Annotated in this window: 95 protein-coding genes and 3 pseudogenes (2 of these 98 running past the window's edge); 37 read left to right on the top strand and 61 right to left on the bottom strand. The window is 64.1% G+C overall.

Annotated elements, in window-relative coordinates; all coding sequences use genetic code 11:
* Together J3E61_RS33460 and J3E61_RS33455 are read right to left on the bottom strand one after the other, a co-directional pair.
* Positions 1-383, bottom strand: partial view of a hypothetical protein gene (locus J3E61_RS33460; RefSeq protein ID WP_210086925.1) — the 5' portion only. The gene continues 199 nt to the left of window position 1, outside the view; only the first 383 of its 582 coding nucleotides appear in the window; its start codon is at positions 381-383; the stop codon falls past the left edge of the window.
* Positions 384-524: 141 nt separating this feature from the next.
* Entirely contained in the window at positions 525-1748 is a 1224-nt protein-coding gene (locus tag J3E61_RS33455) for a hypothetical protein (RefSeq protein ID WP_210086924.1), read from the bottom strand.
* On the opposite strand from J3E61_RS33455, the gene J3E61_RS33450 reads away from it, so the two are divergent.
* Both J3E61_RS33450 and J3E61_RS33445 read left to right on the top strand, forming a co-directional pair.
* The gene (locus J3E61_RS33450; protein WP_210086923.1) at positions 1723-2289 is read left to right on the top strand and encodes a hypothetical protein; all 567 of its coding nucleotides are present in this window, start codon (positions 1723-1725) and stop codon (positions 2287-2289) included. The genes J3E61_RS33455 and J3E61_RS33450 overlap by 26 nt on opposite strands.
* Before the next feature lie 212 nt (positions 2290-2501).
* On the top strand, positions 2502-2822 hold the full coding sequence (locus J3E61_RS33445) for a hypothetical protein (protein WP_210086922.1): 321 nt from the start codon (positions 2502-2504) through the stop codon (positions 2820-2822).
* A 302-nt stretch (positions 2823-3124) separates the two neighbouring features.
* Here J3E61_RS33445 and J3E61_RS33440 read toward each other — a convergent pair whose 3' ends face one another.
* The 16 genes from J3E61_RS33440 to J3E61_RS33365 all read right to left on the bottom strand — a co-directional run bounded on the left by J3E61_RS33440 (position 3125) and on the right by J3E61_RS33365 (position 18211).
* The gene (locus tag J3E61_RS33440; RefSeq protein ID WP_210086921.1) at positions 3125-3979 is read right to left on the bottom strand and encodes an SDR family oxidoreductase; all 855 of its coding nucleotides are present in this window, start codon (positions 3977-3979) and stop codon (positions 3125-3127) included.
* A 169-nt stretch (positions 3980-4148) separates the two neighbouring features.
* Entirely contained in the window at positions 4149-5309 is a 1161-nt protein-coding gene (locus tag J3E61_RS33435; protein WP_192726000.1) for an acyl-CoA dehydrogenase family protein, read from the bottom strand.
* 115 nt (positions 5310-5424) lie between these two features.
* Positions 5425-5910, bottom strand: coding sequence for a DUF732 domain-containing protein (locus J3E61_RS33430; protein WP_210086920.1), 486 nt, complete (start codon positions 5908-5910; stop codon positions 5425-5427).
* A 2-nt stretch (positions 5911-5912) separates the two neighbouring features.
* Positions 5913-6794, bottom strand: coding sequence for an esterase family protein (locus tag J3E61_RS33425; RefSeq protein WP_210087004.1), 882 nt, complete (start codon positions 6792-6794; stop codon positions 5913-5915).
* A gap of 5 nt (positions 6795-6799) precedes the next feature.
* On the bottom strand, positions 6800-7042 hold the full coding sequence (locus J3E61_RS33420; protein ID WP_210086919.1) for a hypothetical protein: 243 nt from the start codon (positions 7040-7042) through the stop codon (positions 6800-6802).
* A 26-nt stretch (positions 7043-7068) separates the two neighbouring features.
* Positions 7069-7512, bottom strand: a complete 444-nt coding sequence (locus J3E61_RS33415) for a CAP domain-containing protein (protein WP_210087003.1) — start codon at positions 7510-7512, stop codon at positions 7069-7071.
* Between the two features lie 53 nt (positions 7513-7565).
* Entirely contained in the window at positions 7566-8033 is a 468-nt protein-coding gene (locus J3E61_RS33410) for a hypothetical protein (RefSeq protein WP_210087002.1), read from the bottom strand.
* A gap of 140 nt (positions 8034-8173) precedes the next feature.
* Positions 8174-8758, bottom strand: a complete 585-nt coding sequence (locus J3E61_RS33405) for a mammalian cell entry protein (protein ID WP_210087001.1) — start codon at positions 8756-8758, stop codon at positions 8174-8176.
* Positions 8759-8866: 108 nt separating this feature from the next.
* Positions 8867-10327, bottom strand: a complete 1461-nt coding sequence (locus tag J3E61_RS33400; protein WP_192726003.1) for an MCE family protein — start codon at positions 10325-10327, stop codon at positions 8867-8869.
* Positions 10328-10329: 2 nt separating this feature from the next.
* Positions 10330-11382, bottom strand: a complete 1053-nt coding sequence (locus J3E61_RS33395; protein ID WP_210087000.1) for an MCE family protein — start codon at positions 11380-11382, stop codon at positions 10330-10332.
* 86 nt (positions 11383-11468) lie between these two features.
* Complete coding sequence (locus J3E61_RS33390) at positions 11469-12824, bottom strand: MCE family protein (RefSeq protein ID WP_210086918.1); 1356 nt, start codon at positions 12822-12824, stop codon at positions 11469-11471.
* On the bottom strand, positions 12821-14173 hold the full coding sequence (locus J3E61_RS33385; protein WP_210086917.1) for an MCE family protein: 1353 nt from the start codon (positions 14171-14173) through the stop codon (positions 12821-12823). The genes J3E61_RS33390 and J3E61_RS33385 overlap by 4 nt, the downstream gene beginning before the upstream one ends.
* Positions 14170-15198: an MCE family protein gene (locus J3E61_RS33380; RefSeq protein ID WP_210086916.1), complete on the bottom strand. Its 1029-nt coding sequence runs from the start codon at positions 15196-15198 to the stop codon at positions 14170-14172. The genes J3E61_RS33385 and J3E61_RS33380 overlap by 4 nt, the downstream gene beginning before the upstream one ends.
* A gap of 54 nt (positions 15199-15252) precedes the next feature.
* Positions 15253-16584, bottom strand: coding sequence for an MCE family protein (locus J3E61_RS33375; protein ID WP_210086999.1), 1332 nt, complete (start codon positions 16582-16584; stop codon positions 15253-15255).
* Positions 16585-16589: 5 nt separating this feature from the next.
* Positions 16590-17447, bottom strand: a complete 858-nt coding sequence (locus tag J3E61_RS33370; RefSeq protein WP_210086915.1) for an ABC transporter permease — start codon at positions 17445-17447, stop codon at positions 16590-16592.
* Entirely contained in the window at positions 17444-18211 is a 768-nt protein-coding gene (locus J3E61_RS33365; protein WP_210086998.1) for an ABC transporter permease, read from the bottom strand. Before J3E61_RS33365 ends, J3E61_RS33370 begins: the two co-directional genes overlap by 4 nt.
* 732 nt (positions 18212-18943) lie before the next feature.
* Here J3E61_RS33365 and J3E61_RS33360 point away from each other — a divergent pair.
* The 6 genes from J3E61_RS33360 to J3E61_RS33335 all read left to right on the top strand — a co-directional run bounded on the left by J3E61_RS33360 (position 18944) and on the right by J3E61_RS33335 (position 25349).
* Positions 18944-21217 carry a CoA transferase gene (locus tag J3E61_RS33360; protein ID WP_210086914.1) on the top strand — a complete coding sequence of 758 codons (2274 nt, stop codon included), beginning with the start codon at positions 18944-18946 and terminating at the stop codon, positions 21215-21217.
* Positions 21218-21297: 80 nt separating this feature from the next.
* On the top strand, positions 21298-22320 hold the full coding sequence (locus tag J3E61_RS33355) for a VOC family protein (RefSeq protein ID WP_210086913.1): 1023 nt from the start codon (positions 21298-21300) through the stop codon (positions 22318-22320).
* Positions 22321-22324: 4 nt separating this feature from the next.
* Positions 22325-23305 (top strand): zinc-binding dehydrogenase, encoded by a 981-nt coding sequence (locus J3E61_RS33350; protein ID WP_210086912.1) that lies wholly within the window; start codon positions 22325-22327, stop codon positions 23303-23305.
* A gap of 337 nt (positions 23306-23642) precedes the next feature.
* Positions 23643-24326: a fumarylacetoacetate hydrolase family protein gene (locus J3E61_RS33345; protein WP_210086997.1), complete on the top strand. Its 684-nt coding sequence runs from the start codon at positions 23643-23645 to the stop codon at positions 24324-24326.
* Positions 24323-25093 carry a fumarylacetoacetate hydrolase family protein gene (locus J3E61_RS33340; RefSeq protein WP_210086911.1) on the top strand — a complete coding sequence of 257 codons (771 nt, stop codon included), beginning with the start codon at positions 24323-24325 and terminating at the stop codon, positions 25091-25093. The genes J3E61_RS33345 and J3E61_RS33340 overlap by 4 nt, the downstream gene beginning before the upstream one ends.
* Before the next feature lie 52 nt (positions 25094-25145).
* Entirely contained in the window at positions 25146-25349 is a 204-nt protein-coding gene (locus J3E61_RS33335) for a tautomerase family protein (protein ID WP_192726015.1), read from the top strand.
* Between the two features lie 20 nt (positions 25350-25369).
* Here the strand turns inward: J3E61_RS33335 and J3E61_RS33330 are convergent.
* Positions 25370-26893 (bottom strand): annotated as a pseudogene (locus J3E61_RS33330) (AMP-binding protein); the annotation flags it as partial.
* Positions 26894-27113: 220 nt separating this feature from the next.
* Here J3E61_RS33330 and J3E61_RS33325 point away from each other — a divergent pair.
* The 3 genes from J3E61_RS33325 to J3E61_RS33315 all read left to right on the top strand — a co-directional run bounded on the left by J3E61_RS33325 (position 27114) and on the right by J3E61_RS33315 (position 30112).
* Positions 27114-28166 (top strand): LLM class flavin-dependent oxidoreductase, encoded by a 1053-nt coding sequence (locus J3E61_RS33325; protein WP_192726017.1) that lies wholly within the window; start codon positions 27114-27116, stop codon positions 28164-28166.
* Between the two features lie 102 nt (positions 28167-28268).
* Positions 28269-29489, top strand: coding sequence for an acyl-CoA dehydrogenase family protein (locus J3E61_RS33320; protein WP_210086910.1), 1221 nt, complete (start codon positions 28269-28271; stop codon positions 29487-29489).
* Between the two features lie 92 nt (positions 29490-29581).
* Positions 29582-30112 carry a TetR/AcrR family transcriptional regulator gene (locus tag J3E61_RS33315; RefSeq protein WP_210086909.1) on the top strand — a complete coding sequence of 177 codons (531 nt, stop codon included), beginning with the start codon at positions 29582-29584 and terminating at the stop codon, positions 30110-30112.
* Between the two features lie 2660 nt (positions 30113-32772).
* On the opposite strand, the gene J3E61_RS33310 is transcribed toward J3E61_RS33315, so the two are convergent.
* The 7 genes from J3E61_RS33310 to J3E61_RS33280 form a co-directional block, all read right to left on the bottom strand.
* The gene (locus J3E61_RS33310; protein WP_210086908.1) at positions 32773-33243 is read right to left on the bottom strand and encodes a hypothetical protein; all 471 of its coding nucleotides are present in this window, start codon (positions 33241-33243) and stop codon (positions 32773-32775) included.
* Positions 33218-33589 (bottom strand): hypothetical protein, encoded by a 372-nt coding sequence (locus J3E61_RS33305; protein WP_210086907.1) that lies wholly within the window; start codon positions 33587-33589, stop codon positions 33218-33220. Before J3E61_RS33305 ends, J3E61_RS33310 begins: the two co-directional genes overlap by 26 nt.
* A gap of 14 nt (positions 33590-33603) precedes the next feature.
* Entirely contained in the window at positions 33604-34188 is a 585-nt protein-coding gene (locus J3E61_RS33300) for a flavin reductase family protein (protein ID WP_210086906.1), read from the bottom strand.
* Positions 34185-35018 (bottom strand): mycofactocin-coupled SDR family oxidoreductase, encoded by an 834-nt coding sequence (locus tag J3E61_RS33295; protein WP_192726022.1) that lies wholly within the window; start codon positions 35016-35018, stop codon positions 34185-34187. Before J3E61_RS33295 ends, J3E61_RS33300 begins: the two co-directional genes overlap by 4 nt.
* Positions 35019-35035: 17 nt before the next feature.
* Positions 35036-35782 carry a helix-turn-helix domain-containing protein gene (locus J3E61_RS33290; RefSeq protein WP_192726023.1) on the bottom strand — a complete coding sequence of 249 codons (747 nt, stop codon included), beginning with the start codon at positions 35780-35782 and terminating at the stop codon, positions 35036-35038.
* Positions 35779-36978, bottom strand: a complete 1200-nt coding sequence (locus J3E61_RS33285) for an LLM class flavin-dependent oxidoreductase (RefSeq protein WP_210086905.1) — start codon at positions 36976-36978, stop codon at positions 35779-35781. The genes J3E61_RS33290 and J3E61_RS33285 overlap by 4 nt, the downstream gene beginning before the upstream one ends.
* A 114-nt stretch (positions 36979-37092) precedes the next feature.
* Positions 37093-37695, bottom strand: coding sequence for a TetR family transcriptional regulator (locus tag J3E61_RS33280; protein WP_192726025.1), 603 nt, complete (start codon positions 37693-37695; stop codon positions 37093-37095).
* A 157-nt stretch (positions 37696-37852) separates the two neighbouring features.
* Here J3E61_RS33280 and J3E61_RS33275 point away from each other — a divergent pair, with 157 nt between their 5' ends.
* The 7 genes from J3E61_RS33275 to J3E61_RS33245 all read left to right on the top strand — a co-directional run bounded on the left by J3E61_RS33275 (position 37853) and on the right by J3E61_RS33245 (position 44796).
* On the top strand, positions 37853-38758 hold the full coding sequence (locus tag J3E61_RS33275) for an acetaldehyde dehydrogenase (acetylating) (protein ID WP_210086904.1): 906 nt from the start codon (positions 37853-37855) through the stop codon (positions 38756-38758).
* Positions 38755-39780 carry a 4-hydroxy-2-oxovalerate aldolase gene (gene dmpG / locus J3E61_RS33270; RefSeq protein WP_210086903.1) on the top strand — a complete coding sequence of 342 codons (1026 nt, stop codon included), beginning with the start codon at positions 38755-38757 and terminating at the stop codon, positions 39778-39780. The genes J3E61_RS33275 and dmpG overlap by 4 nt, the downstream gene beginning before the upstream one ends.
* Positions 39777-41231 (top strand): aldehyde dehydrogenase, encoded by a 1455-nt coding sequence (locus tag J3E61_RS33265; RefSeq protein ID WP_210086902.1) that lies wholly within the window; start codon positions 39777-39779, stop codon positions 41229-41231. The genes dmpG and J3E61_RS33265 overlap by 4 nt, the downstream gene beginning before the upstream one ends.
* Before the next feature lie 94 nt (positions 41232-41325).
* Entirely contained in the window at positions 41326-42627 is a 1302-nt protein-coding gene (locus J3E61_RS33260) for an LLM class flavin-dependent oxidoreductase (RefSeq protein WP_210086901.1), read from the top strand.
* A gap of 35 nt (positions 42628-42662) precedes the next feature.
* Positions 42663-43574 (top strand): alpha/beta hydrolase fold domain-containing protein, encoded by a 912-nt coding sequence (locus J3E61_RS33255; RefSeq protein WP_192726030.1) that lies wholly within the window; start codon positions 42663-42665, stop codon positions 43572-43574.
* A gap of 6 nt (positions 43575-43580) precedes the next feature.
* Positions 43581-44288 (top strand): nitroreductase family protein, encoded by a 708-nt coding sequence (locus J3E61_RS33250; RefSeq protein ID WP_192726031.1) that lies wholly within the window; start codon positions 43581-43583, stop codon positions 44286-44288.
* A 46-nt stretch (positions 44289-44334) separates the two neighbouring features.
* The gene (locus J3E61_RS33245; protein ID WP_192726032.1) at positions 44335-44796 is read left to right on the top strand and encodes an FAD-dependent monooxygenase; all 462 of its coding nucleotides are present in this window, start codon (positions 44335-44337) and stop codon (positions 44794-44796) included.
* On the opposite strand, the gene J3E61_RS33240 is transcribed toward J3E61_RS33245, so the two are convergent.
* From J3E61_RS33240 to J3E61_RS33225, 4 genes are all read right to left on the bottom strand, one after another.
* On the bottom strand, positions 44679-45962 hold the full coding sequence (locus J3E61_RS33240; RefSeq protein ID WP_192726033.1) for a peptidoglycan-binding protein: 1284 nt from the start codon (positions 45960-45962) through the stop codon (positions 44679-44681). The two genes, J3E61_RS33245 and J3E61_RS33240, sit on opposite strands and share 118 nt — an antisense overlap.
* Positions 45963-46225: 263 nt before the next feature.
* On the bottom strand, positions 46226-50353 hold the full coding sequence (locus J3E61_RS33235) for a hypothetical protein (RefSeq protein WP_210086900.1): 4128 nt from the start codon (positions 50351-50353) through the stop codon (positions 46226-46228).
* 1 nt (position 50354) lies between these two features.
* Complete coding sequence (locus tag J3E61_RS33230; RefSeq protein ID WP_210086899.1) at positions 50355-53999, bottom strand: hypothetical protein; 3645 nt, start codon at positions 53997-53999, stop codon at positions 50355-50357.
* A 969-nt stretch (positions 54000-54968) separates the two neighbouring features.
* Positions 54969-57149 carry a serine/threonine protein kinase gene (locus J3E61_RS33225; protein ID WP_210086898.1) on the bottom strand — a complete coding sequence of 727 codons (2181 nt, stop codon included), beginning with the start codon at positions 57147-57149 and terminating at the stop codon, positions 54969-54971.
* A 153-nt stretch (positions 57150-57302) separates the two neighbouring features.
* On the opposite strand from J3E61_RS33225, the gene J3E61_RS33220 reads away from it, so the two are divergent.
* Complete coding sequence (locus tag J3E61_RS33220; protein WP_210086897.1) at positions 57303-57626, top strand: DUF732 domain-containing protein; 324 nt, start codon at positions 57303-57305, stop codon at positions 57624-57626.
* A 282-nt stretch (positions 57627-57908) separates the two neighbouring features.
* Here J3E61_RS33220 and eccE read toward each other — a convergent pair whose 3' ends face one another.
* From eccE to J3E61_RS33170, 10 genes are all read right to left on the bottom strand, one after another.
* Positions 57909-59663, bottom strand: a complete 1755-nt coding sequence (gene eccE / locus J3E61_RS33215) for a type VII secretion protein EccE (protein WP_210086896.1) — start codon at positions 59661-59663, stop codon at positions 57909-57911.
* Complete coding sequence (mycP, locus tag J3E61_RS33210; protein WP_210086895.1) at positions 59660-61297, bottom strand: type VII secretion-associated serine protease mycosin; 1638 nt, start codon at positions 61295-61297, stop codon at positions 59660-59662. The genes eccE and mycP overlap by 4 nt, the downstream gene beginning before the upstream one ends.
* A complete protein-coding gene (gene eccD / locus J3E61_RS33205) occupies positions 61297-62808 on the bottom strand; it encodes a type VII secretion integral membrane protein EccD (protein WP_210086894.1) in 1512 nt (503 codons plus the stop codon). Before eccD ends, mycP begins: the two co-directional genes overlap by 1 nt.
* Positions 62805-64172: a MinD/ParA family protein gene (locus J3E61_RS33200; RefSeq protein ID WP_210086893.1), complete on the bottom strand. Its 1368-nt coding sequence runs from the start codon at positions 64170-64172 to the stop codon at positions 62805-62807. The genes eccD and J3E61_RS33200 overlap by 4 nt, the downstream gene beginning before the upstream one ends.
* A gap of 67 nt (positions 64173-64239) precedes the next feature.
* The gene (gene eccB, locus J3E61_RS33195) at positions 64240-65757 is read right to left on the bottom strand and encodes a type VII secretion protein EccB (protein ID WP_210086892.1); all 1518 of its coding nucleotides are present in this window, start codon (positions 65755-65757) and stop codon (positions 64240-64242) included.
* Between the two features lie 43 nt (positions 65758-65800).
* Positions 65801-66658 carry an ESX secretion-associated protein EspG gene (locus J3E61_RS33190; RefSeq protein WP_210086891.1) on the bottom strand — a complete coding sequence of 286 codons (858 nt, stop codon included), beginning with the start codon at positions 66656-66658 and terminating at the stop codon, positions 65801-65803.
* Positions 66659-66756: 98 nt separating this feature from the next.
* Positions 66757-67059 carry a hypothetical protein gene (locus tag J3E61_RS33185; RefSeq protein ID WP_192726044.1) on the bottom strand — a complete coding sequence of 101 codons (303 nt, stop codon included), beginning with the start codon at positions 67057-67059 and terminating at the stop codon, positions 66757-66759.
* A 62-nt stretch (positions 67060-67121) separates the two neighbouring features.
* A complete protein-coding gene (locus tag J3E61_RS33180) occupies positions 67122-67457 on the bottom strand; it encodes a WXG100 family type VII secretion target (RefSeq protein WP_192726045.1) in 336 nt (111 codons plus the stop codon).
* Positions 67458-67541: 84 nt separating this feature from the next.
* A complete protein-coding gene (locus tag J3E61_RS33175; protein ID WP_192726046.1) occupies positions 67542-68765 on the bottom strand; it encodes a PPE domain-containing protein in 1224 nt (407 codons plus the stop codon).
* Positions 68766-68780: 15 nt separating this feature from the next.
* The gene (locus J3E61_RS33170; protein ID WP_192726047.1) at positions 68781-69086 is read right to left on the bottom strand and encodes a PE domain-containing protein; all 306 of its coding nucleotides are present in this window, start codon (positions 69084-69086) and stop codon (positions 68781-68783) included.
* Between the two features lie 311 nt (positions 69087-69397).
* On the opposite strand from J3E61_RS33170, the gene J3E61_RS33165 reads away from it, so the two are divergent.
* Positions 69398-70327: an LLM class flavin-dependent oxidoreductase gene (locus J3E61_RS33165; protein WP_192726048.1), complete on the top strand. Its 930-nt coding sequence runs from the start codon at positions 69398-69400 to the stop codon at positions 70325-70327.
* A 406-nt stretch (positions 70328-70733) separates the two neighbouring features.
* On the opposite strand, the gene J3E61_RS33160 is transcribed toward J3E61_RS33165, so the two are convergent.
* Both J3E61_RS33160 and J3E61_RS33155 read right to left on the bottom strand, forming a co-directional pair.
* Complete coding sequence (locus J3E61_RS33160) at positions 70734-70940, bottom strand: proline racemase family protein (RefSeq protein ID WP_192726049.1); 207 nt, start codon at positions 70938-70940, stop codon at positions 70734-70736.
* 118 nt (positions 70941-71058) lie between these two features.
* Positions 71059-71322 (bottom strand): proline racemase family protein, encoded by a 264-nt coding sequence (locus tag J3E61_RS33155; RefSeq protein ID WP_192726050.1) that lies wholly within the window; start codon positions 71320-71322, stop codon positions 71059-71061.
* 206 nt (positions 71323-71528) lie between these two features.
* Here J3E61_RS33155 and J3E61_RS33150 point away from each other — a divergent pair, with 206 nt between their 5' ends.
* Together J3E61_RS33150 and J3E61_RS33145 are read left to right on the top strand one after the other, a co-directional pair.
* Complete coding sequence (locus tag J3E61_RS33150) at positions 71529-72362, top strand: mycofactocin-coupled SDR family oxidoreductase (RefSeq protein ID WP_192726051.1); 834 nt, start codon at positions 71529-71531, stop codon at positions 72360-72362.
* Between the two features lie 135 nt (positions 72363-72497).
* The gene (locus J3E61_RS33145) at positions 72498-73559 is read left to right on the top strand and encodes a substrate-binding domain-containing protein (protein ID WP_192726052.1); all 1062 of its coding nucleotides are present in this window, start codon (positions 72498-72500) and stop codon (positions 73557-73559) included.
* 71 nt (positions 73560-73630) lie between these two features.
* Here J3E61_RS33145 and J3E61_RS33140 read toward each other — a convergent pair whose 3' ends face one another.
* A complete protein-coding gene (locus tag J3E61_RS33140; protein ID WP_192726053.1) occupies positions 73631-75262 on the bottom strand; it encodes an amino acid permease in 1632 nt (543 codons plus the stop codon).
* A 350-nt stretch (positions 75263-75612) separates the two neighbouring features.
* Between J3E61_RS33140 and J3E61_RS33135 the strand changes: the two are divergent.
* Positions 75613-75966, top strand: a pseudogene (locus tag J3E61_RS33135) (heme-binding protein); the annotation flags it as partial.
* A 42-nt stretch (positions 75967-76008) separates the two neighbouring features.
* Here the strand turns inward: J3E61_RS33135 and J3E61_RS33130 are convergent.
* The 8 genes from J3E61_RS33130 to J3E61_RS33095 form a co-directional block, all read right to left on the bottom strand.
* Positions 76009-76671, bottom strand: coding sequence for a ThuA domain-containing protein (locus J3E61_RS33130; protein ID WP_210086890.1), 663 nt, complete (start codon positions 76669-76671; stop codon positions 76009-76011).
* Positions 76668-78152, bottom strand: a complete 1485-nt coding sequence (locus J3E61_RS33125; RefSeq protein ID WP_192726055.1) for an aspartate ammonia-lyase — start codon at positions 78150-78152, stop codon at positions 76668-76670. Before J3E61_RS33125 ends, J3E61_RS33130 begins: the two co-directional genes overlap by 4 nt.
* A gap of 6 nt (positions 78153-78158) precedes the next feature.
* Positions 78159-78710, bottom strand: coding sequence for a VOC family protein (locus J3E61_RS33120; protein WP_192726056.1), 552 nt, complete (start codon positions 78708-78710; stop codon positions 78159-78161).
* Between the two features lie 116 nt (positions 78711-78826).
* A complete protein-coding gene (hisD, locus tag J3E61_RS33115; RefSeq protein ID WP_192726057.1) occupies positions 78827-80164 on the bottom strand; it encodes a histidinol dehydrogenase in 1338 nt (445 codons plus the stop codon).
* Entirely contained in the window at positions 80133-81149 is a 1017-nt protein-coding gene (locus J3E61_RS33110; RefSeq protein WP_210086889.1) for an EamA family transporter, read from the bottom strand. The genes hisD and J3E61_RS33110 overlap by 32 nt, the downstream gene beginning before the upstream one ends.
* Before the next feature lie 71 nt (positions 81150-81220).
* Positions 81221-83236 carry an FAD-dependent oxidoreductase gene (locus J3E61_RS33105; protein ID WP_192726059.1) on the bottom strand — a complete coding sequence of 672 codons (2016 nt, stop codon included), beginning with the start codon at positions 83234-83236 and terminating at the stop codon, positions 81221-81223.
* 75 nt (positions 83237-83311) lie between these two features.
* Complete coding sequence (locus J3E61_RS33100; protein ID WP_210086888.1) at positions 83312-84877, bottom strand: GMC family oxidoreductase; 1566 nt, start codon at positions 84875-84877, stop codon at positions 83312-83314.
* A gap of 146 nt (positions 84878-85023) precedes the next feature.
* On the bottom strand, positions 85024-86589 hold the full coding sequence (locus tag J3E61_RS33095) for a PucR family transcriptional regulator ligand-binding domain-containing protein (RefSeq protein ID WP_192726061.1): 1566 nt from the start codon (positions 86587-86589) through the stop codon (positions 85024-85026).
* 169 nt (positions 86590-86758) lie between these two features.
* Here J3E61_RS33095 and J3E61_RS33090 point away from each other — a divergent pair, with 169 nt between their 5' ends.
* The 6 genes from J3E61_RS33090 to J3E61_RS33065 all read left to right on the top strand — a co-directional run bounded on the left by J3E61_RS33090 (position 86759) and on the right by J3E61_RS33065 (position 94512).
* Entirely contained in the window at positions 86759-88543 is a 1785-nt protein-coding gene (locus tag J3E61_RS33090) for a thiamine pyrophosphate-binding protein (RefSeq protein ID WP_192726062.1), read from the top strand.
* A 242-nt stretch (positions 88544-88785) separates the two neighbouring features.
* The gene (locus J3E61_RS33085; protein WP_210086887.1) at positions 88786-90393 is read left to right on the top strand and encodes an ABC transporter substrate-binding protein; all 1608 of its coding nucleotides are present in this window, start codon (positions 88786-88788) and stop codon (positions 90391-90393) included.
* A 29-nt stretch (positions 90394-90422) separates the two neighbouring features.
* Positions 90423-91430: an ABC transporter permease subunit gene (locus J3E61_RS33080; RefSeq protein WP_192726064.1), complete on the top strand. Its 1008-nt coding sequence runs from the start codon at positions 90423-90425 to the stop codon at positions 91428-91430.
* An 8-nt stretch (positions 91431-91438) separates the two neighbouring features.
* A complete protein-coding gene (locus J3E61_RS33075; protein ID WP_210086886.1) occupies positions 91439-92371 on the top strand; it encodes an ABC transporter permease in 933 nt (310 codons plus the stop codon).
* A complete protein-coding gene (locus J3E61_RS33070; RefSeq protein ID WP_210086885.1) occupies positions 92368-94197 on the top strand; it encodes an ABC transporter ATP-binding protein in 1830 nt (609 codons plus the stop codon). The genes J3E61_RS33075 and J3E61_RS33070 overlap by 4 nt, the downstream gene beginning before the upstream one ends.
* A 15-nt stretch (positions 94198-94212) precedes the next feature.
* Positions 94213-94512 carry a WhiB family transcriptional regulator gene (locus tag J3E61_RS33065; protein ID WP_192726067.1) on the top strand — a complete coding sequence of 100 codons (300 nt, stop codon included), beginning with the start codon at positions 94213-94215 and terminating at the stop codon, positions 94510-94512.
* On the opposite strand, the gene J3E61_RS33060 is transcribed toward J3E61_RS33065, so the two are convergent.
* Complete coding sequence (locus J3E61_RS33060; protein WP_192726068.1) at positions 94509-95531, bottom strand: aldo/keto reductase; 1023 nt, start codon at positions 95529-95531, stop codon at positions 94509-94511. The genes J3E61_RS33065 and J3E61_RS33060 overlap by 4 nt on opposite strands.
* A gap of 259 nt (positions 95532-95790) precedes the next feature.
* Between J3E61_RS33060 and J3E61_RS33055 the strand changes: the two genes are divergently transcribed.
* The 3 genes from J3E61_RS33055 to J3E61_RS33045 are packed head-to-tail and all read left to right on the top strand — an operon-like array spanning position 95791 to position 99128.
* Positions 95791-96456 (top strand): hypothetical protein, encoded by a 666-nt coding sequence (locus tag J3E61_RS33055; RefSeq protein WP_210086884.1) that lies wholly within the window; start codon positions 95791-95793, stop codon positions 96454-96456.
* 28 nt (positions 96457-96484) lie between these two features.
* The gene (gene treS, locus J3E61_RS33050) at positions 96485-98707 is read left to right on the top strand and encodes a maltose alpha-D-glucosyltransferase (RefSeq protein ID WP_192726070.1); all 2223 of its coding nucleotides are present in this window, start codon (positions 96485-96487) and stop codon (positions 98705-98707) included.
* 25 nt (positions 98708-98732) lie between these two features.
* Positions 98733-99128, top strand: coding sequence for a pyridoxamine 5'-phosphate oxidase family protein (locus tag J3E61_RS33045; protein ID WP_210086883.1), 396 nt, complete (start codon positions 98733-98735; stop codon positions 99126-99128).
* A gap of 364 nt (positions 99129-99492) precedes the next feature.
* Here the strand turns inward: J3E61_RS33045 and J3E61_RS33040 are convergent, their stop codons facing one another.
* Positions 99493-99855 (bottom strand): site-specific integrase, encoded by a 363-nt coding sequence (locus J3E61_RS33040; protein WP_210086882.1) that lies wholly within the window; start codon positions 99853-99855, stop codon positions 99493-99495.
* 107 nt (positions 99856-99962) lie between these two features.
* On the opposite strand from J3E61_RS33040, the gene J3E61_RS33035 reads away from it, so the two are divergent.
* Complete coding sequence (locus J3E61_RS33035; protein ID WP_210086881.1) at positions 99963-100184, top strand: hypothetical protein; 222 nt, start codon at positions 99963-99965, stop codon at positions 100182-100184.
* Positions 100185-100837: 653 nt separating this feature from the next.
* Here J3E61_RS33035 and J3E61_RS33030 read toward each other — a convergent pair.
* Positions 100838-102013 (bottom strand): FAD-binding domain, encoded by a 1176-nt coding sequence (locus J3E61_RS33030; RefSeq protein ID WP_210086880.1) that lies wholly within the window; start codon positions 102011-102013, stop codon positions 100838-100840.
* A 205-nt stretch (positions 102014-102218) separates the two neighbouring features.
* On the opposite strand from J3E61_RS33030, the pseudogene J3E61_RS33025 reads away from it, so the two are divergent.
* Positions 102219-102747 (top strand): annotated as a pseudogene (locus tag J3E61_RS33025) (O-acetyl-ADP-ribose deacetylase).
* A gap of 10 nt (positions 102748-102757) precedes the next feature.
* Here J3E61_RS33025 and J3E61_RS33020 read toward each other — a convergent pair.
* From J3E61_RS33020 to J3E61_RS33010, 3 genes are read right to left on the bottom strand one after another with little or no spacing between them, the layout of a single operon-like run.
* Positions 102758-104587, bottom strand: a complete 1830-nt coding sequence (locus tag J3E61_RS33020; RefSeq protein ID WP_210086879.1) for a RiPP maturation radical SAM C-methyltransferase — start codon at positions 104585-104587, stop codon at positions 102758-102760.
* Positions 104584-107364, bottom strand: a complete 2781-nt coding sequence (locus J3E61_RS33015) for an AMMECR1 domain-containing protein (RefSeq protein WP_210086878.1) — start codon at positions 107362-107364, stop codon at positions 104584-104586. Before J3E61_RS33015 ends, J3E61_RS33020 begins: the two co-directional genes overlap by 4 nt.
* 4 nt (positions 107365-107368) lie before the next feature.
* Positions 107369-107959 (bottom strand): hypothetical protein, encoded by a 591-nt coding sequence (locus tag J3E61_RS33010; protein ID WP_210086877.1) that lies wholly within the window; start codon positions 107957-107959, stop codon positions 107369-107371.
* Positions 107960-108693: 734 nt separating this feature from the next.
* Between J3E61_RS33010 and J3E61_RS33005 the strand changes: the two genes are divergently transcribed.
* From J3E61_RS33005 to J3E61_RS32995, 3 genes are all read left to right on the top strand, one after another.
* Positions 108694-109059, top strand: a complete 366-nt coding sequence (locus J3E61_RS33005; protein ID WP_210086876.1) for a hypothetical protein — start codon at positions 108694-108696, stop codon at positions 109057-109059.
* A gap of 1012 nt (positions 109060-110071) precedes the next feature.
* Positions 110072-110533 carry a hypothetical protein gene (locus J3E61_RS33000; protein ID WP_210086875.1) on the top strand — a complete coding sequence of 154 codons (462 nt, stop codon included), beginning with the start codon at positions 110072-110074 and terminating at the stop codon, positions 110531-110533.
* Positions 110526-110951: a hypothetical protein gene (locus tag J3E61_RS32995; protein ID WP_210086874.1), complete on the top strand. Its 426-nt coding sequence runs from the start codon at positions 110526-110528 to the stop codon at positions 110949-110951. Before J3E61_RS33000 ends, J3E61_RS32995 begins: the two co-directional genes overlap by 8 nt.
* Here J3E61_RS32995 and J3E61_RS32990 read toward each other — a convergent pair.
* The 4 genes from J3E61_RS32990 to J3E61_RS32975 all read right to left on the bottom strand — a co-directional run.
* Positions 110948-112024 (bottom strand): FAD-dependent monooxygenase, encoded by a 1077-nt coding sequence (locus J3E61_RS32990; protein ID WP_210086873.1) that lies wholly within the window; start codon positions 112022-112024, stop codon positions 110948-110950. The two genes, J3E61_RS32995 and J3E61_RS32990, sit on opposite strands and share 4 nt — an antisense overlap.
* Positions 112021-113931 carry a LodA/GoxA family CTQ-dependent oxidase gene (locus J3E61_RS32985; protein ID WP_210086872.1) on the bottom strand — a complete coding sequence of 637 codons (1911 nt, stop codon included), beginning with the start codon at positions 113929-113931 and terminating at the stop codon, positions 112021-112023. Before J3E61_RS32985 ends, J3E61_RS32990 begins: the two co-directional genes overlap by 4 nt.
* Positions 113928-114938: a hypothetical protein gene (locus J3E61_RS32980; RefSeq protein ID WP_210086871.1), complete on the bottom strand. Its 1011-nt coding sequence runs from the start codon at positions 114936-114938 to the stop codon at positions 113928-113930. The genes J3E61_RS32985 and J3E61_RS32980 overlap by 4 nt, the downstream gene beginning before the upstream one ends.
* Positions 114939-115086: 148 nt before the next feature.
* Positions 115087-115343, bottom strand: the final stretch of a protein-coding gene (locus J3E61_RS32975; RefSeq protein ID WP_210086870.1) for a hypothetical protein. Its footprint extends 331 nt past the window's final position; only the last 257 of its 588 coding nucleotides appear in the window; the start codon falls outside the window, past its right edge; the stop codon is at positions 115087-115089.

The raw sequence follows: 115343 nt of genomic DNA, 5'->3' as shown, positions 1-115343 counted from the left end.
ATGTCGTTCGTGAGGTGGGCCTGTCCGGTAAATGGCAGTGCGAGCGTGTCACCAAACTCGTCGGCGGTTTCTGACTTCACCGCTATGTCTGCGCATCCTTCGCCGCAGGGGGTGACTGCCCACGTGCTGATCCCTGTAGTCTCGCCGGTCACTTTGTAGGAACCGTTCAGTTCCGGCGCGGCTGTCCTCGATGTTGACAGCGAGACGGTTGAAGTCGTGTCGGCCACGAACGATGAGTTCGGTGATTTCGCTCGTTCGCCGCCGCACGACACTGTGAGGGTCGCGACTGCAACTCCGACAGGGATGAGTACGCCTGCAGAAAGCCTACGACTTAAGGTCATGATTTGCCTATCCAGATATACGGGGAGGTAGACAGCCTCCACCTATTTGCTGACCGTGCACGGCGTTTTGCCAGGAAGAGACCGGATGCGCATCGAAATTCGAACGGCCGGTTAACCGGATGACCGGGTGGGCTGCCTTGAAGTCGCTAGCATGCCGCGTGATTTCGAATGTGCTACCGATCGTCACAAGAACCGCCCGAACCCTTTACTGATGACATCGACGGCTACCCCTGCCGCCGACCCGACGAGCGTGCTGGCCGCCGGGCTGACAAACCTGCCGAACGGAAGCAGACCGATGAGATCTCCAGCGATGTCGCCGAATTCGTCGCTTACCTGGTCGCAGCCGGCCCCACCGACACAATTCCCCAGCGCTGCGCCCAACTGTGCAGTGTCGTAGACGAGCGTGACTGCACTCGCAATCTCTCCCAACACGGGTACGAGGCCGAGAACGTTGTTGAATGCCTCGATCCCCTTCTCAGTGTCAGAGTCTTCGGCGTTACCGGGGGCGGGGCCTTGACCGGTGCCGTCACCTGGAGTTCCGTTGCCCCCGTCGCCGCCTCCGGGATCCGTAGGCGGTTTGTAGTCGGGGTCGGATTCATTTGGTACGCCGTCGGCGTCGGTATCGTCCGCGGTCGTGATCGGTAAATCGCTGGTCGACGCGATGTATTCGAAAGGCCTGACGGGGTCGTAATTCTGCGTCGACGGGTTGTAGAAATATGGTTGGTCATGGACGAGATCCTCGTCAAAGGACAGCGGCTGGATGCTTGTAATTGCGTGGGTTTGCCTGTCAAATTCGATGCGATAGGTGTGAACGGTAGGCGGTAGATCGACTGTCAACCTGTCCGCGTACGTCGCGACGACCGGGTCCGGGGGGACCGCAACGGCAGGTGTCTGGCTGATCAACGTGCTGCGGACGAAATTCCCGGCCAGAAGGTCGATGTCGTCTCGGGCTACGGCGTCCTCGACTGTCATTCCGAAAATGTTCGGACCCGTAGGCGCGCCCGCCAGCGCCAAGGTCGGGACTGCCGTTCGTGCAAGGACACCTGCATTGGCGTCTTGCTGCTCAGGCGTCTGCCGGCGCGCCCACCCCATCAGCCCCCACAGCAGCGCATTGTCAAACGGAGCGCCCGGGCCAACAATCGACTCAAAGTACGAGGTGATAGCGCTGATCACGGTGTTGATGAACATCGCCGGAACACTCACCAACGCAGCGACGGGATCGGGCGAGGCCGGAGTCTCCGACAGAGTCGTGTTTTGCACGTCCGACGAATTGGTGTAAGACATCTGGCCGGAGGGCAGGTTTCGCGGCGAGATCGACGGAGCGGGATCAGGGGTGTTTGCGCTTGGGGTCTGCTCGATCTGGGCTTCTTTGGCAGCGGGGATGCGCACCGCACCAACAGGTTTCACGATCTCGACAGGGTCGTATACGTCGGTGACCTTCGGCGGTGCGACGGATGGCAACGAAGACGTAGGCGGCGGCGTCTTCAGTTCTGGCTCATCCAGGTCAGTGGCAGAGGGGATAGTCGTCGACGCGGCAGGCACCGGTGTGGACACTGTGGGGGATGGCGGGGCCAGGCCATCGGAGCTGACGCTGGCAGTGGGGATGTCGCTGCTGGTGATCGTCTGCGCGCTGATTGTCACCGACGGCGCTCCGCTGTCGCGCTGGATCGTAGCTGTGGACGTGTTGCCACCGCCGGGCACGGCGTCTCGGGCCGTGTCGTTGGGCTGGCTGTCGGACGTGGTGCTACTCGATGGTGTCGACGCCGCAGCCGAACTCCCCTGGGCCGGGCTGAAGGCGGGTTCGGTGACGTTAGCGGAGGTGTCGGTGGTGCCAGTGCTGGACGGAGAAGTGGAGTCACCTTCGGTAGCCACTGCCAGGCCCGGTGTGGTGGCCACCGCTAGCCCGATTCCTAGGGCTGCGGCCAGCGCACCGACCCGGCCGACGTAGCGGGCGCCCCCGGCGTGGCGCGAGGCGCGATGCCGAGCATTTCTTGCGTGTGAAATTGTCATCGAAAACCCCCCGTGTCGACCGCCGCTTAGATGCGGTTTTGACGCCGACGCTATATTTGCCACGGGTTGGGCGATACAGGGTTTTCCCTTGTTCTTGCTGAAGAAGGGCGGTGCAATGGCTCCAGACTGGCCAGCAAGATAGTTCCTGACATGGGGTCCTACCGCAGGCCCAACACCGTCACCGGCAGCCTTCATGTGTCCAGGTACAGTCAAGATCCCGTCACCTTGGCATACACCTATCAGCTCACGACGATCACGCCCAGCGGGACGAGCACCACCAACCTGAATGGCTACCCGGCTTTTCCAGTCATCGTCGACCCGGCTACCGGCACGGCTTACTTATCAATGTATGGCGACGCCGGCGGCACCGATGTCGTCGTGATCACCCCCGCTGGGTCGACCACCATTAGGTCTCCCCGGCTCTCCGGCTGGCGCGGTCGTCATCGATCCGGTGACTGGCGCCGTCTATGAAAACACCCGCGACGGGATATACGTCATCGACGTCGGGCCGCCGACTTCGGTATAGCACTTATCGTTTTTGGGTTGACGGGCGGCGGCGTCGAGAGGGATTGAACCATCGGTATTGTCATTGTGACGCTGGCGCGGTTGCGCTTATCCATGAGGATGTTCGTCTTGTCCAGGACGCAGTACGGATACCGCTGTCGCTTGAGTCTGACACTGTCAGCTATCGGTACATACCTACACCGATTGCACTGTGCCACAACGTGATTCCTATCAGCTTGTAACCCCCGGCCCTGCCGAGGGCCTGCTGCTCATCGCGCCGCTGCTTCCATCCAAAAATCGAGCTCTAGTTCGCTGTCATTCAGTCCGTTCTGATATGCCGCGAAGTCGGACAGTCCAGCAGAGCTGAGTACCTCGTCGTCGATGTGACAGCGACCGGTTCCGTCATGGAAGGTCGACGTCAAGATGAGGTGTGCAGCATCGCTCATGATGGTCGCGCTGCGACTTCTGGCCACCAGTTCCTTGCCGAGAATGTTGCGGACGGCGGCAGTGTCAATGGTGGTACGAGGCCAGAGCGAGTTGACTGCGATAGCGTCGCGACTCAACTCTGCTGCAAGACCGATCGTGACTAGCGTCATCGCGAATTTCGAGATTGTATACGCCGTTCCAATGCGCTCGAAATGCTTATTTTCCAATGTGATTGGCGGCGATAAGGTGAGAATATGTGCGTTCGAGGACTTGCGCAGGTGGGGAATGGCTACTTTCGAGAGTAGGAACGCTCCGCGCGCGTTGATGTCCTGCATGAGGTCGTACTTCTTCATGTCGATCTGCTCGGTGTGAGTGATGTCGAGCGCACTCGCGTTGTTGACGACGATGTCGATGCCGCCGAACTGCTCGACCGTGGCGGCCACGGCCGCTTCCACCGCTTGATCGTCGCGCACGTCTCCGACGATCGGAAGGGCGTTCCCGCCCTCTGCCTCGATGGCTTTTGCGGCGGAGTAGATCGTGCCGGGAAGTTTGGGGTGCGGGCTGGCGGTCTTCGCGATCAACGCTATGTTGGCGCCGTCTCTCGCGGCGCGAACTGCAATCGCCTCGCCGATTCCCCGGCTGCCACCGGAGATGATGAGGGTACGGCCGGCAAGGGATCGACGGTTCACTTCAGTCATGGGGCGGTTTCTCTTACTTTCTGTGCGTGGCATGGTCACGAGGGCATGCACCATGCGATCTATTTGTGACGATCTGTTCGTTCAGTTTTTTTGTGAGGGCTCTTCCTCTGTGAAGTGCTTTCGGATATGACGACTGCTGATCTGCACGACAATGAATCGGGCTCAGATGTCAGCGCATCAACGCGCGTGACATGACGATGCGCTGGATCTGGTTGGTGCCCTCGTAGATTTGGGTGATCTTGGCGTCGCGCATGAATCGCTCGACCGGGAAGTCCGCGGTGTAGCCGTAGCCGCCGAACAGCTGGACGGCGTTGGTGGTGACTTCCATGGCCATATCGGAGGCGAAGCACTTCGACGCCGACGAGATGAAGCCCAAGTTGGGCTCACCGCGTTCGGCGCGCGCCGCGGCGGAGTACACCATGAGCCGCGCGGCTTCGATCTTCATCGCCATGTCGGCGAGCATGAACTGGGTGTTCTGGAAGTCGCTGATCGACTTGCCGAACTGCTTGCGCTCCTTGGTGTAAGCGATCGACGCCTCGAGCGCGCCCTGCGCGATGCCGACGGCCTGTGCACCGATCGTGGGCCGGGTGTGATCCAGCGTCGCGAGCGCGGTCTTGAACCCGGTACCCGGGTCGCCGATGATGCGATCACCCGGAATCCGGCAGTCCTCGAAGTACAGATCGGTGGTCGGCGAACCCTTGATGCCGAGCTTGCGCTCTTTCGGTCCCACCGTGAAGCCGGGATCGTCCTTGTGCACCACGAACGCCGAGATACCGGTGGCTCCCTTGTCGGGATCGGTCACCGCCATGACCGTGTACCACTGCGAGTGACCGCCGTTGGAGATCCAGCACTTCGATCCGTTGAGCACCCAGTCCTCACCGTCGGCCTTCGCACGGGTCCGCATCGACGCCGCGTCACTGCCCGCCTCGCGCTCACTCAACGCGTACGACGCGGTGGCCTCCCCCGCACCGATGGACGGCAGCACCTGCTTCTTGAGCTCCTCGGAGCCGTTCATCAGCAGGCCCATCGTGCCGAGCTTGTTACAGATCGGGATCAGCGACGACGAGGCGCACACCCGTGCCACCTCTTCGATGACGATGCAGGCGGTGATCGAGTCGCCGCCCTGTCCTCCGTATTCCTCGGGGATGTGGATCGCCGAGAAACCCGACGAGTTCAGCGCCGCCAGCGCCTCATCGGTGTAGCGCGCCTTCTCATCGACGTCGGCTGAGTAGGGTGCGATCTCTTTGTGGCAGAGATCGCGCAGCACCGCGCGCAGTTCGTCGTGTTCCTCGGAGAGTTTGTAAAAATCGAACGACGGGTTACCGAACATGTGGTCTAAGCGTTCCTTAATTCAACGGGCCTCGGAGAGGCTCCGACTGGGTCAGCGCCGACGGGCAACAGATGATCGCCGACGAAATCTGCGGCGTATGAGGACTTTTCGGCGGTCATGGAGGGGGACGATAGCCTGCAGCCGTGTTTCGCAGCTGCCAGATCTGGGCGGGACACAGGATGCCAATCGCGTACGAGACGACGTAGTTGGCTGATTGCTCATCGCTGGGCGTGACGTCGCGCTTGGTGTCGGCCATCAGATCGGCGTACGGGACCCCTCGAGTCGCCTTGTCGCACAGTTCGAAACCGTAGGCGAGGGCGTCATTGTTGGGAAAGTCGAAGTGCCGCCGCACGATCACGTTGTAGGTGTACTCGACTTCCGGTGCAGGTACAGCATTCGCGGTGGCCGATTCCGGCACCATCGCCAGCGCCAATATCAGAACCGCTGCCGCACCGATGATTCCAAGGCGCGTTCCCGCCGACTGAACGTGCCAGATCTGCCAGCACCCGAAACAGTTCAACGGTGACCTCCGATCGCATCCAAGACTGCGGCACTTGGGTCTTTCGTGCGTGGCCGCCGCTCGGTCAGTGCCTGTATTCATAACTACCGAATCGAAGCGACAAGGTCATTCGCCATCGCCTTGAGTTGGGGTGCCCAGGTTGACCATCCGTGTTCGCCTATGGCCGGAAAGTCGAAGTGTCCGTTTGTGCCACCGACCGATCGGTAGTGCGCGTAGAACGTTCGATTACTTCCTTGCGCTTGGTCGGCGTAGCCGATCATCGCCGCAGGGTCAGAGGCCGTCGATGTTCCGGGACTGAAGATCCAGAGGCGTGTCTTGTTGTTGACAAGCAGGCCGGCGTGGAAGTTTGGGTCGTGCCACTTCCACCGCCCCAGTTGCGCGGCGCCCCACATCGCCTGCGTATCGACGCCGCCGTATCGTTGCATCCCTGCAGTGATTGCTCCATTGAGAGCGGTCTGCGATGGGCTCAGGAAGCCCGACATCGATCCCGCGTAGCGGAAGCGGTCGGGGTGAAATGCTGTGAGCGCGAGTGCTGCGTATCCGCCCTGCGCGGTTCCGACAACGGCGTTGCCGTCCGCCGCGAGTCCCTTATGCGCTGCAAGCCAGTCGGGCAGTTCGTGTGCGAGGAATGTTTCCCATTGCTTACTGCTGTCCTGCTCCCAGTCGGTGTACATGCTGTATGCGCCGCCAGCAGGTGCGACAACTGAGATGCCCCTGCCCGCAAGGGTGTTCATTGCGTCGCCCTGCGTTACCCAGTTGCTGACCTGGTCTCCAGCATTGAACGCATCCAGCAGGAACACCGCATGCGGTCCCCCGGTGAGGAAGTCGACCGGGATATCGCGACCCATCGCGGCCGACGGAACCATCAGTCGTTCCGCGGTGGAGGCTCTCGACTCACCGATTGCGAACGACAGAGATGCCATCGACACTACGACGAGCACCGCCCGCAGGAGCCCGATCCGCATTGTGCTCACGGTTCCTCCCCGTAGTGCTCTGGGTGACGTCGAGCCTCGTTACCTACATCCCGACCTCTGCCTTCGATGGAGATTGAGGCGTCCCATGAACAGATGATCTGTGCGAACCGTCGGTGGAACTCGTTCACGCGCATGCCAAATGCCGGGAAGATGTCCTCGTCGTAGCGCACGCCGTGTGGCGTCCAGAGCCGCATGTGCGTCATGACGTCGCGTTCGAACTGATCGAGTCGTGGGCGCATCTCATCTGCTGTCGCGCCCGGTCCGTTCACCGGGGGCGCCCGTACACTGCGACGACAACGGTGCGGTCGAGACTGTTCGCCGACCAGACCCCCACCTGGTGGTAGGAGCAGTCGCGCATGATCGTGAGATAGGCCGGGTTCGAATACCACTGGTTCAACAATTCGATTCCACTGATGGCCAGGGCGGGATTGATGGCGACCGTCTCGGCGACCGCACCGGCGTATCCCGCCGCGGCTGCGCGATCCTGCGCGGTGGAGCCGTCTGATCCCAGGTCGCCGTCGAGTGTCCGGTTGTTGAGTACGTCGTTGGTGTGCCACTCGGCAGCGAGACGCAGTGTCGGGTTGACTGTGACGTCATCGGCACAGTGTTGTTGCCGGTGAATCGTGTAGATGTTCGTTGCGACACTGTTGTTCAATCGGTTGTTATCGGCCGCAGCGGTGGGTATGGCAGCTTGACTGCCCGCCAGCATTAGCGACAGCAGCATTGCCGCACGGCCGCACCGTGAGTGGGTTCGTTGATGGGTCATCGCGGCTCGAATCCCGAGATAAGCCAATGCCCGTCGACCTTTTCGAGGCTTATTTCGACGACCGAGGCGGTATCGGTGGGGCCGTCGTTGCCGACCGTCACCGTCTGGTTCACGAAGACCATGACCTTCGCCTTGTCGGCCGATGCCGACACCGACGAGCCGGCGGGCACGGTGGCGTTGGCGGAGATTCGCTTCTGTTTGGCTCCGGGTATCACGACGTCGTGGACGAGTGAGAGATAGGAGTCGCGAAAGGAGCCGGTGAGACGGTCACTTGCGGCGTTTAGCTTCGTTTCGGCAGTGTCGGGGGTGTAGGAAAGCAAGTCAATCGTGGCTTCGGTTGCTATCTGCACTGATTGCGCGCGAACTCGTTCAGTCTCTGCCGCGACGGCGTGCTGATATTTGAAGTATCCGGCTGCACCGGTCAGGGCCAGGCTCAATATCGATAGCGCTGCATAGCCGGCCAGTCGCGATAGACGGCGCCGCGGCTGATTAACCTCGTCGAGCGCTGCGGCGTTCGTGCTTTGCGGCCCGTCAGTCGACACTTCGCCGGGATCGACATCCGCCGCCGGGTCGACAACTCCGGTCGGGTCGGAGTCGTGGCCGGTCATGGAACGAACTCCACGTTCGAGACTTTCATCTCATCTCCTTGTTTCTTCACCGTGATCCGCATCCGCCACGAGCGGGGCGCCGCCTCAGGCGACCCTTGAAGCGTCGTCTTGACGTTCACTGCGACGAGAATCTGCGCTTGGTCACCGGATGTGGACTCGAGGCCGGCCTCAGAAATTGTTCCGACCGACTTGGATTTGGTTTGCTTGACGACTTCGATGAAGGGCTGCGATCGGCGCGCGAAGTCGTCGTAGAACGTTCCTGATGCTGACGCCAGGATGCGCTCGACGTCGGCATCGGCGTGCTGCCAGTCGATTGTGGTGAGGTTGAGCGCTCCTTGTCGGGCGACCTCGATGAATTGGGCCGTCTGTGCGGCCGCCCGCCGCGATTCGGTTGCCTGGTACCCCAGCCACCCGACCAGACAGGACAGCGCGATCACGATTGCCACGCCCGCCGCGATGAGCTGTTTACGTACGGTCCAGCTGCTCCGAAATGTCGGCCGGTCTTCAGAGGCGGAGGCGGTCGTGTTCCTCGCTTCATCGCTCGGCTCGACATCGGGGGCGTCATCGTCGGCTGCCGGGATGCTCTCGGCGGCGTCGCCGGCGCGCGGCTGATCTGCCGGAAGGTCATGTGGCCCGGTTGGCGCGGCCAGCGTGTTCCCTGGCGCGTTTCGAATGACGGCCATCAGTGGTCAGTGTCCTTTCGGCGGTACGAGGAGGTCTTGCCATGTGCCGGGTGATTTGGCTGTTCCGGCGAGATTTGCTTGCGTGTACTGGCGTCCGTCTGGGCCGGTGTAAGTGCCGGTGGCCGGGTCGTACTGAGCAACGGCTATCGGCGCCGGTGGCGGTTCCGCCGGCCCCGCCGGTATCGGTGGGATGCCGGGGAGCGTGGGCGGTACCGGCTGCCCCGATAACGTGGCGTTCGGATCGCCCTTCCAATTGAATCCGTCGTTCAGCGGGACGTACTGCTCGTCGCTCTCGCACATCTCGACGGTCGGTGCTCGCTTGCCCGGACGGGTCTCACATGGAAGGTTCCGCACGCCGCGCACATTGAACATCGAGTCCTGCGGGATTCGGCAGTAACGGTCGCCTGCGGGCCGCTCCGGGTAGTCAACCTCGCTCATCGACCGCATCTGTTGGGCCGGAAGGTATCCCGTCGTACACGGCGGCGGCAGATTCACATTGAGATTGAAGGACAGGTATGTACCGCGGTAGGCGGGCGGTGCGTCGCGGTTGGCCAAACCGGACCCTTGCAGCATTTCCATCGCCGGGGTGACGAGCACAAGTAGCTGCTCGAGGTTGTTTCGGTACACGACCGCGACGTTGGTGAGGCTGGTCAAGTTGGCCAGCACGATTGGCAGGCTGGGTTGGAGTCGATCGAGAAGCTGGCGGGCGGCATCGGCGGCCGCCGGCCCATTGTCGAGGAGGCCTCGGACGGCGTTGTCGTTACGTGCGAGAGATCCGGTGACCGTGGCTAGGTGGGAGGCCCAAGCCTGGATCGAGTCGGCCGTGTCGGTCTGTGTGTCGAGGAGCGGCTTCGATTGGTCGACCACCGTCGTCAAAGCGTCGAGATTCGTACGTGCATCTATCGCCAGATCCGAAGTCCCCTTGACGATTCGGGAGAGTTCGGGACCGAGCCCGCCGACCGCGGTGTACGCCTCGTCGATCGCGGTTTTGAGTTCGCCGTGTGGGATCGCTTGCAGGCCTGCGTTGGTGGTGTCGAGCAGTGAGTTGATGTCGGCAGGCACGGTAGTGCGATCGACGGGGATCACATCACCGTTCTTCAGCATCGGGCCTGCCCCGCTTTGAGGCACTAATTCGATGAACTGCTCACCGATCGCATTCGTGCTATGCACCTGAGCTTGCAGGTCGGCCGGAATTTTGACGTCGGAGTCCAAGGAGAGTACGGCGTCCACTCCGGTCGGACTGAGGCGAACTGTTGCGATTCTGCCCACCTCGGTTCCGCGGTATGTGACATTGCCGCTGGCGTACAGCCCCGCCGCGGCAGGCAGGTTTACCGTCACCTCGTATCGTCCGGCGCCGAACAGCAGTGCGGGAAGCCCGATGAACTTGAAAGCCATTACGCCGCCGGCGATGAGTGTGATCGCCGCGAAGAACGCGAGTTGGCGTTGGACCCGTTTGGTCAGATGCATGTCTAGGGTCCTTGATCGGTCCGGTAGGGCGCAAGCAGCGGGTTGCTCGACGTGTACGGGCTGGGGAGCTGTCCGATGGTTCGACCCCAGCGCAATTCGGCCTCGGTTAGTTTTCCTTCGAAGCGGGTGCCGGTGAGCAGGCTCATGTCGATACGACTCAACGTCAAGTCCGCGATGACAGTGATGTTGGCGTAGTCACCGCGGAAGTAGTTCGACAGTGTGTCCTTGACCAGCGGGAAGGTTGTCAAGACACTCAACGAGTGAGTCAAGGCCGGACCAGCATTGGCCAAAGACTGCAGTACCGGTCCTAGATCCCGCAGTTCCTGGACGAGATTCCCTTTTGTCTGGTCTACCGAATCCGCTGCCAGGGCACTGAATTTCCCGAGTTGGTCGACGGCCTCGATCAGATTGTCGCGTTGTTCGTTGACCACTTTCAGCGCGGCGGGGATGGTGTCGAGCGCCTTGTCGACGATCGGCTTTTGAGCTGCGAACTTGCCTGTCAGGCGGTTGAGGCTGTCGGTGGCTGCGATGATGTCGTCGGTCTGTTCGTTGACTCTGCTGGTGAACACGTCGAGCTGTGTCAGCAGGCTGCGCACATCGTTTTCGCGGCCCCCGAAGGCGGTGGTCAATGCCCGGGTGATGTCCTCGACGCGCCCGAGGCCACCACCGTTGAGCAGTAGCGACGCCGATGCCAGCGTTTGCTCGGTGGACGGGTAGGCACCGCCGGCGGACAGTGGAATCAACGAGCCGTTGTGTAGCCTGCCGTGTGGCGCCGCGTCCTTGGGCGGTGACAGTTCTATGTGCAGCGAGCCCAGCAAACTGGTCTGCCCGATCGAGATCGTCGAATTTTCGGGAAGCTCGACGTCGCCGTTGAGTTTGATCGTCAGCAGTGCGTGCCAGTCTTGACGCTCGATCTTCGTGACGGTACCGACGTTGACGTCGCCGACGCGGACGCGCGAGTTCTGTTGAATGTTGTTGACGTCGGGCATTTGAGCCTGGATGGTGAATGAACCTCTTTCGTCGCCTTGTGTGCCCGGTAACGGCAGCGAGTTCATCCCCCGCCACCCGCAGCCTGATGTCAGCACGAGGATCAGCCCGACCGTGGCCACGGTTCGGCGTGCTGTCCGCCAGCAACGTACGTTCACGATCCACCTCCGGGCGGCAGCATGAGTCCGGGCAACCCGGTGGCTGGGTCAGTGCTCTGGGTGGTCGGCGGGTCGCCCGGCGCGGGTTCGGCTTCTGCCGGTAGTACAGGTCCTGCGCCCATGGGTGTTTGCGACGAGCTGTCAGCGGGTGCCGCTGTCGGTGCAGGGGTCTGCGGCGGTATGAAGTCCGGGCGCAAACGATCCTCGCTGTAGGTGATTTCGTTGGGCCGTGCGCTGGCTCCGACGAAGGGGTTGAGTCCGAACGGGAGAAAGTTGTACTGCCGGTTCTTGATGATGGGCGCAAGGTATTGCACGCACAGCTTCGACGACTGTTCGGCGCCTTGGCGCGACGCCGCCTCAATGGCGCCGCATAGAAACGTGATTGGGTTGCTGAAGTTGTTCATGGCCAACGCCCCGCTGAGGGTGCCTTGGGCCGGTTGATAGACGTTGACGGCATTTGAGAGCACCGTGGGGCCGGCGTGCAGCAGCTGTTTGAGGTCGCCGAGCTTCTCGTTGAGTGCGGTCGATACTGACGCGAGTTTGTCGGTGGTGGTTCCGAGCGCGTCGCGATTCTCGTTTACGAATGCGCTGACATCGGCTACGACGTCGTTGAGGTCGTTGACGGCATTGCCGACCTCGTCTGGATCGTCGGCGAGCAGGCCGCTGACTGAGGCGAGATTCTGGTTCAGCTGTCGGATCAGATCAGTGCTGTCCTGCAGGGCGGTGACGAGGGTCGCGAGGTTCTTGACACTGGTGAAGGTGTCGGCGCTGTGGTCGCCGAGCGCCGAAACCGTTTGGGACAGTTTGATGATCGCGTCGTGGATGGCCGGACCTTGGCCGCGCAGGTTGTTGGCGGTTGTGCTGACGAACTCGCCGAGAGTACTCACGCCGCCGGGCTCTGTGGGTTTGAGCGTGTCCGAGAGGCGTTGCAGCTGGCCGCGGAAATCGTCCCATTCCATCGGGACAGCGGTTCGGTTCTCGTCGATGACCGCGTTGTCCTTCAGCGCGGGACCGCTGCGGTATGGGGGCGTCAGTTGGATGGCCCTGGCCGTCACCAGCGTGGGCGACAGGATCACCGCCTTGACGTCGGCTGGGACTTTGATGGAGTCGTCGATCCAGAACGAGATTTTGACGCGGTCGGGTTCGGGCTGAATCTTGTCTATGGTGCCGACGTTGACGCCCCTGATGCGTACATCGTCGCCCACGAAAACTCCGTTGCTGTTGGCGAAGTAGGCGACAATGTGGGTGCGGCCGATTTGGTGGACTGTGCCGATCAATACGTAGCTCGCCGCGGCCAGTATCACCACCAGGATCGCCGCGAGGCCGATACGGGCATATCGCTGTGGTCTCATCGATTTCCATCCGTGCTGTGGGGTACCGGCTCGCCGGGAGCAGGAACGAATACCGGGCTGGGCGTCGGCAGGGCTGTCTCAGGCGGCCCCGGGGGCAGCTCGGCAGGAGGTCCAGGCGGTGGACCGCCCGGCGCCGGTGCCGGTTGCGGCTCGCGGTAGGGGTAGCAGCCCGGTCCTGGCAGGGGAATGCCGGGTGGGCCGCATTGCTGGTCGGCCGGATTTCCGGTGATGGCATCGGGCAGCGTCATTCGCGGATCGCCAGCTTGACCGGTACGAGGGAAGGGCACCGGCAATGGCGGGGTGCCGGGTTGTCCTACCTGTGGGTCGGTGCGCTGGGAAGGCGACAAGGTGTTGGGGTCCAGACCGAGGTCGGAGAAGGCCGCGTCGATGAACGGCTGCAGAAACTGGCCGGGCAGCAGATTGGCGAGATAGGCCTTGAAGAAGGGGCCCGAGGACACCGCTTCGCCCAGCCCCATTACGTAATTGCGGAATCCGGTGATGGATTGCTTGAGTTGGTCGCGTCGGTTGTCGACGATCGTGAGGACCTCGTTCAATTTGTCGAGCGCCGGTTTCAACGTCGTGCGGTTGTCACCGATGAATCCGCGGATCTGTTGCGCGAGTGCGGAAATGTTTCCCGATATCTCATCGAGGGCTGCGCTCTGGCTGCGGAGTTGGGTTAGCAGAGCGTTGGTGTCGTGAATCAATCGGACGATGGTGTCGGTGCGGTCGGCCAGCACGGTGGTGGCTGTGCGGGCGTTCTCGAGTAGACCGCGGAGTTGGTCGTCGCGTTGATTGATCGTCTGGGAGAAGCGCGCTATCCCGTCCACGGCGAGTTTGAGCTGTGGGGGCGTATCGCGCAGGGTGTCGCTCAGCGTGGATAAGGAGGCTGACAGGCCCTTGGTGTCCAGGCCGCTGATCGTGGTGGTGAGATCACCGACGGCATCGGGCAGTTGGTACGGCGATACGGTGCGCGTGAGCGGAATGGGTTCGTGTAGTTGCCCTGCGCCGCGTGGGGTCACGTCGACGACCTTGTTGCCGAGCAGGCTGATGGTCTTGATGGCGGCCTCGCTGTTCTCCCCGAGGCGGATATCTCCCGATATTCTGAACGTGACCAGGACACCCTCGGGCCGTAGTTGGATGTCGGTGACTTGTCCGGATTTGAAGCCCGACACCTGCACCGGCGCCCCCGACGTGAGGCCGCCGAGCTCGGCGAAATACGCCGAATACGTTGTGCCGGAATTGATCAGCGGCAGCTTGTTGAAATTCAGGGCACCGGCACTGAGCAATCCGATCACTGCGATACCGACGACACCGATCATCACGAGTTTGCGGTCACTGAGCGGCTTCATCGTGGAGTGCACCTCCCCGAGTCCTGGCCGGCCACCTTGATGTACACCGGTTGTCCGCCCTTTCCGTTCACCTTCAAAAGGAGGTCGCAGAGGTAAAAACTGAAGAAGTCGCCGTAGAGGGCTTGACGATTGAGCATCCGGTAGGCGTCGGGAAGCGTGTTGAGCAAGTTGTCGAAGTAGTCTTTCTCGCCGAGTATCGCCGAGGAAGTGCGGTCGGCTTCGTTGATCGTGGTCTGCAGCGGCGGCCGGGCCTGGGTGAGCAGATCGGCGATGGAGCCGGCTGCTGCATTGGCGTAGGCCACGCCGTTGCTCAGGTCCTGTTTGCGGGCTTCCAGGCCGTGCACCAGGTCCGACAACGAATCGATTGCCGTGCCGAATTGGTCAGCGCGGTGACCGAATGACCCGAGCACGGTGTTGAGGTTGACGATCACCTGGCCGATGAGTTCGTCTCGGTCCGCCAGTGTGTTGGTAAGTGCGGCAGTCTGAGTGAGGACTGACCCGATGGTTGCGCCTTGGCCTTGGAAAGCCGCGACCAGTTGACTTGTCAAGGCATTGACCTGATCGGGTTGCAGCGCGCGGAACAGTGGCCGGAATCCGCCGATGAGCGCGTCGAGATCGAGTGCAGGAGCCGTTCTTTCGACCGGAATGGTGCCACCGACCGGAAGTTTCTTTACGCCTCCGGTGCCTTCTTCGATCGCCATGTAGCGACCACCGATGAGGTTGTCGTAACGGATGACCGCCCTGGTGCCCTCGGTGAGGACGACCGAGTCGTCGGTTCCGAACGTGACGGAGACTGAACCATCGCCTCGCACAACGATTTTCTTTACCTTGCCGACCTCGACGCCGGCGATGCGAACGAAGTCGCCATTACCCAGCCCGCTGACCGAGGTGAAGACCGCGTTGTAGAAACGTTCGTCTTGAAAGCGGAGCTGTGCAAATACTGCAACGAGCACGAAGGCTCCGAACAGACTCACCGCTAAAAAGGCCCCGATTCTCAGCAGCAGCCCGGATAGCTTGTGGTGCAACGTAGTACTCCTTCGGACTGATTAGGGCGAGCTCGAGCGCAGCGTGAGCGAAGGTCATGGAGTGGGAGGTGGCGCCGGCGGGACGCCGGGGTATAGCGGGCTGCCGTCCGGTCCGTACTGAGGTGCGCCGTAGGGCGGTGCACCGGGGTAGGGAACGGGTCCGGGCGCGGGCGGGCCTGGGTAGCGGATTCTCGGTGGTTCGGGGATGGCCTTCGTGACCGGGAAGTAGTTGGCGATGCCCGGGAAACCGATTCCTGGATTCGGTCGTAGGTCCAACCCGGTCCCGAAGCCCGTGTCAGTGACCAGCGCTCGCACGGGCCAGTTGTCGGCCACGTCAGGTAGTGAGCCGCAACTCGGCTTGCCGCCGGCACCGCCCTTGGCGTTGTTGACCGGCAGGTTGTCGGGGTACCGGTAGGGGTCATCACCCAACAGCAAGCCCGCGTCCATGATGAACGACTTACCGTTGCCACCCAAGGCGTATCCGTCGTCGACGACCTTCTTCGCGCCGACGAGGGTGCATGTGAGCGCCGGGTTGTATTTCATCAGCAGGCTCGTCGTGGACTGCAACGCATTGATCGTCGCCACAAGGTTGTCCTTCGTCGGCCCCAGAAGCCTCACGCCGCTACGGGAAAACCCGGCAACATTGAGCAACAACGAATCCAGTTGCGGCGCTTTGTCGGTGACCGTCTTGCCGGAGGTAGCCGCCGCGTCAAGGGTTTTCAGAATGTCATCAGCGGCCGCGCTGTAGACATCGCTCACCTCCTTGAGCGCTCGCCAGTCATCGCGGATCGTGTCGGAGCGCGAGTTGAGCGCCAGCAGCACCTCATTGGCGTCGGAGATCGCCTCCCCCAGCCGCTCTCCGCGCCCGTTTACTCCGTCGGCGATCGCCGACAGCACGGCGTTCAGCTTCGACACGTCGATTTGCTTGAGAAGTTCAACGAGGTTCTCAAACACCGTGTTCGCCTCGACGGTGACGTTCTCGGACCTCAGTACCGCCCCGTTGGCCAACGGTTGGGTGGAGGGATTCTTGGGATAGATGAGTTCGACGAACTTAGCGCCGAAGAGCGACGTGGCGCTGATCCGGGCCTCGACATTGGCTGGAATGTATTTGATTTGGTCAGGGTCGATCTCAAGTCGAAGACTGATCTGGTCAAGACCGCCGTTGACGGTGACGACGTGGCCGACCTGCACGCCGCGCATCTTGACCTTCGAATACGGCTCCATCACCAATCCGCTGCGTTTGGACGTCAGGGTCACCGGCACACCGCGGGTAAAGCTTCCGTTGAACGCACCAATGGCAACCGCCATGACACCGATCAACGCCACAACCACCAACAGCGCTAACCAGCCCGACGAGATTCTCGGCTTCGAATTGGATGCGGACATCTCGCTCATCCCGCGTAATTGAAGTTGCCGGTTTGACCGAAGATCGCCAGTGTCACGAACAGGATCACGATGGTCGCCGCCACGAGTGACGCGCGGGTGGCACGTCCCACCGCTTCGCCGACCCCGGCCGGTCCGCCGGATGCGTTGTATCCGTAGTAGGTGTGGACGAGCATGATGACCACGACCTCGACGGCGGTCACGATGAAGGAGCGGATCAGATCGGCGGGGATCAGGAACGTGTTGAAGTAGTGCTGATACACGCCTCCGGATTGGCCGTAGAACGCGGTGGTGATGACTTGTCCCGAGAGGTAGCCCATGATGAGAGCCACGCAGTACAAGGGAACTACGACGATCAAGCCGGCGGCGACGCGCGTGGAGACCAAATAGGCCACCGACCGGATGCCCATGACTTCCAGAGCGTCGATCTCCTCATTGATCCGCATTGCGCCCAACTGGGCGGTCGCGCCCGCCCCAATAGTGGCTGCGAAAGCGACCGCCGCTGTCACGGGCGCTACCAAGCGGGTGTTCACGAACGCAGAGACGAATCCGGCCAACGCCTCGGTCCCGACTTGAGATAGCTGGTTGTAACCCTGGCTAGCCAACGACCCACCGGTCGATATGGTCAGGAAGGCAACCACAGCGACCGTGCCACCAATGACGGCCAGAGATCCGGTACCCAGACTGATCGCCGCGACCTGGCGCAGCAACTCCCCTTTGTAGTGGATAGCTACGTCTCGGAGACCTCGTAGCGCAGTGCCGTAGAACCGGGTTTGATCACCGATCTGCCGCCACGCCGCCACGGTTGTCCGCGCTGCGCGCACCACGCGCGGAAACCGCTGGCCCGCAAGAACGTTCACGCTCATTTGGCGACCTCGAATCCGACCGCCGTGATCACGACGTTGATGATGAAGAGCACGATGAAGGAGAACACGACAGTTTCGTTCACTGCGTTACCGACGCCAGCTGGGCCACCGTCGACATTGATCCCCTGAAAACAAGCAACGAGCCCGGCGACCAGACCAAAGACGGTGGCCTTGACCATCGAGACGACCACGTCCGTCAGCCCCGTGATGAACGTCAATCCAGTCACGAAGGCGCCCGGGGTCACGTGTTGGAAAAAGACAGCGAAGAAGAATCCGCCGATGAGGCCGGCCACCGTGACGAGCGATGACAGCAGCAGAGCCACGACCGTCGCGGCCAGTACGCGGGGAACGACAAGCGCTTGGATCGGATCGATTCCCATGACTCGCAACGCATCCAGTTCCTCACGGATCGTGCGCGCTCCGAGATCGGCGCACATCGCCGTCGCTCCGGCGCCGGCCACCACAAGGACGGTGACTATGGGTCCGATCTGATTCACTGCGCCGAGCGCGGCACCCGTACCCGAGAAGTCAGCCGCACCGAACTCGATAAGTAGAACGTTGAAAGTGAAGACATTCAAGACAACGAATGGAATCGACACCATGAGCGCGGGGAACATGGACACCCGCGCTACGAACCAGATCTGCTGCAGCAGCTCGATCACGGCGAGCCGAGTCGTGAAAAGAGTGACCAAGGTTTCCAACGCGAACGCGATGAACTGCCCGACCGTACGGAGCGGCTTCAGTACGACGGCGTTCGACCACATCTGTTGGCCGCGCCCGGACTCCTCAATCCGTGAGATCACGAAACCGCACCAATTGCCGCTGTCGGCCATTGATACTGCGCCCCACCGGTGGCAGCAGGCGATGTCACGAGATTGAAAACCGGTGCGATCGCGCCGACACCAACTGTGCCAGCGGGAGATCTCAACTGGCTGCACACGCTACGTCGCATGGCGTTTCACCCCTCGTGGTCTCGGTATGTCCTGCGCAGTTTTCTGCGTCGTCAGTCACATTTGCGGCGGAGTTTTCGCGCGCGGAACCGTGGATCCGAATCGGATCAGCGCGTCCACAGCAAGTAGGACCGCCTGAGCCGGCGACGCCGCAATCAGGCCAGCGATGTAGCGATTTCGCTTCCCGACGGGTAGGCGTCCCACCTTGCCGGCAACGAACGCCAACGAGACCCTGTCTCTGTTCACCGCACGAGTGTCGCCGCCAAACGGCAGGCCCCCTAGTGCGGCGTTTCTGTCAGCGAAACGGGTGCGGTAGACGCCTTCATCGCGCCCTCCCATGCGTACCCGCAGGCATAGCGGCAACGATTTGACCGCCAGTCAACTTTGTCTTGACTCGCGGTCAAATTCTGTGTCATGGTCCTCAGAACAGGCCACCCCTGGCGTGGCGAACCTGCGGACAAGGAGGTCGCAGCGACGATGTCTTCTGCCACCCGACAACCACCGAATCGACCTGACCTAGGCCGCCCACTTGAGGGTCTGCGCGTAGTGGACTTCGGCCAATGGCTTGCCGCACCGCTGGTGGCGGCGTGGTTCGCCGACGCAGGCGCCGACGTCATCCGGGTCGACCCGCCCAGTGGGCCACGGTGGGTTCATCCCGCTAACGCGATGTTGCAACGCGGCAAGCGCAGCATTGTCTTAGACCTGAAATCAAGTGCGGATCGGACCACCGCACAGCAGCTCGTCGCGCGCGCTGACATCGTGCTTGAAAGCTTTCGCCCTGGCGTCATGGATCGACTCGGCCTGGGCCCGGAAGCGATGATCTCCGCGCACTCGAGATTGATCTACTGCTCCATGCCCGGCTTTTCTGCCGATGATCCCCGCGCGGGGCTTCCAGGCTGGGAAGGCGTGGTGGAGGCGGCGGCGGGTCTCTACCTGTTCCCGGGCTGCATCCCGATGAACTACGTCGGCGACCGAAGCGGCGAGCCGATTTTCGACGCCCTGCCGTTGGCGTCGTCCTACGGGGCATTCGTCGCCGCGCATTCCATCGTGGCGGCGCTGATCGTGCGAGAGCGGACCGGTCGTGGACAGCGCGTCGAGGTGCCGCTTTTCGACGCGACGTTCGAACTCATCGGGGCCAACGTGATGAAGACCGAGCGGCCCAGGCCTGCGCCGACAGCTCCGAAGGTCGGGCTCCAACATCCCCAGTTGGGTCACTATCGCTGCGCAGACGGCAAATGGCTTGAGCTGTGCCTATTCCAGGACAAGCATCTTCGCTGGTTCGCTGACGCGTTCTTGCCGCAGGAGTACATCGATGACGGCATGGGTGACGCCGATCGCATGCTCACCGATCCCGACCTGCAGGTCCGAGCGAGGGAACGCTATGCCCGCCTTTTGGCCAGCCGCCCCGCGCGGGAGTGGGAGATCGCAATCAATGAGGAGAGCGGCGCCTCGGCCGCGCTGTGTCAGTCTGTCGAGGAGTGGCTGACCATCGACACCCACGCCCGTGATTCGGGCGCGGTGATCGATTTAGACGATTACGAGTATGGGCCCACCGCGCAGGCGGGATTCCCGATCAGGATGTCGAGGACGCCGTGGCAGGTCTCGTTCCCCCGAAGGCCCCTAGATGCCGACCGGGAGGCGATCCTCGCCGAACTCACGACCCCACAGGACGAATCCTCACCGCTGCCATCCGTCGCCGTCGACGATCCGAAGCAGGCGCTCGCCGGCTTCCACGTGTTGGACGTTGCCCAAGTGCTCGCCGGTCCGACGGTCGCACGCATCCTTGCCGAGTACGGCGCTGAAGTCGTCAAGGTCCACAGCCTCGTGGATCGCCAGCTGGCGATGCACCTGTATACCAACAGCGGCAAGAGGTCAATCATGTTGGATCTCAAGACCTCCGAGGGGATGGAGGTCTTCCGTAAGCTGAGCAACGACGTCGATGTCATCGTGCAAAACTTCACGCGCGGAGTCGCCGATCGCATGGGTATCGGCGAGGCGGCAGTACGCGAATACAACCCCGGTGTCGTGTACGTTTCGATCAGCGCTTTCGGACACGAGGGCTATCGCGGAGGTTGGCGGGGGCGCGAACAGCTGGGGCAGGGTCCGACGGGAATCCAGCTCCGAGTGGGCGGCGACGGTGAACCCGTCATGTCGCCCTACCCCCTCAACGACTATGGGTCAGCCAATCTGGCCGCGTTCGGTGCGCTCCTGGCGCTGTATCACCGGATGCGCGGCGGTGAGGCGCAGCATGTCCAGTCCTCTTTGACCCACAGCGCAACGTTTCTGCAGATTCCGTTCATGGTCGCCTTCCCCGGCCGGGTGTGGGATGAGCCCGCGGGGCCGCAGGCGAAGGGATGGGGTCCTTGGGACCGGCTCTACGCCGGCTCCGATGATTGGTTCTACCTATGTGCGCCAAACGGTTTGGACGCCGTCCCGGACCTTGCAGGACTCGACGAAGACCAGCTCGCCAAGCTGTTCAGATCGGCTCCCGCTAGACAGTGGGTCGATCGGCTCGTCGCTGCGGGAGTGGGGGCGCATGTTCTGGTCGACCAGTCCGACCTGATGGATGATCCGGTGGCACTGGCTCGAGGCTTGGTCATCGACCGCGAACACCCCGGTGAGGGCCGGATCCGAATGGCGGGCCCATCCGCGCGCCTCAGCCGCACACCCGCGCGTGCGACTCGACCGGCCGGTCGGCCGGGATCAGAGACGACGTCTGTGCTCGAAAGCCTCGGCTTCGACAGCCAAGACCTCATCGCGCGCGACATCGCTCGTGACGGTCTGCCCGAAGGCACCGAATTCATCGGATTGTTCCGCTGACACGCCTGCACGGACACCAGGCACAATCCGCCCCTCAAACCCACCATCTCCACCCACCAACACCACCGAAAGGCTCTCCGATGACCGCAAACCCGCGCTTCGAGTTGGCTCACATGGCACATGCCGAGCTCTACACCCCCGACCTTGACGGCAGTTTGTGGTTCTTCACCCAGCTTCTCGGCATGCGCGAGACAGGCCGCGATCGCGGCTCGGTCTATCTGCGCTGCTACGAAGATCCCTACCACCACAGCCTCAAGCTCACCGAACGCGACCAGCCCGGTCTTGGCGTCGTCGGATGGCGTGCCACCTCATCTGAAGCCCTTGAACGGCGCGCGGCTGCCCTCGACGCGGCTGGGCTCGGTCACGGCTGGACGAAAGGCGACCTCGGAGTGGGTCGCACATTCGCGTTCCAGAGCCCCGACGGGCACCCGATGGAGCTGGTGTGGGACATCGAGAAGTACACCGCCCCAGACGATCTGCGCAGCCGCATACTTACCCGTAAATCCAAGCGCCCACTGCAGGGATTGCCGCCTCGACGTCTCGATCACATCAATCTGATGGCCTCCGACGTGACGGCCCAGAAGGAACTGTTCGAGCAGACGCTGGGGTTCGAAACTCGCGAACGCGTCATCGACGGAGCCAGCGGCGGCACCGAAATCGGCGCCTGGATGAGTGTCAACGTGCTCGGCCACGAAATGGCGATCATGCGCGATCAGACCGGAGCCAAGGGCAGGCTGCACCACCTCGCATTCTGGTACGGCGTCCCGCAACACAACACCGATGCCGCCGAGCTCTGCCGCGAGTACGGCATCCAGATCGAGGCCGGACCCGACGTACATGGCATCACCCAAGGTGCCTTCCTTTATGTCTTCGAACCCGGCGGGAATCGCATCGAGCTCTTCGGCAATTCCGGCATTCTGCAATTTGAGCCCGACTACGAGACGGTCACGTGGGACCTTGCCGACTTCGACACCGGCCTAGCCATTGGCGGCGCCGCCCTACCGGCAGAGACCTACTTCGTCTACGGCACACCGGCACTCGACAACCAGGCCAAGCTGCTCGACGGCTGGAAAGACCGTGCCCTCGTCCCCACCGCACGGTAATCGGATGGCTTCGCGTTCCATCGTCTGGACAGATGCGGGGATCGTCAGCGTTGAAACCACTGAAATACCTGAACCCGGCCCCGCACAGGTGCTCATCGACGTCGCATACTCTGTGGTCAGCCCGGGAACCGAAAGGGAATGGCTGGGCAGCGACCAGTCCCACGTTGTGCTGGGTACAACGTTCCCGTTCGTGCCCGGTTACAGCCTGGCCGGCACGGTGAACTCGGTGGGTGCAGGCGTGACCCGGTTTCGACCCGGAGATCGAGTTGTGGGCTCTCCGCTCTTTGGTGCTCACGCATCCCACACGCTGGTCGCAGAGGACCTCACGTTCGAGATTCCCGACGGCGTCTCATTGCGGCAGGCGGTCTATTTCAACCTGGGACGCAGTGCCGCACATACCTTGTGGCTGTCGGGCGTTCGTCTGGGAGACTCGATCACCATCGTCGGCCAGGGGCCGATCGGGACGCTGGCGACGCAGATCGCCGCAAGCTATGGCGCCCATCCCATCATTGCAGTCGAACTCGACGAGAACCGTCGAAGTAGAGCGCTTTCCGCCGGCGCCACGTGTGCAGTGGCCCCGGCAAGCCCCGAGTTCGCCGAGATCATGGCCTCTATTGGCGGATCGCAATACGCAGTGGATCTCTCGGGCTCGCCCAACGGCCTTGCAACCGCCATCCACGCGACTGCGCCACTAGGCACCGTCGTTCTATCCACGGGCATGAACGTCGACCTGACCATCCCCTACGGTGAGGTCTTCCTCAAGGGCCTGACCCTGGTAGGCGCCTTCGTCAACGCACGCACGGAGCGCTCCGCTGCCGACATCGCCACCTTCCTCGATCTGGTGCACCGTGGATCAGTCCACGTGCCAGATGGATCAGACGAGACCTTCGCACCGGAGCAGGCCGCCGAGGTGTATAGACGCGTCCTCGTCGGCGACCGCACTTTGACTGCTCCCGTTTTCGACTGGACGTGCAGCACCAGTTGAGAATACGCACGGTGTTACTGCGCTGTACCGCCCGAGTAGCCGATGATGTGTTGAACATCATTGCACCGCTGCATATTCGGTGCGATCCGTGCGGCAGGATTCATCGGCTCGGCGGCGAGCAGGGGTGCCTTCGGGACTGCGGCGATGCGTCTCGTTCCGCTGAGGGAAACGCGTGCCCTGACTTAGCCAGAATCCTGCGCGACGATAACCGCGACCTCAACTAGGAGAATAGATTGTGGACCCGACAGATGCGCGCGCCAAGGCTCAAGCGCTCTACGACGCTCGCCAGACCCGAACAGCGATAGCGCCGTTCACCGACGCCGAACCGGACCTCCGCATGAGCGACGGATACGCCGTACAAAAGGAACTCGTCGATCTCCTTATCGCAGAAGGGGATTCCATCGTCGGCTATAAAGTTGGCCTGACGTCGGAGCCAATGCAGCGCATGATCGGCGTCAGCTCGCCCGACTACGGCCCGGTCATGGCGTCCACGCTGTACCGCGACGGCGACACAGTGTCGCTCAGCCGGCTCATCGCCCCCAGGGTCGAAGGTGAGATCGTGTTTGTCCTCGGCGAGCGGCTGGCCGGCCCCGGCGTCACCCTCACTCAGGCCAGGGCCGCGATCGCCGGCGCGGTGGCAGGCATCGAGATCGTCGACTCGCGGATCGCCGATTGGCGAGTCCAGCTCGCCGACACCGTAGCCGACCTGGCCTCGAACGGGGCGGCCGCGGTGTCGAGCAGGATCGTCGCGTTGCGCGACACCGAGGCCAGACTGATCGGCATGTCGCTGACCCGCAATGGTGAGTTGATCGATACCGGGGCGGGCGCCGCGGCGCTCGGCGATCCCGTGGCAGTGGTTGCATGGCTCGCAAACGTGCTGGGGGCGAACGGAATCGCCCTCGAGGCCGGACACCTGGTGATGACCGGCGCACTTCACGCGGCGGTCCCGATGGCCCCCGGCGACGTTTTCCGGGCCGAGTTCGACCGGCTGGGGCCGGTCACCTTGGCGGTGTCGGAATGACCACACAGACCAACGTCCGTGAGTTGGCAGCTCGGCTGACCAAGGCGGCCGCAGACCGCACGTCGATTACACGCCTCACCGATGACCATCCTGAACTGGACCTCGCGACCGCCTACCGGGTTCAAGACGAATTGCGTTGCGGGGCAGGGCCGATCGTCGGCTGGAAGCTCGGTGTGACCTCGCGGGCCAAACAGGCTCAGGTAGGTGTGGACTCCCCTGTCTACGGGTTCCTCGCGGCTACGGCGATGCTTGATGTGGGTGAGCCGCTGGACACCTCCCGACACATCCAGCCGCGTTGCGAGCCCGAGATCGTCTTCGTTCTGGGTCGTGACCTGGCAGGTGAGCACGTCAGCGCCGTCGACGTGCTCGCAGCGAGTGCTGGGGTGGCTGTCGGCATCGAAGTGCTCGATTCCCGGTACGCAGGCTACGACTTCACCATGGCCGACGTCGTCGCCGACAACACTTCGGCAGCCAGATTCGTGGTCGGTGCGCCAGTCCCTCCGACTGGAATCGACCTGCGACTGGTCGGGGTCGTTCTGGAGAAAAACGGCAAGGTCGCCGCGACCGCCTCGGGCGCGGCGTCGCTCGGGCACCCCGCTGCCGCCACCGCGTGGTTGGTCCGGCAGCTCGCTGCAGCGGGCGGCGGCTTGCGCGCCGGCGACGTCGTGCTCTCCGGCGGGCTCACCGCGGCTGTTCCAGTGGCGCCGGGCGACGTGGTGGTGGCGTCGGTGGACCGCTTGGGCTCAGTCGAACTGGGTTGCCGATAGCCGTCGCAACGGCCGCGTACATCAGGTTGGAAATCATGGAGAGGACGACGACATGCCGCTCATTCAAGTGACCCTGGCCAAGGGCCGCACACCCGAACAACTCGACGCGCTGGGCAAGACCCTCACCGCCGCCGCCGTGCAGGCGATCGGCGCCCGCCGCGAGTCGATCAGGGTCGTACTCACCGAGTGTGAACCCGAGCACTGGTTCGCCGGCGGAGAATCGCTCGCTGCGCTACGCGCCTCCGGGCAGCGCTGAAACGGCGCCGCGGCGCTCAATCAATCTGGCGCACGTCGCGTTTCGCAATGCGCCGCACGCAGTGCCTTTTTGTCGATCTTTCCGACCGATGTCTTCGGCAGCTCATCGGTCAGATGAATCACCTTGGGCGCGTAGTGTGGCCCCTTGCGTCGCCGAACAAGGGCGATCAGGTCGTCGACGTCGACACCGCTGACGCGTGGCACGACGTAGGCCGTGACCTGCTCTCCCCACTTCGGGTGCGGCACACCGATTACCGCCGCCGATACAACCGCCGGGTGGCTGGTCAGGACATCCTCGACTTCCTTCGGGTAGACATTGAACCCGCCCGAGATGACGAGATCTTTGAGTCGATCCACGACGTAGTAGAAGCCGTCGGCGTCGCGGTAGCCGACGTCCCCCGTGTGCAACCAACCGCCGGCCAACGCCTGTTCGGTGAGCGCAGGTTGCTTCCAGTAGCCGGACATGACCGCCGCTGAGCGCGTGCAGATCTCGCCGATTTCTCCATCGGGCACCGGTTCTCCGGCGTCGTCCAGCACGGCGCAGACGAAGCCGACCGCAGGGCGTCCGCAGGAGCCCTTCAGCCGCTCCAGCGCGGCACCGTCCTGCTCGTGCTGGCGCAATGTCATCATCACCCCGCCGCTTTCAGTCTGCGCATAGCCCTGAAGTAACACCGGACCCAACCGCTTCCGCGCCTCGACCACGCGGGCGGGTGCCATTGGCGCCGCGCCGTAGGCCAGCGTCTCCAGGCTCGACAGGTCGTAGGTCGCCGTTTCCAGGTGGCGGAGCAGTTCGTAGAGCATCGTCGGGACGGCGAGCGTGTAATTCACGCGGTGCTCGTCGATCGCCGAGGCGTACGCCGCGGGTGAGAACGACTCCTGCAGGATCACGGTGCCGCCCCGCACGAGAGTCGGCAGCAGCGGCAACACTGCCGCATGGGTGATCGGTGAGGCCGCCAGATAGCGCGGATAGTGGGGCATCCCGGCGGAGGCCAGCCATGACTGCACCTGCTGGACCATTGCCCGCTGCGACAGCATGACGCCCTTCGGCACGCCGGTCGTGCCGCCGGTGTATTGCAGCCATGCGATGTCCTCGGCTTCGACACCGTGTCCAGTCAGGGGCGCGGGTTCAAGCCGTTCGATCAGGCTGGTGAGATCTCGGCCGACAGACGCAGGCCCGAGGGTGAACAGGTGCTCCGCGGCGCTGCAGCGGCTGATGAGCTCTGCGCCAGTCTCGGCGTGGGAAGGACTCACCACCAGGACCGTCGCCTCGGAATCCTCGATGACGTGCACGTGATCGTCGCGCGAACCTAGGGCGTGCAACCCGGTGAACCGGGCTCCCATCAGATAGCACGCCGCCTGCAGGAGCCAAATCTCGGGTGAGTTAGGACCGAGTGCTACGACCCCGCCTCCCCTGCCGACACCGTGGTCGGCCAGCGCTCGGATCAGTCGCCCGGTCACGTCCGCGGCATGCGAGTAGGTCATCTGTCGCTCGCCGGCAACGAAGGCGACCCGGTCGCCGTGGCGTTGAAGCGCCTCCGCGATCACGTCGGCGTAGGTGCAGTCCTGCCGAGCATGACCATTCACCGATGCGCCTCCTCATGTCGTGTTCGGTTCCGGACGCCGCGCCCCATCTGACGTCCCAAGACAATGAAAACCCCAAGTTTGACCACGAGTCAAGAAATTTCTTGACTCGTGGTCTAATTCTGGGCAATGCTCGATCGGACGAGGTCGCCAAGGCGGCGAAATCCGGGACGAGGAGGTCCTCTTGAAGTTCGGAGTCATCTACGACTTGCGGAATCCGCCGCGCGAGGATTGGTATCAACCGTGGCCGGAGTTCTACGGCGCGGCCTTCGAACACATGCAAGAGGTCGAAGGGCTCGGCTATCACTCCATCAGCCTGGCCGAACACCACGGGGATCCGGACGGCTTCAACCCCGGCCTGCCGGTGACGCTGACCGCCGCGGTCCACCACACGAACAGCATCCGAATCGGGACCAACATCATCCAGATGCCCTTCTACCACCCGGTGATGCTGGCCGAGCAACTCGCGGTGATCGACATCTTGTCGGGCGGACGGCTGGACGTCGGCCTCGGTCAGGGCGGTCAGACGTTCGACATGGAATTCGCCATGTTCGGGGTGAACCCCCGGTTACGACCCAGCCTCCTTGAGGAGGGTATCGACATCATGCAGCGGTGCTGGCGCGATCCGGAGCCGTTCGATTTCCACGGTAAGCGGTGGGATCTCGAGGGCGTCTGGCTGAACCCTAAGCCGCTGCAAACTCCGCTGCCGCTATGGGTAGTCGCGGCGTTTTCCGAGAAGGCCATGGATCGGGTGGCCAGTCGTGGACTCGACGTGGGTGCGGTTGGCGGAATGATCCTGAACCTCACCCCTGGCAGCGAGGTGTGGCAGAACTGGTTGTCGAGTTGGCGCGAGTGTTGCGTTCGCAACGGGCGCGACCCGAACTACGCGCGGATCAACACCTTCGGAACGTGCTTCGTCACCGACGATCCGGAGCGGGCGTGGGCGAAACACCGGGAGGGCCTGTTCCACAGCTTCAACTATCGGCGCCAGGGCATTCACCCCTACAGCGAGGTGTTCATGGACGCAGTCCCCCAGACGCCGGAAGAGATGCCGGGGTGGGAGCGGGTGTTTCAGACCCCGGAGCAGGCCATCGCGGAGTTGCGCGGCACCTACTCCGAGGGCGCACCCAGTGAGCTGCATCTGGTGGCGACGAAGGCCGGCATGAGTTTCGCCGAGTCCGCGGAGTACCTGCGTAACTTCGCCGAGCAGGTGATGCCAGCGGTTCAGGATCTCTAGCGTGATCAGATCCCACTGCCGGAGTCCAGGCGGGCTGCGAAAACGCCCGCCTATTCACGCACACCAGGTTGCAGCATCGAGCCTAGCCAGGGAGAACCAAACGTGGGCATCGACCAGCATGAAGTGCAGTCTTTTCTCGACGGCGGACACAGCCTGCCCTGGGCGCTCGACTCGGATCACTGTGATTGGCAAGCGGTGGTGCGGACATTCGCGCGCGAGGTCGTCGAGCCCGGTGCTGCCCAGCGCGCGGCCGAACGTACCTTCGACCCGGACCTGTGTCGTGAAGCCGGCAAGCTCGGCGTCTTCGGGCTTCTGGCGCCCTCCGAATATGGCGGCTCGAATGCTGACCTGCGGACGCTGTGCGTCACCGTCGAGGAGGCAGCCGCCGTGGACGTCTCGTTCGCGGCGACGATCCACGTACAAGCGATGAGCGTCGCCCTGCTGGCCCATCTCGCCGCCGATCGGCCGGACCTTCTAGCCGAGGTTATGCCGGAAGCAGCCCGAGGTGACGCGTTCATCGCCTTTGGGTTGACCGAGTCGTCCGGTGGATCGGACACGCGCAACCTGCACACCCAGGCCTGGCGCGACGGCTCCGACTGGATCATCTCAGGATCGAAGGAGTTCATCAGCAACTCCGGAACGCCCTTCTCCCGGTACGTGATCGTTTTCGCGGTCACCGGCGAGAACCCGGACGGACGTAACGAGATCTCCACGTTCCTGGTCCCCCTCGACGCGAAAGGCGTTACCGTCGGCAGCGACTACGACAAACTGGGGTGGCGGTCCGCCGACACCCACCCGGTCTACCTCGACGAGGTCCGAGTCCCAGAATTGGCGGCGCTGGGTCGACCAGGACAGGGGCTGCGCGCCGCGTTGTCGTTCGTCACCTGGGCCCGGATAGCCATCGCGGCGGTCGGAACCGGCGTGACGCGAGGCTGTCTTCGCCACGCACTCGAACTCGTCGGACACCGCGAGGTGTTCGGTCGGCCGCTGACCGACTTCCAGAACACCGGCTTTCGGCTGGCCGACCTCGTCTCACTCGCCTCCGTGGCTCGCCTGCTGACCTACGACGCGGCGTGGAAACGTGATCGCGGCCTGCCGATCGAGCGAGAGGCGGCGACCGCCAAACTCGTCTCCTCGGAGGCGGCCAACGAAGCCGCGGCGATCGCGACACAGCTGGGCGGCGCACGGGGCGTCGTGGGCGGCGGCATTGCCGCACGCGCCCATCAGGACGCGCGGATCCTCACCGTGGTCGAAGGCACCTCCGAGATACAGCGACTATTGATCGCCCGTTCGCTCGGGCTGACATCCCGCGACGGGAGCTGATCTTTGCCGGGACAAGCCCCATGACGAGGTCAGGAGCGACTTCAAAGGGCAACGACAAGCATCGGCGGCTGATTGAAGCAGGGATTGAGCTGATGGAGGAACAGCCCTATGCCGAGATCACCGTCGCGATGGTCGCCGAGAAGGCAGGGGTGGCGCGCAGCCTCGTCTTCTACTACTTCACCGATAAGGAGGCGTTGTTCCGTACCGTCGTGCGCGACTTCCTCGACCGGGTGCGCCAGCTGTTCGAGGTGAACGATCTGTCGGACGTGGCAGCTCCGACGGTGTGGCTGCGCCGTGAGGTGGACATCTTTCTCGACTTCATGACAGCTCATCCGCAGGCCATGGCGACCATTGTGAGTCAGGGGTGGCAGGTAGAGCCAGACAGCGCGGGCTCCACGATGATGGACTTCACCGCGGGCCGCGTGCAGCAGGCATTCGGCTTGCCTGCCCAGGACGAGCTGCTGGACGCCGCCTTGCACAGCTGGGCCTATCACTGCGTGGACCTCGCGATCCGAACGCAGAAGTCGTCCCTGCAGTCGGAGCGAGCAGTCATCGCCGCCCTCCTAGTCGACCAACTCGAGGCCGTCTTCACCACCCTCCACGCCGCCGAGCGAGCTAGTTGACGAGTTCCTAAGAATTTTTGACTATGAGTCAAAAAAGTCTTGACTCACGGTCAAATTCTGTGTCATCGTCAAGGACAGGCCGCGTAGCGGCGGTGAACCCTGGACAAGGAGGTCCAAGTGAAGTTTGCAGTGTTTCAGGGTCGCTATACGCTCCCGAGGTTCGGACACTCTTCGGCGAACGGTCCGAACTCGACAGGAATCATTGGAAGATCACGGCCGCGCGGGTGCGACGTGAGCGCCGCGCAAGCACTGGCGACCGTTGCGGGCCCCGACACCGCTGCCCAGCGCCGCGTGTGTCAGAGCTCCGTTACCGCTGGCGACGGCGTACGGCTGGCTTACACCGATCATGGCGACGCCGCTGCGCGGTGCACCGTTACTTTCCTGCGCGGGCTTTGCCTGTCCCGAGGGTCGCGGACGCGCCACATCTCCTATCTGGCCCGCCGTTACAGCGGTGCGGTGCGAGTCGTCAGTTATGACCACCGCGGCCACGGGACGCCGAGCCGTCCTTGGCCAGCGCGATGCGCCGCCCGAACGGCAGAAGCAAACCTGCGTGAAAAGCTTGGTTGGGAAACGGAAAGAGGACGCCGTTCGCCGTGCGATCACGATCTGCGCGTGTGCCGATATTGGGCTGCGTCGCGTGTGGGTGTACACGGTATTGAGCCGCAGGTGTGGCTATGCAGGCTGCGACACTGACCAAGCCGCTCACCTTTGACGGATTGGTGAGTCGGTCATCGTGCGACGAACGCCAGCAAGCAGACGAGGCGTCGATCGGAAACTGGCTTTGAGCACTCTGGGGACAGTCGTGTAGCTGAGGGCATCCGCAGCGCGACGGAGTGCGACGACCGATCAGCAGCAGTCGATCGACGGCGGGTATCAACCTGACGGCCGGATCGGCAATACACATCACTTTGAAAGGAAATGTAAACGGTGACAACGAATATAGCGCTAAAGATGAGCTCCAGTCGGCACGGTCATGAGTTTCGAGATTTCGCGGCGTCTATTGGCGGCGGGCTTTCGTCGGCACTCGGTGCGGGCCGGCGAGGGGATCCCCTAGACGATGTAAGGCTATAGCGATGTGGATCCTCATCAGAAGTGACGGTCAACGGCTGGCAAACATCCGGTCGGAGGAAGATGCTCGCCGTGCCGCCCACACTCTGGGCATGACGCAGATGCGCGGCCCCTATTCCTGGGATGTGGTCGATCACGTTGGGCATCGCTTCGTTGTCGAGATCAGGCACCGACCAGATAGCAGTCAGTCATGATTGTCGGACGCAATCCGCGCCTTCCAGTGATCGGCGATACCGTTCTGTCGCGAATGAGTTATCGACGCGGCAGCGGAATCATCGTTGACACTGACGCGATTAGATACAAGGTCTACTGGCGCGACGGCAGGGACACCCTGTGCTGGCACACACGCGGTGAATTAGCCGTTCCACGAATCGATTACGGGCGGCGATGGCCGTGACGATCTGCGTAGCGCGCTGCGCTCGGTAGAAGCCTTGGGAATGTTTGGAGGGCAGCAAGATGGGATTCTCGATAGGCGACGAGGTCCGCGAGGGTACTCGCGTCGGCACTGTGACTGACGTGGGAACAGTGCTCGTTCAAGTGAGGACAAGCATGGGCACTTCGCGGATGGTATGTCCGTGGGAACTGGTCAGAGTGCCGCCTACACATGAGGGACCCGCGACCCGCCACCCCCACGCGGTGAGCTAGAGGCGAAGCGGTCCTTGATGTGAGGCACGAACAAGAAACCAACCTGGCATGGGCGCTCATCGATGTTGCTAGACCACACATGAGTATCGGTGAATGCAATTACGCCTTCGTCGCGGTCGGCGCCGGCGACGCGTTTGCGGCGATTCGCCAACTCCTCAAACTGGTTGCTGCGAGGCGCATCCCGCTTAGGCCGCATCTAGTACAGTCGTGCACGACATGGCTCGACGCGTATGTGTTTCATGAGGAATACGACCATCTCCGCGGTCTCATCGAAGGCTTCTTGATGCCGCAAACGATCCAGGCCTCTGTAGCGATCAGGCGACTGTCGACGTCGTCAAGATATCGTCCCCTGGCTCGCCGGCAGGTGAGGCAGGGAGCGGCGTCCGGTTCGGTCCAATAGGCGAAGTGCTCAGTGGGTCTATATACGACGCTGCAACTGATACGGGGTCGATAACACCTCAGTGGCGCAAGTGGAGAAGTTGGCGCCCGCGATGCTGTAAGTGTGAGCGAACGACCGTGGCGGCTGAGTGGATCGAATCCTGAAAGCGCAAGGCTCACAAGGAACATCCGACTACCAGCGGTTTCAGATCTTCGCAAAAATGACACGAGCGTGAGACGGTCCAGATGTCATTGAACCGCCTGGATTTGATGCCGGCTTCATGGTTGAGGCGCCGCGGGCTGGGACGCATCAAACTGGGAACGGCTCAGTGGCCCCATCCGACGGTCAACGCCAGGGTCCACGCGCAACGCACGTGATTGCACCGCGTTCATCGAACTACGCCATTCTCACGCGCAGACAGATCGAGGTCATCGAGCTGATTTGCGCACGCCGACACGAACAAGTAAATCGGCGCGCGAATTATCTTGTCAGAAGGGACGGTGAAATCTCGCGTGCATGCGATTCTGCGCAAGGTCAAGGCAGCTAACAGGGGCGCAGCCGTATTTCACTACATCCGCACGTCGGGCGACTCATGACGGCGCTCCAATGCCAACTGGTCGGCACCGTCGGGGCCTGGTCGCACCTGAACGGGAACCAAAACCACGCCATCGGCGATGCCGAGGGAACGAATGTCGCAGAGCAGGCCGGCCAGACCCGTCGGGGTACCAACGTAGTGCAGTGTGCTGCTGAGATTCGCGCGAGCCCGAGAATCGATTCCGTCGTATGTGCGCAGGGCCTCACCAGCGTCGTCGTCCAGGATGACGTCGATATCGATGAGCACCGCTTGCGGTCCCGGCACGGTTTCGCGGTATCGTGCCGACTTCCTCGCGGCGTCGCGCAGATCGCTGGCGCGGATGCGTCTGAAACGACTCTCGTCGCAGATTCGACTTTCAGTGACGTCGCCGGTCGGCCCAAACCACACGGTGGCGGGCGCCGCGCCCTGTACCGTCGAGCTACGGATGTTTGCGTCGATGGTCATCGTCGTCCCCCTTCGATTGCCGATCTGACGAGACTTCCGTGTCGATATGCGCGCGAACTGCGCCGCCTTGGTCGACCCAGCCGTGGGAGCGGGCGTAGGCGATCATGTCGTCGAAAGCCGTTCGCCAGTCCGCATTTCGGGCACTTTCACCAGCCAGGGTGCGTAGGGCATCGACTCGGATGTACGCGTGGTGATCGTCGTCGAGACGCCCCCATGCGGCGAGGGCGGCGCGCAGCCGGTCCATATCTGGTTCACCGGTGACCCGAATCGACAGTTCGCCGAGGTTCTCTCGGTCGCGAAGCTGAACGGCCGCCGGGGTGGCGGCCATGTCGACGTGCAAGTACACGGTGGACTCCGCTTTCAGGTTCGTCGAAGGCGTTGTGGGGAAGCTTGTTCGAGATGCCAGTCCAGCGTTCGCCGGAAGTAGACCATAGGGGCGCTGGCGCCGATTTCCACGAACTCGACGTCGCCGATCACGATTGTGTGATCGTGATGCTCAAACGAGGCGCTGCGGCGACACCGCAGGTAACCCAGCGCCGAATGCAACTGGGGCACACCGCGATCCCAGCCCCAGCTCAAGGTGGTGAACTTGTCGTCAGAGCTTCCGGCGAGTGCCACGGCCACATCGGTCTGTTCACGTCCGAGCAGGTGGACGCCGAACGTGTCGGTCCTAAGCAGAGGATCGCGGGTGCGTGACGTGTGCGCCAATGACACCAGAATCGATGGTGGTCGATCCGAGTAGGAGCTGATGGACGTTGCGAGCATTCCGCGCGCCATACCGTCTTCACTCACGGTGATCGCCGCCACGCCTGCCACGAGTTCGCTCATTGCCGAACGGAACTGGTGCATTGCCTCGGCTGCCCCATCGACGAAGGAGTGATCGCCGTCGGCGGACACGGCAGCCGAGGACGGGGTTTCCTCTCTGGCACAGGACAATTCGGTCACTTCACGGAATATCCGGCGTCGACTGGCATGGCGACCCCGGTGATGTAGCGGCCCTCGTCAGAAGCGAGGAAGAGAACAGCGTTGGTTACGTCGTCGGCCACGAGGTAGGGGACGGGAAGAGCGTTCAATGCTTGGAAAACCGGCAAGACATCCGCCTCGGTCGGATCGTCGAGGTCCGGACGGAACAGCTTGTAGCTGACCGGGTTCAGCACCATCGGGGTCGCCACCGTGGTGGGGTTGATCGTGTTGACGCGAATGCTGTACTCGGCAAGCTCGAGCGCCAGGGTCCGCATCAGACCGGTGAGACCGGCTTTCGCGGCGCCGTAGGCCGCCATGTTGGGCACAGACTTCAGGCCGATGGACGAACTCATGATGACGATCGCGCCCCCGCCGCGGTCGACCAGGTGTGGAATTGCCGGCCGGATGGTGTGGAAGGCGCCGGTGAGGTTGGTGTCGATGACCGCGGCCCAGTTGTCCGGGGTGATGTGCGCGGCAGGTCCCGGAAGTCCCGAGATTCCCGCGTTCGCCACGACCACGTCCAGCCCGCCGAATTCTCGGGCGCCGCGGTCGACGAGGTCGGCTACCGCGTCGGCATCTCGGACGTCCGCCACGGTGGCGACTATTCGCCGGTCGAACTTCTCGACTAGCCGAACGGTCTCGGCGAGATCCTCCGGGCTTGCCGCGGGGGTTCCTTGTGCCGGCACCGGTCCGGCCACGTCGAACGCGATGATGTCCGCGCCCTCCGCCGCCAGCCGGACAGCCTGGTTTCGGCCCTGACCGCGTGCGGCGCCGGAGACGAGGGCGACCTTATTGGCGAAACGTTCTGTCAATGTCTTCCTCCCTGCGGTCACGTCAGTTGACGAGTGGCTTCGGCTGCGGCCGATTGGACTGCGTGGACCGCTCGTCCGTGCCAGATGTCATGGGTCCTGGCCGTGACGGAGAGCGCAGCTATGGGCCGTCGGTTTCGGTCGAAGACTGGGGCGGCGACGCAGCTGATCCCGACTGCGCACTCCTCGTCGTCTCGGGCGAACCCGGACCGCCGCACGGCCTCGAGCTGACCGAGGAACAGCCCGGGAACGACAACGGTTCTGGGTGATCTCCTGTGCAGTCCCCGCGTCAGTACCGCGCGGACGGAGTCTGATGGCGTGTGCGCGAGGACCGCCTTACCGACCGCCGTGCAATGGGCGGGTAGCCGACCGCCCACACGTGACGCAATCGGCGGTTCACCGGGTGCGGCGAGTTTCTCGAGGTAGACGATGTCGGTCGCGTCGAGGACGGCGAGGTGCACCGTCAGCCCGGTGCTCTTCTGGAGTCGACGCAGGACCGGGCCCACTGTCGGCCCGATGCGGTGGTGCTGGGGGACGAGTTGCCCCAGTTCGAATAACCGCATCCCGAGTCGATAGCCGTCGTGATGACGTTCGACGAGTCCCCATCCCGCAAGTTGATTCAGCAGCCGGTAGGCGGTTGGTTTCGGCATGCGGGTTCGGGCGTGGATCTCCGCGAGGGTCAGTGCACCGTCGCCGGCCTCGAATGCGTCCAGCAATCCGACAGCGCGCCCGAGCACGGTGTTCGGATCGGGTGCAGGCCCGGTCACAGTGAACTCACGATCGGGAGGTCGATCCCGTCCAGTTGCTGCTTACGCCATGCCTGATGTTCCGCCTCGCGCTCGCGGAACTCGGGAATTACTTCGGTCGCCCAGATCTCGAGTGATTCCATCTGGTGCTCGTGCTGCGTCCACCCGAACTGTTGGCTGAGGAGTAGACCGTCGGCGTGCGTCGCCTCGATCTGCCGGGCGAACTCGCGAGCGCGTTCCGGTCCGCACATCATCGTTCCGGGGAGGTCGGCGAAGTTGTTGCCCAGTTCAATCAAATAGGACGGCAAGCCGGAGTCTGGACGGATATCGCCGCGACCCGCTTTGAAATCCTGGAATGAATTCCAGAGGTGGTGAGAGGGGTCGCCGATGCGGGCCATGGCGCCGCCGGTGAGTCCGAAGCCGTAGTACTCGAGGCCTTCGCGGGCGCGCTCGACGGCCAGTGCGTCGGTCGGCGCCAGCAGTCCCAGGGTGAAAGTGAAGACGGCGGGGTTGATTCCCCTGCCCATCGGCGTCACGGCGCCCGATCGCAATGTGTCCCAATACAACTGGACCTCCTTGGCGACGGCCTCGGGCCCCGCCAGGGTCAGCATGAGCTGTCCTAGTCCGCGTGCCGCGACCCCTGGTGCCATATTCGGCACCGCGGTCGACGTCCACAGGGGTGGATGGGGTGACTGGAAAGATTTCGGTACAACGTTTCCCGCCGGGAATCGGAAGAACTCGTTGTCTACACCCGGCCACACGCCGGTCGAACAGAGCACGTCGATCGAGATCTGTGCGGAGGCGTCGGATCGCTCCTGCTTGCGGGAGATGTCGCCTTTGAGCCAGTGTCCGATTTCAGAAGTCGTGCCTGGGCCGAACCCGAATTCGACACGGCCGCCCGAGAGTTGGTCCAGCGTGGCAATGCGCTCTGCGGTGCGGATGGGGTCGTTGTGCGAGGCGTGCACGATCCCGGTGGCGATCCGGATCCGGCTGGTCGACTCGGCGAGCGCGCCGAGGATCACCTCGGTGGCCGAGTTGTGGGCGTACTCGGGCATGAAGTGGTGTTCGCCGAGGAATGCGTAGTCGAAACCGAGGCTATCCGCGAACCGGATCTGTTCGAGCATGTCGGTCAGGACCTTGCGCTCCTGTCCGGGCTCCCAGTCGTCCCGGCCGGGCGCCTTGGGCACCATCGGGTTGTAGAAGACGCCGAACTTCACTGGGACCTCCTCGTCCACGAGCCCGCCGACGCTAGCGGCCTGTCTCTAGAGGACGATGACACAGAATTTGACCGCGAGTCAAGAACTTTTTGACTCGCGGTCAAACTTAGCGGTTCAAACCGCTCGCTCAGCGGTGTCGAGGGTGCGCAACACCGCTTCCAGTTGATCGACGAGTAGGGCGGCGATGACTGCTCGCTCCGACTGCAGGGACGACTTCTGCGTTCGGATCGCGAGGTCCACGCAGTGATAGGCCCAGCTGTGCAAGGCGGCATCCATGAGCTCGTCCTGCGGAGGAAGGCCGAAAGCTTGCTGCACGCGGCCCGCAGTGAAGTCCATCATCGTGGACCCTGTGTCGTCCGGCACAATTTCCCACCCCTGACTCATGATGGTCGCCATGGCCTGGGGGTGATCAGTCATGAAGTCGAGGAAGATGTCCACCTCGCGGCGCAGCCACACCTTCGGATCCGCCACATCGGAGAGATCGTTCACCTCGAAGAGCCGGCGGACCCGGTCGAGGAAGTCGTGGACGACGCTGCGGAAGAGCGCCTCCTTGTCCTCGAAGTAGTAGAAGACAAGGCTTCGAGCCATTCCTGCCTTCTCGGCGACCAGGGCGACGGTGATGTCGGCGTAGGGCAGGTCTTCCATCAGCTCAAGCCCCGCCTCTACCAATCGCCGGCGCTTGTCGTCCGCCTTCGAACTCGCTACCGCCCTCGTCATGAGGTCAGGTTATTGCTTCGTTCGAGAATCCGGCAGCAGCCGCGCTGACTACGCCGAACGCGGGGTCGTACGGCGAAAAGTGGCTGGTTGCTTATCGCGTTTCGCTGACAGATACGGCGCGCTAGGAGCGTCCGCACCTGGCAGCGACACTCGTGCCATGAAGACAGGCAAGGTACCGGCGGCCATCGTCGGGCCGGGCAACATCGGGACGGATCTGCTGGCCAAGCTGCAGCGAAGCGGCTCACTGGAGGTGCGGTACGTCGTCGGAGTCGTGGAGTCGGAGGGCTTGGCGCGAGCGCGGGCGCAGGGTATCGACGCGAGTGCGGAAGGGGTCGACTGGTTGCTGCGGCAGGACCCGCTGCCCGAGATCGTGTTCGAGGCGACGTCGGCAAAGGCACACCAGGACAACGCCCCTCGCTACGCCGAGGCGAGCATTCAGGCGGTGGATCTCACCCCCGCACACCTAGGACCCATGGTGTGCCCGCCGGTCAACCTATCCGACCACATCGCTGCACCGAACGTCTCAATGATCACCTGCGGCGGGCAGGCCACCATCCCGATGGTCCGCGCCGTCTCCCGTGTTACTCCGGTGCCGTACGCCGAGATCGTCGCCTCGGTGGCGTCGCGAAGCGCGGGTCCTGGCACCCGAGCAAATATCGACGAGTTCACCGAGATCACCGGGCAAGCGGTCGCCGATGTCGGCGGCGCGGAGCGGGGTAAAGCGATCATCATCCTCAACCCGGTGGAGCCGCCAATGATCATGCGGGACACCGTGTTCTGCATGATCGCCGCCGAAGCGGACAGAGCGGCGATTGCGGCCTCGGTTCACGAAATGGTGGCCGACGTTCAGCAGTACGTGCCGGGGTACACGCTGCGAGCCGAACCCCAGTTCGACGAGCCGCGCCAGTCCTGGGGAGGGCACGCTCGCGTGGCGCTGCTGCTCGAGGTGAAGGGCAACGGCGACTACCTGCCGCCCTACGCCGGCAATCTGGACATCATGACCGCCGCGGCCGCCCGTGTGGGCGAGTTGATGGCGAGGGTGAAGTTGGAGAAGGCCGCATGAGGCCGGACCTGAGCCGTGACGTGCGCATCGTGGACACGACCTTGCGCGACGGCAGTCACGCCGTGGCCCATCAGTTCGCCGAGACCGAGATTCGCGACACCGTACGAGCGCTCGACGCCGCGGGGGTCGAGGTCATCGAGGTGGCGCATGGGGACGGGCTGGGTGGGTCCTCGTTCAACTACGGGTTCTCTCACACCGATGAACTCAACTTGATCGCTGCTGCCCGCGAGGAGGCCACCCAGGCCAAGATCGCCGTGCTGCTGGTACCGGGAATCGGAACCGTGAAGCACCTCAAGCGCGCCCGCGACGCCGGTGCCGACATGGTGCGCATCGCGACACACTGCACCGAGGCAGATGTCTCGCCTCAGCACTTCGCAGCGGCGCGGGACCTGGGCATGGAGACTGCGGGATTTCTGATGATGGCGCACCGGTCGTCGCCAGAAGATCTCGCCAAGCAGGCACGGATCATGGTCGACGCGGGCTGCCAGGTCCCTTACGTCACGGACTCGGCAGGCGCACTTCTGATGCACGAGGCGAAAGCCCGCTTCGAAGCACTGCTGGCCGAAGTCGGCGACGAGGCGTGGGTCGGCTATCACGGGCATCAGAACCTCAGCTTCGGTGTCGCCAACTCGGTGATCGCTCATGAGGTTGGAGTCCGCTACATCGACGGATCCCTGTGCGCGCTCGGCGCCGGCGCGGGCAACTCGCCGACCGAGGTGTTGGCTGCGGTGTTCGACCGTCTCGGGGTGGACACCGGACTGGATGTCATGGGTCTCCTGCACGCAGCTGAGGACGTCGTGAGGCCGTACCTGAACCGCTGGCCGAGTATGGACCGCAACGCCATCGTGCAGGGCTGGGTCGGCGTCTACTCATCCTTCCTGCTGCACGCCGAGACTGCGGCAGAACGCTACAAGGTGCCTGCCCACGAAATCCTCAGGCGCTGTGGTGATCTGGGTCTGGTAGGCGGCCAGGAAGACATGATCATCGACGTCGCCGTAGAGCTGGCGGAGACGCGCTCATGATCACGGCTGGACACGTCATCGACGGCGAAGAGCGCGAATCTGTGGACGGCGGCCGGTTCGCCTCCGTGGACCCATGGACTCAACAGCCCTGGGCCGAGGTCGCCCTGGGCGGTACCGGCGATGCGGACCTTGCCGTAACGGCGGCCCGCCGCGCGTTCGACGAAGGCCCCTGGCCGCGAATGGGCCACGCCCAGCGTGGCGCACTGCTGCATCGGCTCGCCGATCTGATCGACGAGCACGGTGAGGAACTCGCCCTCGCAGACTCTCACGACATGGGAAAGCCGGTCGCCGATGCCAGGGGCAAGGACGTGCCGCGCACCGCACAGAACTTCCGGTTCTTCGCCGACCACGCCCGGCTCGCCGCATCGGATGCCTATCCGAGCGACACCGGACACCACGCCTACGCGCGCTTCGAGCCCGCGGGAGTGGTCGCTGCGATCGCGCCCTGGAACTTCCCCATGATGCTGGAGTCCTGGAAGGTCGCACCGGCACTCGCCTGGGGCAATACCGTCGTGCTCAAGCCCGCCGAGGACGCCCCCATCAGCGGGACGATCCTGGCACGCCTCGCCCTGGAGGCCGGGATCCCGGCAGGCGTTTTCAACGTAGTGCACGGATACGGGCCCGGTTCGGCCGGCGAGGCTTTGACCACCGACCCGCGTGTGGATCGGATCACGTTCACCGGCGAGTCCGGCACCGGGCGGGCTATCACCGCCGCTGCTGCGCGAAACCTCACCCCGGTCAGCCTCGAAATGGGTGGTAAGGGTGCCAACCTCGTCTTCGCCGACGCCGACTTGGACACGGCGGTGGAGTGGTCGGTTCGCGCGATCTTCACCAATGCTGGGCAGGTCTGCCTGGCTGGTTCGCGGCTCTACGTCGAGCGCAGCGTAATCGATGAATTCACAACACGATTCGTCGCCGCTGCAGAGCACCTGGTACTCGGCGACCCGCGCGACGCTGCGACCCAGGTGGGGCCGCTCGCATCGGAGGAACACTGGCGCAAGGTCTGCGGCTACCTCGACGACCCTGGCGGGACGGTGGTCACCGGTGGGCGAGGTGCCGGCTGGACAGTACGGCCCACTGTGGTCACCGACGTCCCGGCCGACAGTCGACTGCAGCGGGAGGAGATCTTCGGCCCCGTCGTGACGGTCACGGCGTTCGACTCCGAGGCCGAAGCGGTCCGACTGGCCAACGACTCCCCCTACGGCCTCAATGCGATGGTGTTCACCGACAACCTCTCGCGCGCGCACCGCGTCTCGGCGGCCCTGCGGGCGGGCACGGTCTGGACGAACTGCTTCTTCGTCCGCGATCTACGCGCACCTTTCGGCGGCATGGGCGATTCGGGGTGGGGTCGTGAGGGCGGCAACTTCTCCCGCGAATTCTTCACCGAACCCAAGACCGTCGTTATGGCCATCCGCCAGGCCGCCGGCCCGGCCATGACAGGCACCCCATAACCCGGCGGCCCGCGTCGGCACCGGTCCGCGGAGCGCACATCCATAGATCGCATCCAGCCTTCCGGCTCGGAAGTCACCTTCGGAAAGGACCCCAATGATCGAGTTCTCATGCATACACAACGGCGGGACCGACCTGCCGATTGCCAGAGCCGATGAGGCGGGTGACGTGACGTATGCGGTGGGCGACTTGGCTGCTGGTCACCGCGCCGCCCAGCGAACGGTTATGCAGCAAGTGGAGCAGGCGGTCCTCGCAGAGGAACTCGGGTTCCACTACTACTTCATGACCGAGCATCATTTTCAGCCAGAGGGCGCCGAGTTCTCTCCTGCCCCCATCGTCGTGGGTGCCGCAATCGCCATGCGCACCAAACGGATCCGAATCGGTCAGATGGCAAACATCCTTGCTCGACACCACCCGATCGCCCTCGCCGAGCAAGCCGCGATGCTCGACGTGTTAAGCGGGGGACGGCTGGAGTTCGGCGTCGGAAAAGGCGGCGGGCCGCGCGAGACCGAGGTTTTCGGGCAGGTATACGGCTCCTCTGACCTTGATCCGGACCGCGCTCAGGCCTATTTCGACGAGGCACTGGAAATCATCATGAAAGCCTGGACCGAGGACTCGTTCTCCTACCACGGTGACTTCTACGCGATCCCACCGAAGTGGAATCGGTGGGAATCTGAGATCACCCGCGCCTACTTCTCGCAGCCGGATGTTGCCAAAGACGTCTCCGACATTGTGGAGTCACGCAACGGCAAGCGCTACGTGCGCGAATTATCGGTGTATCCACACCCACTTCAACAACCGCATCCGCAGGTGTGGATGACCGGGCTGAGCGCGAACTCCGCGCGCGAAGCCGCGCGGCGCGGCTTCAATCTCTGCCACCTGGGTGCGGGCCCCGATCAGGTGCGTCAAGTGCTTGAGACCTACCACGGTGCGGCCGAGGCGGCCGGCTGGCCCGACCGCAACTCGCACGGCCCAGTGAAGTTCGGCTGGGACTCACACGCTAAGCGCGGCGTTGCCTTCCTCAGGTGGATCCACATCGGCGACGTCTCCCCAGAGCAGCGAAACGGGCTGTTCCACTTCCCGAACTATGTAGCGACCTCGCTGATCGACGGTATCCACCTGCCCCACGGTGTGCAGCTCACCGGGTCGCTGTTCGAGCAGATGGGGGTGACGCTGCACGGCAGCAAGGAACGCATCATCGACGGGCTGATGACCGACTTTCAGGTGGGCGGATTCGAGGACTATCACGTCTTCCCGGTCTTCGAGGCCGCCGGTATGACCGGCAAGGAGGCAGAAGACCAGATGCACATGTTCGCCGAGGAGGTGATGCCCGTGCTCCAAGCCGAGTGCGGCGGGTCGCCCGCCAGTCCCGCACTCATCGAACCTGAGCTGACCTGACCCCGACCGAAGCCTGACAAGAAATGGTGATCGCTGTGCCGAGTTCCGAATCTGAAGCGCTCCGAAAGTATTTCGAGGACAAGCGACAACTCTTCGCCGATAATCCTGACGTGTCCTTCGCTGTTAGGCGCGCCCTGATCGAGGACATCCACGAGTGCACCGCCGAACCCACCGACGTCACTTACGCCGAGGTCGAGATCGATTCCCGGGACGGACTGTGGTGCCTGCCGCGAGCCGCCCGGCCGGACAAGGTCATCCTGTATCTGCACGGTGGCGGCTTCGCCCTGCAGAGCATTCACAGCCACCGCAAATTAGCCGGTCATCTCGCTAAGGCTGCGAGAAGCCGGGTGGCGCTGATCGATTACCGTCGCACTCCAGAGCATGTCTTCCCGAGCCAGATCGAAGACACGATCACTGGATACGACTGGCTCCTTGGACAGGGCTATGCCGGTCGTGACATAGCGATCTGCGGTGACTCAGCGGGCGGAGGGCTCGCGGTGATGGCATCGGTGTGGCTTCGCGACTCGCTGCGTGAGCTGCCCGCCGCCGTATGCGCGTTCTCGCCGTGGGTTGATCTGGAATGTGCTGGTGAATCAATGCGGACCAATGCGCATCTGGACGCCTTCATTACCCGCGAACTCGCCGAGCAGCTCACCGCGTTGTATTTGGGCCCTACTGGCTCGCCCACAGACCCGAAGGCCAACGTTTTTCACGCCGACCTCGACGGTTTGCCGCCCACCTTCGTGGCGGTGGGTGGACACGAGGCATTACTCTCCGACGCTGAGCGGCTCGCAGAGCGCCTCATGAATGCGGGGGTCGACGTCTCATTCGATGTCTGGCCGGCACAGCAACACGTGCACGCCTTCATGGCCGGCCGCGCCGCAGAAGCCGACGACGTGATCAACGCGGCTGCGGCGTGGATCGGAAACCATTGGAACGCAGGGTAGTTCTCGATGACCGAGAATGTCGTTAGTCAATGGAGTGGGCTGGACCGGGCTGCCGTGCTGGAAGGCATCCTGGGCGAACGGCACAGCTGTCGAGCGTTCCTGCCCCACGAGCTCGCCCCGGACACGGTGCGCCGTCTCCTGACGATGGCGCAAAGGTCCGCCTCCTGGTGCAACTCCCAAGCCTGGCAGGTCATCGTCACCAGCGGGGAAGGCACCGAGCGCTTCAGGAACGCGCTTCACCATGCTGCCCGCACGCGACCGATGAAGACCGATGTCCCAGAGCCCAGCGAGTATGTCGGCGTGTACCAGGAACGGCGGCGCGCCGCGGGCTTCGCACTCTACGAGGCCGCCGGCATCCGACGCGATGACCATGCGCGCCGCGCTGAGCAGATGCTGGAAAATTTCCGACTGTTCGGGGCCCCCCACTTGGCCGTCATTACCTCGGATAGCCGACTTGGGCCGTACGGGCTCGTCGACTGTGGAGCGTACGTCTCGACGTTTCTAGCCGCGGCGCAGAGTTTAGGTGTGGCGACGATCGCCCAGGCCGCCATCGCGATGCAGTCAGACGTCGTGCGCGAACACTTTTCGGTTCCTAGCGAACGAGATATTGTGTGCGGCATAAGTTTTGGGCTGGCTGACACTGCGCATCCCGTCAACAGTTTCCGGACTGAGCGCGCTGACATCGATGACGTCGTCGAGTGGGTCACGGCGTAACATTTGCGGCGGCGAGGAGCTCACCACGCTAGGTGCAGCGCTGGCGATGCTTTCCGAGCATGTCTATCCCGAGACTGTGCAAGTGCTGCGCCATGTCATCTATACCCATGGCGCTAAGCAGGCCGAGCGCTGGAGGGTCGAACGAGTGCTGTTGTGCGGGGACGCAGCACATCTCATGCCGCCCATGGCCGGCCAAGGCCTCAATTCCGGTATCCGGGATGTCACCAACCTGACGTGGAAGGTAGCCGCCGTTGTTAGAGACGCTGTTGGACACTTACGAAATCGAGCGGCGCCGCCACGTCGAGAAGATGACCCAGTTGGCTGTCATTTTCGGCCGGTTATGGATGATGAGGTCGCAAACGGGCGCGAGCTGCGTGGCCGGGATGTGGATCAGGCGCCGATCAGGCCCGCGGGTGCAACGCCTGGAGTCGCGAATCCGGGGCTGACTGCGTTGAATTCGTCGGTGAGCGTATTGCGGATCTCGTCGGTCCTGGCTGCCACGTTGTGATAATCGAAGCGGTTGGCTGTCCGCATCCAGACCGCTGCCTGCCGGTTGAGGTCCGCCGACGAACCGAACATCAAGAAATTGCTCATGTAACCGTTGTCGCGGTAGGCAATGCTGGGGTTTGCCCCGAGCGTTGCGAAGTTGATCGTCGAGCGAAAAAGCTGGCCCGCCAGCAATGTCGCCGTAAGTTCCGCAATCGCTGCAGGGCGGGTGATCACGCCGCTGGCGAGCATCGCTTGGGCGTGGTTACCCACGAGGTCTTGATAGACCTTCCAGGCGAGGTGGCGGCAGCCGACCTCCTCGATGAAGGTTGCGCGGGTAAAGGTCGTCGGCTCGCCCCCGGCCCCGGCGGCGTTGGCCTTGCCGACGTCGACGTAGTCGGTAGGTGTGATCGGTTCGGCGTTCAATGCTTTTGCGATTACGCGGTTGCGGACATGGTTGAGCTCGTGGGTAAGGGACAACATCGCACCCACATGGCGTTCGCCGCCGGGGACGGCGCGATCGAGGTACCCATCTTGATAGATAATGAAGCCGCGCATCCACCCGGCCTGATCGAATCTTCTGGTCTCGGCGTTGGCGCCGGAGGCGGGTATATCGGGCGTCGCAGCGAGTAGTCGCGCCGCGATCTGATCGACCAACAAGTGCTCTGCTACCGGAATGTGCGGCTTGAGGTCATCCGCCCGGGAGGCGCGAACAATGCCCGCAAGATTCTGATTGGTGAGCTCCTGAAGCGCAAAGAGTGCCGTCTGACCGGCCCATGGCAGTGCCGCAAGACCAGTCAATTCATCGAGCAGACCAGCAACCGTGAAATCGATGCGCTGGGTGGCCACGAAGGGAGCGAACACGCCCAGACTCATTGCGCCCGGCGGGAACTCGTCATCGAGCGCCTTCGATGTCCTCGGGCCGACGATGCCGTCCGACGGATAGATGCCGCGGTCGAACTTGAAGCGCGAGACGGCTTGCGCGGTACGGTTGCCGTAAGCGCCGTCAACTTCGTCATCGAAGCTCAGCAGGTAACCCAAATCGACGAGAGCGCGCTGCACGCGCTTTACTGCGTCGTGGTCGGTCTCGGGTAACGCACCATTGCTGGGCGGCATTGTTCGCGTCCCGTTGAGGCATTGCTCGATCGTCACGCTCCCCTGGAAGCGCGGTGAGTTCAGCACGGCCATGGAATGCCTCCTCGCTCGATGGCTTCAATTACACAGTGGGGCTGGACAGTTCGACCCGCGCCATGGCTTGCGATGGTTGGTGGTGGTGCAGTGTGTAGCAGTACGCAGCCGAATTGGGCGCTGGTGCAACAACACTGCGTGCATCGGTAGGAAGCGCGGCGCGCTGGCGGCGACCGGCTCTCTGATTAGCCGAGGCGCGACAGGGCTGGCCGTCTTCTCGTGTGGTGTGCACCGCACGAGTAGAGGTGTGTCCGCTGGTGATGTCATAACCCGAAGCGGTCGAGGTAGACGTATCGTTCGACAGGGGCCCCGTCGCTGAATATTTCGTCGTACGGCAGGGTTTCCCATTCGCCGACGACAATTCGGTACGCGGAGGCTCCCCCGTCGGGGTCTGTTCCCGGCAAGTTGGGTGGGATCGGCTCTGGCAGTGCGACGGTCGCCGACCACACGCGGGCGACTTCATCTTCGTCGATGCGCCGCAGCTCGGTCGGCGCCCCGACGGGTGTCCAGTCGATGTCGGTTGCCAGCGGTCCTCGACGCTCGATCCAGGCGCGCACGCCTCGACGCAGATCGCCGCGCCGTTGAAACTGCGGGAAGCTGTTGGGCGGCAGGATGGCCGCGGCGGGAAGTCGATCGGAGATGCCCGAGACCGTCACGGCGATCGTGTTCTCGTCGGGCCGTGTGAGCGAGGCGGTACGTGCGTTGAGGATCTGCACGAAGTCCACGATCGCGACCGGCGACAGTTCAGCGCCTTCTACTGACCAAGGCTGAAACCTGGTCAGCGCCAAACGTAGGAACGGCCACGCCGCCTCGCCGGGATCGACGTCGATGTCGGCGAACCACATATCGCGTTCGGGTGAATACGTAACGGGATGGCCGACGACGGTGACGCCGGGGTGGCGTCCTGGCGGGGTCTGGCCGAGCTCGGCCAGCGTGAGCCGATCGCGCACCAGCAGGCCGTCGCCGCGGAAGTCTCGCGGCCGCGGTAGCGGCGCGGTCAGTTCGCCGGTCGGGCGGATGGGGTCCTTGCCCCAGACGCTGATGTGTTGTCGCCGCATATCAGTGCTGCGCAGCACACCGTCCTCGCCGGAAACGATGACGCCGAGCATCTCGTCCTCCCCGGAGATGTACCACGGACGGGCCAGCCAGACCCGCAGGCCGCTGCGCCGGCGTCTGGTGGTCGACGGCTCGGCGAATCGATCCTGCGAGAGGTCGTCCCACAGGAATGTCGGCATCACGCTGTGCACATGGGGTGCGCCAGGGCGAGCAGAACACGGGACATGGATGATCTCTGTCGCGCCGACGACGGCCAGCGCTGCGGGATTTGAGGCCAGCGGCGGCGGTAGGTATTCGCGGAAGCGTGTGGTCGCGCGCGGCGTGTAGTTGACGACGCGGTGGATCGTGTCGCCGAACTCATGACGGGCGTCGGCGGCCGTTGTGAGGTCGATAGCGTCGGAGCCCGCCACCACTGGCAGGTCGAACGCGTGCCCGGTCTTGCCGTAAACGATGTGCGGCGCTCTTCCCGACGCGGGATCGTCGAACCATTCGCGCCACCGTGCCTCGACGTCGAGGCGACCTGTGGTCGCCGACTGGTTGTGCAGGATGCTGCGGAAACCGGTGTGCGTTTCGCCGTAGGCGCGTGCAGGGCGCAGGGTCTTGAACGCGGGCCGGGCAAGTGGTCGCTGCGTTGCGTGAACGAGGATGATCGTCTCGCCCGGTGTGATCATTTGATGGGTGCCGGCAAGCACATTAGGCCGGTCGGCCGGCGCGACGGTGTCAGCGATCCAGTCCCACAGACCAAGAAGCTCCAGCGTTGCCGCGTCAATCGTGCTCGACGATCGCACCCGGGCGGCGCCGCCGGGCGGCAGCGCCACCGTCACCACTCGGTCCGCAGTCGTCACCGTCGGGTTTGGGCCGTCGACCAGCACGAGCCGCCAGGTGTCGATGTCGGGCCAATCCCCGCCCAGAGGCAGGATCTCGGTGTGGCTCCACCCCGACGCGGTGCCCGAACCCTGGAACCGCAGCGCGATCCCGGCGGCCAGGACGTCAGGCAGATAAGGCACCGCCAAGTTGTCGGTGTCGTGAACCACGGCGAAGCCTGGATCTGGAGCCTGACCGCGCGCCAGTGCGGCCAGTGTCATGTCGAGCTGCGCAGCGGTGAACTCGCCGTCGCGGGCCAACGGCGGGACGAGGTGGATCCCGTCGGCGGGACTGTCGGCGTCGGGGTCGGTGGCCGAGAGGATCCTGATGTCCTGCAACGTGCCCTGTTCGCGGCGGGCGCGCGCATACGCCGTCCGGTAGTCGGCCGCGGCCGCCGCCACGCCGATCGCGTCGGTGTCGAAGCGGCCCAAGAGTTCACTGTCGGTTTGGCTCACCTTGGGCGGCGCGAGATGCCGTTCACACGCCGGCCGATAGGTTCCGAACTGGCGGGCCACGGCGGTGTTGAGCTCGCCGGCATACGCCGATGGCGCGACCGGTGTCAAAGCCGCGCCGGCGTCGGCAGGGGCGCCGGATACCCCGGAGCGGATCACCAGGCGCAGCGTGGACTCGCCTTCAGTGACCGCGTGTCGCTGCACAACGACGGGGTGGGCGATCGGCTGAAACCGCTTGAACGCCTGCGCGCCAGACGCGTGCTCGTCCGTTGGATAGGCGGTCGAGGTGCCCGACAGATCGACGGTACGCATCCGCATCCGGTATGCGGTGCCGTACCGGAGCCGAGGCAACGTCCCAGGCACGAGTGATGCCTGCGGTCTCAGATTCAAATCGCCGGGGAACGGGTCACCGGGACTGTCGGTGACCGGCGGATCACCGTCGGCCGGCGTCTCCCGTGGGATGTGGCTACCTGGGCGTGCCACGGCCAGTGACCATCCGTCCCAGCCGAGCAGCGCTTCGTGCAGGTATGCGGGAGGGTCGGCGACTGCGGGTGTCTGGGTGAGTGTAGCGCTCTTGAGGTAGGCCTCGTCGTCGACCGCGAACCGCTCGGCATCGGTGGACGCATCGACGTAGGAGACGTGGCGGTGCATCAGCGAGCGCCAATCGGCGCCATCGTGCACGTCGGCGCGATATCCCCGCACCAGGTCCTCGGCGAACAGGACGACCTCATTGCCCAGGTCGATGTTCCTGGCATTGTCTGCGGCCCTACCGATCCGCTGCTCCAATACCAGCGCCCGCTTCAACCGGGTCAACGTGAAGCCGGTAGATCGCAGGGCGGGCAGGTCGGTGGCGACCGGGTCGTCGTCCTGTGCCGCCTGCGCGATCGGGTACACGTTGGCGATGCGTTGTTCGACCAGCAGCGCGGTGGAGTCGATATCGACTTGAGACAGGTGGTAGCGGTTGGGGTCGTCGAGCAGCAGCATGCCGTGGTGCAGGTCGCCTGTGTCGCTGACCGGCTGGAAATAGGGTGAGTCCACGACGGTGCGGGTGAATGGTTGCAGCACCACGGCGTTGTCGGCGAGTAGGTCGTGCTCCAGGTAGGCGCGCAGGTCTGCGCCGGCGCCGACGAATCCGGGGTCGAGTTCGAATCCGATGATGATGCCGAGGCGACGTAGCAGCTGGGGGTGGTCGGCCAGCGCCGCGAGCACACCGTGAAAGTCGGGCTTGTCGTTGTGCGGTGCCACCGGCTGGTAGTTGGGGTCGGGCTTCGGGTAGGTCGCGGCGTCTGGGTCGCGTGCCTCGGGGCGGTCGTAGAACCGGCGCGCCTCGGCGAGATCCAGTGCCGCGTTGTAGCTGTCGGCTATCGCCGCTGCCGGATCCAGCGCGGCGGAGGCGGGCGCGGGTCCGCCGTGTCCGAGTGTCCCCGGGGCCTCGCCGCGGCGCTCGCGGCGCTCAGCGATCGCGCGGTCGACCCGCGCGTCGATCCCTTGGCGCAGCTCGGCCGAGGCGGCGGCCCGCGTCGCAGCGGGCCACCCTTCGCGTCCGGTCGGTTCCTGCAGTGGGCGCTCGCCGGTGATCTGCAGATATGCCGCGCCCAGGTTGCGCAGCCCGCCGGCCAACGGATCCGGATGATCGCCGCCGCTGCTGGCGGCCACCGCGTGGTAGAGGCCTTGCGCAGCTGCGAGGATCGACTGGGCGGGAAATGACCGGATCTCGGTGTCCGACAGGTCATTAAACGTCCACCCCGTGACGGGAAGGTCGGCGATGTAGTCCTGCCACAACTCCGAGCTCAGGTCGGTCGTGTCGGGTGCGACGACGGTGCGCTGCCCGTTCGCGTTCTCCACGACGATCCGACTCTCCGCCACGACGTCGGGCCAGTTGGCGAATGGCGCGAAGTCCGACACGGTTTGGTTGGGGCCGTCCGGTGTGAGGCGCGGCGACACGAACAGCGCGGCACGCAGCTGGCCGTCGGCGGTTTCGTCCTGCGGCAGCAATGTGAACACGGCGGACTGGGGCATCTCACACCTCGGCGAATGCTCGGCAGTAGTTGATCCAGGGGCACTCGGGCTCGACGTAGGGGCCCAGCGCATCGGCGAAGGTCGGGTCCCCCTTGGAGCCGGCGAACTTGCGTTCCGCCGAGATCGACACCGACCCGGAGAAAACCAGCACTTCGACCTCGACGGTGATGGTGGCGCGGCCGATGACCTTGCCGGAGCCGAATTCGTAGGTCAGGCCCATGTACATCTCGATGCACGCCGAGATGAGTCCCAGGACGTCGACCTCGCCGCGGATCCGCAAATATCCCGTCAGCGACCCGTCATCGGCCTGCAGCCGCAGGTACACACCGGCCATGCACGACACCGACCCGGACGCGACGCCGAAGTCGAGCGCCAGCGTCGCACCGAACTCGACAGCAGCCTCGAGCAGCACCATCTTCTTCGGACTTAGCCGCAGACCGAAGAAGCCACCACCGCCCAGGAACAGCACCGCGACGGTGAACGGACGCTCGCGCGAACAGAAGCAGAACCCAACAGTCGGGGTGTCGCCGATGAACGGCAGCTTCAGGTCGGCGGCCATCGACATGTTCGACAGGTTGAACACTCCGACAGCGACATTCGGCAAAACCAGGCTGAACCCGGCTGAGACTCCTTGGGTGTCCACCGAAACACTGGGCGGATCAGAGAAGCCATCGCTGGGGATCAGCTCGCGCAGCTTGTCGACGAAGCCGAGCACACCGAGCCATTCGAGTTCGCCGAGGTCGACGTCGATCTCGGTCTTAGCCCCGCTTGTGGCCCGGAAGTACAGCCGTTTGAACGGGATGTGCAGCAGCGGCAGCCCGGGCAGCAGCTGCAGCCTGAAGTCGGTGAGCTGCGCGAGAACCTCGACCGAGGGTTCGACTACGAGATCGCCGCCGCGCACGTCGACCGCAACAAGCAGCGACCGCGGATTTGGCGGCAGGAAGATCGCGTCGCTGGGCGCGCCATCTGGCCACTGCTTGATCGGCGGACGCCATTCCAGGTGCACGTGATTCAGTGCGCTGGCCGTCGGGCGACCGGCAGCGATCGATCCCAGCAGCGCGGCCGGCACGATCGGCGATCCAGGCGGTGGGTGGATCACCGCGTCGACCGTGGCCAACGTACGCTCGACGATGGCGGCCTCGGCTTTACCCAACGTGCCCAGCACGCCCGCCGCGCGTCCAGCCTCGACCGCGGGCCTCAGCGTCGCTGTGATGAATGCCGCGAAGTCGCCCTCACTCGGCGCGGGAGTCTGATGGATCAACGCATCGAGGCCAGCCCCGGCCGCATCCAGCTGCCCGCCAACAGGATTCGCCCCGAGGAAATCGGCAGCGCGCGAGATGCCGCCCGTTATCGCGCCGACAATGTCCAGCAGCTGTGCGGTGTAGGCGGGAATGTCGTCGAGCCCGAGGTCGTCAAGAATGTCGGCGAGCTCGAACAAGCCCAGCAGCTTGCCGATCCCGGCGAACAGCGCCGACGGGTCGGCCGGCGCCCCCGTCGTGGCAGCAGCGACGTCGGATACCGGACCGCTGCCGCGGGCGATACCCGCGATGTGCTGACTGGGTTTGAGAAACCCGCCAGACCTATCCGACGAGTCGAACGTCAACGCGGCCGGCGGCGCGTTCTCGGCGTTGACGAGCACGACCTCGCCCTTGTTGTCGGCCGGGCTGAAGCCGTGTTGCACATATGCGTCGGCATAACTCAGCGGCAGCGAATCCTTACGGCCCGTGGCAGCAGCCACCGCCGGGATCACAAACTCGCCGAACAACATTGACGGCGTACACGTGTCATCGGCGAGGTCGGCGGTGAAACGCAACGTGCGCGTCTCATATGTCGCCTCACCGCTCGCCGCTGTAGGAGCGATCGCGATGCGCTTGCCACCGAGATCGTGGCGCACCAGCTGCTCATAGGGCGTGCCAGTGATGTGGTGGCGGCCATCGTCGGTTAGCGCATACTTCTCATAAACCTCGTGCTTGGTCGGCCGCCCCTTGTCCGGCGCTTCTGCCCGGCGCTCGAGGACGAACAGCAGCGGTGCGTGGTACTTGTGCTCGCTTCCGTCCTGGTCGACAACCGTGATCGTGAACGCGAACTCCTTGGTGCCGATCGTCGGCCAGAACACGAACGCGTCCTGTCCCGGGTCGTTAATGTCGGGCGTCACCTTGGGGTCGATCGTGACCTGCACCCCGGGCATGCCACGGTCCGAGTAGGAACGCACACGCTCACGCAGAATTATGTAGTGCCGCTGCCACAGGATGGCGAAACCTCCATCCGGCAACGTCGGATCGGCGCGACGACGTGTTTCGGTGATGTACACGGCTCGATGTCCGAACGGACAGAAGTACCCCTTCTCCACCACCCGGACGAACTGGTCGCGTCCCAGCGTCGTGCGGTGTTGCCACTCGGTCAGTGGGACACCCTTGACATCCCAATGGCCGCGTACATCCATGAACGCACCAAGCGAGGTCAACGCAAGCTTGTTGACCTCAACCGGCGCCGGCGCCGGCAGCAACCACGGGCTCCCGGCGTCTCCAGTCGACAGGTTGACGATGTCGATCCTGTTCGTCCGTGTGAGGCTCGCGCGAAAGGGCCACGGCGGCAGCTCAATCCACGACGGCAACTCGATCTCCTGCTCAAGGTCCCGCGTCCAGACAGCTCGCACGATCCTCTGATCAGCAGAGACCTCATCGACAGTCGGGGCATCGGTGCTGCCGGCCCGGACACCCAGCCTTGTGTTCCACAGTTCCACGGCTACACCCGGCGCATCATCGACATCGATCGCATGCGCCCACGCGCCGCGCTCACTCGGCGAGAGCTGCAAACGGCTCGGCACCTCTAACGCCGTCTCACTCTGGGTCGGCGGCCGCGGTGAGGGCCGCCCGATATAGATGGGAACCCGCCCAACGTCGACCCCGGGGCGCAGTCCGGCGGCCGCGATGCCATCGATGGCTCGCGCTCGTTCGCTCGCCGGGATCGCCACAATCGCCTGCCGTGCAACCGGTTCCAGCGCCACAACCTTTTCGCCTAGCCCCGCCGCCGTCAAAGTGCGCGTCGCACGCACACGATCAACAGCGCTCTGCGCAGCGGCCACACCCGCCCGGCCGAACACTCCGCTGACCGGCTCTTGCGCCTCGGCAATTGCAGGTGTGGTCAGAACGTCCCAAAGGTGCCAGATGACCCGCGGCTCAGCCAGCGGAGCCACCGCCAGCGCCAGACGGCTCATGGCTGTGAGAATTCCGTTCACCGTGAGCTCGACGGAGTCACTTTCCGAAAGCGTGAATGCCAACCGCGACCGCCCCGAAAACCGCGCGCCGGCAGGCAAATCCGGATCCTCGGGCTGGCCCACTTTCGGGCCGGTTCCTTGCTTCTCCTGGTAGACCTGCTCGAGAACATGCTGCGGCGGCAAGGTCACAATCAGCCGCGACTGCGACTCACCCTCAACCGGCTTCAGCCAAGGTACCTCGTGCTCGTCGACGACCACCTCACAGTCCACCGCACTCACCGTGAGCACGAGATGGTCACGCGGCCGCACTACCTGAAACCGCAGACGCCGGCCAAGCAAGCCGGGCGACTCCAAGCGCGCCGCGTCACCCACACGCATTCGACGCAGACGTGCAGCAGCACCAGGGTCGCGTTCAACCGGACGGTTCATATCTCCAACCTCCCCCGTCCTCATCGCCACGAGAAAGCCTCCATGGACAGCGTTTCAATGCCCCGCAGAACACTCCGAAGCCGCGCTTTCGCAGGCAGAGAATCGTGTACACCTTCGAAACATTCAGCTTGCACAGCGCATCAGCAGCAGTGACTCCGCCGCGCAATACTGCTGCCGAAACCTGGTCGATCCGATGCCCAAGATAAAGCGAGGGAACCGCCGATCCATCAGGAAGGAAACGGCCCCGTTTAAGTGGGCCCAAACCGCCTCGACATCGCAGTGATGAACAACAACGACTCGACCAATCGGCGTCGACGCCGGCCCCACGCCAGTGCCGATTCCCGCAATGAATCTGGCTGTGCGTTTAGAGCGCAACCCGTCGCGCCTAATCGGACGCCAATTCGATGTGGCGGCAGACCGCGACGGACCCGGTTCGATTCCAGACAGCAACCTAACCCCCTCCCCACGCACATGCGCGTTAATCGGTGACCGAACAGCGACGGTCCATAGAAGACAAGAACTGACTTGTGCGCGTGTTTCAATTGTGCGCTTCGAAGACATGCATTGTGCGCGTATTTGACAAGTCGAGTATCCCGAGTTTGACCAATCGACCGAACGCCTCCGATGTGTCAGCGGTGGCGGTCGCGCGACGGCGTGCATATCACCAGCGCGAAATTCTTCGGCGGCGCAATCTGCAATCACTGATCAGATCGTTCGCAGAACCAGAATCGCATCACTGTGGTATTCCTCGACCCTTCTCATTCTGGAACGCGTGCAGTCATGGCGCACAACAAGGTTCGGCGACGCCGAGGCTAGGTAAGCTGCGATCGTCGCAGGAACCCCGCCGATCAGGGGGTCGTTGATGGAACTCGATACGATGGGGCGCCCCAACGGGATCTCCGAAGACAAGGCTCGTGAACTGCACACATTGCGGCGGCGGGCGCTGTATGGGATGGATCCCGCAATCAGTCAGGAGTTGAACAGATCAGGATCGGCCAAGATGGCGTTCGCTGGCGCATCGCCTGTCCGCGTCGCCGACACCGGAATGATGAATACCGTCCCCTGTAGGGCGCATTCATTCGTTTCCATCTTCTGAGTTGCTACCCCTTCGAGCGTGCCGTCGGGCTGCGGCTCCAAGTCCAGACTTGCGGTCACCGTAAAGAGGTCCTTGGGGTCGATGGTCGCGGTTGTTGAGCCTCGGCTGGTGCCGCATTCTATGCGCAAAGTGAGCGGCACATCATGCCAGTGACCATTGTCGAAACGAAGGACTGTTGAAAGTCCGCTGGCCTCTTGATAGTTGGCGTCGTCGAGTTCGGCGCCGGTGGCCACGCAACCCGAAGCGGCGCAGGAGGAACGGAATGCCCACCAATACGTTCGATTACTCGTGGCGAGATTCGGCACCCCCTTGTTATTCGTCGCGCTCAGAAAGTCGTAATCGAGCCGATAGGTACCGTCGAGCAGTGGGCCTGAAATCGTCGGCGGGGATGAACTGATTGTCGGTCGGTCGACCACGGAGACCGGGTCCGCCACAGTAACGCCGGGTGGAATATCGCCAATCCGCGCTGCCACAAAGGGATCCTGTCTGACCACTCCCTGTAGGCCGCACTCGCTGGTGAGCACCGTGTTGGTCCGAAGACCTCGGAGGGTACCGTCCGATTGCGGCGTCATTGTCCACGTCGTCATCTCGGTGTCCCCGCCGGCGACTTCTTTGTCGCCGTCGACCGAGCAATGCTCGTACTGGACGCGCTGCCTATCGGGCATGCGCAGCCACTCACTATCGGCATAGTGCCAAACGGCTGAAACGTTGGGTGTGATCGCTGCTTTGTGGTTGTCGTCCAGGGCGGTTCCGGTAGCCACGCAACCCTTGGACGTGCACGCTTGGCGATAGGCCCAATATGCGGTTTGGGTTTGCGGCTCCTTCTCTGGCGGAGGATTCGGCGAGCCGTTGACCGTTTGTTGGCCGAGCATGTAATCGAGGCGGTACGTGCCGTCGAGGACAGCGGCGGGTTGGACCGGGGCATTGGCTGTGGTTGGCGTCACACGATCCTTTTGGTGAATCACCCAGCTACTCAACCCGATCCCCGCGATGAGGATTACCGCAAGCGCTGCAGCAAGAACGACTTTGGGCCGCTGTTTCCGCTTCTTGCTGAACGCCGGCGGATCGATTCCCCCTGGCGTCGATTCAACCCTGAGACGATTCACTTGCCCGGCTGCAGCGGGGGGCGTCGTGATCCGCAATTGAGTCTTGGACGTTGGAATGGGAGAGGCAGATGTTATGCCGGCCTCCGTGCCCCATTCACTGATGGGGTCACCGACTTGTTCATGGAATGCCGTAGCGAAATCGCGGCACCGCATGAACCGCTCGCCGGGGTCCTTTGCCAAAGCTTTTGCCAGTACTAAATTGAGTCGCGCCAAGTCCGGTCGTCGATCACTGACTGGCGGGGGGACCTGGGTGAGGTGCTGGCTGATGACCGCAACGGGGTTGGACTGCTGAAACAGCGGTGCCCCGGTCAGCAGGTGATACGCGGTAGCGGCGAGCGCGTACTGGTCAGCACGCCCGTCGAGTTCCGAACCCATAAGCTGTTCGGGCGCGGCGTAGGCGACGGTACCAACCGTGAGATTGGTCGCCGTGAGTCCACTCGGATCGATCATCGGTCGAGCTATTCCGAAGTCCGCCAGAAAGATTCGTCGCTGACCATCGCGATCGGGCTCGCTGAGCAAGACGTTGGCTGGCTTGACATCGCGGTGCAGTAGAAGGCGCTCATGGGCATGATCGAGCGCGCCAGCTAACGCCGTGACGATGGCCAGCACATCGTCGACCGGCATACCCGCGGGGTAGCGGTCGCACACCAGCTGAGCGGCGTCGGTTCCGTCGATGTAGTCCATCGAGATCCACAGTTGGTCGTCATACTCGCCGCGGTCATGCATACCGACGATGTGCGGATGAAATAGCGTCGCGGCCAGGTCCGCTTCCCGGATGAACCGCTGGCGGAACTCGATGTCAGCGGTCAGGGCCCGCGGGAGGATTTTCAACGCATCGTGACGCGGCAACCTCGGATGCTCAACAAGATAGACATCCCCCATGCCGCCCGATCCAAGTAGCCGCACAATCGTGTAGCCAGCAAACTTCGATCCGCTGGCAACAATCATGGTCACAGACTACCGAGGCGCGCTGGTTAGATGGCCGTCTTGCGGCCGGTTGCTCTGGTGTATCGGTGGTTTGCTCGTTGGTTGCTCTGAGTGTCTGAAACGGGGTTACAGTTGTCGCCCGGCGGGTTGCCAGGGGGACAGGGGACTTTTCCAGTGAGGCTTACCAGCGGAATTGTCTGCGTTGCATTCAGCGCGACATGGGCACTCATTACACCCCTTGCGCACGCCGATCCCGGCAGCGATTTCCTGTCCAGGCTTCACGCGTACGGGATCGACATCTCCGCAATTATGGGTCACCCGATCAGCTCGCAGGACACCATCGAGCTAGGGCAGGCCCTTTGCACCGAGTTGCACCAGGGAACGTCTGCGCCAGTCGAAACCGAAAAACTGTATCGGCAGATGCGACGAATCACCGACAAGCAGGCGGGCAACTTAGTTTCGGCAGCTCAATTCTCGATTTGCCCTGACACGCTTTGAATGACTCCTTCGGTCTGAAGTGGGGTATGCACATGGGAGAGCCTCCACCACATTGCAGAAGGCCTGCGGCGTTTATGTCATATATGCCGTCGAGATGACATCTCAACTGAGACAACGACACTCAGTTTGAGAAACTACAGCCGCCGCGGGGGGCGACTACGCCTTCGCCATGCTCGTGAAGCGCGCCATGTGAAGTTGATGGGCGATTCTGACCGACTTAATGGGACCATAAATTGGCGGTGTCGCCAGAACGGCGACGACGACGCCGTCGAGAAGCCCCACCTACCCTGTCCACGTCTGTTCCTGGCGGAACACCACCATCGCGATGTCGATGACGCGCGCGCCTGCGGTGATGCGCACCGTGTTCTCCGACGTCTGCTGAAACAACACATCGGGCCGGGTGGCCTCAGACGGGTTGTGGCCCAACGTGATCACTGTCGAGGACAGTCCGGCCGACGGCACGATCCGGGAGTGGTCGTTGACGATGATCGTCGGCACGAAGTCGGCGTGCCTGCCCGGCTCGACGACGCTGAGGTGACGCTGGGCCAGCGAATACCAGCGGCGCGGCTCCTCGGAGTAGATGACGATGCGCTCCCCGCACGCCGCGGCGCGGATCAGCAGCTGCCGCAGATAGAACGCTGAGGTGTCCATGGTGATGCGGGTGGCGCGCTGCGGATCGGTCAGCGGCCACATCACCAGGTCGTCGCGCTGCATCGGCGGCCGTGCGGCGGGGTCGTCGTTGATCGCCGCGCCGACCAGCACACCGGTCGCGCCGATCGGGATGGCCAGCTCGTCGCGCGCCTTCAGCACCCGGCGCGGCAGCCTCAGCCGCGGCCGTGATGTCGGCGCGGCGGCCAGCGCGGCTGAATATTGGTCGCCGGGCAGCGGATTGAGGAACAGCGTGGGCGGCTGCTGGGGGGCTTGCGGGTCGGTGGTGCGCACCAGCGCCGACACCGCGACCTTCCCGTCGCGCTGCTTGCGTAGCGTCGTCATCTGCACCACGTGATCGCTGCGCAGCGCCCACATCGCGTTCAGGCTCTCGGTGGTGATGTCCTCAGCAGAGAAGTAATACGTCGTCAGATAGCCCGGCCTGCTGTTGATGGTGCGCCACCCCACGCTGGCTTTGGGGCGCACCCGCACCGCACGTGCCTCGCTGTCCTCAGCGACGTCGGCCGCCGGCTCAGCGCGTGCGCCGACACCGGCGAACACTTCAGCCTCGAGCTCGTCAAAGTCAGGCTCCTCGAGCACGTCGGGCGCGATCTCCTCGTCGGCCATCGCAACGGCGGGCCGCGGCGGTGGCGCCGCCAGCCCGACGCCCAGCGCGGCCAGCGCCGTGTCGTGTTCCTCGGCGTTGCACGGCACCGCCCGGATCCCCTGCTGCAGCAGGGCTTTGAGGATCCGGTCGGACGCCGCGGCCGCGGCGGTGCCGATCGAGTGCCGGTAGGACAGGCCGGCCACCGACTCGGGCAGGATCAGCCGCACGATCAGCCGGGTGGTGCGCTGCCCGGCCGCCGACCGGTCGGCCAGCAGCGTGGAGTACAGCGGCGGATAGCCGCTCTGGGGCACCACCCGGTAGCCGTCGTTGACGATGTCGAGTTCCAGGTAAAGGCCGCCCGGTTGCTCGAGATGGTCGATGAGCACCCGCAGCGGCACCGTGTTGGTGGTGTGCAGGGTCGCCGCGCTGCGCAGAAACGTCGGGCTGTCGGGCCGCCCGTCGATGCGCAGCATCGTGACGGCCTCCTCGCCGGCGGTGCGCACCCCGTAGACGTGGCCGCCGTGGTTGATGTCGACCGCGGCGCCGACGGGGGTGGCGAATCGGCGCTGGCGTCGCCAGCGTGCTTGGGCGCCAACCCAACTCACCGCGTTGCGCCGATGCACCGTGACCACCAGCGCCACGACCGCCACCGCGGTGATCACCGCGGCCGGCCACCAGCCCCACCGCCCCGGCGGCAGCGCGGTGAACGCGGCCAGCGCCACGACCTCGGCGGCCACCACGGCGCCCAGCGCCGGGCGCAGCGCCACGGTGCGCGCCTTCACGACATCCTCCTGCGGATCCCGGCCACCGCCGCGACGATGAGCGCGGCCCCGAACGCGACCCCCACCCCGATCAGCGCCACGTTGCGCGGCCGCAGATCCGGGCCGGGGGGCGGCGGGGGCACGTGCAGGGCGCTGCTCAGATGCTCGGCGGGTTTCGGGTCGCCGGGCGTCACATCGAACGTCAGCGCGGCGACCGGATCGACCACCCCGTGCCCGACCTGGTTGTCCACCCCGTGCGCCGGGTTGTGCGCGGTCTCGGTGATCCGCCGGATCACCTGGTGCGCAGTCAGATTCGGAAACTTGGCACGCACCAGCGCCGCCACGCCTGAGACGTAGGCCGCCGAGAAACTAGTCCCCCACATGCCGTTGCCGGTGCCGGGATCCTTGGCGGGTGAGGCGTTGACCGCGGCGCCGTTGACGCTGGACAGCCCCATGATCCGGGCGCCGGGGGCGGCCACCCCCACCCACGGGCCGTTGATGGAGTCGGGCATCGGCAGCCCGCCCGGGGTGACCGCGGCCACCGAGAGCACGTAGTCGGAGAACCACGCCGGGCTGACGATGGTGCGCACGCCGGCCCAGTCCCGCGGGTCGGCGGGGTTGAGCGGGTTGAACGCCGGGTTTTGCCCGCAGTCGGGCTGCAGCGGGTCGTTGCGGTTACCGGCGGCGGCCACGATCACCGCGTCCTTGTCGACGGCGGCGTAGCGCACCGCCGCACCGAGCGGGTCCTGGTTGACCGGCGCCGCGGCGTTGGTGCACGACGCCAGCGACACGTTGATGACCTTGGCGCCCAGATCGGCGGCGGTGCGGATGGCCTTGGCCAGCGACAGGATGTCGCCGGCCTTGCGGTGCAGCGACTGCTCCTCCGGTGTCGGATGTGCCGGGGCGAACGCCACCGACGCCTGCCGGATCGAGATCAACGCGGCGTCGGGCGCCACCCCTACCACGCCGTCCGGGCCGCCCGGCGGCGGACCGGGCACCAGCGGCGCGGCCGCGGCGGGATCGGCGGCCCCGTCGGCAGGCGCGTCGCCCTCGGGCGGCGGAGGCGGAGGGGGCGGCGGTGGCGGCGGCGCGATCACCGTGATCGTCTGCGGCGGCGGGGGTGGCGGCGGCGCGCTGGTCGGAGCCGGGTTGGCCGGCACAGCGGGCGGCGGCGCGACCGGCGGGGCACCCAGCGGCTTGGTCGGCGGGCGATCCGCGGGATTGGACGGCGCGGCGCCGATGATGCTGGCCACAGCGGTGCCGTGGTTCTCGCAGTCGGTCAACCCGCCGCCGGCCAGCCCCTGCACGTAGTCGCCGCCGGCGAACAGCGCCGGGAAGCGCGGGTTGGGTGTCACCCCGGTGTCGATGACCGCCACCGTCACCCCGGCGCCGGTGGAGTACTGCCAGGCCTGCGGCACCGACAGCATCACGTTGCCCGGCGCCGGCTGGGTGACGTCGGGATCGGCGATCACCACCGGGTTGATGCAGGCCTCGGTCTGGCGCATCTCCTCCACGGGCCCCGGCGTCTCCGGCGGCGGCAGCGCACCCGGGTCGATCACCGGCGGGGCGATCGCCAACGCCGCAGGCGGTGCGGCCACGTTGGCCCCGAGCAGGACCGCCGCGCCGAAACCCGCAGCGGCCGAACGCATCTGCATCAGTGGTACCTGACGAAGTGCAGCAGATCGATCGCCCACGCCGCGAACACGATCACCGCGGTGGTCGCCACGTACTCCACGTACTCGACGAGTTCGCGGACCGGTTCGGAGAAGTTGCGGTTCGGGATCACCGTCCCGCCGAGCAGCGCGCACACCGCGATGCCGAGCACCACCGCCGCCGCCCACAGCCCGGTCACCGACGCCGCGTCGGCGGCGACGCCGTAGTGGACCGGGATCGCGAACAGCGACACCGCCCCACCCGTGACCACCGTGATCGCATGGCGGCGGTCGCGAAACGCTCGCGCCCGCAACACCAGGATCACCGCAATGATCGCGACCACCACCACGAACGGCCACTGCGAACCCACGCCGGGATGAATGGCACACCACGACGACCCGACCTGCGCCAGCGCGTTGCCCAGCAGCAGCCCGGTCAGCACCCGGTTGGACCGGCGGGCCACCGCGGCGAGCTCCTCGCCGCGCAGCGTGACGTCGTGCGGTGCGTCGGCGACGGGGGTGATGGTGTCCTCCGGCTCACCCGGCGCCCGGGTGTACATGTCCTTGCCGGTGATCGAGTCGAAGCTCTGGCGCGGCACCTTGGCCAGCTGCCTGCCGATCGCCGGCGCGGCCAGCGACACCGTCAGCACCGCGATCAGCATCACCGTGGCGATCCGCTGCCCGGGAACGGTGAAGAACATCCGGGCGCCCGAGGCCGCCAGCACCGCCACCGACACGGTGATCACCGCCGCCGCGGCCACCCAGTAGCGGCTGGTGAAACGCGCCACCAGCGCGGTGGCCACCAACGCCACCCCCGCCGCCAGAAACGCGTGCGGCGCGCCCGGGTGGGCTCCGGGCGGTGCGCAAGCCCCCGCCGCGACCAGCGCTGCCACCGCACACCAGCACGCCGCCGTCCTGGCCGCCAGCGGTGCCGCCATCCGCACCGCCATCAACGTCACCGCGAGGAGCACCAGGCCCGCCGCGCCGAAGATGACCGGGGTCAGCCATCCCCCGTCCGTGGCCCAGCGATGGCGCCACACCAGCAGACCCGACACCAGCAGCGCCACGGTCGTCAACGCCACCGCCACCGCGGCGGCGTCACCGGCCGACACGGCCGGGAAGTGGCTCTTGGCCCACCTGGCGATCGCCGCCGACACGTTCTCGATGTTGGGTTCGTAGCGCTGCGCGGAGGCCGCCGGCACGAACGCGAGCAGCTCGGCGTCGCTGACGCCCTGCGCCGAGAGCGACAGGTTGCCCGCCAGCATGGTCATGCCCGCGGCCCGGGCGAACACGAAGTTGCGCCGCGGCAGCTCCTCGGCGCCGATCGAGCGCAGCTGCCGGTTGATCGCGTCGCGGGTCGGGTCGGCCAGCTTGGCCAGCGGCACGGCCGCGGGCAGCAACAGGTCGATCTGATGGCTTTCCCCCACCAGCAGCGACACCCGGCTCGAGGCGGGCACGCCGGTGTCGGCCCGCAGGTCGCGCCCGGCCACCCCGCGATCGGCGGTGGCGGTCATCGGCGCTCCCGGGGTCGCTCGGTGGTCGCGGTGAAGTGCTCGGCCAGCGCGGCGGCGATCTCGAGCACCCGGCGGCGGGTGTGCTTGTTGAGCTCGTTGTCGATGTCGATCACCCCGGCCGGGCGCAGATGCCGGTCATAGGGCATCTCGATGACCTTCTGACCGCGGCTGCCGAACCGTTCGATCAGCAGCTTCACGTCCCGCTTGCTGGCCTGGTTGTCGGAGTTGTTGACGACGACCACGGTGCGGTGCAGCAGCCCGGTGTAGCCGTTGTTGGCCAGCCACTCCAGGGTCTGACCCGCCGCCGACGCGCCGTCATACCAGCATGAGGACACGACGATCAGCGCATCCACGTCGGCGACCGCGGCGCGGGTCACCGGGGCGTCCATCGTCGACCCGCAGTCCACGATCGACACCGTGAAGTGGCGGTCGAGCTGGGCCACGGCAGCGGAGTAGACCGACGGATCGAGCACCCGCCGGCGCGCGGTGGACATCTCCCCGGCCAGCACGAACAGCCCCGAGGCGTTGCTGCCGACGCGGCTGCGCACATCGGCGAAGGTGTGCAGGTTGCGGTCACCGGCCAGCTCCCAATAGGACCCCGACGCCTTGGGGTCGATGCGGCTGGCGAGCTTGCCGAACGCGGTGTCGGCGTCGATGGCCACCACCCGGTCATCGGGGCGCATCTCGGCCAGCAGCGACCCTACGCACGCCGAGATGGTGGTCTTGCCGACGCCGCCCTTGCCCAGCACGCCGATCTTGTAGCGGCCCCGCAGCAGCGAGCGGACTTTGGCCTCCAGCTCGGCCTGGTAGCGCTCGTCGGGTGACTGCCCGGGGTTGATCAGATGAAACGTCGCGGCGTACAAGGCTTTTCGCCAGCCGCGCTGCGGCGGGATCTTGCGGGTGGGCACCAGTTCGGTGCTGCGGATGTCGTCGACGAAGTTGAAGCTGCCCGCCCCGCCGGGCGTCGGACCCCAGCCAGGTGGCGCGCTGCCCCAGTCGCCGGCGGGCGGACGCGGCGGAGGACTTTGCGGGCCGCGTGGACCCGCCAGCAGCTCATCGCGGTTGATCAGCGACGTCTTTTCCGACAGGCCCTCGGGGTCATGGCGCGCGGGCTGCTCGAGGTGACGCGCGCCGGTGTTCGGCGGCGGGCCCGCCGGATCCGGGCGGAACGGCGCCGGTGCATCCGGCCACGGCGCAGGGGGAACCGGGCGGGTTACCCCCGGGTCCGGTGCGCCCGCCAGGTGGCGGGGCGCCTCACCGGACGCCTCGGTGGGCGCGGGCCGTTCGACGTTCTGGGCGCCGCCCGGCTGTGCGCTCGGGCCGGTCGCGTACTCGTCGGAGTCGTCCCGTTGCGGGTTACTCATATCGTCATCCTAACGGCGCACATGCACAGCATGTACGCCAGTTGCGGCGGCACCGATTGCGTCATTCTCATTGCGGCGCCTGCGTTTTCGTGGGTAACGCCTCGGCCCCACCCACCGGGGTCAGCGAGTCGTGCTGGGTCAGCGCATCGGCTTTGGACAACGCCGCACCGGGGGCGAACGTGCGGATCATCGCCCACGGTGCCTGGCGCGCCGAGGCCGTCGCGATGCCCAGCGGGCGCAGCGTCGCATCCTCCAGCGCGATGCCGTAGCGCACCCCCTCATCGGAGATCCACCACAGCGAGTCGCGGCTGACCGAGGACGGATCGGCGTTCGTCGTCATCACCAGGTTGGTCGACCCCGGCGCGATGTAAACCTGATCGGCCTCATCGGAATCGGGGTCGTTGCGGCCGTCCTTGACCAGATGGATCAGCCGGTTGTCGGACTCGGCCGGGATCGGTAACCCCTGTCCCGAGAGGACCGCCACCACCGCGGCTTTGTCGGTGGAGCCCTTCGACCACGCCATGCAGGTGGTGACGGCCACGGAGGTGTCGACCAGGTGCAGCCGGGTGGCTGGGTAGTAGGACACCGGCAGCGTGTCGACCACGGGGACCGGTGCCAGCCGGTCGGGGGACACCGCGACCGGCGCGACGTCGCCGAACGAGTTGGCCGCCCGCAGCAGCGACGCCACGAACGGCGAAATGCGTTGCACCCCATTGGACAACAGCACGTACAGCGATTCGCCGCCGCCTTGGGCGACGTCGTGCACGCTCAGCACCGAACCGACGACCACGCCGGGCCCCAGGTTGTACGGTGAGGGCGCACCGGCGTCGGCGATGGCCGGCACCACCAGCGGATCGGTCGCCGGGATGGCGTCATAGAGCGCGTTGGACATCGTGACCGGTTGGGGTGCGGCCGAATCCACGCCCAGCGCCAGGGCCACCGATTTGTTGGACAGGTCGATGTCGGAGCGGTGCCCGTCCCACACGACGAACGTTTTGTCGTTGTGGCGCGCCAGGATCGCGTTGGGCATCTGCAGCGGCGCCGACCGTGTCCCCAGCGTCAGTGGCCCGGCGATCGCGGTCACCACCGGGGCGCGCCCGGCCGACGCCGTGGCGGTGGCGCTGGGCGTGGTGTCGCACACCGCCCACTGGGAGCCCAGTCCGGTGCGGAGCGGCATTTGTGTTGGGGCACCGACGATTCCGACCCACGGTGCCTTGGGGTATTTGTCGAGTTCGGCGGCCTTGACGAAGGTCGGGTTGGCGTTTTGCCCCAAGATCAGCCGCGCACTGGTCAGGTTCAGCGCGGGGTGCAGCCGGCCGTCGACGAGCACATAGATGGCGCCGGTGTCGCGGTCGGCCAGGATCGCCGACGTGCCGACTTGCCCGGCCGGTTTGATGTAGGCCATCAGCGCCGCCAGCGCGATCGCCACCAGGGTCAGCACGAAGCCCAGGATCAGCGCGGCGATGCGCCGTTGCTCGGGGTCGTAGTCCAGCCGAACGCCGTGATGGCTCAACGCCGCAGCGTTGCGCCGGTTCCAGAAGTAGTGCGCCGTGACCTGCAGGCGCGACGTCAAATTCAGCGCCACGGCGCCACCCCCACCGACGCTCCGCCCGCCACCGACTCAGCGGTCATGTCAGCTGCGGCACGGCCAGCAGGTCGGCCAGGTCATCACGCAGGCTGGTGGGCGTGGCGGGAAAGACGGCCATCCACTCCCTGCCGTCGGCCGCCGTCGTGGTGGACAGGCTGATCCGCCCGTACTCGGTGTCGGCGACGGTCAGCACCCGCGGGTGCGGGCGCATCTCGGGCAGGTGGTCGATGACGATCACGACGGCCATCGCCGAGGTGTCCAAACCGGAGGCCGCCTGCAGCACCTCCACCTCCCACGGGCCCAGCCCCAGCGAACGCAGCGCCGCGGCCATCGCCTCGGGCCCCTTGCCGGCCGCGGCGTGCACCGCCGAGGTCAGCAGGTCCTTGGGCACATTGAAACCCTCGATGTCTGCGGGTGGGTGTTCACCGAAGGCGGGCAACAACATCCGGCACATGTGGGCGATCTGTTTGTCGGTCTCTTCGGCCTCACCCACACCGCCGATGACCATATCGCCGCCGTCGCGGGCGGCCATCGCCAGGAACCGGCGGTGCCGGCAGATCACCATCACCCGCTCGGCCACCGTGGGCCCGGCGGTTTCGGTGGCGGGTCCATCGGGGCGGCGGATCCGCAGCACCACCTCCCGCTCGGGACGGCCCAGCACGGTCATCCAGTCGGCCACGATCGGGTCGACCGCGCCGCGCTCGTCGATCACCCCGGCCTCGACCAGACTCTGGTACTGCGCGGTACGCGCGATCGGTTGACGCCCGGCGGTGGTCTCCACGATCAGGTCGCCGTGTGCTGAGGGGATGTAGGGCTTGAGCTGCAACGCCACTGGCATCGACTCCACGCCGACCAGTGCCTGCAGCACCCAGATGCCCTCGACCGATGTCTGCAACACCGTTGCCTCCCAATGCCTTTCACTCAACACACGCACAAGAGGGGGCCTGCCGAAGTCAGGCCCCCTCTTGAACGGTTGACGCTAACGTTGCCGACTTCTCAGATCGACGTGAAGGACTGGCCGATCGCGCCGTCGGTGGCCTGGCTGTTGCCGGCCGCGGTGTCGATGGCGTTGCCGTGGCGGGCGATGACCTCCTGGCCGTCCTGCACGGCCTGGTGGATCAGGCTCATCACCTGCTGGTAGGCCGGCGCGCCCTGGGGGCCGGTGAAGTACTCCGGGGAGGCGTTGACGGCGTTGATCGCTTCCTGCCCCAGCGATTCCAGTTCCTGGGAAAAGCTCATGTGTCCGGAGGCCAGATCGGCCATGCCCGCCAGATTGGCGATGATCGTTTCGTTGTCCATCAGTGAAATCCTTTGTCTCTCAGTTCGATTGGATGACTAGCGCAAGCTCGTGGGGTCCAGATTCACTGGAACTTGATGGCACCGGCGACCTGCTGGTACAGGCTGGAGTTGTCGTGATCGGTGTTGGTGGTGTGCGAACCGGCCTGGCGCAGCGTGTCATTGACCTGCTGGAAGCGATGCTGGATCTTGGTCTGGGCGTCGTGGATCTCTGCACCGGTGGCCACGCTGGTCATCGCGGCGTTGCCGCCCATCGTCTGGTTGGCGATGGATTCCTCGTTGGCGTGCTGGTAGCGGTTGAGCACATCCTGCATGCGCTGCGAGACGTCGTCCATGGTGTTGGCAAGGTTGTGAACATTCGCGGCATTGACCTTGATCGTTCCGCCGCCGGGCTCCGTCATCTGGTGTCTCCCTCGAAATTGGTTGGTAGCTGCTGGATTTCAGTTTAAGAGCCGCGCGGGGCTGCTCTGGACGCTAATTTTCATTCAGATCCGTTGCTGCTCCCCCCTGCTGGGACGCCCGGTGATCTGCATCGCCCGTCCCGGGCGTTGCTCGGAGCGCGACTGCTCACCGTCGCGGCCCAACGCTGCCGGCGGCGCCCCGTACAGCCCGCCGCCGCCCAGTCCGGCCGGGCGGGCCGCCCCGGCCTCTGCTGCCGGGCCGCCGCCCTGCCAGCCGCCGGGCAACGTCGGCGAGGTGGGTGCGGAAAAGCTGCTCGCCGGACGCACGAAGCTGCTCGACAGCGCGGCGTTGCTCAGCGCGCCACCACCGCCGCCGCCCAGCGAGCCCAGCGCTCCGACGCCGCCCAGCCCGGGCCCGATCGCTCCCGCTGCCTCGGGCGCCAGCGCCGCCGCGGCCTGCGCCCCGTTGGCGCTGGTCATCGATTGGGTAAGCGGGCCCAGCATGCCCGACAGCAGCTGCGGTGCCTGCCCCAGCATCTGCGGCAGCTGCCCGCCGACCTGGCTGATCTGACCGAATGAGGAGCCGACCTGGCCGAACACGCCGCCGAGCTGGCCGACCATCGACGACATCATGCCTTCAGAACCCGACCCGCCCTGGACCGTCGCGTCGCCGGCCTGCGTCATCGTTTTCGCGCTGGCCTGCAACGCGCCCTGCGTGCCGTCGGTCGCGGCAGCCTGTGCCACGCCCATCGCCGGGCCCAACGGGTTGGCGGCGTCCGGGGAGAACGGCGCCGGTGTGCCCAGCGCGGCCAGCGCCGTCGACACCACCGATCCGTAGCCGGTGCGCGCGGTCGCGTTCTGGATCCAGAACGCGTGGTACTCGCCCTCCAGCGCGGCGATCTCGCCGGTGTGGATGCCAAAAGCGTTGGTGGCCACCAGCGTTGCCTGGGTGGTGCGGTTGGTCACGACCACCTCGGCCGGGATCATCGACTCCAGCGCGCTGCTGTGCGCCATCGCCACTTCGGAAGCCTGCACCATCGACAGCCGGGCCCACGCCGAGGCCGTCTCGCACAACAGGATGAACTCGTCGGCGCTCATCGTCATCATCTGCCCGCCGGGCCCCTGCCAGGACACCGACGCCGTCGAGTGGACGTTGATCCCCATCGCGGCCATCTCGGCCAGCAGCATGTCGGCGATCGACTCATGGCCCGTGGCGGCATCCAGCAGGCTGGCGCCCAGGTCCCCCGAGCGCATCAACACGTGGTTGGTTGCAGGATCGACCGCAGCCGCGTCCCCGAATCCCGACATACCGCCTTCAGCCGATCAGATCGACAGGGTGGCTTCGTTGATGGCGTCGGTGGCCACGTAGGCCGCCGCACTGGTGCCCACCGTTTCGGCGAACAGCCCGCGCACCATCACCAGCTGCGACAGCATCGCCATCGTCTCGGCGCCGCGCGCACCGAAGGCCGCCGCCGCCGCAGCCGAGGCGTCCTCGGCCCCCGGCGGCAGGATCGCCGTCACCGGCGCGGCCGCACCGGCGCCGGTACCGGCCATCGTGGCCGTTCCGGCGTTTTCGATCGCCGACGCGACGCCCACCGCGGGCGCATTGATCAGCAACGGACTGCTCATCTGATTCCTCCCCAACACACGCTGAGCCTGGACAGAAGGTGTTGTTGATTAGTGTAAGACCTGTAGCCGACTGACCTGTCCGCCTTTTTCTGCTCCCCCGCTGTCGATAAGTGTCACGACAGTGTCGTAATGCAGGGAACAGCGCTTGGGTGTTTTCCTTCGCCCCATGGTGTCTAGTTCTCGACGAGGGCACAACGTGTGAAGTTCTGGGTGCATTGACGACACGGTTCGTGTCTGGCCGTACGTGTCGCCCGCTCGTAGGTTGGCAAGAACTGACGGTCTCGACGTGACGCCACCGGACAAGGAGGGCAATGATTCCCAAGCTCGGCTTCAAGCTCGATGGCCGACCCGCCGAGCACGTCATTCGACTGGCTCGATCGGCCGAACAGGCCGGCTTTGACGAGTTGTGGGTGTGCGAAGACCTCGCTCTGGCAGGCGGTATCGCGCAAGCCGCTGCAGCGCTGGCGGTAACGACCGACATCGTGGTGGGTCTGGGTATCGCACCCGCCGCCGTGCGAAATCCGATGTACCTGGCGATGGAATTCGCTTCAGTCGCGCGTCTTTCGGCTGGCCGCTTCCACGCTGGTATTGGACACGGAATGCCGGCCTGGCTTCGACAGGTCGGACAGCATCCCGACAGCTTGATGGTGTGTCTGGCGGAAGTGTCACAGACTGTCCGAGACTTGCTCAGGGGCGATCTGGTCAGCTACTCGGGGCGACATGTGCGCCTCGATGGGGTCTCGTTGACGCATCCACCAGCTCAGGCTCCCCCGCTTAGCCTCGGAGTGCGCGGCCCGAAGGGCATCGAACTCGCCGGCGAGCTGGGATTCGGAGTGATCCTTGCCGAAGGCTCCCCGCCGGAATATGTAGCCGAGGTTCGCAAGACACTGGGCCCCGACGCTCACATCACCGTCTTCGTCTGGTCGAACCTCGACACCGAAGACGCTGGCCGGGGTGTTGAAGCGCTTTTGCCCATCGTGCAGAACGCACTTCAAAAACCTTACCTCGCTGCGCAATTGGGCAACTTGCAGCAAGCTGACTGCGATCTCGAGGTCGTCAGCCAGCTGACCGTCAGTGGCGATACCTCGGCGTGTGAGGCGGCGATCGCCCGGCTGGCCGCGAGTGGTGCCGACGCCGTGGTCCTGCAGCCGATTCATGGCACGGAGGAACAGCAGATCGAGGCCTTTGGCACGACGGTTCTCCAGAGTCGGGATATCGCGGACATGTCGACCACACGGTAGGTAATCGCTGCGAGGGTTACGCGTGGTAAGCCGAATTCGAGCAGTTGTCGGAGCCGCACCTCGACCAGTCGCGTCCACGTGCAGGTGGGATGCTACTCCAATGCCGACTCGTGATGTCCTGCAAGCGTTCACAGAAGCACTGCGGCGTTGAGTGCTGGTCTCATCGGCGAAGTTGGTGGTGACAGCCTGATTGAGATGGGGAATCCCACTGCGCCAGGGGCTTTCGTTCCGCACGAATGTGCTCGACACACCCGGCATGAATGCTGATACTTGAACGGCCCGTCCCGTCACGTTCTTGCGATCGAAATCGCTTCGCATCATTGATAAATGGATGTACAGGTAAGAGTGTGCGCATCCCCCACCTCGGCCGGCTAGGCCCAACTTGTGCACGATCAATCGTGAGCGTTCACGGGATGATCGGCGGCAGATCGTCCGTGAGGACGCGTAGTGGTGTAGGTGGACTCCGCCCGCTCCGCTGCGCCCACCATTGCAGCTGGCGCACGAGCGCTCGCCGACTCCGATGAGGCAGGCCCTGAGCGTGAAGGACGGCCAGTCGCGCCGAGGTTGCGGTCCCACACGGCGATCGATCTACCCGGCCCGGCGAGACGATCACGGCGTTCCGTGACGTGAGGACGCCATCGACGCGAGAGCGCCCCGGACGAACTCCGTCTGGGTGATGCCTGCAAACTCGTGGTTGAACGGATGGGTAAGCGGAATCTGTTGGGCCGCTGTCATTTTGAGTTTCGACCTAGGTCACGAAGGTCGCGTGCCTCATCCGGCGTCAGTTGAAGGTCCAGCTGGCCCGCCGAAGCCAGCACATAAGCCATACCACCCCAGGCGACGTCGACGGTCAGAGTCGGGTAACCGTCGAGCTTCAGAGGTGCGCCAAGGTGATAGGCGAATGCGGGCTGGTTGACGAATTCGACGCTCGTGACCTTGCCGTCGCGGCACGTGCAGCGGACGCGGATAAGACCGGCAGGCGCCTCCAGCGTCACCTCGGTGACTGGCTCGACCAGCTGATCAGAACCGCGTGATTCGAATAATATATGACATCTCTGGTGCGCTGTATAGTGTTGGTGCACAGTAGGTGATACGATTCACTTACTGTTCGAAATCTACATCCGAGCCTCACACCGGCCCGGCCGACACGTGTTGGGCGACGGCCATTTCCATAGATCGCCTCTGGATTAGGAAACACACCATGGGACAACTTGACGGCAAGGTCGCATTCATCACCGGCGTGGCACGCGGGCAGGGACGCTCGCACGCACTGACACTGGCACGCGAAGGCGCGAGCATCATCGGCGTCGACCTGTGCGCCAAACCAACCACGACGGCCTACGAGGGCGCCACCGAGGAAGATCTGCAGGAGACGGTGCGACTGGTCAAGCAGGCCGGCGCCGACATCGTCGCCGAGGTCGCCGACACTCGCGACTACGATCAGGTCAAAGCGGTTTTCGACCGCGGAATCGAGCAGTTCGGCCGGGTTGACATCGTCATTCCCAACGCCGGGATCTGCTCGGGAGCCAAGACGTGGGAGATCGCCCCCCAGGACTGGCGTGAAATGATCGACATCAACCTCAACGGAGTTTTCCACACTGTCAAAGCTGCGATCCCCACGCTGATCAGCCAACAGCAGGGCGGCAGCATCGTGTTCATCGGTTCAACGGAAGCGCTCAAGGGCGCGGAGAACATCTCGTCGTATGCCGCCTCCAAACACGGGGTGACGGGATTGATGACATCACTAGCACGCGAGTTGGGGCAGTACAGCATTCGCGTGAACTCCGTCAACCCGACGTGCGTGGACACCCACATGATTAACAACGACTTCGTGTACAGCCTGTTCCGTCCTGACCTCGACAAGCCCACCCGTGACGATGTAGTCGGTACCTTCGCCGGCACGCACATCCTGCCGGTTCCGTGGATCGATCCGAGCGACGTCAGCAACGCAATCCTGTATCTGGTCACGGAATCCGGGCGGTATATCACCGCCACCACGCTGGTCATCGACGCCGGTTTCATAGTGAAGTCCTGAGTCGTCGCCTCGCCACGCCCGCCGAGCGCGTAACCGTCGGTTGCGGAAAATAACCTCGCCTCGGGGCTAACCTGCGTGAGGCTGGCCTCGTCGGCTCTCCACTCGAGTCGACCGTCGGATGAACGGAGAGGCGACATGGTGACAATGAAGGATGTCGCCGCCGCAGCCGGGGTGTCGCAAGCATCGGTGTCCTACGCCTACAGCGGATCACCACGCGTGTCTGCCGCTCAACGCGATCGCATCTTCGCCATCGCAGCCGGGCTTGGCTACACCGGCCCCAATATCGCCGGAAGCAGCTTGCGGCTGGGCCGGATTGGCGCGGTCGGGATACTCGTAGCGGGCTCATTGGCGCAGGCGGTCGTAGACCCCTCCACGATGTTGTTGATGAAGGGCATCGTCGAGGTCGGTGAACTCGCCGACGTCGCATTGACCCTGCTGCCGGTCGATCCGCAACCCGGCGCCGACGGCCCGATCAAATCCGCCGTGCTTCGCGGTCTTGTCGACGGCGTGGTGATGCACGCCTTGGCCGACGACCATCCTGTCGTCGACGCGGTACGCGCGCGGATGATCCCCGCCGTGGCGATCGACTCGCCGCGCGTGGCCAATCTGCCCTATGTCACTGTGGATCATCGCGGGGCCGGTGCACAGCAGATGGCCCACGTTCTGGAGTTGGGGCACAAGCGAATCGGCGTGATCACCGACCGTCTCGGCCCCACCGCTTCGCCCGGCTTTCGCTACTGGTCTGACGTCGAATCGTCGAAGGAGACCTATCTTCGGGAGCGGCTGGCCGGGTATCGGCAGGCGACGGCGGCCCACGGCGTCAGTGTCGCTGACGTCGCACTGGTCGAAGCCGCGGGCATTGACATGAACAGTGGCTGCTCCGCAGCCGAGCTACTCATCAGCGAATTCGCCCCGACCGCGATCGTCGCGACCTCCGATGTCCACGGCGTGGCTGCATTGCAAGCCTTGTCAGCGCAGGGCATTGATGTGCCTGGGGCGGTATCCGTCATAGGCTTCGATGACGCGCCCCTCGCGGATCTCGTGGGTCTGACAACGGTGCGCCAGCCGTTGGAGGACAAGGGTCGAACGGCTGCCAAGATCTTGCTGGATCTGATCGCAGGTCAGGCACGCCGACGCTCAATTAAAGCCACCGAATTGATTGTGCGGACGACGACGGGTCCAGCGCCTCAACGCTAGCCGCCGCGCCTCCAACGCAGCATAGCCGCCGGGGATCTGTTGATCCCCGGCGGCTATGGGCTGGTGACGTGTTACTCAGCGGCTGTAGCGGTTTCCCGCTCGACGTCCCTGCGTCCGTGCCTGGCCTGCGCTATCGGCGCAGTCGGTTCGGCCAGCGGCACCTCTTCGGCGTAGGTTGCCATGTCATGTTGCGCCCGATGCTCACGCAGCAGGTTGGCGATGGCGATCGCGTCGCCTTCCGGTGCCGTTGAATGCCGGTATGGCTTGGCGATCAACATGTACGCCAGGCCGACGCCGGCGACGATGAGGAACCCGATCAGCGCGATCCAGCGGTCGTAGAACGCCAGGCTGGTGTCGCCATTGGGACGCGCCAGCACGATCATCGAGAGCACGCCGTAGATGAGTGCACCAACCCCGACGGGCCAGCCCCACTTGCCAAGTGTCCAGGTGCCACCGGGCTTCCAGCCCTTGGTTTTTGCCCGCAGCGAAGCGAGCACCACCATCTGGAATGCGAAGTAACCGGCAAGAATCTGGAAAGCCGCCACGCGGAACAGCGCGTCGGGCAGGAAGTACAGCAGCACGAACAGCACGAACGGAACGACGGTGACGATCAGCAGAGCGTTGAACGGCACCTTGTTGGCCGAGATCTTCTTGAAGACTGCGCTTCCGGGGAACATGTCGTCGCGGGCGAAGGAGAAGATCAGCCGACTGCCTGCCGCTTGCTGCCCCATCACGCAGGCCAGGAACGACGTGAGCGCGACGACGAGGAAGATCTTGGTGCCGACAATGCCGAACGTGGCAGTCAGGATCGCGGTGATCGGGTTGGCCACATCACCGTTGACGATTTCCTGCAGGTTCGGTGCAGCCAGGATGTAGCCCACGAACGCGAACAGCGCAGCGATGCCACCGAGTACGACAGTCAACATCATCGACCGCGGGATCGAGCGGGCCGGGTTCGGCGTCTCCTCGGCGACCTCACCGCACGCCTCGAAACCGTAGAACAGCACCAGTCCGACGATGGCTGCGGTGACGAATGCGCCAAGGTATCCGCCTTCACCGCCGGTGCCGAAGGTGTCGAAGAGAACGGAGAAGCTGTTCTTGCGTGCGAACAACAAGAGATACAGCCCCACCACGATGATGCCGGCCAGTTCCGCGGCCAAGCCCACCTTTGCGATCGTCGCCAGCGTCTTGGACCCAGTTGAGTTGAGTGCCAGGCAGATCAGGATCACCACGGTGGCGACAATGAGCCGCTCGAGCGGAGTGGAGGAGATGTTGGAGTCCGAATGGAACAGTGCCAGAACGAAGTCCGCGCTGAACATCGCTGTCGTCGTACATCCGATGATGACGCCCGCAATGTAGATCCACGACATGATCCAGGCGTACTGCCCATTCCACAGCCGGCGCGCCCATTGGTAGAGCCCACCTGCTATGGGGAACTGCGACACGATCTCACCGAATGTCATGGCGACCAGCAGCTGTCCGCACATGGCGATGACGAGCCACAGAATCGAAGGTGGCCCCGCGGTGGTGAGCGCCTGCGTGAACATCGAGAGCACACCCACCAACGGCGACAGGTACAGGAAGCCGAGCGCGAAGTTCGACCACAGGCCGATCTTGCGTTCGAACTTCTCCTCGTAACCCAACACGCGTAGGTGGGCGTCGTCGCCCGACAGCCGATTCCGCTCACCGTTTGTTATCGACATCTGCTTTCCCTTCACCGCGGATCCTGCACGGCCCGCTGAGTCCGTGTGACTGCAGCCACAGTTGAATTCTGGTCGAATGGTTCGGGCGACAGGCAGACGCAATATGCGCATGCTATTGCGTTAGAATTGCACACATCGCGCGCATGACCGGGCGGCAGTCACCACAGGAGGACATGACTGTGAAGTCGACCGCGAGGCTTCTTCACAATCTGAGCCTTACCCGCCGCGACCCGTCGCCTAGCGTTCGGAGCATGGACGACGGCTCGGATGCCGTGTACTGCAGCGCAGTTACGAACAAGCCCTGACTGACGGCGGTCGCTGGACCTTTCACGGTTTTCGCACCCCGATGTATGGGCGCTCGGCCAGTCCATGGTCCTCGGTGCCGCCGAATCGCACTATCCGCTCGCGATCGCGATCAAATTCGGTCGGCAGCGGGTGTTTCACGCGACCTGCCTGGGTCGTCGGCAACCAATGACGACTGGCTGGACCGGAAGTTTCGCGAGGTCGCTGTTCACATCCGCTCATCGTGGGCGCTCGCGTGCCAGCATCGCGCGGCCGCCGCCGACTACTTCGCCGATTCCGGCTACGACCACCGGAGCATCTCACTAGCCGGCGGGGCCGTGCCGTTGCGAGCGCCGGGATCGCTGATCGGCGCCGAGTCTGGGTTAGCCGGGGAAGACGACCATCGATTCCTCGGCGACGCGTTGCGCCCGCACCTCGCAACGATTTCGACGCGACCTGATCAGCTACGCAGTCCTGGCCGCCCAGGCGATCCCCTGTTTGGTCAGCCTGCGGACGTCCTCGCCCGCAAGATCCACGGGAGCATGCCCGATCGAGTGGTAGAAGACCCGGCCTTTGCCCCATTGGCGGGCCCATGCCACCGGGCTGCGCAGTCCGTCGAACCACGCGAAATGTTCACCGGTGAACGTGGTTTCGGCCAGGACGGTGTTATTGGGGTCGGTGCTCATGTAGTACTGCTCGGACGCGACCTTAAAGTCATTGACTCCCTGGCTCACCGGGTGATCGCGGTTGACGATGGTCACTTGGTAGGGATAGGGATAGCCCTCTCCCGCCGGATGCGCGAGGAAGTCACCTCCCAACATCAAGTGATACCGCAGGCTCGACCTGAAAGCGGCGGCAGCTCCATGCCAGGCCGCGACACCCGTGCCGGCCTCGACTGCTGCCAGCAGGTGATCCTCCTGTGAATCCGACAGATCCTCGGTAGTCAGCGCGTTGTTCCAGCCAAGGATGATGAGGTCGTAGCCACTCAAGTCCCGGTCCAGTGTGAAGATGTCCTGCGACTCCTCAAGATGAAAGTCCAGTTCGCCGACGAGCGCGCGGGTCCATTCGGCGATGTTGTACGGACTGTGGCCGGGCCAACCTCCGTAGAGATACAGCACTTTGGTCATGCGATGGCATCCTTTTCTGGTCCGTGCTCAGCAACGGCCGCCAGTGCAAGCATTTCTCGAGGGCTGACCAAGGATTCCGGCACCAGCAGATCAGCGACCTGGTCGGCGGTCAGCAAGCCGTCTTCGACCACCAGTTCGGGGATCGGTCTGCCGGTTTGCAGAGCGATCTTGGCGATCCGCGCCGACGGCGCGTAGCCGATGTAAGGGCTCAGCGCGGTGATCACCCCGATTGAGTTCGTCACCGAATCATGCAGTCGCGCTTCGTTCGCCGTGATGCCGGTGACGCACCGATCAATCAATGTACGGCAGGCGGTGTTCAGATGGGTCAGGGATTGAAACAGACTGTGGGCGATGATCGGTTCGAACGCGTTGAGCTGAAGCTGGCCGCCTTCGGCCGCCATGCTGATCGTGACGTCGTGGCCAGCGACCTCGAAAGCCACCTGGTTGACGACTTCAGGAATAACGGGATTCACCTTCCCAGGCATGATACTGGAGCCGGATTGTACGGGGGGAAGGTTGATTTCGTTGAACCCCGACCGCGGCCCTGATGACAGCAAGCGCAGATCGTTGCAGATCTTCGATAGCTTGAGAGCGGTGCGTTTGAGCACACCCGATACTTGCACGAATGCCCCGACGTCCTGGGTAGCTTCCACAAGGTCCTGCGCCGTCGACAGCGAGAAGCCGGTGATGGTGTTGAGCCTGTCGCACACCAGCGCGGCGTAACGCGGATGGGCGTTGAGTCCTGTTCCGATCGCGGTGCCGCCGAGGTTGATTTCCGCGACCAGGCGAGACGCCTCGAGCAGTCGCTCGGCATCCTCGGTGACCATGATCGCGTAGGTACCGAATTCCTGCCCCAGTGTCATGGGCACGGCGTCCTGCAGTTGGGTGCGACCCATCTTCAGCACGCTCTTGAACTCTGCCGCCTTCGTCCTGAACGCCGCAGCGACGTCGATCAGTGTTGAGTGCAGCGTGGCGATGTACACCTGCAGAGCGACTTTGATCGCCGTCGGATAAACATCGTTGGTGCTCTGACTGCGGTTGACGTGTTCCAGGGGGTGTAACCGGTCGTAATCGCCACGCACGGCGCCAAGATTCTCCAGCGCGCGGTTAGCGATGACCTCGTTGGCGTTCATGTTGGTAGACGTGCCGGCACCACCCTGGATCACGTCGACGACGAACTGGTCGTGCAGTGCACCGGCGCGGATCTCGGCACACGCAGCGGCGATCGCATCGGCGCGTTGGCGATCGATAAGTCCCAGTTCGCAATTGGTTATCGCGGCGGCCTGCTTCACCGCAGCGATCGCATCGATAAATTCTGGATAGGTCGATAGCGCAATTCCCGAGATCGGAAAGTTCTGCAATGCGCGGGCGGTATGAATTCCGAAGTATGCACTGTGCGGAACCGAGAGCTCCCCTAGTGAGTCACGCTCGGTTCGGTCTGCAACGGCGACGGCAGCGGCGTCGGCAAGTGCTTCAGGCACGGTTATCTATCTCCACTCTTGAGTCGGTGGCGCCATCGCGGCGCCGGGCAGGCCGTCGTAGAAGCCCGCGCCTGAACATGTGGTCAGCTCCATTTGCATGCCCCACGGTGTTTGGAAGTAAAACCAGCGCTGTCCGGCCACGGGCGCCCCTGCGTCGACCCCGTTCGGACCTTGCTGCACGGTGACACCGGGGATGGAGCGGATGTAGTCATAGCCGGCGTCGATGTCGTCGACGTAGAACGCCAGGTGGTGGCCGCCGACGTCGCTGTTGCGCGGCGGCGTCGATTGTTGTTGGGGTGCAACGTATTGGAACAGCTCTATGTTGTGGTGCTGGCCCAGTCGGATCATCGCAAGAGAGCACCGGGCCGCGGGGTCCACGTTCAGGCGTTCGCGCATGCCTTCACCATCCCGATCTTCGAATGGCCCGTCAGTGAAGATGAGTTCGGCACCGAAATGCTCGACGAAGAAATCCACCGCCTCGACGAGATCGGGCACAGTGAACGCCACGTGGTCGACGGCGCGCATCGTCGGCACCCTGGGGCGAGGTGCGTTGACCATCAACATCTCCTTCAACATCTGTTCGCCGCCGGTGTCGCTGGAAAACGCCGCGCCCGCGGGTCATGGGGCCAGGGGTGGCGCTGGCGGGCCGTCGACTAAACGCATCGCCCGCCGGGCTACGACACCGTAGCCCCCTGCGTGGCGCCAAACTCGTGGTCCGACCACCGCAGAGCATTTCCGCCGTACTTGGCAGCACGCACATCAGCCGAGCGGGCGTGCCCCTCGAAATTCTCGAGCCGGGAGGCTCGACCGCAGATGCGACCCAGCTCAGCACTGGATTCGGGGTTGTCGATCTCCTGATAGGTGACCGTCTTGAGGAACTTGCCAACCCACAGCCCACCGGTGTAGCGCGCTGCACCCAGAGTGGGCAGAACGTGATTTGTTCCAATCGCCTTGTCTCCGAAGGGAACACACGTCTTCTCGCCCAGGAACAAGGCACCGTAGTCATGCATTTCGGTAAGCGCGCGGCGCGGCTCGGCGGTCAGAATCTGCACATGTTCGCTCGCGTAGCGGTCTGCCAGGGTGAAGGCCTGCTCCACGGAGTCGACCAGATGCACTTCGCCGTACTTCTGCCACGACATAGACGCAACATCGGCTGTGGGCAAGTTCTCCAATTGGCGTGCCACCTCCGCCATGGTTTCGCGCCCGACCTGCTCGGAGGTGGTGATCAAGACGCATGGTGAATCGGGTCCGTGCTCGGCCTGGCTCAGCAGATCCGCGGCGACGACGAAAGGATCTGCCGTCTCATCGGCGACAATGAGCACCTCGGTCGGACCGGCGAACAGATCGATGCCCACCTCGCCGAACAGTTGGCGCTTGGCCTCAGCGACGTACGCATTGCCCGGCCCGGTGAGCAGGTTGACCGGGGCTATCGACTCGGTGCCAAGTGCCAGCGCGCCGATCGCCTGCACCCCCCCGAGCACATAGATTTCATCGGCGCCGGCCAAGTGCATCGCCGCGACGCTGATCGGAGGGACGCCGCCGCCATTGGGGGGTGTGGTGGCCGCAACCCGCTCGACCCCAGCGACTTTCGCCGTTACCACCGTCATGTGTGCGGACGCCGTCAACGGGTAGCGTCCGCCCGGCACGTAGGCGCCCGAAGCGGACACGGGCACATGCTTATGGCCCAGCCGCACGCCAGGAAGTGTTTCGATCTCGACGTCATGCATCGAATCACGTTGCGCCTGAGCGAAGTTACGCACCTGCTCCTGTACGAACCGCAGATCCTCGATCACCGTGTCCGGTAGCTCGGCGACGATCTTGGCGGCCTCCGACTCGCTGAGGCGGAAAGACGCCGGTGCCCAACGATCGAACTGATGCGAATACTTGCGCACCGCATCATCACCGTTGGTGCGAATGTCTTCAAGTACCCTCGCGACCGTCTCCACGACCTGTGGGTTGCTCTTGTGGGGCGTTCCGCCCTCAGCGGTCGGCGCCTTGAGTGTCTTCGACACTGTCTGTATCTCCTTGCGCTTGCCCTGCGGGCTCTCGAACGTCGGCGGTTTCAATCGATTCCGACGTATCTCCAGTCTCAGCCCCGAGCGGCGACGACGACAGACCCATCATGTGCAACAGATGGCCTTGGCGATGCACACCTAGGCCGGCACCGGGGTCAATTTGATCGGCGCTCGGACGGTCGCGGCGCCAGGACGGTTGAGTGACCGCACCAACGCTGGCGATGGTGACCAGTGCGATCGCAGCGTAGTGCACGGCGCCCAGCTGCTGTCCGAGCACCAGCCATCCGATCACAGCGGCGAGCATCGGCGACAGGCTGGCCAGGATAGCGAAAGTCGCTGGCGGCAAGCGCCGTAGCGAAAGCTGCTCCAGTGAGTGTGGGATCACCGAGCTCATCAGCGCGACGGCCACCAGGGTGCCCAGCACGGGCCAGCTTCGCGCGGCGCCGAACGTGCCGCTAAGAGCTGCAAACGGTGTGGTGGCGACGGCGCCGATCAGGGTGGCGAGCGCCAACGCATCGACCTTTGGGAACAGCTCCGTCGCGCGCGCCGACGACACGATATAGCCGGCCCAGCCGACAGCAGCGCCTGCGGCGAACAGATAGCCCACGGCATCGAAACGACCGACCTCGCCCCCGGCCATGCCCAGCATCGCGACGCCGATGAATGCCAGTAGCGCCCACAACCACATCACCCGCCGGTGGCTTCCTGAAACCGATAGGAGCAGCGGCCCACAAACTTCAATGGTTACCGCAATGCCCAGTGGTATGCGCCCGGAGGCGTTGTAGAACAGAAGACTCATCGCCGTCAATGCAGACGCCAATGCCACGACGGCGGCCCAATGCCGCGCGGTCAGTCCCCGTACGCTTGGCCGCACAACCAGACACAGCGTGAAGCTGGCCACAAGAAACCTGATCGCCACGATGCCGAGCGCGCCCAAGGCCGGAAAGACGGTGACGGCCAACGCGGCCGCCAGCTGTTGCATGACAGCGGCTACGACAACGAGAAGCGCTGCAGAACCAGCTTTTTCGGACTTGTCGCGAGATAACGTGACGGTCACACGGCTGCCGCCGCAGCAATCCGGCGCGCGGCACGTTCGCCTTCGTGTACCGCCTCCATCATCGTCCGGCTGGCAACGGCGTCACCGACGCGCTCGACCGGCACACCCCTGTTCTTCAACGCGAAATACAGTTCGGTGACGGGACGGTGCCATCCGGCCAAGACCACGGTGTCGACCCCGGTAAGGGTGCCTGGGCGACCTTTCTCGCTGATGTGGACGACGGCACCGTCGACTGCCGTCAATGTGGTGAATGGATGAGTTGTCATGCCGGACTGATGGATTCGTGGCACTGCAAGGTTTGCGCTGAACGGGCCCAGCTTGGCACCGACGTACGGCAGCGGGGTGAGGTAGTCGACCTCGTGACCCTCGCCCTGAAGCTGCAAGGCAAGGCCGATGCCCTTCCAACCGCCCTCACCATCGTCGACGATTACCACGTGCTTGCCCACCGCGGCGTACTCGTCAAGGACATCCCACACTGACAACACATGGTGTTGATCAAGGCCGGGGGTGAACGCAATGCCCTGAGCGAGGTTTCCGACGATATCCGGCCCCGGCGCGGACCCCGTGGCCACGATGATGTGGTCAGGGTTCAACTCCAGCACCTCGTCGGCGGTCGGTGCCCACCCCAGCCGCACATCGACGCCGTACTTCTGGATCATCACGTCGAGATGGTCGACGACGCCGGCGATCTCGCCGCGGCCCGCGATCTTGGCCGCGATGCGCAATTGACCGCCGGTACGGACGCGACGTTCGATCAGAATCACCTCGTGACCCTGCCGCGCAGCGACCTCTGCGGCTTTCATGCCGGCCGGTCCGGCGCCGATCACCACGACGCGACGGCGGAACGTCGCCTGCACCAACGTGCCAATGCCGAGTTCTTGTTCGTATCCCGCGGCCGGGTTGTGCACACACGACGAGTGCGTGACATCGAAGAGGCGGTCGATGCATCCCTGATTACATCCGATACAGCGGCGAATCTCCTGCAGCCGCCCCTCTTTCGTCTTGTTGACGGTTTCCGGGTCGGCGATCTGTTGGCGGGTCATGGCGACAAGGTCGGCATGACCACGCGCGAGAACGTCGGCGGCGTCTAACGGGTCATTGATCCGACCGACAGCGACCACGGGGACATCCACCACAGCTTTCACCGCTGCCGCCAGGTCCTCCCAGATTCGCTTGGGGTGCTGCATATCCGGCACGTTCTGATGGGCCTCGTTGTAGGTGGCGGCCTTGACGCAGATGTAATCGATCTTTCCGGTGGCGGCAATGGCCGCAGCGATCTGCTGAGCGTCGACGACTTCGAGGCCCCCGGGGCTGAAGTCGTGACCCTGAAGGTTGATGCCGACGAGGAAGTCGGGACCCACCTCTGCGCGGACGGCGTCGATGACCCGCATCACGATGCGCATCCGGTTCTCCAGTGAGCCGCCGTACTCGTCGCCGCGGTGGTTGGAGAACGGCGAGAGGAACGATGCCAAAAGGTATCCGCCGTAGCCCGAGTGGATTTCGACGCCGTCCATGCCGCCTTGTTTGGCGTGGCGCGCGCCAATCGCATGCGCCTCGACGATCTCGTCGATGTCCTCGATCTCCATCTCCTTGGGCATTTCGAGATTGAACGGGCACGGGGTGTTGGAAGGACCCCATAGTGCGCGCTCGGTAAACGTTGAATGCCCTTGACGCCCACCATGTCCCAGCTGCATCACGATGCGCGCGCCGTGCTCGTGCACGGCATCGGTGATTTTGCGCAGGCCCGGAACTATCTCGGGTAGCCACGCGCGCGGTTCACCGGGTACGTCCTGCGAAGTCGGATGGATCTGGGGGAAGGCCATCCCGATCAAACCCACGCCACCCATCGCCCGCTCCCGGTAGTACGCCACATGCTGGTCGGTGGGCAGATAACCCTTGGCCATCCCGGTGCCGTGGCCGGTCATCACCACCCGGTTGCGAATCTCGACGCTCCCCAAAGTGATGGGCTCGAACAGCGGTGAAAGCGTCGGATCGCCACTTGTGGATGTCACGAGACTAGTCCTCCATCGGGTGAGATCGGTTGTGGCTCATCCGCATCGGCGAATGGCGTCGGATGAGGCGGTGGGTCAGGCGGTCAGTGCGCCAGATTGGCCCAGCCGCAGCGAGAGCGCGGCAACGGTTAGCGCGGGGTTGACCGCGGCAGAGGAAACGAAGACCGAACTGTCGGCGATCCACAGGTTGTCCAGATCATGGGCGCGCAGGTTGGCATCGACCACACTCGTGGCCGGGTCGTCCCCCATCCGTGTGGTTCCGCACTGATGCGAGGTAGCTTCCACACCAAGGCTTCGGGTGAGCACCACCGGAAATCCGGCTTTTCTGACCACTTTCTTCATCCGGTTGATGAGCTCGTGGTGGGCTGCGAGGTTGGTTTCGCGCCGCGACAACGTGATCTGACCGCGCGAGTTCAGCGTGACCCGGTTTTCGGGCATTGGCAGATCTTCGGTTTGGATGAACAGATCCAGGGTGTATTTGGTGACTTCGTCAAGAATCGGCATCGGGACCCGCGGCTGACCCATCTTGGCTTGAGGTCCGCGTAATTTGCCCAGGCCTTGGACGTTGCCCAGCGGATACTGAGTCGACGGGCCAGCGGTGTACCAGTCGTTGATACCGATGGTTTTCTGGTACACCGCTTCGTTTTTGCGGCGCGGGTCGATCGCCAAGAAGAACGTGGTCACGTGCGCCATATAGTTGCGGCCCACCTGATCGGAAGAATTTGCCAGTCCCTGCGGATGGTGAGGCGATGTCGACCGCAACAATAACGCGGCGGTGTTGACCGCTCCGCAGGCAACCACGAAACGCTTGGCGCGCACCTGAATTCGACGTCCCCGGTGGTCGATTTGCGCGGAGGTAACGAGACGCCCGCTCGCGTCGGTGTCCAGGCGCCTTACCGCCGCGTTGGTCAGCAGACGCACATTGCGGGACTTGGCCCGCAGCGCCGGTCGCACGGCGCCGACGTCGGCATCACCTTTTGCATCGACCATGCAGGCGAACGAATCGCAGGTGTAGCACAGCACGCAGGCGCCCCCTGGGCGGCGGTCGAGTGCCAGCGGCGAGGCGAACGGGTGCAGGCCCTGAGCTTTGGCGCTGTCAGCCAGCCGTGCCATCGCGCCCTCGTGCGCCACACCGGGGAATGGGTAGTCGGTGGAACGCCACGGATCGGTGGGGTCCTCCCCCTTGTTGCTGTGCACCCAGAACATCTGCTCGGCTTGGCCGTAGCAGGATTCCAAATCGGCGTAGGTGATGGGCCAGGCCGGCGAGACACCGTCGACGTGCTTGATCGCACCGAAGTCGCTCTCCCGGAAACGCGGCAGGGTGGCGCCGTAGAGCTTCGTCGAACCGCCCACGTAGTGGTAGTTGCCGGGGACGAACTCCTTGCCGGCTGCGGCGTCGTACCAAGCCGCGGAGTTCTTGTAGCGGCCACGGGTGTGTACCGCGTCGAAGGACCAGTTCTCCCGCTCGACCGGCAGGAAGTCACCCTGTTCGATGATCAGGACCTCGTGCCCGCAGTCACGCAGGGCGTACGCCAAACTGCCGCCGCCCATTCCGGATCCGATGATCGCGATGTCCGTGTCAAGAACGTCGGGCGGATCGGTGATGATCTGTGACTGCAATGCCGCTACCGCGGTCGACATGTGGCTAACTCCCCGGGGCCTAGAGGATTGTGGGCTGCCCGTGAGACGGGTGACACATTTCACGGTATAGAGACCTCGTACCGGGCGGCAGGCGCACAATGTGCAGTTCTGAAGCCAGGGCGTTCACAGTCGGTGCAATCGCGTCCTCAGCCCCGGCTCTGGCGTTGCAGCAGATCGTGCCCACGGACCGCGAATATCAATGCCTGGCGCGTGTCCGGGTCGTCCAACGAGCGTCCGAGCAGGTTGCTGATGCGGTCCAGTCGGTAGTACAGGGTTCGACGCTGCACGAACAGCAGCTGGGCTGCCTGCGTTTTATTGCCGTCGCACGTGAGATAGGTGCGCAGCGTCGGCAGCAGCGGAGTGGCCGTGTCCGCGTCGTGTTTGAGCAGCGGCCCCAGCTCGTCCTCGATATAGCGGCTCAACTCTGGACCCCCCGCCAACGACGCCAACAAGCGCAGCACCCCGAGGTCGTCGAACCGGTGCACCGCGTTGTCGGGGCGGGCGGCGGCCACCGACGCTGCGCTGCGGGCCTGCTCGAGCGCCGCCGGAAGTTGGTTGGCACTGACGGGCCGACTGAGACCGGCACGCACACCGAGCGCCTGCAGACGCTCGACGAGTTGCTTCTCCGAGTTCGCGCGTGGCAGACCCATGATGGCCAATGTGTGCTCACCCAGATCGGTGACCACTGCAGGGAAATGCAGTGCTCGGCAAAGGTCCTCGACTGCCTCGTCGCTAGTGTGCGATGCGGGCCCTTCCTTGCAGACGAACACCGCCACCAGCACGCGGTTGCGAAGGTCACGGCCGATACGCAGTGCCCGGGTGACGAAGTCCTCACCCGAAATATCGCCAAGGAGCAGCCGGCTGACCAATGAGTTCTGTCGTTGTGCCGACCTTGCGCCACTCTCCCTTGCGCCGAGCAACGCAATGGCGATGGCATCGGCCGCGCGGTCCAGCGCGTACCCCGCGGTGCCGACGACTGAATCGCCGCCGTGCAACACGTGCAGCCACCCCCATCGTTCGCCGCGCAGCACGACAGCTTTTCTCGTGCAGTGGTGCGCCTCGGTCGCGTTGCCGGTGTCGTTGGTTCCTGGATCGTGGTCGATGCGGGAGTGATGTTCCCACTGTCCGAGTGCTTCATCGCCCACTGGTGAGCTTCCCGAGTATGCGACCACCTGCCGCGACGCGTCCTCCAACACCACGGGATAGCCGACCTCAGCAGACAGCGCGTCGGTGAACTCGACGTGGTCACGGCCCGACAGCAGCAACTTCATGAACGTGGCGTTGAGGCGCTCGTAGGCGCTGAGATCAAGCACCCGCTGATCAACGATCGACTCATGTACCTGGGCGGAGACCTCAACGAACGGTAGCTCCCCGTCCAAGCCGACCAGAGGGAAATCGCGTTCGCGGGCCGCTGCGATCAGCGCCTGGGGCATCGCGTCGAATGCACGCCCACTCAGTTCGATGATCAGCACCGCGGCCTGCGCGTCGGCGATCTCGGTGAGGTACCGGCGCTGGCCCTCGGCGGTCGATCCGATGCCAAGCCCGGCGGTGAGCAGCATTTCCCCTCCGCTCAGGAACTGCGCGATATCCGGTATTTCGGTGGGATGAACCCACCGGATGGTCCGGCTTAGGTTGCTCTCGCCTGCATACACTTTCAGCGGAACACGGCTGAACACTTCCAGCTCGAGCGCCGCCCCGACTGTCATTGCCATGGCCGTCCCGTTCGATCGGCGCCAGAATGTGCAGGGGAATTCTGCTGCACTGCGCACATTGAGTCTATCGAGACATGGATCACTGTAGGCACACTTATCGACAAGGTCGCTGCCCGACCCGGTCGGCGTGACGTAACAGCCGAGCCCGTCACGACAGAGAGGACTCTTCATGCCCAGGCTCAACGGCGGACAGGTTATCGCCCGCACTCTCAAGGAATACGGCGTGCCCTACGTGGCAGGCATTCCGGGGCACGGCATCTGGGGATTGATGGATGCGTTCAACGAGGACGAATCCAAGATTCCGTTCATCCAGACGTATCACGAACAGAGCGCGGTCCATTTGGCTGATGGCTACTACCGAGTTTCAGGGAAGCCGATGTGCGCGGTGACGTCGATCGGCGCGGGCGCCTCCAACACCGTCCTCGGCCTGGCCACTGCCTACAGCGACTCCACCAGCGTCCTGGTTATCACCGGCGGTCCGCCACGACACATGCGCGGTCGTGGTGTGCTCCAAGAGCTGGAAAGGCAAAAGGACAACGGTTTCCCGCAGGTCGCAGAAGCGGTTTCTAAACGCAGCTGGGTCGCCAACAGTATCGAAGATCTGCCGTTCATCCTGCATCGCGCGTTCAGCACCATGCTGACCGGCCGACGTGGACCCGCCCACATCGAAGTGCCATGGGATCTGCACGCAGAGACCGCCGAAGTCAACTTTCATGACCTTGCCCGCCGGCTCCCGGTGGGCCTGCAATATCCCGACCCCGAGGCGATTGAGCGTGCGATCGCGGTGCTGGCCGGTGCGGCGCGACCGATGATCATCATCGGGGGCGGCGCCATCAGTGCCGACGCCACCGACGAAGTGCGGGCCCTGGCCGAAGGATTCAACATCCCCGTCGCAACGACGTGGAATGGCAAAAGCGGGTTCCCCGAGGATCACGATCTGTTCGTCGGAAGCGTCGGCCAGACCGGCACGATCCACGGAAATTACCTGGCCGCCAACGCCGATGTCGTCGTCTCGATCGGCTGCCGGTTCACCGACTGGTCGTCGTCCAGCTACGCCAAGGGGCAGTCGTTCTCGTTCCCGCCGGCCAAGCTCATTCACATCGATATCGATCCGCACGAGATCGGCAAGATCTACCCGGCCGAGGTCGGCATCCTCGCCGACGCTAAACCCGCCGTCGCCGCGATCGTCGACTCACTGCCAGCCAAGCCGACCCGTACTGACTATCTCGCAGAGGTCGCCGAACGGAAAGCGGAGTGGGAGAACGAATTATCGACCCGCCGCGACACCGACCGCTTCCCGTTCACGCTGCAGCGACCCCTGGCCGCCCTGCGCCGCGTGATGGACCGAAGCGGCATCGTACTGGTCGGTTCGGGTAATACCCAAGGTGCCGTCAAGCAGACGTTCCCGGTCTACGAGCCGCGCACACACCTGACGACAGGCGGCTTCTCATCCATGGGATGGCCGGTGCCCGCCGCGCTGGGCGCCAAACTCGCCGCACCGGAGCGCCAGGTGGCCAGCATCACCGGTGATGGCGACTTCCTGATGACAGCACAGGAGATCGGGGTCGCCATCCAGCACGACATTCCCGTGGTGTTTGTCGTGCAGGACAATTCGGGCTATATCTCGATCCGCGGCGGTCAGCGCAACGCCACCGACCGTATCATCGGCACCGAGTTCAACCGCCCCGACGGCACTCCGTACAGCCCAAGCTTCAAGGATCTCGGAAAGTCGTTCGGGCTGGAATCATTCCGGGTCGACTCGGCAGCCGACCTCGAGCCGACCTTCAAGCGGGCCTTCGACGCACAGGCCCCGGTACTGGTCGAGATTCCTACCGATCGCGACCTCGCCAGCCCATTCGTTCCGGGCTGGCTCGATTTCCCGCCGCTGCCGCACATCACCGACGAACGAGCCGACGAATACCGCCAGAATCGCGCCAACGAGCAGCACCAGTAGGGGTTCACACGATGAACGACGACACTTCATAACGCCCGGGAGTGCCCGCAAGGTGCCCGCGCAATCTGCGCAGGGCGGCGCGGGCGCCTACCACTCAGCGACGTCTAGCGCCTATTAATCCAGTCGACTCAGTCAGCCAATGTTGCCATCTGGCCATATCGCCATGCCGTTTTCCGGGCCAAACTCCCTGATCCAAATCGTCCGCTCCCCACCCAAGAGCACACCCGTAAAGGGGTTTCAAAATGCAGGACAACATTTCTAGAGCCGCGGCCAACATGGCGGGCGCCCAGTTCGACCGTAGGAAGTTCCTGTGGTCGGCAGCCGCGGGTCTCGCCGTCGTGGGCGCCGGGGCCAGCCTCGTCGGTTGCGCAGGCGGCGGTCAAGGCGGCCAATCGTCTCAGGGCGGCCCGACAGGCGAACCCAAGCGCGGCGGCACCCTCCGGGTCGGCGCGCAAGGCGGCGCCAACACCGACACCCTCGATGCCCAAAACGGTCTCACCAACACCGATTACACGCGCAACGCGCAACTGTACGATCCCCTGGCTCGGCTTGACGACAAGGGGCAGCCGCAACTGGTCTTGGCCAAGGAAATCACGCCGAACAAGGATGGCACCGAGTGGACCATCATCATCCCCGCCGGCGTGACCACACACCAGGGCAAACCGTTTACCGCCGATGACGTCCTCTACAGCCTCAAGCGAATCGTCGACAACAAGTTCCCCGGGTTGTACAGCCTGGGACCGATCGACATCGCGAATTCCAAAGTCGTCGATCCCACCACGCTGAAGGTGGCTTTCACCAAGCCCTACGCCATCCTCGTGGAGGGTTTGACCACCGTGTTCATGAACATGGTCCCGCGCGACTACGACCCCAAAAAACCTGACGGCACAGGCCCGTTCAAGTTCCAGAGCTTCACGCCAGGCGTCGAGAGCACGTTCGTGCGCAACGCGAACTACTGGCAGGCCGACTTGCCCCATCTGGACGCGGTGGTCACGACAAACATCGCCGATGAGACCAGTCAGGTCAACGCACTGCAGTCGGGCCAGGTCGACGTCATCAACTATTTGTCCCAAGGTTCGGTCGCGGCGCTGCAATCCGGCGGCATGCATGTAGTCGTTTCCGGCACCGGCGGATGGGGACCGTTCACGATGCGCGTCGACCAAAAGCCATTTGATGACCTGCGCGTGCGCCAGGCGCTGCGGTTGATCGTGGATCGCCAGGAGATGCTCAACCAGGTCTTCGGCGGCAAGGGAAAGATCGGCAACGACGTCTTCGGCATATACGACAGAGACTTCCCGACAGATTTACCACAACGCCACCAAGACATCGACCAGGCGAAGTCACTGCTCAAGGCGGCCGGGCAGCAGGACCTGACAATCCAACTGGTGACAACCCCCAATGCCCCCGGAATGATCCCCGCCGCACAGGTTTTCGCCACGCAAGCCAAGAAGGCAGGCGTCAACGTCAACATCGTCCAGCAGACAACGACCGACTACTTCGCCAACTCCTACCTGAAAGTGGCCTTCAGCCAGGACTACTGGCCCACGCAGCCGTACCTGGTCGCTGCCGGTCAAGCACTGGCGGGCCCCGATGCGCCCTTCAATGCCTGCAAGTTCAACGATCCCGAATACAACTCGCTCTACAACCAGGCGATCGCCGAAGTAGACGCCGGAAAGCGTGCTGACCTCATCCACACGATGGTCAAGATCGATTACGACCGAGGCGCCAACATCATCCCGTACTTCTTTCCAACGATCGACGCAAGCACCCAGAAGGTGGGCGGAATCAAGGAGTTCCCCACAGGATTCAGTCCCAGCGGTAACGACTTCACCAACTTCTGGTTGGCCTAGAAACCCGCTGATTCGGCGAAAGGCCCACCATGACTGAGACGCTCCAAATCGCCACCGCGAAGCCATCGGGACGCAGTTCCCACCCGATCCGATCGCTGGTGGTATCGCGCGCAATCACCGGGGTGATATCGATTTTCGTCATCTCGATCATTGTCTACGCCGCGACATTGGTGCTGCCTGGTGACGCCGCCACCGCGATCCTCGGCCAACAGGCCACACCCGAGCGACTGGCGGCACTACGGGCCGAGCTGCACCTCGATCAGTCGCCCATTACCGGCTATTTCAACTGGGTGACATCCGCATCGCGCGGCGACTTCGGCAAGTCACTCACCCAGGGTCTGCCGGTATGGGACATTGTGGGGCCAAGGCTGGCCAACTCGATGGTGCTGATCGCACTCACCGCGATCATCTCCACCATTTTGGGTGTGCTACTTGGGATGTGGGCAGCCGCACGCCGCGACTCGTGGATCGATCACTCGCTGTCGGTGAGCGCGCTGGTGGCAAGCGCGTTGCCGGAGTTCGTGATCGCCGTGTTCGTGGTGATGGTTTTCGCCGTCACGATATTCGCGTGGTTTCCTGCGGTCAGCATCCTGCCCGAGGGTGAACACATCTGGAATGAACCGGTGAAGCTGGTACTGCCGGTCTTTGCCCTCGTCCTCGTGGTCACTCCCTATGTATTCCGGATGTTCCGGGCGTCACTGATCGAGGCGCTCAACTCCGACTACGTCGAGGTTGCAACCTTGAAGGGTGCCAGCATGTCACGGCTGTTGTTCGGTCACGCGCTGCCGAATGCACTGGCCGCAACCATTCAGGTGGTGGGCCTGAATCTGCTGTATCTGGCCGGTGGAATCGCCCTGGTCGAGACAGTGTTCCAGTTCCCGGGAATCGGTTTGGCACTTGTTGCGGCAATCAGCGAGCGCGATGTGCCGATGATTCAGTTCCTGGTCGTGCTGTTGGCCATCGCATACGTCCTATTGAATATCACGACCGACCTCGCAGTGCTACTCGTCACTCCACGCAAACGACTTCCGAGGTGACCACGGACATGACCGCTACCCTCAACTTAGACACGGCCGAACAGTCGCCGACCAAGCAGCGAGGTGCAGTACGACGAATACTGGAGAGCGCCTTGGCAACTCGCCGCGGTAAAATAGGCCTGGCACTGGCAGTGCTTGTGGTCGGGTTCGCCTTCATCGGCCCATTCCTTCCCTCGCGCTCACCGGTGGAGTTCTCCGGCCCGCCATATGCGTTACCAGGCAACGGTGCAGGAATTCTTGGCACCGACGCGCTTGGGCGCGATGTTCTGGCGCGCCTATTCGACGGCGGTTGGCAACTGTTGACGCTAGCCGCGATCTCTACCGCGGCAGCGGTATTGCTCGGTGCCATTGCTGGCGTGATGGCGGCCTATCGCGGCAGTTACACCGAAATGACGGTCATGCGCTCAGTCGATGTCATGCTCGCGATCCCCCAGCTGGTGTTTGTTCTGCTGATTGTGAGCGTCATCGGCGCGAAGACCTGGCTTGTGGTGGTGGCTGTCACGCTGTGTCAAGCGCCTCAGGTGGCGCGTGTCATGTACGCCGCCGCGCAGGACATCTGCGAGCGCGACTTCGTCAAGGCGGTCGCCCTGTGGGGTGTTCCCCCGCGTACGGTGATCCGCCGCCATGTCATGCCCAGCCTGACAACTCCATTGGCCGTGGAAGCTGGTTTGCGACTGAGCTTTTCGATCATTCTCATCGCAGGCATCAACTTCCTCGGGTTCGGCACACAACCACCGAATCCATCCTGGGGAGTCATGGTGAACGAGAACCGGCTCGGTCTGGCCACCAACTACTGGGGAGTGCTGGCTCCGGCCATCCTGCTCGCCATCCTCGCCGTGGGGACCAACGTTTTCGCCGATTCATTGGCGCGGGTCGCCTTTGGCGAAGGCGGCGCCGAGGAAACGTCGGCCGTTACAGGGCTCACCATGGCGGCATCATGACTGGGGTGCGCGAGGTCGCCACCGACGACCGCGACGCCGGTGCGCCGGAAGCGGGATTACTCGTCGAGGGCCTGACAGTCGTCACCGAGGGGCGCCAGACACCCGTGGTGCAGGACGTCGGTTTCGCAGTGGCGCCCGGCCACGTAATGGGCTTGGTCGGTGAGTCGGGTTCAGGCAAAAGCACCATCGGCGTCGCCCTTCTTGGTCTCGCGCGTCGTGGGCTGCGCATCGCCGGCGGACGCGTGTGCATCGACGGCGTCGATATTCTCGGCCTACAAGGCAGGAATCTGCAGAACGCGCGCGGCCGGCTGATTGCCTATGTTCCCCAGGATCCAGTAAGCGGACTGAACCCAGCGCTCACGGTGGGTCGCCAACTACGCGAGGCGATCATCATCCACCGCGATACCCTGCCGGCGGGGGAAACCATCGAGCAGCGTGTGCACCAGCTGATGGATGAGGTCGGCCTGCCCTCGACCGACGCTTTTCTGAACAGCTACCCGCACCAGATGTCGGGTGGGCAGCAGCAACGAGTCGGTATCGCAATGGCATTCAGCTGTCGACCCCGCGTCATCGTTCTCGACGAGCCGACGACTGGGTTGGATGTCACCACCCAGCGCCGTGTCCTAGAGACCGTGCGCGAGCTCACCGCTGAGCATCAGGTGACCTCGGTGTACGTCAGCCACGACTTGGCGGTGGTGGCCCAGCTCGCCGATCAGACCGCCGTCCTCTATGCGGGTCGCGTCGTCGAGCACGCAGCCACCGAGTCGATGTTCGGTGGTGCCCGTCACCCCTATACCGTCGGCCTGCTGAAGGCAGTGCCGAGTTCGGCTCGCAGTGAGATTCTGGTCGGCATCGAAGGTCGGCCTCCCCGGCCGGGCCGGTGGCCGCAGGGCTGTTTGTTCGCGGATCGCTGCGAGTCGGTACAGCAGACCTGCCGCGAGGAACTTCCGCCGCTACGCAATCTTGGTGACAGCGGTCAATCCCACTTGGCGCGTTGCTATTTCCCACAGCCGCCGGTATCGGCTGATCATGCCAAGAACCCTGTGCCAACGTTGTCAGGTGGTCCCCTGCCCATCGTTACGGTACGCAAGCTGGCGGCGCGATATGGGGCGCGCGAAGTGCTGCGCGATGTCTCATTCGAAGTTCTTGCGGGCCGCTGCACGGCTGTGGTCGGGCAATCGGGATCCGGAAAGACGACCCTGGCGAGATCGTTGGTCGGTCTGCACACAGCCTGGACAGGGGAGGTCGAATTCGCGGGCACGCGGTTGGATACGCAGCCGCAGCGTCGGACCAAGGCGCAACGTCAGACATTGCAGTACGTTTTCCAAAACCCTTACAGCTCACTGAATCCACGGATGTCAGTGCGCGAAAATCTGGAGGAACCGCTGCGGTACTTCTCCTCCTTGTCGCACCGTCAGCGCACGGAGAAGGTCTTCGGGGTGCTGGCAACGGTCGCTCTATCGGAGGAGTACGCCGAGCGGATGCCACAGCAACTGTCGGGCGGCGAACGGCAACGCGTCGCGGTAGGACGTGCCTTGATCGTCGACCCCGACGTCATCGTATGCGATGAGATCACCTCGGCGCTGGATGTGTCGGTACAAGCGCTGCTCGTCGAGCAGCTTCGGCGTCTCCAGAATGAACGAGGCTTGTCGTTGGTATTCATCACCCACAACCTGGCGGTGGTGCGCAGTATCGCCCAGGAGGTCGTCGTGCTGTCCGATGGCGTCATCGTCGAGTCCGGCTCAGTTGATCGGGTCCTCGACCATCCCACACACGCGTATACCCAGAGTCTGCTCGCCGATTTACCCAGCACCGAAAGGTCCTGAGCCAGAACAATATTCATGACAACGCAGTTACCATCAGCACGCGGCGTCAATACCACGGCCGAAGCTCGGGACTGGCAACTCTCGGCGCGATGCCGCGGCGAGGACACCGACGCGTTCTTTCACCCGGAAGGTGAGCGCGGAGGCGAACGACGCCGACGTCAACGCCGCGCCAAAGCGATGTGTGCCGAATGCCCCGTCAGGCACCAATGTCTCGTCCACGCGATGAAGGTCCCGGAGGCCTACGGAGTTTGGGGCGGTACATCCGAAGACGAGCGCGCACGCTGGCTCCGCACGCCGTCACCCGTCGTATGTTAGCTAACTCCAGGTGTGGGCGCATCCGGGCGAATCAGTTGAGCATGGCGTAGTTCAGCCCAGAGCTCTTCCGGCACAGCGCTTTCGAAGAGTTCAGCATTGCGCATCTGCTGATCGGTATTGCGCGCGCCGAGGCATATGCTGGTGATCGCCGGGTGGGCGTAGGCGAACTGCATCGCCGCGGCGGCAAGCGGCACCCCATGCCGTTGACACAGCTCTTCGAGTTTTGCCGCCTTGGCAAGTACTTCACGCGGCGCCGGTCCGTAGTTGAATCGGGCGCCGCTCACAGGCCCAGTAGCCAAGACACCGCTGTTGAACACGCCGCCCAATACGATCCCGATGCCCCGTTCCTGACACATGGGCAGCAGCGCGTCCAACGGCTCTTGCTCCAGCAATGTGTACCGGCCGGCCAACAGGCACAAATCAGCATCGGTGGCCTTGACCGCCTCTGTCATCACGTCGGTCTCGTTGACTCCAAAGCCGATCGCCTTGACGACACCTTGATCCCGAAGCGACTCCAACGCGGGAAACGCGCTGACGACAGCCTGGCGGAAGTACTCCGGCTGCAACGGTCCGTGAGTGAAGTGATCGCAGTCGTGAATGAACAGGACATCGAACCGATCGGTGAGCATGCGCTGCATGCTTTGCTCGACTGCACGCATGACCCCGTCGTAGCTGTAATCGAATGCCTCGACGAAGGGCGGGATATCGCGGTACTGGCCGCTGACCGTCGGCGCTGCGCTTGTCGGCGTCAGCACCCGGCCGACCTTTGTCGAGAGCACCATTTCGTCACGGTCGAAACGACGTAGTACATGCCCGAGCCGGTATTCACTTAATCCGTTGCCATACCCGGGTGCGGTGTCGAAGTAGCGCACGCCCTGCCGCCACGACTGCACGACCATGTCAGCCGCTTGGTCGTCGGTGAAGACGCCGTTGAAATTCCCGATAGGCGCACCGCCGAACCCAACGGCAGTGAATTGCAAACCCGACCGTTGATGAACCCTGGTGTCCGACACTCTCATTGGCGCGACCCTTTTCTGCTTGTAGCTTTACTCCGTCGCTTCGCGCTGCCAGGTTAGGGCGCGCTTAATTCGAGCGTAATGTCGCGAACCCACGCGAACCCGACACACTGTGAGCAGCGTCGGCGGCAAATAATGCACCAATTGTGTGAGGTTCGTGAGCGTCGCATCGCATAATCTGTTGACAACTTCCGGCCCGGTCGCCGACGTCTCGCTTATCGGGTGTGATCAAGATCAGGGGGAAAGGGGGGCACCGATCAACGTGCGGGCTCCCGATATCGACCCGACAGGATTGCGGTGGCATATCCGCTCGTACTTCGATGTGTGGACAGACCTACTCGAGCGGTCCCCCCACGGGCGTCCGATAGTCATCGGCATCGACGGTCACAGTGGCTGCGGCAAGACCACTCTCGCGAACGGGCTGGCAGCGGTTGAACCCCACACCGATGTGATCCATACCGACGACGTGGCCTCGCATCATTCGTTCTTTGAGTGGGCAGAGCCGCTGATTGAGTACCTGTTGAAACCTCTGCACCAAAACGGGCTCCCTATCAGTTACCGTCCACCCGGATGGGTTCTGCGCGACCGGCCCGGCGCGATCACCGTCGCCGCCGATACGACTGCGGTGCTTGTCGAGGGAGTCGGCGTCGCACGTCGGGAGGTGCGAAGGTGGTTGGACGCAGTCATTTGGGTATATGCCGACGATGACGTCGCCCGTCGGCGGCTGGTGTCTCGCGGGGAGAGCACAGCCTTTATCAACGACTGGATGGCGCAGGAGAATCGCCTGCTTGCCGAGCATCGGCCGTGGGAGATCGCTGATTTGCTCGTCGCGGGCGAGTTGGGTCAACCGTCGCACGACGGCCGGTACGGCAATGTCGTCACCGCCCCTGGCCCGGGGGCGGCGCGCGTGCGGGCCAAGGACACATAAGCGAAGCACTTCACCGTGAAGGGGTTACATGTCTCAGGCGGCAGAGTCGGAAGCCGATGATCAAGCCAACGAGCCGGCCGAAATCACTTTCGATGAGCACCTGCACCCGGCGCGGCCGCGAGCGCTGCGCTTTCGCCCCCGCGTCAGAGCCTCGTTCGTCCGACGATCACTAGCTCAGGACGGCACCGCGGCCGGAGACAATCCGGCGTATGTGTCCTGGCTGCTGTCGCAATCGATGCTGGCCGACGCCAACGAAATCAGCCAACAGTTCTCGGGACAGGGCTCGATGTGGCAGAACCCCTACGCCACGCCCGCCCCGCGCAGTGCTGTTGACACCGCCTCGGTGTGGTTCACCGCCTATCCGCTGTCGCTGATCACCCGGCCCGACGAGTCTTTTCTCAAAGCGATGGCAGACGAAAATATGTGGAAAGCCTTTTCCGAGATCGGAATTGAGGCCATCCACACCGGCCCGGTCAAACGTGCGGGAGGCATCTCGGGTTGGGACATGACACCGAGCGTCGACGGCCACTTCGACAGGATCAGCACCCAGATTGACCCTGCGTTCGGCACCGAAGAGGAGTTTCGCCACATGTGCGGAACCGCAAACTGGTACGGCGGCACCATCATTGATGACATCGTGCCGGGGCACACCGGCAAAGGGGCCGACTTTCGGCTGGCCGAGTTGAAGTACGCCGACTACCCCGGCATCTATCACATGGTCGAGATCGATCCACGCGACTGGGCTCAGTTGCCCGACGTTCCGGCGGATGCCGACTCGGTCAACATCGACGCCACAACGGAAGAATGGCTGGACAAGGCCGGGTACATCATCGGGCGACTCCAGCGGGTGATCTTCTATGCCGAAGGCGTCAAGGAAACCAACTGGAGCGTGACACGTCCGGTCGTCGGCGTCGACGGTGTCGAGCGCCGCTGGGTTTACTTGCACTACTTCAAGGACGGCCAGCCCTCCATCAACTGGCTCGATCCGTCGTTCGCAGGCATGCGACTCGTCATCGGCGACGCACTGCATTCGCTGACCGACTTAGGTACTGGCGGGTTACGGTTGGATGCGAACGGCTTCCTCGGTGCGGAGAAAACTGCCGCCGAAGACAGCACCGCGTGGTCGGAAGGCCACCCACTGTCAGAGGCGGCCAACCATCTGATCGCCAGCATGGTCCGCAAGGTCGGTGGGTTCACGTTCCAGGAACTCAATCTCACCATCGATGACATCCGCGAAATCGGCGAGGCGGGCGCCGACCTGTCCTACGACTTCATCAACCGCCCAGCCTGTCAGCACGCGCTCGCGACGGGCGATACGGAATTTCTGCGGTTGACACTTCGGACCACCCTCGAACTGGGCGTCGATCCCGCTTCACTGGTGCACGCACTACAAAATCACGACGAACTCACCTATGAGCTCGTGCACTGGTCCACCGGTCACCGCGACGACATCTACACCTACAAGGGCGAAGACGTGACCGGGGAAGCACTGGGCGAAACGATCCGCCGCGACCTGACCGAGAGACTCACCGGCGACAACGCGCCGTACAACCTGGTTTTCACGACGAACGGCATCGCCTGCACCTCCGCCACCATCGTCGCGGCCGCGCTTGGAATTACCGATCTGGATGTGATCGACGACATTGATCGAATCCGCCGCGCACATCTTCTGCTGGCAATGTTCAATGCCCTGCAGCCCGGCGTTTTCGCGCTGTCCGGCTGGGATCTGTGCGGGATGCTGACACTTGCGCCCTCCGATGTCGCTTCGTTGCTGCAGGGCGGCGACACTCGGTGGATCCATCGAGCGGCACACGACTTGATGGGGGTGAACCCGTCGGCAACGAAATCGATGGCTGGCATTCCGCGAGGCCGAAGCTTGTACGGGTCGATTCCTGAGCAACTCGCTGACGAGACGAGCTTCCTTCGGCAACTGCAAGCCATGTTGCGAGTGCGATCTCACTATGGCATCGCGACCAGCCGTCAGGTCGATATTCCGGAGGTATCACATCGCGGCATGCTCGTGCTTGTGCATGAACTAGCCGACCAAGGCCGCCATCAACTGACGGTCCTCAACTTCGCCAATGAGGAAGTCGTTGGGACAGTGCGCTCAGAGAGCCTCCCGCCGGGCGCGTCAGTGTCGGACATGTTTACCGGCAAAACTCTTGCAGCCGTAGACGATCTGCACAGCTTCTCCATCGAGATGCAGGCCCACCAGGGAATGTCGCTGCTCATCGAAAGCACTGCGGACTGACCTCGCATGCGGGATGGATTGCACCGTGTTCACCGAGGCCGAGTTGCAGCTGTTGGCTGTCTGTCAGCAAGGCAGAATGGTCAGCCTTCGCGCCGACGATACCTCGCAGATTCATCCCGTCTCGTTCGTCGTCGACCCCGTGGGCGGATGGATCGATATCAGTGGTCCCCGGCTCCGCGATTCGCAGAAATACCGCAACATCCGTCACGATCCGCGGGTGACCCTTATCGTCGATGAGGACAGCGCAGCAGCATGTGGATCAGGCGCTTCGAACGCTCGTAAACTTGAAATACGCGGCATAGCCGAGCTTTCCGAGCGTCCCACTCCAGGAATGAGCACCGACGTGATCCGGATCCGGCCCGTTCGCATAGGCACCTGGAACCTGGCCGGAGACGGTCACGACAGCCGCTTCGTCAGGTAGACCCGACGGCGGTTATGCTTCTCTTCAGTCGCGGCTATACACGGGTGGCGTGTACGAAGTGTTTCCCAGAACTCACCTGAGCCTCGCCGCCAGCGGTGCTGTACCCGGCCAGGTTTCGAGCCGCTCCTGCTGCCTGGAAGTAATGCAAGTGCTCGGCGATGGCCTCACCTATCCGATGAGAGTCACGGCAGATCGGCCAGCTGGCACCTACTTCCCCGCGTCGCATAAGCCGTCCACCAACAAATCACCAGATATGCAGTGCAACTCGCTCACCGAACGTGGTTTTCGACGGTCGTGCGTTCCGTGCGGGATCCGATAACACCCGATTAGGTGAACTCGCTGCTGGCCTCCTAATCGGCGTCCGCTACGTCCGCGCACGCCGAATCACCACTGCGGCAGCTGGATTCGATTCATTCATACCGCGAGCCACGAGCTCGTCATAGAACTTGCGCAGAGCGGTGACACGACGGATCGTGCTTCCGCTGTACTTGCGTCGACGCAACAGGGCGACGTACTGACGAACGTCTTTGGCCGATAGGTCCAGGACGTCCTTCTCACGTGCGTGCGCCCACCAGTACACGTCATCCAAATCGCCCCAGTAGGCGCGCGCGGTGTTGTACCCGTGGTTCAGCAGCACGCTTTCGCGAATCTCCGCGAACCGCCCGTAGTCGACGCGGCGCGCGGAAATCACCGGCAGCAGATGATCCGGGTAGAACTCGCCTGTCACGACCTCAGGCTACTGCCCTAGTGCTATCACGCTTACGCTTTTCTCGCCTCTACCTGCAGCTTTAGCCTTGTGATCGACACATCCATTGCGGATGCGAGGAGCGAGCAATGCGCCGGCAACAGATTAACGGCACTGCCGAGTCACACCGGCCAGTGCTCGACGCCGCCCAGCGGCTCGCGCGACTGGTCATCATCAGCTGTGTCATTCTGGTGCTCGCCTACTTCGCACTCGCCGCCATCGTGGTCATCCGTACCGGCGACATCCAAGCCGTCGCCGACGTCGGGCGCGCAGCCGCGGAGCTGATTCGCGCGCTCACAAGCTACGACTGAACGAGCTGGGCAAGTCGCGCTCAGCGATACCTTCGCTCCACCACGCTCCGCATTTTGGCGTACCCGATGCTCATACTCGGGTCATGAGTCAGCTCTACACAAAGAATGGCCGTCCATTGCAGGTCACAGGCTCCGAGGTGTACTCCAAGGCAGGCCGATACATCGGTCAGCACAGACGGCCGGTACGCCGGAACCGTCGTGGGCACCGCGTCGTCTATCGCGGCACAGAGAGCGCACGGATGGGCAGCCCATCGACGAGAGCCGGACGGGCCGGGCTGCGCCTCGTCTGGGACGCCGAACGTCCCGCTTCCGAGCTCGCCGAGGCTCATGGAGCCCGCCGAGTCCGAAACCGTCTACGTCGACATCTCCTGCCCGAACGCCAAATAGAGTGACGTCGGAAATGGCGCATCGAGGCGTTGCACCGTGAGGACCTAGCCGAACGGAATATGTGTCTGCTGCGGTACAGGTCACCGGTCTAGGCGATGCGATCAATGGCGCGGTTTCGCCGAGCGGACTTCTCGCGATGCCGTCGACGCAGTTAGGGGCCTCTGCGCCCTGAGATAACAGTTCTGCTGCGGCGACTGCCAACCGTCGCTCACATCGAAGGCTAGCAGCGGGGGTGATGCCCTTGCGCCACAAGGGGTTCAGCTAAGTCACATAGGGTAGTTCGGCAATTCGAAGTCGTCGCGCAGGCTGCGGGACACCAGCAGATCGCCCAAAGGAGCGAACTTCATGGCCCGCATCACCAGATGCCGAAACCGGATACCGAGCTCGGTCTTTGTGGCGAAGACGGGTATGAACTTCTCGGCACCGGCCTGTTTGCCTTCGATAAACGGCCGCATTCGACTCTCATAGGCCTGGAATGCAAGCTCGTGATCGCCCCAGGCGTTCTGGAGTTCGCTGGCCAGCACGTAGGCTGCGGTCACGGCCAGACCGGTGCCCTCGCCTGCCAGCAGGGATACGCAGGCGGCTGCGTCGCCGATCAACTCCACCCTGCCCTTTGACCAGTGATCCATGCGGATTTGGCTGACGGCGTCGAAGTAGAGGTCGTCAGCGTCGTCGAGTGCGGCGAGGATCTGCTTACATTCCCAGCCAGCGTCGCCGAATTCGTTCCATAGCAGCGCCTTTCGCGCGTCAAGCTCGCCTGGGTCGTAGCCTTGGTCGGAGCGGAACACGAACAGAAACAGGGTGCGGTCGCCGCGCAGCGAAAACCGTGCAACTGATCGACCCGGTCGACTGTAGGTCACGTACACCAGTTCGTCGCGCGGACGATAGCCCTCCACGACCGCGGCCGCGACCAGACAGCCCATGTAGTGCTCGGTGTTGGCCTCGGGCCCGAATGTCAGCCGACGCACGTTGGAGTGCAGTCCGTCGGCGCCGATGACGAGGTCGAAGTCGCGGGTCTTGTTCTTGGCGAAGCCCACGCTGATCCCGTCGGGGTATTGATTGATCGCCGTGATGCTGTCGTCGAAGATCGTTTCGACGTCGCGCTGAATGGCAGCGTAGATGATGGCGGCTAGGTCGCCGCGCGCCACGCTGGTGAGCTGTCCGTCGGTCGCTCGCCGGAACCCCTCAACGTTCAGGCTGGCCTGGGTCTGGCCATCGGGGCCGACGGAACGCAGCGATCGCATCTGATAGCCGGCGTCGCGGATGGCCGCCTCCAGCCCCATCCGTTGTGCAACGCGGTAACCCACCCCCCAGAAATCGATCACGTAGCCGCCGGTTCGAAAGTGCGGCGCCCGTTCAATCAACGTCGGCTCGTGACCGGTGCGGTGCAGCCAATACGCGAGTGCCGGGCCGGCGACTCCGGCGCCGGAATCTCTCACCATTCGCCCACGTCGCCGCTGTGCCCGCCGCGCCGCCGGACTGGAACGCCATCGCAGCGCTCACAATCATCGCGGCGGCCCTGATCGCCGCGGGCGTCGCCGGATACTCGCGACGTGACCTGAGCTAATGAGCAACCACGCCAGCAGCTCCGACGTCGACCACGCGACGGATGCCTTCTTTGCGCCCCTGATGGACGAACATAGGGGCATGTCAGCGGTTCTTACGGCGATACAAGCCGATATCACCACACTGCGAGTGGATGCCATCGTTAACGCGGCGAACGAATCGCTGCTTGGAGGCGGTGGTGTCGACGGCGCCATTCATCGCGCTGCTGGACCCGGCCTGCTCGAAGAGTGCCGACGCCTGCACGGCTGCCGCACGGGTGAAGCGAAGATCACCGGTGGCTATGACCTTGCCGCCGCCCACGTGATCCACACTGTTGGCCCCCGATGGGCGGGGAGGCGATGCCGGCGAACCGGAACTGCTCGCGTCGTGCTACAGGAAGTCTCTTGAACTTGCCGCAGCACATGACGTCCGCTCCATCGCCTTCCCTTGCATCAGCGTGGGCATCTTCGGCTACCCATTCGAGCAGGCCGCGCAGGTGGCGGTGTCGACGGTGAAAGCGACGGTGGACAACTTGCCCGGCATCGGCGAGGTCATCTTCTGCTGCTTTACCGCAGACCAGCTGGCCGTATATGAGCAGCTCCCGGGAATCAACGCCGACCCTTTAGCCTGAGCCGAATGGATCAGTGATAGGGGTTGGCGGGCAGCGCAAGCGCCAGGTACTTGCCATCCAGACTGATAACCAAGTCCAGGTCGAGGAACCGCCCCAGCGCCTGCTGTAGCCAATCGACTGGGCGATCCAGGCCGGCCGCCAATTCGTCGAAACTGCGTGCGTCGGTGCACATCTCATAGAGTGCAGCATCGTCGTCATCGAATCGGTAGCCGCGGTACTCATCGCCGCGGCCGTCGTGGATGCTGACCGACTCCCACGTTTTCACCATCCGCAGATACGGCCGATTCTTCTCATCGGCCCACAGGCGTTTCCACTGGCCCACTAGGCGTATGCATTCGCCGTAGGTCTCCTTCGGCAGGCCGCCGACAGTGTCGTGTTCGAAGAAGTACGACACCCGATTCAGGTCGTAGGACGGCGGATAGATGTAGCGGTAGCACCGCGAAGGGCGCAGCCCACTCACATCGTGTTCTTGCGGTTGCTCGAACATCGGTGAGCCGCGGTCGGGGCGGGCCCGCGCAATCGCATACGGCGGCTGTAGGTGCGCGATCTTACGCAGCACTGCGGCCTGGCTGCGGTAGTCCTGTTCGGTTTCTCCGCGGAACCCGTAGAGGATGTTGTAGAGGTTGTTGATGCCGTGATAAGTGGTCCATTTCAACAGCTCCAGGTTGCCCATGCCGGTGATGTTCTTGCGCATTGCCGTGAGCACGTTGGTGGCGAAGCTCTCGATGCCGGGCTGCACGGAGACCAGTCCCCCGCGTCGCAGCTCGCCGAGCTGTGCGCGGGAAAGCTTGGGGCGGATCTCGTAGTGCAGTCGCAGGTCGGTGTGGGCATTGGCGAGCCGTCCGAACAGGCGCGAGATGTAGGCCGGGGCAAGGATATTGTCGATGGCGTTGAAGTCGCGCACCCCGTAGCGACTGGACAGCTCTTTGAGCATCACCAGGACCCGCTCGGGCTTCATTGAACGGAATTCGATCCCTGCCCGGTTGAGCCCGCAGAAGGTACAGTGGTTCTTCATCCCGTACCAGCAGCCGCGTGCGGTCTCGATCGGCAGCATCGCCCGCCGATGTCCAGGATGGCGGTCGTATCCGGTGGCGGCCCGCGTGTGGAAGTACTCGTCGAAGTCGGGGGTCGGCGCAGAGTCCAGATCGCTGAAATTGGCTGCACGGCCTTCGAATACGACTTCGTCACCGTCACGCCACAGCATTCCCCGCAGACCCTTCATGGGTTCTCCGGACCGGATACGCGACACTACTTCGGGCAGCGACGCGTCGGCGTCGCCGCAATGCAAGTAGTCGATTTCGGGGTTGCGCGCCATGATCTCCATGGCGATGTCGTCTTCGAAGGTGGCGCCGCCGAAGATGATCGGCAGATCGGGATGTTGGGCCTTGATGGCCTTGGCCAGCGCGAGGGAGGCCACCATCTGCTGAAAGCACACACTGAAACCGACCAGGCTGTAGGCACTCCAGTCGACCTCACGCAGCGCCCAGTCGATGAAGCTCACGGTCTTGTGATCGCGCACAGCGACGATGTCTGCGACGGTGCCGCCGGCCTGCCTGGCGATGTGTTCGAGGTCGGCGCCGAACTCTTCGAGGTATTCGCCGGTGTCGGACGAATCGCCGAAAGCTGCTTTGGCCCATATCCATTCGCCGACCATGCACGGGTAGACATCAGCCAACGCTTCGTTGAGTTCCCAGCCGATGTGTTCGGCGAACCGAAGGAACAGCGACATGGATTCGACGGCGAACCCGGCTTGCTCGAGTGTGGGTTTGAGTAGGGCGAGCTGGAAGGACGGAAATCGCGACGCCAGCGTCGGCGCACTGATCAGCGCAATGGGTTTCACGAGGCGAGCACCCCGTCGAGGGCCATCAGCGCCGAAAGTGCGTGGTGAACGTAGTCGGTGCGCACCTCGCTGGAGGTCAGTGAGCTTCGCACGCCTCCCAGCGCCCAATCCGCATTCGGCAGCACTGCGGCGTCACGGTCTTGATAAACCAGCCGATCCAGAAACCGCACCCCCGCTCGTGCAGCGCGCCGGTAGCGCGCCTCGCGCTCGCCGTCGCCGTCGCTGTCGGCGGCCGCGCGGACCGCGGCGATTCCTTCTAGATACAAAGCGGTTGTGGCGCCCGGTGTGTCGGGTTGGTGGTCGTTGAGGAAGGCACCGGTTTTGTCGGACTGGAATGTCAACGCCCAGTCGGCGATTTCGTAGGCGAACTTCCACAGCACCACGTCATCGAGCACACTGGCCCACACCACGAAGGCTTGCATCAGCCAAGCAACCGCTCCCCAGGAATGGTTCTGCCGGAAGCGCATCCGGTAGTAGCGCAGGGCGCGGTCGATGTCAGGGCAGCGCGGTGCGCACACGCCACGCTGCGCCGCGACCGCTAACGCAAGCAAGGCTTGGCCGGGCGCGTAGTCCTGATATGCCGCAATGTCGGTGTCGCGGTGAGTGGCGAATCGGCCGTGGCAGTCGATGCGCGACCACAAGTTCTCCAGCATCGTCTCATCAACCGGCACACCGGATTCCAGCTGTGCCAGGACGACGAACGCCACCTCAGAGATCGTCGCAGGCTGGTCATCGACTTGCACCCAGCCACCGTCGACCACATGCTTCTGCAGCCGGTTCAGGTCGTCGATGCATTGCTCGGTCAGACCGGCACGCGCCTTGATCCACGCGCCGTAGGCGAACCGCGCCGGATGCATGCCGGTCCGCAGCCGATCGGCGAACACCTCGTATCGGTTGACGGGGTCACCGGACGGGTCGTGCACCCTTACGGTGTAGCTGGTAAGAAGTTCACGCAGGCGCGCTGCGTCGACATCTTCAGCACCGACAGGTAGGCCGGCTTGCATCCGGTGCACTCCGGCGGCATCGGCCAGCCAGCTCGCACAGTCGTAACGCGTCCAGTAATACGGGGGCCGGGTGATGCCCGCCTTGTCGATCACCTCGTTGACATAGCCCTGCGGGGTGAGGTTGTGGGTCATCGCCACAGACGGCAGCAGGAACCCACGGCGGTGTCCCTGGCGCACGGCCAGCGCCTGATCGCCAAAACGCAACGGTCCGGTCACCCACTCGGGTGCAGCCGCCCCGATCTCGTGCTGGTTGGCGAGCAGTGAGACGCTTACCGCGATCTGCGCGTCGGCCGCCGGGCCGGCGAAACGTTCATCGGCCAGCGCCGCATCGGTGAACTCCGGCAACGACGCTGCGAGGTCACCGTTGAATCCCCCTGCGCAGCCCGCGATCGCACCGTTGGCGTAGACGGTGACGAACAGTCCGCAGATGTCGTCGGGCAATGTGACGGGCTGCCCTGCTCCAGTCGCCCTCATCGCGTGCGCGCGTGCCTGCCGCGCCAGCTCCGTCGCGGCGTCGTGCGGCCAGGCAGGTCGTGGCGAATCGGGCGCGCCGGTCGGCTGCCATCTCACCCCGGGTTCGACGACCTTGACGACGTCGTGGCGATACAGGTGGTAGGGCTCGAGTTCGAACAACTGGGCGTTGCGCCGCGCGGCGTGCCAAAACTGTTGCCACTCATTGGCGATGCCGGGCATGCGCGGCAGGGCACCGCCCATCTGGCTGTCGCGTTCGGTGCTGCGCACCACGATGCCGTAACGGTCGTTATCGAGTTCCCCGACGGTGCATTCTTCTAGCGCACCGAAGAAGGTGACCGCGATCGCGCAGTCGTTCAGGACCGCCTGCGGATCGCTGTGGCTGGCCGAAAGTTGTTGTGCCGTCTGCACAGCGGCGGTGACCACGTCGGTGCACGGTGTCCCCCTGGCTTCGCCCGGGAAGTGCCAGAACCCGTCGCGTGCGCAACGATCGTGTATGTCGGTGCGCCGACGCAGACTGATCCAGCAGCCACCGGAGAAGTCGTAGTCCGCGGCCAGGGTGTCCGGTGCCCGCAGCGCGCGGCCGGTGTTGAGGTATTCGGCAACCGCCTCGCGTGCCAGCACGGCGGGATGCAGGCCCTCGGGGGCGCGGCGAACCGCGGCGGCGAGCGCCACGGCGGTCTTCGTCGGGTTGGCGGGCGGCGGTTCTTCGCCGTCCATGTGCCGCATGAAGTCGGAGAAGATGTCGAAGACGGCCGCCACCCGTAGTCCGCGCGCCTGCAGCTTCGCCACGCCCAGGTCGTAGCGGAAGCGGACCAAGCACACCGCTCCCTCGACTTGAAAACCCGCTTCCTCCAGTCGATCTGCGCACGTCCACGCGGAGAAACCTGAGCTGATGGAGTCGTCGATGATGACTACCGGTTCGCTGGGATCAAGTTTGCCTTCCATCAGCTTGCAAGACCCGTGCTTCTTGGCTTCTTTACGAACCAACGCGCCGCGGTAAAGACCGCCACCGCCCAGGATGCAGCCCTGCAGCAGAGGCACGCCGGTCAGACCGTAGGTCACCAATTGCCGACTCTCAAACGACTGCAGCACATCGAGCAGACAGCTGCTGGCCAGGTGCGCGCCTCGAGGTGTGAGGGTGACGGCCAGCGAGTCGAGCATCCACCGCGCGGACGAGCCGTCGCGCGACAACACCGGCTGTGAGGGTGTGCGGTGCAAGATGCCGTCAGTGCGAAGCATCTCGAGGAATTCCGCGCGCTCGTCCTCGGTCGCCACTGACCGGCGCGCCGTTATCGCCATGCGACTATTCGCGTTCGGGTGACTCCGGCGCGACTTCGACGACGGTCTCCGGTCCGGTTTCGCGGTCGGGACGTTCGGGCGCCACCTCTTGAATCGGTGGGCGGTGCGGATGGTGCCCGGGCCGATCCGGGGAGACTTCGACGATCTTCTCGGGTTTGTCCGGCTTGTCCGGATTGACTTCCGGATATGTCGGCCGCCCGGGATGCTGCGGGGCGACCTCGGGATGATGGCGGCCGGGCTCGTCAGGGGCGACTTCGGGGATCACCCTGTCCGGGTCGTCTTCATCGGGATCCTCAGGCGCGACCTCGGTGTGTATCGGCTTGCCTGGATGCGGCGGGGCGACCTCTGGGTGCTTACGGCTGGGGTGGTCTGGATGTTCCGGCTGGACTTCCGGGTGCTTGGCGGGTTCGGTCTCTGGTGCGACTTCGGTGATGGTCTCTGACGGCTCCGGGCCCTTTTCCGGTTTCCCTTCGGCGGCAACGGTTTCGACGGTCCGCCCGTCGTGGGGCACAGTTGCAGGACGATCCACCTCGACGCCGGGCTCATCGGATCCGCGGCGCCGACCAGTGCCGTCGAGCGCTCGGTCATCAGGCACACTCTCCGGCCGCGTACCGCTCGTTCTGTTCACCTCGACACTCACCACAACCCCCATTCGTCGCGGCAGCGGAGTTCCCCACCCGCTGCGAAGAGCCCTCACCCGACTCCTGGAAACACTCAGAGAGTGGCAAGGATGATGGCAGCGTACGCGCAGTTGTTGCCCGGGGAATGGTTTTGCCGAACTAATCTGTTCCCTCGTTGCGGCAAACCCGCCGCGCGCAGATCCGTGATCACAGCGCAGCCGCGCTTTAGTGGGCCATGCAGAGCGTGACACGCGAGAACCGTTGACGTGTCGGGCAATCAAGATCAGAGCGTCAGGTGCACAACGGTTAAGCTTCGCGCGTTTGCCATGACTGCGCGCCGCGTCGCAGCAGCACTGCAAGCCAGCGGGGTGCCCACGATATCTTTGCTGTCCGACGCCCGCCATGGCGGGTTGTACTGCACGTCTGTGGTACGTCGACGGCCGTTGCCGCGATCTTTTGCTGCGCCCGCCGCTGCTAACAGATCCCGTGGACGGTAATCCCCTGGGGTGTGATCAGCTGGCCGGCTGACTGGGTGGTGGCCGAAATCGGTTGGGCCACTGCGCTGGGGGCATCGCCGACTCAAGACACATGCGATTCGAGTAGTCGTGTACGCGTGCCGCCACGATGGCGCGGCCACAGACTCATGGTTGTCAACTCCATTGCTTCATCGCGGCCGGCCGATTTCCGCGTCGGCAGGAAGGAATCAGAAATGTCATCTACCAATACTGCCGGTGGTCTCCTGACGATCAGCGTCTCCGGGCCGGCCAGCCACGTCAGCGAATTCGATGTCGCGCAGGGGTCTTCGGTACATGTCGAGATCCCTTCGGACTACACAGAAAAACACAACGCACTAGCGACGAAAGACCTCGAGATTCTCAGCGGCATTCTGAGCGGTAGGAGCGACGAGGTGAGCCGTCTGATCTCCGCGGCATCTCGCGGCGAGTTCGATGAGGCGCGCTCTTTGGCCAAGCAGATCGGCATCGTCGAGGACAACTTCGTCTCTCAAGACGGTGGGCTGTGGGGACTGGTCGTCGTCATCGCAGTGGTGGCCGCTGTGACGCTCGCACACGATTAGGCCGGTCAGCGCCCGGCGGTAGCCAAGCAGTCCTAGGCCGTTGCGTCTAAAGGCAAGTCCATTCCGTGCACTCGAGTTTCATCGTGACATCGTGCGGGGGTTTGGTTCCCCGCCCCGATGATCAGACCGGTGGCGAGGATCTCAAGCCCGCGGGTGGCCGATGATATCCCCGGCCTGCAGGAAGTATGAATGTAGCGACGCCAAGCCGAGCATTGCGACGATGGTTGAAATGCCCAAAACGCAACGGTGCGTGTGTATTCGCGGTCTTGATAGGCGGCTTTGACGGCCGCTGCTTCTTCGAGGCTGGCTTGGGCTTTCTTCTGTGTCACAGCCACGTGAGCGGTGCTTGCCCGCATCCCTTGCGAAGCGGCCGCCTTCGCGGGCATCCGCAGCATCGGCCAGTGGGTACGCGGCGTGTGCGTGCGCTGCTCCCGGGTGGTAGAAGTTCGTCGTCGCGTCCGCGGCGGCTCCCATTGACGCCGAGAGGTCATCGGCGACGTTCTGCTTCGGGATCAGCAGCGCGGCAAGCGGTTCGAGCAGTCGTTCTATCGCGAAGGCCGCGACGAAGAACACCGCAGGCGGGCGTCGGTGACCGGCAAGGGGCGTCTGGCCGGCGGAGCCGAGGTCGACGAGACCTTCGGCGACGACCGCGCTATCAAATCCGCTGCAGCGCCTGCTACCACCGACCTTAATTTCGTAAACCGCGCACGGCGCCGACAGCAAAGAATGGGGAATTTGCGACAATTCAGGCGATTATCCGACCGCCGTGGAAGACGAATTCATATCACACGAATGAGATACACACGCGCAGTCTGACCGATCGCCGAGCCAGGTGATATGCGCTGGTCACGGGCCGCCGGCGCCGATAAATTCCACGACCCCCGTGCTCCCTGCGACCGCATTTGATCCCACGAATTTGTCGGCTTTGGTGTGCGAATTCGCCCCATAAAACTCGCTCGATATTCGTACGATGAAGGCAGCTCAGGTCAATCTAAAGAGACGGGGGAATTCCATGGCTGAGGTATTCAAAGTCGTCATCGACGGTCTGCAGTCGCGCGACGCTCACGCCACCATCAATGCCGCCATTCAGCAGGCGGTGGTGACGCACCTGGCCGGCCGCGACGTCGGGGGCGGCCATGACGACGAGGCGGTCCTGCTGAGCAACTGGCGGCTCGCCGGCTACGTCGCCAGGGTCGGCCTGCCCGCGATACAGGCAGATCTCGCCGACCGTACGCGCGAAGCTGCGCCCACCGAAGACCGATTGGGTCGCTTCGAGGTCAACATTGACGGACTGGACCTGCGCGACGAGGAGCGCACCGCGATCGCTGCGGACATCCAGAAAGCGGTGCTGCCTCATATCGCGGCACTGGACCTCGGCGCTCGCGTGCCGGCAGCGGTGTTGCGGCCGCCGGGCTGGCTGGGGTTGATCCTCAAGCCGCTCGAGCCCGAGGAGTTGGACGAGTTCCGTGTCTGACAGCTGCTGCGGCGGCACGAACAGGGTGCACCTGTGTCCGAGCGCGCCGGCCAAACCCGGAGCGATTTTGCTGGGCCTCGTCACGCCCAACGGCCAAATCGCCTACCTGACACCACAGATGCGGATCGACGAGGACTTCGTCGACGTCGCCGCCAAGGGCCGAAGCCCCGAGAAACGCTTCCGGTTCGCCAGTACGTGCGTCGAGGCGGGCTGCGCGCAGTGGACGGGCAGTCGTTGCGGCGTCATCGAGGCCGCCGTGGCCGAGGCCGGCGGACAAGCAATCGACTCGGAGGATTCGTCGCTGCCGAAGTGCTCGATCAGGTCGCGATGCCGCTGGTTTCATCAGCGCGGACGCGACGCGTGCGGGGTGTGTCCGCTGATCATCACCGACCGCGGCGGTGAAACCGGCAGCGTCTAAGCACTTCTCGTCATCTCGTCGGCGCCGTGCTGGCTAAGCCAGAACGGGCGGCTCGCCCACCGCTGTTCGCGGGCATATGCAGCCGAGCGGCGTGCCTCGTAGATGGCGCGCACCTCGCGGTGTCGTGCGGTGATGTCCGCGAGCGCGTTGCCGGTGTTGTGCGCGCAGATCGCTTGTGCCGCAACGACACCGCCGGCGAGCGCGCCCAGCAGTCCTTGCGATGACAGCGGGTCGAACGCGACGGCCGCGTCGCCGCAGGCGATCCACCCCGCTCCGCACACGCGGTCCAGCCATGCCCCACCCGCAGGTGACACCTGCGGTGTCGACCACGCCTTGGGCTCACCGGCCCAACCCTGTAGGTGTTGTCGCCCGCCCAGCCGGGCAGCGAACTCCACGCGGCCACGCAGCGACTGTGCGTCGGCCGGTCGCAGCACACACGCCGCCCCGATGCGGCGCTGTGCCGAGGCGCCGACATACCACCAGCCATCGGGCTCGCTTTCGACGAAAATTCGGGTCGGCAGCAAGTGGTGGGCCTCAAGTTCTCTCACAGCGTGTACCGCCACCAGCGGCGCATCGTTGCGGCGCTTCGCCCCGACCCGCCGCGCTACCGCACTCGCCCGGCCCGTCGCATCGATTACCCAGCGAGCCGCGACATCTGGGCCATGTGCGAAGCGGGCAAGCCATCGCGTCTGGTTGCGGCGCAGTGCGATTACTCGATCAGTGCTCAGCGCGACGCCGATGGCTGTGCAGCGCTGCCGCAGGGCCACGTCGAATTCCTGGCGGTCGATGAACCATCCTGCGCCATCGGGTGAGCCCAACGCATCCGATGCCGCCAAATGACCATTCCCCCAGGCCGATAGCGTTCCGCCGCACCGGCCTGCGGTCAGCCCGTCCAGAGGTGTGAGCCCGGCGGCTGCCAGTACGCGAGCGGCGGCGCCGGGCAGTGACTCGCTGCGGCGCAGGTTAACCGCAGCACGGTGGACGAGCAGAACTGATGCGCCGTCGTGGGTGAGCCGGGCCGCGGCAGCGCAGCCCGCCGGTCCCGCACCGACGACGACGACATCGACGTTCATCGGTGGCGGATTCGCACGCTGCGGAATTCGTGGAACTGCTCCTCGCTTCCCCACCCGGCTCGCACCACGGGATCTGGTGAGGGCGCGAGGATTTCGGCGGCGAGGCCAGCTGCACGCAGCGCATCCGTGACGTGGGCGGCCAGATTCTCCACATACATCACCGGCGGCAAGTCGGGGTCATCGGCGACGCCCTCGCGGGCTTCGATGACACCCAGGCTGCCGAATTCGTCGATCATGCGAGCCATCACCTCAGCGACGCCGGCGCCGTCGCTGATGAGTTTGCGCAGCCACGCGTCGCGGCTGTTGTAGGCCGCGAGGCGCTGCTCGCGCGGCTTCGTCGGGTCGACGGCGATCTGATAGCTCTGCTCGGTCAGCACCTGGTTGGGTACCCGCGCCGGCCAAAACGTCGGCAGGTACGGGTCGAATTCGGGTTCGTAGCCCGACCGGCAGAATGCGGTGTCGCCCTGCCAGGGCAGGGCCATCCACCGGGTCAGCCCACCAGGGGGCTGGGCATACAGCGGACCGTCCAGGCTGAGGGCATTGGTCTGGGTCAGCTGCGGCCCGAGGTCGCGTTCCCGGTCGGTCGGTGGGCGTGACCGGATGCGGAAAGGGCTGCTGTACAGGCTGATCCGGCGCATCGGCCAGGTGAGTTCGCATCCGGGGTGAAAGGCGTCGGCTAGGCAGTAGGTCAGCGCCGCGCGGTCGAGAATGTCGGGCTGATCGGCGATGGGCGCCTGTTCGATCTCGGTGAGTGGCTTGGGTGCGGTGTCGCGCTCAAATCTGCCGTGCGCCCATTCGCCGAGGATCCATGCCTGCAGCGGAGGCAACGCCAGACTGTTGCGCGGCGAGGCGGCGTCGAAGGATCCGAACGCGTCGCCGTAGATCCACGGCCACAGCCGCGGTTCGTTGACAGTGGATGCTCGCGGGCGAAACGCGTTGAGCAACTGCAGGCGAAGCTCGCGGTAGGGATCGCTGCCGCCCGTCGGCGGAGTGGCCAGTCGGTCGATGAAGGCCGGATCGGCGAAGTCCATGGGCCGGCCCCGGCCGAACATCGACGCGAAGCCGGCATTGACCCATTGCAGGTTGGACAACCGGGACAGGACCGGTAGCACGTCGGCGTGAAAGTGCACTGCGTCAGGCTTTGGTAGCCAACCGTTTTCGACGTAGAGGTCGATGAGTAGGTCGGTCATCGTGCGCCAGCTGATGACCTCGGGCGCATAGTTGGGCGGAGTGACGACGACCCACGCGTCATCGACAGGGATCCTGCGCCCGTCGATGACGACTTCGGCGGTGACGGGGCCGTCGGCGGTGTCGTCATACCAGTCGTCGGCGTTGTTGAAGCTGTCCGGGTCGTCCGGGTTATACAGTGGTGCGTCGCTGGCCGAGTGCGAGACGCCGTGGGCACCAAAGACCAGCAGGCGTCCGTCCTCATCGGTGCGCAGCTCACCCAGGGCTACCTCGACGTCCTTGAATTTTCCGCCGTCGAGCTTGAATTCCGGTTTGCCCGATTGCGATTGGCCGGCGATGGATTTGGGTCCTGGGTCGATGACAAGACTTTGGCGGGCCGATCCGCGGATGTTCTGGTTGCGCCGCGGGCACTGTGCGGTGGCGGCGTCGGGGATGTCTAGTGCCGCGGTGAAGCGGTACCACGCCGCTTTGCGGTTGGCGACATGCACCGTCCAGGTGATCTCGGCGGTCTCGGAGGTCAACTCCGATACCACCGCGCCGGTTTCGTCGATGCCGTAAACGCGAAAGCGGGCGGCCTGACGCTTGAGCGCTCCGCTCGCATCCCGCAGACTTTCGGTGGCGGGCGCGCCGATCACCTCGGGACCGATGGTGAAGTCTGTTGTGCTGTCGCCGATCCGGGCGATTCCGATCCCGGGGTGGATCCGGGCCCGCACGATCATGCCGGTTCCCCCGCGGGTTGGCGGCCCCCAACCGGGTCCGGTGAGGACGGTTCGTCCAGCGAGACACCGTTGACGGTGCGCCGTTGATCAGCTGAGGCTGCGTAGGCCAGTCGTCGCGCTTGCGCGATCGAGCCAAGCGGCAGGTGTTCGGCGGGTACCCGCCAGATGTTGAACGCCAGGTTTTCGGCGAACTGAGCCTGACCGGCAGCGGTGATGTTCTGTCGGGGCAGCAGCAAGTCAGCGACTTCTATCGGTTGGCTTTGCGCCTCGTTCCACGGCACCGTCGCATCGTCGATGGGCATGGTGGCGGGATCGGTTTGAATCTGTACGGTCAGCGCGAAGCGGGCCTCGCCAGACTTCAGGCGCGCAGCGAGATCAGCTCCGAGATAGTCCCGGTCGCTGGGTGTTTGAGCCAGCGGCGCGTCTTCGATGGGCGGAGTCAGCTTGTACTTGACGACGTAGTCGGATCCCAGATGAAACGGGACCCCGCTCCAATACGGGGTGCCGAGCACGCTGGCCACCGGCTTGGCCATGTCGCGGAGAATCGCCGCGGTCGCTGGGTGGGCTTGCAGGTAGGGCCCGTAGTCGCCGTCGACGACGCCCGCGCGGGTGAATTCGCACATATCGGTGGCCGTCGCCACGAAAAAGACGTCGTGGTTCTGCATCAGCAGATCCATCGTGGTGTCGCTCGTCTTGCCGATGGACATGGGCCCGGAGACGCCGAACAGCTTCACCCCAATTCCCAACGTGGACTTGAAGTCCGGTGCACGCGGCGGCGTGTCGGAGGAGAACCGCACCCACGCCGGCACCTCGGTGGCGGCGAACAGACCCACACGCAGATCCTCGGGAATGCCGGGGCGCATCCGTAGCACGCCGCGCGCGGCGCCGTGAACCTTGTGGAACACGGTGCGCAGCGCGGGGCGTTCGCCGGCGTCGATGCGTTTCTTCTGGACGATGTCGACGAACATCTGCTTGAGGTTGTCTGCCGCATGCGCTGCGCAGTCCATGGTGTCTCCTCGGCCAAGTGCTCACTACGGATGCCGGGCTTGCCGAAGTCAGTAGCGTGCGCGGCGCAGCGATGATCGCGAGTAGTCGACTACGTGAGTTTCGGGCTGCGGCAAGCAGTGCGCGGGCGGCACGCGACCGCCGTTTGGCTCAGGCTTCCAGGATGATCGCGGTGATCGTTCCGGTGGTTGAGGCCACCAGCGCTCCCCCGCCACCAGCGATGGCGCCGCCAAGGCCGTCGGCCAAGCCGACGCCGAGGAGAAAGCTGGTTGCGTCGAACGCGAAGTGACGCGGGTACAGAAACTCCGCCGGCGGATACAACGGCGAATAGATCGTGTCGGCGCCGTCTTGGTACATCTCCTCCACGAACGCGAGGTTGTCGGCGAGCTGTGGCACCCGTGCACGGG

The sequence above is a fragment of the Mycobacterium sp. OAE908 genome, assembly GCF_017872775.1.
Taxonomy (GTDB): Bacteria; Actinomycetota; Actinomycetes; order Mycobacteriales; family Mycobacteriaceae; genus Mycobacterium.
This window is presented reverse-complemented; position numbering and strand designations above follow the sequence as displayed.

Bases quoted from the DNA above. Each gene is read 5' to 3' on its own strand.
- J3E61_RS33450 (WP_210086923.1), top strand. From the start codon at position 1,723: ATGCGCACCGCACCAACAGGTTTCACGATCTCGACAGGGTCGTATACG.
- J3E61_RS33445 (WP_210086922.1), top strand. From the start codon at position 2,502: ATGGGGTCCTACCGCAGGCCCAACACCGTCACCGGCAGCCTTCATGTG.
- J3E61_RS33440 (WP_210086921.1), bottom strand. From the start codon at position 3,979: ATGACTGAAGTGAACCGTCGATCCCTTGCCGGCCGTACCCTCATCATC.
- J3E61_RS33435 (WP_192726000.1), bottom strand. From the start codon at position 5,309: ATGTTCGGTAACCCGTCGTTCGATTTTTACAAACTCTCCGAGGAACAC.
- J3E61_RS33430 (WP_210086920.1), bottom strand. From the start codon at position 5,910: ATGAATACAGGCACTGACCGAGCGGCGGCCACGCACGAAAGACCCAAG.
- J3E61_RS33425 (WP_210087004.1), bottom strand. From the start codon at position 6,794: ATGCGGATCGGGCTCCTGCGGGCGGTGCTCGTCGTAGTGTCGATGGCA.
- J3E61_RS33420 (WP_210086919.1), bottom strand. From the start codon at position 7,042: ATGCGCCCACGACTCGATCAGTTCGAACGCGACGTCATGACGCACATG.
- J3E61_RS33415 (WP_210087003.1), bottom strand. From the start codon at position 7,512: ATGCTGGCGGGCAGTCAAGCTGCCATACCCACCGCTGCGGCCGATAAC.
- J3E61_RS33400 (WP_192726003.1), bottom strand. From the start codon at position 10,327: ATGCATCTGACCAAACGGGTCCAACGCCAACTCGCGTTCTTCGCGGCG.
- J3E61_RS33395 (WP_210087000.1), bottom strand. From the start codon at position 11,382: ATGAACTCGCTGCCGTTACCGGGCACACAAGGCGACGAAAGAGGTTCA.
- J3E61_RS33390 (WP_210086918.1), bottom strand. From the start codon at position 12,824: ATGAGACCACAGCGATATGCCCGTATCGGCCTCGCGGCGATCCTGGTG.
- J3E61_RS33385 (WP_210086917.1), bottom strand. From the start codon at position 14,173: ATGAAGCCGCTCAGTGACCGCAAACTCGTGATGATCGGTGTCGTCGGT.
- J3E61_RS33375 (WP_210086999.1), bottom strand. From the start codon at position 16,584: ATGTCCGCATCCAATTCGAAGCCGAGAATCTCGTCGGGCTGGTTAGCG.
- J3E61_RS33370 (WP_210086915.1), bottom strand. From the start codon at position 17,447: ATGAGCGTGAACGTTCTTGCGGGCCAGCGGTTTCCGCGCGTGGTGCGC.
- J3E61_RS33365 (WP_210086998.1), bottom strand. From the start codon at position 18,211: ATGTGGTCGAACGCCGTCGTACTGAAGCCGCTCCGTACGGTCGGGCAG.
- J3E61_RS33355 (WP_210086913.1), top strand. From the start codon at position 21,298: ATGACCGCAAACCCGCGCTTCGAGTTGGCTCACATGGCACATGCCGAG.
- J3E61_RS33350 (WP_210086912.1), top strand. From the start codon at position 22,325: ATGGCTTCGCGTTCCATCGTCTGGACAGATGCGGGGATCGTCAGCGTT.
- J3E61_RS33345 (WP_210086997.1), top strand. From the start codon at position 23,643: ATGAGCGACGGATACGCCGTACAAAAGGAACTCGTCGATCTCCTTATC.
- J3E61_RS33340 (WP_210086911.1), top strand. From the start codon at position 24,323: ATGACCACACAGACCAACGTCCGTGAGTTGGCAGCTCGGCTGACCAAG.
- J3E61_RS33335 (WP_192726015.1), top strand. From the start codon at position 25,146: ATGCCGCTCATTCAAGTGACCCTGGCCAAGGGCCGCACACCCGAACAA.
- J3E61_RS33315 (WP_210086909.1), top strand. From the start codon at position 29,582: ATGGAGGAACAGCCCTATGCCGAGATCACCGTCGCGATGGTCGCCGAG.
- J3E61_RS33310 (WP_210086908.1), bottom strand. From the start codon at position 33,243: ATGACCATCGACGCAAACATCCGTAGCTCGACGGTACAGGGCGCGGCG.
- J3E61_RS33280 (WP_192726025.1), bottom strand. From the start codon at position 37,695: ATGACGAGGGCGGTAGCGAGTTCGAAGGCGGACGACAAGCGCCGGCGA.
- J3E61_RS33275 (WP_210086904.1), top strand. From the start codon at position 37,853: ATGAAGACAGGCAAGGTACCGGCGGCCATCGTCGGGCCGGGCAACATC.
- dmpG (WP_210086903.1), top strand. From the start codon at position 38,755: ATGAGGCCGGACCTGAGCCGTGACGTGCGCATCGTGGACACGACCTTG.
- J3E61_RS33265 (WP_210086902.1), top strand. From the start codon at position 39,777: ATGATCACGGCTGGACACGTCATCGACGGCGAAGAGCGCGAATCTGTG.
- J3E61_RS33260 (WP_210086901.1), top strand. From the start codon at position 41,326: ATGATCGAGTTCTCATGCATACACAACGGCGGGACCGACCTGCCGATT.
- J3E61_RS33250 (WP_192726031.1), top strand. From the start codon at position 43,581: ATGACCGAGAATGTCGTTAGTCAATGGAGTGGGCTGGACCGGGCTGCC.
- J3E61_RS33245 (WP_192726032.1), top strand. From the start codon at position 44,335: ATGCTTTCCGAGCATGTCTATCCCGAGACTGTGCAAGTGCTGCGCCAT.
- J3E61_RS33240 (WP_192726033.1), bottom strand. From the start codon at position 45,962: ATGGCCGTGCTGAACTCACCGCGCTTCCAGGGGAGCGTGACGATCGAG.
- J3E61_RS33235 (WP_210086900.1), bottom strand. From the start codon at position 50,353: ATGCCCCAGTCCGCCGTGTTCACATTGCTGCCGCAGGACGAAACCGCC.
- J3E61_RS33230 (WP_210086899.1), bottom strand. From the start codon at position 53,999: ATGAACCGTCCGGTTGAACGCGACCCTGGTGCTGCTGCACGTCTGCGT.
- J3E61_RS33225 (WP_210086898.1), bottom strand. From the start codon at position 57,149: ATGATTGTTGCCAGCGGATCGAAGTTTGCTGGCTACACGATTGTGCGG.
- mycP (WP_210086895.1), bottom strand. From the start codon at position 61,297: ATGCAGATGCGTTCGGCCGCTGCGGGTTTCGGCGCGGCGGTCCTGCTC.
- eccD (WP_210086894.1), bottom strand. From the start codon at position 62,808: ATGACCGCCACCGCCGATCGCGGGGTGGCCGGGCGCGACCTGCGGGCC.
- J3E61_RS33200 (WP_210086893.1), bottom strand. From the start codon at position 64,172: ATGAGTAACCCGCAACGGGACGACTCCGACGAGTACGCGACCGGCCCG.
- J3E61_RS33185 (WP_192726044.1), bottom strand. From the start codon at position 67,059: ATGGACAACGAAACGATCATCGCCAATCTGGCGGGCATGGCCGATCTG.
- J3E61_RS33180 (WP_192726045.1), bottom strand. From the start codon at position 67,457: ATGACGGAGCCCGGCGGCGGAACGATCAAGGTCAATGCCGCGAATGTT.
- J3E61_RS33175 (WP_192726046.1), bottom strand. From the start codon at position 68,765: ATGTCGGGATTCGGGGACGCGGCTGCGGTCGATCCTGCAACCAACCAC.
- J3E61_RS33170 (WP_192726047.1), bottom strand. From the start codon at position 69,086: ATGAGCAGTCCGTTGCTGATCAATGCGCCCGCGGTGGGCGTCGCGTCG.
- J3E61_RS33165 (WP_192726048.1), top strand. From the start codon at position 69,398: ATGATTCCCAAGCTCGGCTTCAAGCTCGATGGCCGACCCGCCGAGCAC.
- J3E61_RS33150 (WP_192726051.1), top strand. From the start codon at position 71,529: ATGGGACAACTTGACGGCAAGGTCGCATTCATCACCGGCGTGGCACGC.
- J3E61_RS33145 (WP_192726052.1), top strand. From the start codon at position 72,498: ATGGTGACAATGAAGGATGTCGCCGCCGCAGCCGGGGTGTCGCAAGCA.
- J3E61_RS33140 (WP_192726053.1), bottom strand. From the start codon at position 75,262: ATGTCGATAACAAACGGTGAGCGGAATCGGCTGTCGGGCGACGACGCC.
- J3E61_RS33130 (WP_210086890.1), bottom strand. From the start codon at position 76,671: ATGACCAAAGTGCTGTATCTCTACGGAGGTTGGCCCGGCCACAGTCCG.
- J3E61_RS33120 (WP_192726056.1), bottom strand. From the start codon at position 78,710: ATGGTCAACGCACCTCGCCCCAGGGTGCCGACGATGCGCGCCGTCGAC.
- J3E61_RS33110 (WP_210086889.1), bottom strand. From the start codon at position 81,149: ATGCAACAGCTGGCGGCCGCGTTGGCCGTCACCGTCTTTCCGGCCTTG.
- J3E61_RS33100 (WP_210086888.1), bottom strand. From the start codon at position 84,877: ATGTCGACCGCGGTAGCGGCATTGCAGTCACAGATCATCACCGATCCG.
- J3E61_RS33095 (WP_192726061.1), bottom strand. From the start codon at position 86,589: ATGGCAATGACAGTCGGGGCGGCGCTCGAGCTGGAAGTGTTCAGCCGT.
- J3E61_RS33090 (WP_192726062.1), top strand. From the start codon at position 86,759: ATGCCCAGGCTCAACGGCGGACAGGTTATCGCCCGCACTCTCAAGGAA.
- J3E61_RS33085 (WP_210086887.1), top strand. From the start codon at position 88,786: ATGCAGGACAACATTTCTAGAGCCGCGGCCAACATGGCGGGCGCCCAG.
- J3E61_RS33080 (WP_192726064.1), top strand. From the start codon at position 90,423: ATGACTGAGACGCTCCAAATCGCCACCGCGAAGCCATCGGGACGCAGT.
- J3E61_RS33075 (WP_210086886.1), top strand. From the start codon at position 91,439: ATGACCGCTACCCTCAACTTAGACACGGCCGAACAGTCGCCGACCAAG.
- J3E61_RS33070 (WP_210086885.1), top strand. From the start codon at position 92,368: ATGACTGGGGTGCGCGAGGTCGCCACCGACGACCGCGACGCCGGTGCG.
- J3E61_RS33065 (WP_192726067.1), top strand. From the start codon at position 94,213: ATGACAACGCAGTTACCATCAGCACGCGGCGTCAATACCACGGCCGAA.
- J3E61_RS33060 (WP_192726068.1), bottom strand. From the start codon at position 95,531: ATGAGAGTGTCGGACACCAGGGTTCATCAACGGTCGGGTTTGCAATTC.
- treS (WP_192726070.1), top strand. From the start codon at position 96,485: ATGTCTCAGGCGGCAGAGTCGGAAGCCGATGATCAAGCCAACGAGCCG.
- J3E61_RS33035 (WP_210086881.1), top strand. From the start codon at position 99,963: ATGCGCCGGCAACAGATTAACGGCACTGCCGAGTCACACCGGCCAGTG.
- J3E61_RS33030 (WP_210086880.1), bottom strand. From the start codon at position 102,013: ATGGTGAGAGATTCCGGCGCCGGAGTCGCCGGCCCGGCACTCGCGTAT.
- J3E61_RS33015 (WP_210086878.1), bottom strand. From the start codon at position 107,364: ATGGCGATAACGGCGCGCCGGTCAGTGGCGACCGAGGACGAGCGCGCG.
- J3E61_RS33005 (WP_210086876.1), top strand. From the start codon at position 108,694: ATGTCATCTACCAATACTGCCGGTGGTCTCCTGACGATCAGCGTCTCC.
- J3E61_RS33000 (WP_210086875.1), top strand. From the start codon at position 110,072: ATGGCTGAGGTATTCAAAGTCGTCATCGACGGTCTGCAGTCGCGCGAC.
- J3E61_RS32990 (WP_210086873.1), bottom strand. From the start codon at position 112,024: ATGAACGTCGATGTCGTCGTCGTCGGTGCGGGACCGGCGGGCTGCGCT.
- J3E61_RS32985 (WP_210086872.1), bottom strand. From the start codon at position 113,931: ATGATCGTGCGGGCCCGGATCCACCCCGGGATCGGAATCGCCCGGATC.
- J3E61_RS32980 (WP_210086871.1), bottom strand. From the start codon at position 114,938: ATGGACTGCGCAGCGCATGCGGCAGACAACCTCAAGCAGATGTTCGTC.